The sequence below is a fragment of the Empedobacter sp. UBA6305 genome (genome assembly GCF_002440405.1).
GTDB classification, from domain to species: Bacteria; Bacteroidota; Bacteroidia; order Flavobacteriales; family Weeksellaceae; genus Empedobacter; species Empedobacter falsenii_B.
Genome location: NZ_DJTP01000016.1, coordinates 57,672 through 152,817, shown reverse-complemented (window position 1 = coordinate 152,817; position 95,146 = coordinate 57,672). Strand labels below are relative to the sequence as shown.

The 95,146-nt window shown below is 31.9% G+C and carries 81 protein-coding genes and 5 tRNA genes (1 of these 86 running past the window's edge); 41 read left to right on the top strand and 45 right to left on the bottom strand.

The features are described 5' to 3' along the window. Positions 1 to 583 precede the first annotated feature (583 nt). Positions 584 to 1,513, top strand: coding sequence for a glutaminase (locus B3M86_RS04360; RefSeq protein ID WP_291046393.1), 930 nt, complete (start codon positions 584 to 586; stop codon positions 1,511 to 1,513). On the opposite strand, the gene cmk is transcribed toward B3M86_RS04360, so the two are convergent. Together cmk and porQ are read right to left on the bottom strand one after the other, a co-directional pair. Then, complete coding sequence (cmk, locus tag B3M86_RS04355; protein WP_125350732.1) at positions 1,503 to 2,189, bottom strand: (d)CMP kinase; 687 nt, start codon at positions 2,187 to 2,189, stop codon at positions 1,503 to 1,505. The two genes, B3M86_RS04360 and cmk, sit on opposite strands and share 11 nt — an antisense overlap. Before the next feature lie 51 nt (positions 2,190 to 2,240). Continuing rightward, positions 2,241 to 3,266 (bottom strand): type IX secretion system protein PorQ, encoded by a 1,026-nt coding sequence (gene porQ / locus B3M86_RS04350; protein ID WP_291046386.1) that lies wholly within the window; start codon positions 3,264 to 3,266, stop codon positions 2,241 to 2,243. Between the two features lie 117 nt (positions 3,267 to 3,383). Between porQ and B3M86_RS04345 the strand changes: the two genes are divergently transcribed. Further along, positions 3,384 to 5,654 carry a DUF2339 domain-containing protein gene (locus tag B3M86_RS04345; protein WP_291075431.1) on the top strand — a complete coding sequence of 757 codons (2,271 nt, stop codon included), beginning with the start codon at positions 3,384 to 3,386 and terminating at the stop codon, positions 5,652 to 5,654. A 15-nt stretch (positions 5,655 to 5,669) separates the two neighbouring features. Here the strand turns inward: B3M86_RS04345 and B3M86_RS04340 are convergent, their stop codons facing one another. Next, positions 5,670 to 6,965: a mechanosensitive ion channel family protein gene (locus B3M86_RS04340; RefSeq protein WP_291075433.1), complete on the bottom strand. Its 1,296-nt coding sequence runs from the start codon at positions 6,963 to 6,965 to the stop codon at positions 5,670 to 5,672. A 159-nt stretch (positions 6,966 to 7,124) separates the two neighbouring features. Between B3M86_RS04340 and zupT the strand changes: the two genes are divergently transcribed. Further along, complete coding sequence (zupT, locus tag B3M86_RS04335; RefSeq protein WP_221856744.1) at positions 7,125 to 7,907, top strand: zinc transporter ZupT; 783 nt, start codon at positions 7,125 to 7,127, stop codon at positions 7,905 to 7,907. 55 nt (positions 7,908 to 7,962) lie between these two features. Here zupT and B3M86_RS04330 read toward each other — a convergent pair whose 3' ends face one another. Then, positions 7,963 to 9,441 (bottom strand): glycosyltransferase, encoded by a 1,479-nt coding sequence (locus B3M86_RS04330; RefSeq protein ID WP_286496152.1) that lies wholly within the window; start codon positions 9,439 to 9,441, stop codon positions 7,963 to 7,965. 355 nt (positions 9,442 to 9,796) lie between these two features. Between B3M86_RS04330 and B3M86_RS04325 the strand changes: the two genes are divergently transcribed. The 8 genes from B3M86_RS04325 (at position 9,797) to B3M86_RS04290 (ending at position 22,156) form a co-directional block, all read left to right on the top strand. Next, positions 9,797 to 10,120 (top strand): hypothetical protein, encoded by a 324-nt coding sequence (locus tag B3M86_RS04325; RefSeq protein ID WP_219034235.1) that lies wholly within the window; start codon positions 9,797 to 9,799, stop codon positions 10,118 to 10,120. Between the two features lie 257 nt (positions 10,121 to 10,377). After that, the gene (locus B3M86_RS04320) at positions 10,378 to 11,697 is read left to right on the top strand and encodes a phage integrase SAM-like domain-containing protein (protein WP_291075435.1); all 1,320 of its coding nucleotides are present in this window, start codon (positions 10,378 to 10,380) and stop codon (positions 11,695 to 11,697) included. Between the two features lie 348 nt (positions 11,698 to 12,045). Continuing rightward, positions 12,046 to 12,732 carry a hypothetical protein gene (locus B3M86_RS04315; protein ID WP_291069267.1) on the top strand — a complete coding sequence of 229 codons (687 nt, stop codon included), beginning with the start codon at positions 12,046 to 12,048 and terminating at the stop codon, positions 12,730 to 12,732. Positions 12,733 to 12,974: 242 nt separating this feature from the next. Then, entirely contained in the window at positions 12,975 to 15,788 is a 2,814-nt protein-coding gene (locus B3M86_RS04310; RefSeq protein ID WP_291069269.1) for a type I restriction-modification enzyme R subunit C-terminal domain-containing protein, read from the top strand. Between the two features lie 118 nt (positions 15,789 to 15,906). Next, complete coding sequence (locus B3M86_RS04305) at positions 15,907 to 17,367, top strand: RNA-binding domain-containing protein (protein ID WP_291069271.1); 1,461 nt, start codon at positions 15,907 to 15,909, stop codon at positions 17,365 to 17,367. A gap of 111 nt (positions 17,368 to 17,478) precedes the next feature. Further along, positions 17,479 to 18,969 (top strand): restriction endonuclease subunit S, encoded by a 1,491-nt coding sequence (locus tag B3M86_RS04300; protein WP_291069273.1) that lies wholly within the window; start codon positions 17,479 to 17,481, stop codon positions 18,967 to 18,969. 7 nt (positions 18,970 to 18,976) lie between these two features. Next, positions 18,977 to 20,641 (top strand): DUF262 domain-containing protein, encoded by a 1,665-nt coding sequence (locus B3M86_RS04295; RefSeq protein WP_291069275.1) that lies wholly within the window; start codon positions 18,977 to 18,979, stop codon positions 20,639 to 20,641. A 3-nt stretch (positions 20,642 to 20,644) separates the two neighbouring features. Beyond that, the gene (locus B3M86_RS04290; RefSeq protein ID WP_291069277.1) at positions 20,645 to 22,156 is read left to right on the top strand and encodes an HsdM family class I SAM-dependent methyltransferase; all 1,512 of its coding nucleotides are present in this window, start codon (positions 20,645 to 20,647) and stop codon (positions 22,154 to 22,156) included. A gap of 40 nt (positions 22,157 to 22,196) precedes the next feature. On the opposite strand, the gene B3M86_RS04285 is transcribed toward B3M86_RS04290, so the two are convergent. Next, the gene (locus tag B3M86_RS04285; RefSeq protein WP_291069279.1) at positions 22,197 to 22,613 is read right to left on the bottom strand and encodes a hypothetical protein; all 417 of its coding nucleotides are present in this window, start codon (positions 22,611 to 22,613) and stop codon (positions 22,197 to 22,199) included. Further along, a complete protein-coding gene (locus B3M86_RS04280) occupies positions 22,610 to 23,005 on the bottom strand; it encodes a hypothetical protein (RefSeq protein WP_291069281.1) in 396 nt (131 codons plus the stop codon). Before B3M86_RS04280 ends, B3M86_RS04285 begins: the two co-directional genes overlap by 4 nt. Before the next feature lie 291 nt (positions 23,006 to 23,296). On the opposite strand from B3M86_RS04280, the gene B3M86_RS04275 reads away from it, so the two are divergent. Beyond that, on the top strand, positions 23,297 to 24,643 hold the full coding sequence (locus tag B3M86_RS04275) for an ATP-binding protein (RefSeq protein WP_291069283.1): 1,347 nt from the start codon (positions 23,297 to 23,299) through the stop codon (positions 24,641 to 24,643). A 172-nt stretch (positions 24,644 to 24,815) separates the two neighbouring features. Here B3M86_RS04275 and B3M86_RS04270 read toward each other — a convergent pair whose 3' ends face one another. The 3 genes from B3M86_RS04270 to B3M86_RS04260 all read right to left on the bottom strand — a co-directional run bounded on the left by B3M86_RS04270 (position 24,816) and on the right by B3M86_RS04260 (position 26,205). Next, entirely contained in the window at positions 24,816 to 25,130 is a 315-nt protein-coding gene (locus B3M86_RS04270) for a helix-turn-helix domain-containing protein (RefSeq protein ID WP_284583065.1), read from the bottom strand. Positions 25,131 to 25,281: 151 nt separating this feature from the next. Then, a tRNA-Leu gene (locus B3M86_RS04265) sits at positions 25,282 to 25,362 on the bottom strand. Positions 25,363 to 25,422: 60 nt separating this feature from the next. After that, complete coding sequence (locus tag B3M86_RS04260) at positions 25,423 to 26,205, bottom strand: MBL fold metallo-hydrolase (RefSeq protein ID WP_291046347.1); 783 nt, start codon at positions 26,203 to 26,205, stop codon at positions 25,423 to 25,425. 42 nt (positions 26,206 to 26,247) lie between these two features. On the opposite strand from B3M86_RS04260, the gene B3M86_RS04255 reads away from it, so the two are divergent. Beyond that, positions 26,248 to 27,690, top strand: coding sequence for a TonB-dependent receptor (locus tag B3M86_RS04255; protein WP_291075438.1), 1,443 nt, complete (start codon positions 26,248 to 26,250; stop codon positions 27,688 to 27,690). Positions 27,691 to 27,933: 243 nt separating this feature from the next. On the opposite strand, the gene B3M86_RS04250 is transcribed toward B3M86_RS04255, so the two are convergent. The 3 genes from B3M86_RS04250 to scpA form a co-directional block, all read right to left on the bottom strand. Then, positions 27,934 to 30,672: an outer membrane beta-barrel protein gene (locus B3M86_RS04250; protein ID WP_291075440.1), complete on the bottom strand. Its 2,739-nt coding sequence runs from the start codon at positions 30,670 to 30,672 to the stop codon at positions 27,934 to 27,936. Between the two features lie 59 nt (positions 30,673 to 30,731). Beyond that, complete coding sequence (locus B3M86_RS04245; protein ID WP_038334805.1) at positions 30,732 to 31,241, bottom strand: hypothetical protein; 510 nt, start codon at positions 31,239 to 31,241, stop codon at positions 30,732 to 30,734. A gap of 76 nt (positions 31,242 to 31,317) precedes the next feature. Continuing rightward, positions 31,318 to 33,450: a methylmalonyl-CoA mutase gene (gene scpA, locus B3M86_RS04240; protein ID WP_280051711.1), complete on the bottom strand. Its 2,133-nt coding sequence runs from the start codon at positions 33,448 to 33,450 to the stop codon at positions 31,318 to 31,320. A gap of 173 nt (positions 33,451 to 33,623) precedes the next feature. On the opposite strand from scpA, the gene B3M86_RS04235 reads away from it, so the two are divergent. Beyond that, positions 33,624 to 34,667 carry a hypothetical protein gene (locus tag B3M86_RS04235; RefSeq protein WP_219034248.1) on the top strand — a complete coding sequence of 348 codons (1,044 nt, stop codon included), beginning with the start codon at positions 33,624 to 33,626 and terminating at the stop codon, positions 34,665 to 34,667. A 58-nt stretch (positions 34,668 to 34,725) separates the two neighbouring features. Here B3M86_RS04235 and B3M86_RS04230 read toward each other — a convergent pair whose 3' ends face one another. Next, positions 34,726 to 34,995: a hypothetical protein gene (locus tag B3M86_RS04230; RefSeq protein ID WP_038334819.1), complete on the bottom strand. Its 270-nt coding sequence runs from the start codon at positions 34,993 to 34,995 to the stop codon at positions 34,726 to 34,728. Positions 34,996 to 35,217: 222 nt separating this feature from the next. Here B3M86_RS04230 and era point away from each other — a divergent pair, with 222 nt between their 5' ends. From era to B3M86_RS04215, 3 genes are all read left to right on the top strand, one after another. Then, positions 35,218 to 36,105: a GTPase Era gene (gene era / locus B3M86_RS04225; protein ID WP_038334822.1), complete on the top strand. Its 888-nt coding sequence runs from the start codon at positions 35,218 to 35,220 to the stop codon at positions 36,103 to 36,105. A gap of 108 nt (positions 36,106 to 36,213) precedes the next feature. Then, complete coding sequence (locus B3M86_RS04220) at positions 36,214 to 37,002, top strand: universal stress protein (RefSeq protein ID WP_125350660.1); 789 nt, start codon at positions 36,214 to 36,216, stop codon at positions 37,000 to 37,002. A gap of 83 nt (positions 37,003 to 37,085) precedes the next feature. After that, positions 37,086 to 38,330, top strand: coding sequence for a DUF445 domain-containing protein (locus tag B3M86_RS04215; protein ID WP_286496155.1), 1,245 nt, complete (start codon positions 37,086 to 37,088; stop codon positions 38,328 to 38,330). 52 nt (positions 38,331 to 38,382) lie between these two features. On the opposite strand, the gene B3M86_RS04210 is transcribed toward B3M86_RS04215, so the two are convergent. From B3M86_RS04210 to B3M86_RS04190, 5 genes are all read right to left on the bottom strand, one after another. After that, complete coding sequence (locus B3M86_RS04210) at positions 38,383 to 38,853, bottom strand: ecotin family protein (RefSeq protein WP_280045405.1); 471 nt, start codon at positions 38,851 to 38,853, stop codon at positions 38,383 to 38,385. A gap of 121 nt (positions 38,854 to 38,974) precedes the next feature. After that, positions 38,975 to 39,048 (bottom strand) — tRNA-Asn (locus B3M86_RS04205). A gap of 136 nt (positions 39,049 to 39,184) precedes the next feature. Continuing rightward, on the bottom strand, positions 39,185 to 39,859 hold the full coding sequence (locus B3M86_RS04200) for a TIGR02117 family protein (protein ID WP_286496157.1): 675 nt from the start codon (positions 39,857 to 39,859) through the stop codon (positions 39,185 to 39,187). Between the two features lie 57 nt (positions 39,860 to 39,916). Continuing rightward, positions 39,917 to 41,488 (bottom strand): Rne/Rng family ribonuclease, encoded by a 1,572-nt coding sequence (locus B3M86_RS04195; RefSeq protein ID WP_291075442.1) that lies wholly within the window; start codon positions 41,486 to 41,488, stop codon positions 39,917 to 39,919. A 213-nt stretch (positions 41,489 to 41,701) separates the two neighbouring features. Further along, complete coding sequence (locus B3M86_RS04190) at positions 41,702 to 41,998, bottom strand: HU family DNA-binding protein (RefSeq protein ID WP_019975652.1); 297 nt, start codon at positions 41,996 to 41,998, stop codon at positions 41,702 to 41,704. Between the two features lie 83 nt (positions 41,999 to 42,081). On the opposite strand from B3M86_RS04190, the gene mutY reads away from it, so the two are divergent. From mutY to B3M86_RS04155, 7 genes are all read left to right on the top strand, one after another. Next, positions 42,082 to 43,122 (top strand): A/G-specific adenine glycosylase, encoded by a 1,041-nt coding sequence (mutY, locus tag B3M86_RS04185; protein ID WP_291069289.1) that lies wholly within the window; start codon positions 42,082 to 42,084, stop codon positions 43,120 to 43,122. Between the two features lie 38 nt (positions 43,123 to 43,160). Beyond that, positions 43,161 to 43,613 (top strand): single-stranded DNA-binding protein, encoded by a 453-nt coding sequence (locus tag B3M86_RS04180; RefSeq protein WP_038334855.1) that lies wholly within the window; start codon positions 43,161 to 43,163, stop codon positions 43,611 to 43,613. A 15-nt stretch (positions 43,614 to 43,628) separates the two neighbouring features. Then, positions 43,629 to 44,237, top strand: coding sequence for a gliding motility lipoprotein GldD (locus tag B3M86_RS04175; RefSeq protein ID WP_260391997.1), 609 nt, complete (start codon positions 43,629 to 43,631; stop codon positions 44,235 to 44,237). Between the two features lie 75 nt (positions 44,238 to 44,312). Beyond that, a complete protein-coding gene (rseP, locus tag B3M86_RS04170; RefSeq protein ID WP_221854425.1) occupies positions 44,313 to 45,623 on the top strand; it encodes an RIP metalloprotease RseP in 1,311 nt (436 codons plus the stop codon). Between the two features lie 65 nt (positions 45,624 to 45,688). After that, positions 45,689 to 45,762: transfer RNA gene (locus B3M86_RS04165), tRNA-Asn, on the top strand. 58 nt (positions 45,763 to 45,820) lie between these two features. Further along, positions 45,821 to 45,894, top strand: a tRNA-Asn gene (locus B3M86_RS04160). Positions 45,895 to 46,127: 233 nt separating this feature from the next. Beyond that, positions 46,128 to 46,553, top strand: a complete 426-nt coding sequence (locus B3M86_RS04155) for a lipocalin family protein (protein ID WP_286496160.1) — start codon at positions 46,128 to 46,130, stop codon at positions 46,551 to 46,553. Between the two features lie 56 nt (positions 46,554 to 46,609). On the opposite strand, the gene recA is transcribed toward B3M86_RS04155, so the two are convergent. Together recA and bcp are read right to left on the bottom strand one after the other, a co-directional pair. Next, positions 46,610 to 47,671 carry a recombinase RecA gene (recA, locus tag B3M86_RS04150; RefSeq protein ID WP_038333157.1) on the bottom strand — a complete coding sequence of 354 codons (1,062 nt, stop codon included), beginning with the start codon at positions 47,669 to 47,671 and terminating at the stop codon, positions 46,610 to 46,612. Positions 47,672 to 47,682: 11 nt separating this feature from the next. Further along, positions 47,683 to 48,138, bottom strand: a complete 456-nt coding sequence (bcp, locus tag B3M86_RS04145) for a thioredoxin-dependent thiol peroxidase (RefSeq protein WP_291075487.1) — start codon at positions 48,136 to 48,138, stop codon at positions 47,683 to 47,685. A gap of 221 nt (positions 48,139 to 48,359) precedes the next feature. On the opposite strand from bcp, the gene nth reads away from it, so the two are divergent. Continuing rightward, positions 48,360 to 48,980, top strand: a complete 621-nt coding sequence (gene nth / locus B3M86_RS04140) for an endonuclease III (RefSeq protein WP_038333161.1) — start codon at positions 48,360 to 48,362, stop codon at positions 48,978 to 48,980. Positions 48,981 to 49,015: 35 nt separating this feature from the next. Here nth and B3M86_RS04135 read toward each other — a convergent pair whose 3' ends face one another. Further along, positions 49,016 to 49,468 carry a lipocalin family protein gene (locus B3M86_RS04135; RefSeq protein ID WP_291046313.1) on the bottom strand — a complete coding sequence of 151 codons (453 nt, stop codon included), beginning with the start codon at positions 49,466 to 49,468 and terminating at the stop codon, positions 49,016 to 49,018. 88 nt (positions 49,469 to 49,556) lie between these two features. Beyond that, entirely contained in the window at positions 49,557 to 50,003 is a 447-nt protein-coding gene (locus B3M86_RS04130; RefSeq protein WP_291046310.1) for a lipocalin family protein, read from the bottom strand. 52 nt (positions 50,004 to 50,055) lie between these two features. Between B3M86_RS04130 and B3M86_RS04125 the strand changes: the two genes are divergently transcribed. Beyond that, positions 50,056 to 50,901 carry an alpha/beta fold hydrolase gene (locus B3M86_RS04125; RefSeq protein WP_291046307.1) on the top strand — a complete coding sequence of 282 codons (846 nt, stop codon included), beginning with the start codon at positions 50,056 to 50,058 and terminating at the stop codon, positions 50,899 to 50,901. Positions 50,902 to 50,935: 34 nt separating this feature from the next. Here the strand turns inward: B3M86_RS04125 and B3M86_RS04120 are convergent, their stop codons facing one another. Continuing rightward, positions 50,936 to 53,083, bottom strand: coding sequence for a TonB-dependent receptor (locus tag B3M86_RS04120; RefSeq protein WP_291069291.1), 2,148 nt, complete (start codon positions 53,081 to 53,083; stop codon positions 50,936 to 50,938). Positions 53,084 to 53,291: 208 nt separating this feature from the next. After that, positions 53,292 to 54,233: an endonuclease/exonuclease/phosphatase family protein gene (locus B3M86_RS04115; RefSeq protein ID WP_291046302.1), complete on the bottom strand. Its 942-nt coding sequence runs from the start codon at positions 54,231 to 54,233 to the stop codon at positions 53,292 to 53,294. A gap of 62 nt (positions 54,234 to 54,295) precedes the next feature. On the opposite strand from B3M86_RS04115, the gene B3M86_RS04110 reads away from it, so the two are divergent. Both B3M86_RS04110 and purE read left to right on the top strand, forming a co-directional pair. Next, positions 54,296 to 55,426, top strand: a complete 1,131-nt coding sequence (locus B3M86_RS04110) for a 5-(carboxyamino)imidazole ribonucleotide synthase (RefSeq protein ID WP_291075444.1) — start codon at positions 54,296 to 54,298, stop codon at positions 55,424 to 55,426. Positions 55,427 to 55,431: 5 nt separating this feature from the next. Next, complete coding sequence (purE, locus tag B3M86_RS04105) at positions 55,432 to 55,935, top strand: 5-(carboxyamino)imidazole ribonucleotide mutase (protein ID WP_038333183.1); 504 nt, start codon at positions 55,432 to 55,434, stop codon at positions 55,933 to 55,935. 57 nt (positions 55,936 to 55,992) lie between these two features. Here the strand turns inward: purE and B3M86_RS04100 are convergent, their stop codons facing one another. The 4 genes from B3M86_RS04100 to B3M86_RS04085 all read right to left on the bottom strand — a co-directional run bounded on the left by B3M86_RS04100 (position 55,993) and on the right by B3M86_RS04085 (position 60,887). Then, the gene (locus B3M86_RS04100; protein ID WP_291046296.1) at positions 55,993 to 56,637 is read right to left on the bottom strand and encodes a DUF4145 domain-containing protein; all 645 of its coding nucleotides are present in this window, start codon (positions 56,635 to 56,637) and stop codon (positions 55,993 to 55,995) included. A gap of 90 nt (positions 56,638 to 56,727) precedes the next feature. Next, positions 56,728 to 58,887 carry a SurA N-terminal domain-containing protein gene (locus tag B3M86_RS04095; RefSeq protein ID WP_291075447.1) on the bottom strand — a complete coding sequence of 720 codons (2,160 nt, stop codon included), beginning with the start codon at positions 58,885 to 58,887 and terminating at the stop codon, positions 56,728 to 56,730. Between the two features lie 114 nt (positions 58,888 to 59,001). Then, the gene (lptC, locus tag B3M86_RS04090; protein ID WP_221855718.1) at positions 59,002 to 59,601 is read right to left on the bottom strand and encodes an LPS export ABC transporter periplasmic protein LptC; all 600 of its coding nucleotides are present in this window, start codon (positions 59,599 to 59,601) and stop codon (positions 59,002 to 59,004) included. 2 nt (positions 59,602 to 59,603) lie between these two features. Next, positions 59,604 to 60,887, bottom strand: a complete 1,284-nt coding sequence (locus B3M86_RS04085) for an OmpP1/FadL family transporter (RefSeq protein ID WP_291046288.1) — start codon at positions 60,885 to 60,887, stop codon at positions 59,604 to 59,606. Positions 60,888 to 61,134: 247 nt separating this feature from the next. Here B3M86_RS04085 and B3M86_RS04080 point away from each other — a divergent pair. Continuing rightward, a tRNA-Phe gene (locus B3M86_RS04080) sits at positions 61,135 to 61,207 on the top strand. 143 nt (positions 61,208 to 61,350) lie between these two features. On the opposite strand, the gene B3M86_RS04075 is transcribed toward B3M86_RS04080, so the two are convergent. Next, on the bottom strand, positions 61,351 to 63,615 hold the full coding sequence (locus B3M86_RS04075; RefSeq protein WP_125349916.1) for an aconitate hydratase: 2,265 nt from the start codon (positions 63,613 to 63,615) through the stop codon (positions 61,351 to 61,353). 204 nt (positions 63,616 to 63,819) lie between these two features. After that, a complete protein-coding gene (locus B3M86_RS04070) occupies positions 63,820 to 66,582 on the bottom strand; it encodes a bifunctional aconitate hydratase 2/2-methylisocitrate dehydratase (protein WP_286495447.1) in 2,763 nt (920 codons plus the stop codon). A 718-nt stretch (positions 66,583 to 67,300) separates the two neighbouring features. Between B3M86_RS04070 and argH the strand changes: the two genes are divergently transcribed. Beyond that, complete coding sequence (gene argH / locus B3M86_RS04065) at positions 67,301 to 68,602, top strand: argininosuccinate lyase (RefSeq protein WP_219034266.1); 1,302 nt, start codon at positions 67,301 to 67,303, stop codon at positions 68,600 to 68,602. A 225-nt stretch (positions 68,603 to 68,827) separates the two neighbouring features. Then, complete coding sequence (locus B3M86_RS04060; RefSeq protein WP_219034267.1) at positions 68,828 to 69,046, top strand: hypothetical protein; 219 nt, start codon at positions 68,828 to 68,830, stop codon at positions 69,044 to 69,046. 76 nt (positions 69,047 to 69,122) lie between these two features. On the opposite strand, the gene B3M86_RS04055 is transcribed toward B3M86_RS04060, so the two are convergent. Next, on the bottom strand, positions 69,123 to 70,988 hold the full coding sequence (locus B3M86_RS04055; RefSeq protein ID WP_219034268.1) for a GNAT family N-acyltransferase: 1,866 nt from the start codon (positions 70,986 to 70,988) through the stop codon (positions 69,123 to 69,125). Next, positions 70,989 to 72,230: an aspartate kinase gene (locus B3M86_RS04050; RefSeq protein WP_219034269.1), complete on the bottom strand. Its 1,242-nt coding sequence runs from the start codon at positions 72,228 to 72,230 to the stop codon at positions 70,989 to 70,991. Between the two features lie 193 nt (positions 72,231 to 72,423). On the opposite strand from B3M86_RS04050, the gene fbp reads away from it, so the two are divergent. Further along, positions 72,424 to 73,440 carry a class 1 fructose-bisphosphatase gene (gene fbp / locus B3M86_RS04045; RefSeq protein ID WP_114998305.1) on the top strand — a complete coding sequence of 339 codons (1,017 nt, stop codon included), beginning with the start codon at positions 72,424 to 72,426 and terminating at the stop codon, positions 73,438 to 73,440. Between the two features lie 70 nt (positions 73,441 to 73,510). Here fbp and B3M86_RS04040 read toward each other — a convergent pair whose 3' ends face one another. The 5 genes from B3M86_RS04040 to B3M86_RS04020 form a co-directional block, all read right to left on the bottom strand. Beyond that, a complete protein-coding gene (locus B3M86_RS04040; RefSeq protein WP_286495448.1) occupies positions 73,511 to 75,082 on the bottom strand; it encodes a G-D-S-L family lipolytic protein in 1,572 nt (523 codons plus the stop codon). A gap of 7 nt (positions 75,083 to 75,089) precedes the next feature. Then, positions 75,090 to 76,322: an OmpP1/FadL family transporter gene (locus B3M86_RS04035; RefSeq protein WP_221854422.1), complete on the bottom strand. Its 1,233-nt coding sequence runs from the start codon at positions 76,320 to 76,322 to the stop codon at positions 75,090 to 75,092. 138 nt (positions 76,323 to 76,460) lie between these two features. After that, complete coding sequence (locus B3M86_RS04030) at positions 76,461 to 77,672, bottom strand: NAD(P)/FAD-dependent oxidoreductase (RefSeq protein ID WP_286495449.1); 1,212 nt, start codon at positions 77,670 to 77,672, stop codon at positions 76,461 to 76,463. A 69-nt stretch (positions 77,673 to 77,741) separates the two neighbouring features. Further along, the gene (locus B3M86_RS04025; protein WP_291046264.1) at positions 77,742 to 78,578 is read right to left on the bottom strand and encodes a universal stress protein; all 837 of its coding nucleotides are present in this window, start codon (positions 78,576 to 78,578) and stop codon (positions 77,742 to 77,744) included. Between the two features lie 107 nt (positions 78,579 to 78,685). After that, complete coding sequence (locus B3M86_RS04020; RefSeq protein ID WP_114998314.1) at positions 78,686 to 79,513, bottom strand: universal stress protein; 828 nt, start codon at positions 79,511 to 79,513, stop codon at positions 78,686 to 78,688. Positions 79,514 to 79,678: 165 nt separating this feature from the next. Here B3M86_RS04020 and B3M86_RS04015 point away from each other — a divergent pair, with 165 nt between their 5' ends. From B3M86_RS04015 to B3M86_RS04005, 3 genes are all read left to right on the top strand, one after another. Further along, positions 79,679 to 80,185 carry an acyl-CoA thioesterase gene (locus B3M86_RS04015; RefSeq protein ID WP_114998316.1) on the top strand — a complete coding sequence of 169 codons (507 nt, stop codon included), beginning with the start codon at positions 79,679 to 79,681 and terminating at the stop codon, positions 80,183 to 80,185. A 4-nt stretch (positions 80,186 to 80,189) separates the two neighbouring features. Then, positions 80,190 to 81,245 carry a thiamine-phosphate kinase gene (gene thiL, locus B3M86_RS04010; protein ID WP_125349928.1) on the top strand — a complete coding sequence of 352 codons (1,056 nt, stop codon included), beginning with the start codon at positions 80,190 to 80,192 and terminating at the stop codon, positions 81,243 to 81,245. Positions 81,246 to 81,443: 198 nt separating this feature from the next. Continuing rightward, positions 81,444 to 82,034, top strand: a complete 591-nt coding sequence (locus B3M86_RS04005; RefSeq protein WP_291075449.1) for a hypothetical protein — start codon at positions 81,444 to 81,446, stop codon at positions 82,032 to 82,034. A 73-nt stretch (positions 82,035 to 82,107) separates the two neighbouring features. Here B3M86_RS04005 and rpmA read toward each other — a convergent pair whose 3' ends face one another. Next, positions 82,108 to 82,365 (bottom strand): 50S ribosomal protein L27, encoded by a 258-nt coding sequence (gene rpmA, locus B3M86_RS04000; RefSeq protein ID WP_038334883.1) that lies wholly within the window; start codon positions 82,363 to 82,365, stop codon positions 82,108 to 82,110. A gap of 43 nt (positions 82,366 to 82,408) precedes the next feature. Then, positions 82,409 to 82,714 (bottom strand): 50S ribosomal protein L21, encoded by a 306-nt coding sequence (gene rplU / locus B3M86_RS03995; RefSeq protein ID WP_019975660.1) that lies wholly within the window; start codon positions 82,712 to 82,714, stop codon positions 82,409 to 82,411. Between the two features lie 177 nt (positions 82,715 to 82,891). Here rplU and B3M86_RS03990 point away from each other — a divergent pair, with 177 nt between their 5' ends. The 5 genes from B3M86_RS03990 to meaB all read left to right on the top strand — a co-directional run bounded on the left by B3M86_RS03990 (position 82,892) and on the right by meaB (position 87,295). Continuing rightward, positions 82,892 to 83,131 (top strand): FeoA family protein, encoded by a 240-nt coding sequence (locus B3M86_RS03990; protein WP_114998322.1) that lies wholly within the window; start codon positions 82,892 to 82,894, stop codon positions 83,129 to 83,131. Further along, on the top strand, positions 83,131 to 85,230 hold the full coding sequence (feoB, locus tag B3M86_RS03985; protein ID WP_114998324.1) for a ferrous iron transport protein B: 2,100 nt from the start codon (positions 83,131 to 83,133) through the stop codon (positions 85,228 to 85,230). The genes B3M86_RS03990 and feoB overlap by 1 nt, the downstream gene beginning before the upstream one ends. A 4-nt stretch (positions 85,231 to 85,234) precedes the next feature. Beyond that, positions 85,235 to 85,399, top strand: a complete 165-nt coding sequence (locus B3M86_RS03980) for a FeoB-associated Cys-rich membrane protein (protein WP_114998326.1) — start codon at positions 85,235 to 85,237, stop codon at positions 85,397 to 85,399. 134 nt (positions 85,400 to 85,533) lie between these two features. Continuing rightward, entirely contained in the window at positions 85,534 to 86,148 is a 615-nt protein-coding gene (locus B3M86_RS03975; protein WP_114998328.1) for a helix-turn-helix domain-containing protein, read from the top strand. A 169-nt stretch (positions 86,149 to 86,317) separates the two neighbouring features. Beyond that, positions 86,318 to 87,295 carry a methylmalonyl Co-A mutase-associated GTPase MeaB gene (gene meaB, locus B3M86_RS03970; protein WP_125349934.1) on the top strand — a complete coding sequence of 326 codons (978 nt, stop codon included), beginning with the start codon at positions 86,318 to 86,320 and terminating at the stop codon, positions 87,293 to 87,295. A gap of 59 nt (positions 87,296 to 87,354) precedes the next feature. On the opposite strand, the gene B3M86_RS03965 is transcribed toward meaB, so the two are convergent. Next, on the bottom strand, positions 87,355 to 88,077 hold the full coding sequence (locus tag B3M86_RS03965; protein WP_125349935.1) for a GLPGLI family protein: 723 nt from the start codon (positions 88,075 to 88,077) through the stop codon (positions 87,355 to 87,357). Between the two features lie 84 nt (positions 88,078 to 88,161). After that, positions 88,162 to 89,004 carry a siderophore-interacting protein gene (locus B3M86_RS03960; RefSeq protein ID WP_125349936.1) on the bottom strand — a complete coding sequence of 281 codons (843 nt, stop codon included), beginning with the start codon at positions 89,002 to 89,004 and terminating at the stop codon, positions 88,162 to 88,164. A 176-nt stretch (positions 89,005 to 89,180) separates the two neighbouring features. Between B3M86_RS03960 and B3M86_RS03955 the strand changes: the two genes are divergently transcribed. Continuing rightward, the gene (locus B3M86_RS03955) at positions 89,181 to 89,936 is read left to right on the top strand and encodes a tyrosine-protein phosphatase (RefSeq protein ID WP_280050893.1); all 756 of its coding nucleotides are present in this window, start codon (positions 89,181 to 89,183) and stop codon (positions 89,934 to 89,936) included. A 28-nt stretch (positions 89,937 to 89,964) separates the two neighbouring features. On the opposite strand, the gene B3M86_RS03950 is transcribed toward B3M86_RS03955, so the two are convergent. The 4 genes in view from B3M86_RS03950 to B3M86_RS03935 are tightly spaced (at most 57 nt apart) and all read right to left on the bottom strand, a layout consistent with a single transcriptional unit that may run on beyond the window. Beyond that, complete coding sequence (locus tag B3M86_RS03950) at positions 89,965 to 91,899, bottom strand: heavy metal translocating P-type ATPase (RefSeq protein WP_291051881.1); 1,935 nt, start codon at positions 91,897 to 91,899, stop codon at positions 89,965 to 89,967. Positions 91,900 to 91,956: 57 nt separating this feature from the next. Continuing rightward, positions 91,957 to 92,373 (bottom strand): Fur family transcriptional regulator, encoded by a 417-nt coding sequence (locus B3M86_RS03945; protein WP_291051884.1) that lies wholly within the window; start codon positions 92,371 to 92,373, stop codon positions 91,957 to 91,959. 49 nt (positions 92,374 to 92,422) lie between these two features. Then, a complete protein-coding gene (locus B3M86_RS03940; RefSeq protein ID WP_219034963.1) occupies positions 92,423 to 93,016 on the bottom strand; it encodes a hypothetical protein in 594 nt (197 codons plus the stop codon). Continuing rightward, on the bottom strand, positions 93,016 to 95,146 hold the 3' portion of the coding sequence (locus B3M86_RS03935) for a GH92 family glycosyl hydrolase (protein WP_291075451.1). It continues 602 nt past the right edge of the window; only the last 2,131 of its 2,733 coding nucleotides appear in the window; the start codon falls outside the window, past its right edge — the gene reads right to left on this strand; the stop codon is at positions 93,016 to 93,018. Before B3M86_RS03935 ends, B3M86_RS03940 begins: the two co-directional genes overlap by 1 nt.

Genomic DNA, 95,146 nt, shown 5'->3' with positions numbered 1-95,146 from the left:
AGTCAATTCTTACTTTCACTCTCAAACTCCTTTCGGAATCGGATGGCAAAGGTAATACTTATTTCCAAACTCGCAAATTTATTTTTAAATAAATTTTAGCGATATATAAGTTCCTATGTCAACTACAATACTACTCGTCTTTCGTATTGAGGTTGCAAATATACGTACCCTTTTTCCGCTTTTCCAAACATACTTTACATTTATTTTACATTCTTTCCTTAAGTCACTGGTACAATGGAAAATATTTTTTGAAATGTTTAGATATGAGAACTGAGATATTAGATTTTTGACGAGAAAAGCTCTTTTTATAGCACAAAATTATAACGAGATAGATTTCTCGACAAGCTCGAAAGGACAGGAAAATTAAACTTGTTAATTACTCAAGAATACCTTTTAAACTCATAAAATGATTAGACGTTTTGCTTTTCTTTTGTTCAAGAAAAGCAAAATGGATACTTTTGAAGGAACTATTCGGGAGGAATTGTCTCAAAGCGAAAATGGTTTATTCAAAAAAATAAATAAATTTTTAATTTTGTTTAACATGTAAAATAGATTTACATTCATACTATATATAATATGCGCGATGATTTCGAAAGAAAAAGAATATTTTGAGATAATAAATAACATTTACCTAAAAGTAATTGAAGAAGAGAATTTGGGAGAAACAGCTAACTATATACCTGAATTATCTAAAATAGACGGTGAGAAATTTGGAGTTTCTTTATTGTTTACGGATCAACTTCAGTTTGGATTTGGTGATTGTGAAGAAAAATTCTCGATTCAAAGTATTTCAAAAGTGTTGCTTTTGGCTTTAGTTTATAGAGAAATTGGCGAGAAAATTTGGGAGAGAGTTGATTTAGAACCTTCGGGAACGCCTTTTAATTCATTGTTGCAATTAGAAACTGACAAAGGAATTCCTAGAAATCCATTTATTAATTCGGGCGCTTTAGTGGTTTGCGACATCTTAATTGATATTTGCGATAATCCGAAAGCATATTTTTTAAATTTTATCAAAAAGGTTTCTGGTAATTATTCTATTCAATATTCTGATAAAATTGCAAAAAGTGAGTTTTCTACCGCTTATCGTAATACAGCTTTGACAAATTTTATAAAATCGTTGGGCAACATTCATAATTCTCCAGAAGATGTTCTGGATTTGTATGTTTATATCTGCTCGATTGAAATGTCGTGTATGGAGTTGAGTAAAACTTTTTCTTTTTTGGCTAATAAAGGAAAAAACTTATTTGATGATTATCAAGTTTTAAACATTAGTCAAACAAAACGAATCAACGCTATTATGCAAACTTGCGGTTTCTATGATGAATCTGGTGAATTTGCTTTTCGTGTTGGATTACCTGGAAAAAGTGGTGTTGGCGGAGGAATTGTTGCAATTATGCCCAAATATTACATTGTTTCAGTTTGGAGTCCTAAATTAAACTTAAAAGGAAACTCCTACCGAGGAATGAAATTTCTGGAAGAATTTACAACCGCAACAGAGGATTCTATTTTTTAGAATTGATAATCTCCATCACTTTATTCACCGTTTCTTCTAAATTCATGTTCGAATTATCAACTTCTATTGCATCATCTGCTTTACGAAGTGGTGAATATTCGCGATGAGAATCGATATAATCTCTTTCGTTCACATTTTTTAGAACCTCATCTAATGGAATATTTTTCCCTTGTTGTTGATATTCTAAAAAGCGACGTTGCGCACGAACTTCTGGTGAAGCTGTAACAAAAATTTTGATATCTGCATTTGGAAAAACTGTTGTCCCAATATCGCGACCATCCATCACAATACCTCCTTTTTCTCCCATTTGCTGTTGAAGCGCTACACAATAATCGCGAACAGCAGGAATCTCAGAAATTGGACTAACCATTTTAGAAACTTCCATCGTACGAATATCAGCTTCTACATTTTCACCATTCAAAAAGGTAAGATTCTTTTGAGTTATAAGATCTTGTTTAAATTCTATCTTAATGTCAGATAAATTGATTATTAATGCTTGCTCATCAATTTTATTATCGACAATATACTGATGTTGAAATGCATACAAAGTCACAGCGCGATACATTGCGCCACTGTCAATATGTGTATAACCAAGATTTCTTGCAATAATTTTTGACATCGAACTTTTTCCTGTAGAAGAATATCCGTCGATTGCAATAATTAAATTTTCTTTCATCTATATAGAATTGAAGACAAAGATAAGATTTTATAGTTGTTTGAAAAGTTTTTATAACCAAGGATTACTTCTCCAATAATCTCGACCTTGAATAATTCGGTCTAAATTGAGAATCAAACCAAAGTGATTAGAACCTCCAGATTTGTGGTAATTCGCATGACTAAACTCGAATCGAAAAGCATTTATACGGATTCCAAAACCATACGTTAAACCAGATAAAGAGCGAATTCCTTCGGCTGCTAATTCATTTCCACGTTTGAAATTATAACCTAAACGCATATTAAAATCTGATTCTGGAAATAATTCTGCTCCAACCGAAAGGTGATCAATCATTTTTCTTCCAGCAGAAACTTCTTGTCCGTTTTTATTATAAGGTTGGGAAATATCAAACTTCTGTAAATCGTGCAAAGAAAACGTAAATTCTAACGGAACATGTTCTAATCGATGAGAAATTCCCAAATTAACTTGCGTTGGCATGTCTTCTTTTTTGCCATTATACGTTTGAATTTGTTGACCGATATTGCGCACAACCAACGAAACATTGATATTTTTATCGAAATCGTGGTACGAAAGACCTATATCTCCAGCAATTGCCGAGGATTTATATGATTCTATTGTAGAATTAATGTATTTTAAATTTGCTCCTACTGTCCAATAATCGCCCAAAACACGTGCATAACCAACTGTAATTGCGGCATCATTTGCTTTGAAATTCCCTGTCACATTTCCATTTTCGTCAGTTCCAATTAATTTTCCGTAATCAACATATTGACCATGAACAGAAACAAAATTTTCTTGATCGATTTCATAAACCGTCGAAAATGTTCCGAAATCTACATCCGCAATATAATTGACGTAATTGATTCCAAATTGACCATGCATTTCTCGGTTCATCAAGGCCGGATTCCATAAAGCAGAATTGGGGTCAGCATCCCAAGAAGTTGCTGCATTTCCTCCCAAAGCCGCTTGACGTGGAGAAGTTGTAATGTTCAAAAACTCGTAAACACGCGTTCCATCTTGCGCAAAAATCGAAGTCGATAGCGCGATAAACAATAATGTACTTAGCTTTTTAAACATTTAGCAAAAATAAAGATTTTGTAGAATAACGAAAACAGAATGATTTTGGTATATGCAAAACAAAATTTTAGGCTTTCTGAAAAAAAGCTTAACTTCAATTTACCTAAAAAACACTTTATGGAATTTTTAATTGCCATTATTATATTCGTATTGATTGTTATTTTGTTTAATAAAGTTTCGAAACTAAAAAAACAAATTGATTATCAAGAAACTAAGCTAAAGCATTTGCAAGAGCAATTGGATGCAAAAGAAATTAAAACTGAATCAAAACCAATTATTGAGCAACCTAAAATAGTTGAAGAGAAAAAAATTGAACCTCAACCAGAAGTTGTTTCCTATCATAAAATCGAAACGCCAAAACGTATTTTTGACGAAATTCCACCAAGACAAACAACTGAAAGCAGTTTTGATAAAAATCTCAACAATGCAATTGCATTTATCAAAGACAATTTCTTGACGATTTTCGGAATTGTAACCTTAGTTCTGGGAATTGCTTATTTCGTAAAATATGCAATTGATCAAAATTGGATCAACGAAACTTTCCGAGTAATGATTGGAATTGGAGTTGGTTTAGGAATTATTGGAATTGCTCATTTTATTCGGAAAAATTTTGAAATCTTTTCTTCCATCTTAATCGGTGGCGGATTAACCGTTTTATATTTCACCTTAACCATCGCCTTCCGAGAATATCATTTACTTTCTCAGAATACCACTTTTGGATTATTAACAATTGTAACGATTTTCTCTATCGTGATGGCAATGTTATATAATCGACAAGTTTTAGCCATTTTTTCGATTATTGGTGGTTTTACCGCTCCATTGATGATTAGTACAGGCGAAAGCAATTTTGTATTTATGTTTGGTTATTTAACGATTCTAAACTTGAGTATGCTGTACATGGCTTGGCGAAAAGATTGGCAAGTTATTTCGTTTATCGCATTTGGCTTTACCTTTATATATAGTATCGCTTGGATCGACAATTCTAAAACCTCAACGCAATATCTTTTCTTTGGCTTGCTTTACGTTATTTTCACTATTACAAGTTTAATTAACTACATCAAAAAAGGAGAATTTTCGGTTTGGAATTGCCTTTTACTAATTTTCAATACCATTTTATCAACCATCTTAATTTCTTCGGTTTATTATTTTATTGTTGGAAATAACAATGGTTTAATAGCATTCTTATTTGGATTAGCAAACGCTTTCGGTGCATTTTACATCTACAAAACATCTAAAAATAATTTATTACAAAATACCTTAATCGGTTTGAGCATTACGCTTATCACAACTGCAATTGCATTACAATTTAAAGCAAATGTCGTTTCGATTTGTTTCGCGATTGAATCAACCTTGTTACTGTTTCTTTGGAAAAAAAGTAAAGAAAACATTTTAAAAATCTTTTTCATCGCCATGTTTCCATTTTTATTGATTGCTTTATGCACCAATTGGTTTGATTATATCGATACTGAAAAACATTTAGCCGTAATTTTTAACCATGTTTTCATTACAAGTTTTATTGCATTAATTTGTTCTGTTGTCAATATTTATTTGATGAAAGATTTCGAAACCGAAGAACAATTTTTAGGTTTCAAGCTCAATCATTCCAAATTTATTTTCATCTCAATATCTCTTTTATTGATGTACACAGGAATTTTATTCGAATTAATTTACCAAATCGAACCGTATTTCAACTTTATGATGATTGTAAGTTATGTATTGATATATACATTATTCTTTATTGCTTTTATTTTAACGCTACGCGAAAAACTAAATTTAGGAAATACCTTGCAACTTGTTTTACAAATTTCAGCAACTTTCTGCATTGTATTTTTACCAATGATTGCCGAAATTCCATTATTACTAAACAAAACAAATTATAACATCGGTAGTTATTTTCTTTATTTGAGTTATCTCATTCCGACAGCTTACATTATTTATTTTGTTGTAAAAAGTAGCGATTTCCAAAGCTCCAAAGCAAAACAAATCATCAGTATGCTTGTCTTAGTTTATGTGATTAGTTTCGAGAAATACAATGGTTTTATGTTGATAACACTTGACGAAAACTCTTCTAATTTCTCACATCAAGCCGATATTTTCCGAATGATATTATTACCAATTATTTGGGCAGTTTTAGGATTTGTATTGATTTATTTCGGATTAAGAAAGCAACTGAAAGGTTTTCCTATTGTTGGAATTATATTATTTGGATTGATTATTCTAAAATTATATTTCGTAGATGTTTGGGAAATGAGCAATATTTTCAGAATAATATCTTTTATTGTTTTAGGAATTTTAATCTTATTAACTTCTTTTATGTATCAAAAACTAAAAAATTTGATGGTTAATTTGATGGAAAAACCAAACGAAAACAAAGAAGCTGAACATTAATGTTCAGCTTCTTTGTTAATTATTAGCTTTTATAGCTTCTGCAATAACACGCATATCATCCGAAGAAGGCGACTCGAAAATTTCTAAATGGAAATATGGAACAACCGCAATAATATGATCGAAAATATCAGCCATAATCACTTCATATTCGTTCCAAACCGTTGTATTTGTAAACATAAATAACTCAATTGGCAAACCATGTTCAGTTGGTTGAAGTTGTCGAACCTCGAACATCAAATCTGTTCTGATTTTTGGGCTATTATAGGTATATGTCTTGATATATTGTCGAAAAAGACCAATATTCGTCATTCGTCTTCCGTTCGCTAAAATCGTTGGATCAACTTTATTCGATACATTATATTGATTGATTTCGTTCGTTCTATCCACAATAAAATCGTGTAACATGCGGATTTTTTTCAATTCTTCAATTTCTTCTTCTGTCAAAAATCGAATCGAATTCATTTTAATATTTATCGAACGTTTTATTCGTCGTCCACCTGCATTTTGCATGCCTCGATAATTACGAAACGAATCTGAAACTAAGGCATACGTCGGAATTGTTGTAATTGTTTTATCAAAATTCTGAACTTTTACCGTTCCTAAATTAATTTCAGTAACTGTTCCGTCTGCGCCATATTTCGTCATTTCAATCCAATCACCCACACGCACCATATCATTCATCGAAACCTGAATACTCGCCACAAAACCTAATATTGAATCTTTAAAAACCAACATCAAAACCGCCGAAGCCGCTCCCAAAGAAACCAAAAATGTAATAGGCGATTTTCCTGTCGCAATCGAAAAAATTAGAATTCCGCAAACAAAGAAAACTAAAATATTCATCACTTGCAGATAACTATCAATTGGTTTATCCGAAAAAGATTTATTACCTCGAAGAAAATCCCTGAACGTTTTAAAAATTGCATTAAACAACAATCCAACAGCAATTACCAATGCAATATCTGTAATTTGCATCGCAATTTTGATCCAATTAGGAAATCCTTTGAAGATAAGTGGGATCGCTTCTTTGGCGACAATTACAGGAACAATATGTGTTGCGAATTGTAAAACCCTGTTCTTGATTAATAAATCGTCAATCTTTGTTTTACTTTTTGCAATAAAGTTTGTTAAAACAAGTAATAGCACTTTTCGCAATAAAAAATCGATCGCATACAATATAATAACTAACAAAATTGATAGAACAATTGTTGTCATTATTGTGGTAGAATAACTCGAAAGTCCCAATTTGGCAATCATTTCGAGCATTGAGCGATACACATCGCTTTGAATATTTTCGTCTAAAAGTTCCATCTGAATAAAAACTAATACAACAAAAATAAGTTTATCCTTTTCATAATTTACAACAACTGATAAATTACATTGAAATTTGTTGGTTTCTTAATTTATCTTGGTTCAAAACAATGAAAAGATTATATTTGTTAGATTAATCTAACTTAATTATTAAAATTAATGTTTTCAAATCCGTTAATATTTGCTTTTAGTTTAACCTTTCTTGCCGGAATTAGCACTGGAATAGGAAGTATTTTATGTTTATTATACAAAAAATTCAATCCAAAATTCTTAGGCGTAATGTTGGGAATTTCTGCTGGTGTAATGCTTTATGTCTCTTTTGTAGAAATTTTAACAAAAGCTAAATTATCATTATCAAGTGTTTTTGGAGAAAAATTAGGTTACACTTATACATTATTGGGATTTTTTGCAGGAATTTTAATCATTATTTTAATCGATAAAATATTGCCTCATCATCATTGCGATGAAAATAAAACAGAGACAAACGATCAGAAATTATTGCGTTTGGGTTTGTTTTCTGCTTTAGCTTTATCAATTCATAATTTCCCTGAAGGATTAGCAACTTTTTTGTCAGCATTAGAAAATCCAACTTACGGAATTTCTATAGCTTCAGCTATTGCTATTCATAATATTCCAGAAGGAATCGCCGTTGCTATACCAATCTATTACGCTACAAAGAATAGAAAAAAAGCATTTCTATATTCCTTTTTATCAGGATTAACAGAACCTATTGGCGCATTAATTGGCTATTTTGTATTGTTACAATTTTTTGATGAATCAATTTTCGGAGCAATCTTCGCAAGTGTCGCAGGTATGATGGTTTATATTTCGATTAATGAATTAATTCCGACCGCAAACGAATACGCTGGAAAAAAATTATCAACTTACGGAATTGTAATCGGAATGTTTGTAATGGCTGTTAGTCTTTTACTTTTTATGTAAAAACAAAAAAACTTCCCAATGAGAGAAGTTTTTGTATGAATTAATATTTAAAATTTTAAGTTGCCTGAGGTAATTCTCTCGTTAACCAACCACTTCTTCCTGCTGTTACAATGGCATAAGGCGTAATCCAAAAAAGCGTGAACATATAGAAAATACTGTAAACGTATGCTAATAAAGCTTCTTTAAAATTGTATTTTTTTGCATAAAAAATCATCTGAATACTTGAAAAAACTAAAACGCCAGACAATGTACTTGTGATGAATAAAATTGGATGTGTTGCGACAAAAAAGATTAAAATTAAAAATAATGGAATTGCCATGATTAATTTTATCCATTGCATCATCAGAATTATACGAGTTCCTACTGTAGAACCTTCTCTAAAGTTGGTGAAAGCAAATTTTGTCATCATAATATTCTCACGAACATTACTTCTCTCCCAACGAATAAACATTTTGTATAAATTCTTATAACGCTCTGGAGTATTGGTATAAACCATTGCATTTTTCTGAAAATAGACATGTTTACCTTGTTTCAAAATCATATTTGTCAAAGCTCTATCCTCCCCGATTGTACTTGGTTGCCCTAAAAAAGATTGATTTATCCATTCTTCCAAACAATTATGTACAACATCTTTTCTGTAAGCTGCTAAAGCTCCAGGTGTACAAAACACAGAACCTAACACACTTTGAGCAGATCGCACAAACTCGAAACTAAATGTAAAACTAACACTCAACATTTTTGGAATCAAACCTTTTTCTTTATTCAATACACGAACATTGCCAGCGACAGCACCACAATTTTCATTCACTACAAAAGGGCTTAACAAGTTTCTAAGCGTAGATTCATCTACAATAGAATCACTATCAACCGTCACAAAAACTTCCCCTTTTCCAATTTTGAATCCTTTATATAATGCATGACGTTTTCCCATATTTTTTGGCTGTTGAAAAAGTGTAACGCGATCTCCTAATACTTTCTTCGCTTCAAGAAGCCATTTCCATGTATCATCTTTACTCCCATCGTCAACGGCTAAGATCTGTAATTTTTCGGATGGATAATTACTATCAGCTAAACTTAACAAAGTATCATATACTAATTTTCCTTCATTATACGCCGGAACAATAATGGTACAAGTTGGTAAATCTACATCAGCAACATTTTTGACCGGTTTATATTTTATGAATAAATAGCCTAAATAAAAAAGAAAAGAAGTTTTAAGAATAAGAAGTGCCAATCCAAGGCTATAAATAATAACACCCCACCAGGTAGATAATTTAGTGCTATGCCATTGTAGAAATTCACTTTTATAAATAAACAAAAAAAGAATAGAAGTTAGCATAATCACAAAAGTTGTAGCAATTACTAGATAATCTTTCTTTGTAAGACAGTTTTTAGAAATTCTCTCTATGAATTTATTTCTTAAAGACTTTTTTTCATGTTCATCCGATCGAATAACCTTTAACACTGTTTTAGGCTCCGTGGTGGATAACAAAATCGTGTTTGCCAGATTTTTTTTTGAATCTATATTAGTCATCTGAGTAATTTTAAGTTTTAATTAAAAAGTGAATAAAATGACAACTACTATGCCACCTAACGTTAATATAAAACTCAAGAAGTTAAATCTTTATTAAAAATAAAACACTTATAAACGACTGATTATTAATAAAATTTCAATATGTATTATACTTAAAAATTAGGCGTATAGTACGTTACATTTTAATCTGATTTCTTAATAAAAACAAAAAAACTTCCCGAAAAGAGAAGTAATTTTGAGAAATGATATAAATTAACACATGAGGATTTTGTTACTGCAAATGTATGCAGCAAATTAAATTCAAAGCTTAACAGAATATCAATAGATTGTTAAGCGAAGATTAAATAAAAAGATGATGAAAAATATACTTTTACTTTTTTGCTTTACTATTATTTATAGTTGTTCCTCATCTTCAGATTTTCATAATATAAATGATCACATTGAAGATGGAAAATATTGCGCAAATGTCAAGGTTAAAACGAATAAGTCAACAAAGACATATCGAGTAACTATAACAACGAAAAATAATTATCTGCATAAAATTGATTGGCCAAATGGTGGTTGGCTGGATAATACGCATTACAAACTTCCTGAATTTTATGAAAACGAAGTTACTTTTATAGATGATAGAGCCCGAAAATTTGAAGTAAAAATTATACAAAAAGGAGAATGTAAATAAAAAAAGCTCGAAACTAATGTTTCGAGCTTTTGCTTAGTACTCGGAGTGGGAGCATTTATTAGCTGAAAATATAATTAATATAAAAACATTGCTGCTAATTAAAACCTGACAAAACCCTTTACTACAAAGATATTGTCAACTTGTCACGGAAAAAATATGAAACTTTATGAAAGCTTATGAAATCATAGCCATGGTAATAAATATGGTAATTTTTTTGATTTCTCTCATTCAATGTTTAACACATAATTTTTAAGAAAATGATTGCAATAGGCAAGTTCAAAGTAGAACCAACAAAATCAGGAAAAAAATTAGTTTACCGAATTAGAAACGCTAATTCAGTTGACATTAAAATAACAATAAATCATATTGTACTTGATTTTGATAAATGGGATAATCTTAACCAAAGCTTTAAATATAAAAGGACTGAAAATGATTACAAAAAATCTATAGAATTAAACAACTCATTAATATTATTCTCTCAGTTTATTCACGAGCAAATATATTCTCCAAAAGCCCAAAATCAAAAACTCTCCTCAAAATGGCTGCGCGAAAAATATAACGATTTTTTTGGTTTTGAGAATCCTAAATCGAAACCAGAAGAAATTGATAACGAACCTTACTTTACTAATTATTATTATCATTATATTTCTATCAACAAAAAAATTAAAGGACAAGTAAAGAACGGAAAAAACCTTTTACCCAATACAATTAAAGGATACAAAACTATGATTAAATGTTGGAAACAATTTAACATTTATAATAAAACAGTTGATATAAAACTAAGAGATATAGATCTTAACATTTTTGATAAATTCGTCTATTTTCAGGAATCACAACAAAAGCTTGGTTCTGGTACTATTGACACAAATATCAATAAACTGAAAGCTATTCTCAGATTTGCAATGCAAAAAAAAATAGAAGTCAGTCAAGATTTTATTCACGGAACTTTTACTTACTCACCAGAAGATAGCATTTCGATATACCTTAACGAAAATGATATAGACAAAATTCTTAAGACTAATTTCCCTTGTGGCTCATACATGGATAACGCAAAAGATTGGTTTATTATTCAGTTATTTTCTGCGTTAAGAATTTCAGATCTATTCCAGCTAAACTCTGACCATTTTCAAAAAGAATTTATTGAACTTACAACTGTAAAAACAAAAAAAGAAATCGTTATTCCTATTTTCAACCCTATTCGAAAAATATTAGTTAAAAATAGAGGGAAATTACCGCGAAAGATTTCTGATGTTAAGTATAATGAATACATCAAATTGATATGTAAAGAAGCTGGAATTGATGAAATAGTTAGAGGTTCTAAATCTATTATAATTGGGAAAGGGAAAAATAAGAAGAAACGAAAAATTGTTGATGATTACCCAAAATGGGAACTTGTAACTTCTCATACATGTAGAAGATCATTCTTAACAAATGCTTCACAACATGCTGGGGTAACATTAGTAGATTTACTTGCTATAAGCGGGCATACTAATACTACAATGTTGGAGAGATATATAAAAACTTCTAATCATACCAGAGCAAATAATGTTAAAGAACGTTTAGCTGAAATATATTAACACAGGTAGGGGGTACCTGCGTATCCCCTTAAATATCCCCCCCCTACTTCTGCCGGAAAATTGACTACCGAGTGTATCAATTATTTTTTTATTTTTTTTGTTCTTGAGAAATATTCTTTCAAAATTTCAATTTGAATATCCTTTTATTTTTAATAGGACATAAGAATTACTAGCTCATCATAATATGATTTTAGATAATAATTTTTAAAAAATATTTCATTGAAAATCAATTTATTATGAATTATTTTTCTTTTTATTTTAATCAAAACTTGACTTTTTAGATTTTGCTTGGTACATATTAATAGAGCTTTGGGCGCATTATGCCCGTTTAGCAGAGCTTATTTTAATATGAAACATTATAAAAATATAAAGTATTTAATACAAAATGGATTAATAGATCTAGGTTTAAGACAAGTAAAAAGAAGAGCAAAAGAATTATTTTCCGTTAGTGATCCTTCTGTAAAATTCAATAAAAATTCTAAAAATATAAACGAGTATTTGATAGATTTAAATTTTCTTGAAAAATTTCAAAGGAAAAGAGCTCCGAAAAAAACTGTATCAAAACCTATTTCTGAAAAAAATAATTCCGAAGTAAAAAGAGAAATACAAAATCCCTACAACACTAATATATCAATAAACATCAAATCTGACGACATCGCTAAATTTAGTATTTATGATTACAAATACAATGATTTCATCGCCAGAACAATATTTAATGAACTAAATATGGATCTTTATTTTGTAGTTGAACAAGAAGAAAAATCTGTCAATCATTTTCATTTACATCTTGGTCTTGATCGCGGTAATCTGACAATTAGAGATATTAGAAATAAGATCGAAGATATATTATTTAATAATTTTTATATATCAAATGAAGTTTACACCGATTCATTTGGATGCCAGAAATCAATTATTTACGTCGAGGAAATGATTTCTGATTTCGCTAACCGACAATATATAGGTAAAGGTGTAGATAAATTAGGTGGTGTAGTTCCTAATTTTCTAACTGTAAAAAAAAGCTTAAATGCTACATAAATCAATTCTTTTCCAGATTTATTAATTTTATTAATTTACTTAACATAAATAATTGATAGGTAATTATTTTGAATTCTTAAATATAATTATGAGCTTACTTAAAACACTCTTATTAACTGGGTTTCACTATAGTGTTAAGATCTATATATCACGTATTGAAATTTTTAAGTTGAACACTTTTGCGGTATGGTAATTTCCAAGTACTTAACTTTTTTGGTATATTTACGATAGAATTTAACACAATGACTGAACTTAACCAAAACCCAGAACAGATTGCTCGTGATCATATAGATGAAATGTTACGTCAAGCTGGTTGGGCCGTACAATCTAAAGATAAGATTAATTTTAATGAAGCTACAGGTGTTGCTATAAGAGAATACCAGACATCTGTTGGTCCTGCTGATTATGTTCTTTTTGTTAATCAAAAACCAGTTGGTGTTATTGAAGCTAAGAAAGAAACAGAAGGACATCGACTTACATTACACGAAGAACAATCCAAAGGTTATGCTGATGCTCAATTAAAATATTTTAAAGGTTCTGAAGCTATCCCATTTGTTTATGAAAGCACTGGTGCTATCACAACCTTTACAGATTACCGAGATCCTAAACCTCGTAGTCGAGAAGTGTTTCACTTTCACCAACCAGAAACATTATTAGACTGGATAAATAATGATCAATCGTTACGAGGTCGTTTACAAGCTATTCCAGCGTTGGAGGAAAATGGACTTCGACCAGCCCAGATAGTCGCAATCCGTAATCTGGAAAAATCCTTTAAGCAAAACAAACCTAAGGCCTTGATCCAAATGGCTACAGGCGCTGGAAAAACCTATACTGCGGCTACATTTGTTTATCGATTACTAAAATTTGCAAAAGCGAAAAGAATTTTATTTCTGGTCGACACCAAAAACCTTGGAGAACAAGCTGAACAGGAATTTAGAGCTTTTCAACCGCAGGATGATAATAGAAAGTTTACTGAATTATACAACGTTCATCGTTTATCATCATCCTATATTGCTAACGAAGCACAAGTTTGTATTAGTACAATCCAACGTATGTATTCCATACTTCAAGGGGAAGAATTAAGCGAAAGTGCGGAGAGTGATAACCCGAATGAAACCTCATCTTGGCTACAAAATAAATTAGCTAAGAAGGATGGAATTCCTGTGGAGTACAATGCTAAAGTACCAATTGAACAATTTGATTTTATTATCATCGATGAATGCCACAGATCCATCTACAACCTTTGGAAACAAGTATTGGATTACTTTGATGGATTTTTAATTGGCCTAACTGCAACTCCAGATAAACGTACGTTTGGATTCTTTGATGAGAATGTTGTAAGTGAATATACTTACGAAGCATCAGTTATTGATGGTGTTAACGTTCCGCACGAGATATACACAATAGAAACTGAAATCTCTAAAGAAGGTTCACAGATAAAATCTGGATGGGATGTTACGAAACGTGAGAAATTAACTCGTAAAAAACGTTGGGAACAAATAGATGAAGATATCAATTATAAGAGCAATAATCTTGATCGTGATGTTGTTAATCCATCCCAGATCCGAACAATCATCAAAGAATTTAAAAAAGCCTTAGAAGCCACTATTTATCCAGATCGTTGGAAGGATAGTGAATACGAAGTTCCTAAAACTTTGATCTTTGCTAAGACAGATTCCCACGCAGATGATATCATCAGAACCATTCGTGAAGAGTTTGGTGAAGGAAATGATTTTTGTAAGAAAATAACTTACAAAATTGATGAAGATCCTAAATCAGTCTTAAATCGATTCAGAAATGATTATAACCCTCGTATCGCAGTTACAGTCGATATGATTGCTACTGGAACGGATATCCGTCCATTGGAAGTTTTGTTATTTATGCGAGATGTAAAAAGTACCAATTACTTCGAACAGATGAAAGGACGTGGGACACGTATTATCGATCCAGATAAATTACAATTAGTGAGTAAAAATGCTCGTGCTAAAACTCATTTCGTGATTGTTGATGCAGTTGGTGCAACTAAATCTAAAAAGACAGACAGTAGACCATTAGAGCGTAAACCATCGGTTCCGTTAAAAGATTTATTGGGTGCTGTACAGATAGGAGTTAAGGAAGAAGATACTTATTTATCACTTGCCAATCGTTTGTTACGTTTAGAGAAACAACTAACTCCAGCTGAACAAGTACGATTGACAGAGTTAACCAATGGTAAAGGAATCAAACAAATTGCTGGTGAATTAATCCAAGCTTTTGATGAAGATAAAATTGAGGAGAAAACAAGCCAAATAATGGATGCAATTCCTAAAGCCGAACAAACACCTCAACAATGGACAAACGCTCGTGAAAAAGTGCAACAAGAGCTAACAAAGATTGCTTCTTATACCTTTACTGGAGAAGTAAATGAATACATCGAAAAGATTCGTCAACAACACGATCAAATTATCGATCATATCAATTTAGATACAGTTACAATTTCTGAATGGGACACCACGACAGTTGATAAAGCGAATGATTTAATACAAGATTTTGAAAGCTATTTAAATACCCATAAAGACGAAATAACCGCGTTAAACATCTATTTTAACCAACCCTACCGAAGAAGAGAAATTACCTTTAAAATGCTAAAGGAATTGATGGAGAAAATCCGTTTAGAAAAACCTACTTTTGCACCAGCTTACATTTGGGACGCATACAAAACGATTGGTGCTACAGAAACTAATTCACCACAAGACGAATTAACTTCCTTAGTATCCTTAGTCCGTAAAGTTTGTGGTATTGATGAGGTTTTAAAACCTTATGATAAAACCGTAGACGAAAACTTTAAAAAATGGATCTTTGCACAGAATGCAGGGCAACACAATCGTTTTACAACAGAACAAATGGATTGGTTACGTTTAATAAAGGAACACATTGTTTCTTCTTATCACATTGAAATGGATGATTTGGACTATACACCTTTTGATGCACAAGGTGGACGTGGTAAAATGTACCAACTATTTGGCGACCAAATGCAAGATATTATTAACGAATTAAATGAAGCTTTAGCAGCATAAATTACTTTTAAGCAAGATTTATCAATTCTTAAGCAAGATTAAAAACAACACATAAACCCTTAATATATAGGGTATTTAAAAAAATAAGCAAGATTATAAACTCATTAAGCAAGAAAATATGAGCAATCCTATTTCAGAAGTAAATACAATAATAACTTTATCGTATCTAGAAACCCAAAAAGAAAATCAATATTTTGAAAGAAAGGGATTAGGCGAGAAAGACATAAAACCTACCAAAATAGCAGAAGAACTTATTGGTATGCTTAATGCTGATGGGGGAACACTAGCTTTCGGAGTAACTGATGATGGTGAAATCCAAGACTTAAAAAGTTTAGATGATAAATTAGATGATTATCGAAAATTAATTTTTGACTTTGTACAACCTCCATGTAATATAAAATTAGAAGAAATCGAAATTGATGGGAATTTAATTTTCTTATATCATGTTGAACAAGATTTGGAACGTGTATTTTCTAGAAAAGATAATGATAACGTATTTCTTAGAGTGCATGATTCCAATAGAATTCTAGATAGAGATCATATAAAGAAACTTGAATACGATAAGTCTATTCGTCGCTTCGAAGAAGAGTTGGTTCATGATTTTGACACTAATGATTTTGATCTAGATTTATTAGAGGAATATAAAGCAAAATTAAATTATCAGGGTGAGTTATTTGATCTCTTAGTTAAACGACATCTAGCCATTAAAAAGGATGAATTTTATCACTTTAAAAATGCAGCTATATTACTTTTTGCTCAAGATCCTGAGAAATATATTCCCACAGCATCTGTTCGCTATATTAGGTACGAAGGTACAGAAGCTTTAACAGGCACTAGTCATAATGTTGTAAAAGACGAACGATTTGAGACTAATGTTCCACGATTAATTGATGTTATAAAAAAATTCTTAAACGTATCTTTCAAAGATTATTACTTTTTAGATATAGAAACTGGAAGATTTATCAAAGTTCCAGAATATCCTGAAGATGCATGGCTTGAAGCAATAGTAAATGCTCTATGTCACAGATCATACAATGTACAGGGTAACTCAGTATATATAAAACATTTTGACAACCGTCTAGAAATTAGCAACAGTGGACCTTTGCCTGCTCAAGTTAATATTGATAATATTAAAACTGAACGATTTGCACGTAACCCAAGATTAGCAAGAGTATTGGAGGATATGGGATACGTACGCCAACTTAATGAAGGCGTTGCACGTATCTATGAATCGATGGAAAAATCAATGTTATCCGTACCTGAATATTCAGAAAAAAATGGAAATGTATATTTAGTATTACGCAACAAAGTTAGTTTACATTCTAAAACTATTCAAGATGGTCTAATGGAACATATCGAAAGAGAATGGGCAAACTTTAACGAAACTCAAAGAAAAATACTTTTATATCTGTTTGTAAACAGTAGCTCTACATTAGATGAATTAGTTTCTTATGTACAGATTAATGAGAACACAGTTCGTACTTATCTTAATAAAATGATTGATGATAATATGGTGGAACGTATCAGTACTAAATTGAGAGATAAAAATGCTAAATATCAATTCAAAAAAAATAGTTAAGTAAGATTAATCATAAATTAAGCAAGGTTAATTTAATACATAAAAATCGCTTAAATAAAGGTATCCGTATCATTAAGCAAGAAATAAAAAAAATTAAGCAAGGTTCACATAATGAGAGCAGATTGGGTAGAATGTAAATTGGGGGATTTATTTGAATTTGCTCAAGGAATTCAAGTTCCAAAAGAAGAGCAATATGAAAATAATTTTGATGGTGGAATTAGGTTTCTTAGAATAATTGATTTTACTCAAGAAAATGAACCTCCTAGATATGTTAATTTTATAAATGGTGTACATAATGTGATAGAGGAAGACATATCTATGGTTAGATATGGAACAGTAGGATTTGTATGTACAGGTAAGAGAGGAGCAATAGCAAATAATTTGTTTCGGATTATTCCTTATAGTGGTATATTCAATAAATATGCAATCAACTTTTTTAAATCTGATTTTTTCAGGAAAAATTTGGATTCAAAAGGGGCAACTATGCAAGCTTTGAGCTTTACTAATATAAAACCAATGGATTTCCCACTCCCACCCCTTCCCGAACAACGTGCCATCGTCAAAAAGATAGAAGCCTTGTTTTCGAGTTTGGATTCGGGAATTGCCGACCTTAAAAAAGCACAAGACCAACTCAAAATCTACCGCCAAGCCGTTTTGAAAAAAGCGTTTGAGGGGGAATTGACGAAAGAATGGAGAGAGAAGCAGACAGATTTACCGACTGCTGAGGAGTTGAAAGAGGGATTGAAAACAATTATAGATGAGGCATTAAAAAATAAAAATATTGCAAAAGGAAATTATTTTCCAGATTATGTTAATGGTTCTTCAGGTTTTAATATACCTAATAGATGGAATTTTTTCGCAATAAAAGCCATTGTACAACCAAATAAAACTTCTCTAAAGAGAGGGCCTTTTGGAAGTGCATTGAAGAAAGAATTTTTTATTGAGGAAGGTATTCCTGTATATGAACAAGGACATGCCATTAACGATGAACCTTTTAGACATAGATATTTTATTTCTAATGAAAAATATGAAGAATTAAAAGGATTTACTGCTGGACCAAACGACTTAATAATAAGTTGTTCAGGAGCTACACTAGGAAGGATTTGCCACTTGCCTGAAAATGCAGATTTCGGTGTTATAAATCAGGCATTGCTAAAAATATCATTGAACGAAAAAATTATACTGCATAAGTATTTTATTATTATGTTTCGTAGTGAAATATTTCAAAGATTAATTTTTGAAAAATCATTAGGTACAGCAATGCCAAATATGGTTGGTATGAATGAATTGAAAGAAATAGCAATACCTATCCCAAGTATTCAAGAACAAGTCCAAATCGTTAAAGAAATCGAATCTCGTTTATCGGTTTGTGATGCGGTGGAGCAGCAAATAAAAAAGAGTTTAACACAAGCAGAAGCCTTACGCCAATCTATTTTAAAAAAAGCCTTTGATGGAACTTTACTTACCGAAGAAGAAATTACAGCTTGTAAACAAGAACCTGATTACGAACCAGCATCGGTGTTGTTGGACAAAATAAAAGCAGAGAAAGAAGCAAATAAGCCAGCGAAGATAAAAACTACTAAAAAGAAAACTACTGAATAACTTAAATATGGGAGAAGCAAAAGATATTTTCAAACCAGATAATAAAACAATACAACAAATATTTAGAGATACTGATGCATTCTACAATATGCCAATCTACCAACGTCCGTATTCATGGGATAAGGAGCGTGTAGAACAATTATGGTATGACATTGTTGAAGCATTTCGTAATAATCAAAATGATCCTAACTTAGATTCTAATTACTTTTTAGGCTCTGTCGTGGTGGTTAAAAAGGATAATGAATATGAAGTTGTTGATGGACAGCAAAGATTAACTACTCTAACAATTTTATTCTGTACATTACGAGATCTTGGCTTAGATATCTCTCCAAAATATAAAGCATTAATTAATGCTTGTATCAAAGATGACATCGAAGAAAAAGATCGTTTAATCTTAACAACACATTTAAATAATCAAGCTAATTTTGAAGAATCAGTGATTAACGGAATTAACTTTAGATCCCTAAAAAAAGAGATAGTAAACAACCGTTTTTTACAGAATGCTTATTATTTCAAAGAGCTAATTGAACAATCCCAAAATCCCTCTGATGAGTACCATATTAGTGATTTCAATGCATTTATTGACTATTTCTTTAATAATGTTACTTTGATTCGAATCGTTTGTTTTGACGAAGGTTTTGCGATCAAATTATTCTCTGTTTTAAATGATCGTGGATTAGATTTAACACCAGCAGATATCATAAAAGCTCACTTGTTACAAAACTTAGACGAAACTCGAAGAAATAGTTTTATTGAAGTATGGAAAAGAATTGAAACTACAGCTAAACATTCGGGCGAGACCGTACAAAGTATTTTCAACCTTTATTTATATTATTTGAAGGCTGAAAATCCTCGTAAAGCTCTACAAGATGAGCTGAAAGAACAATTCAAAGGTCAGAGTCCACAGCAAATAATTTTAGATATTGAAAAATATGCGTTGGTGCTTTCAGAAATCAATAATGAAACTAAAGACAAAGACATTTCGTTGCTTAGATACGTTAACCATAGTATTTACTGGAAAACAATTTTAGCAACTGCAATTCATACTAATTACAAACAATATGATGAGCTAAAAACAATTCTTAGAAAATATTATTATCAAAGTTGGATTGCGGGTGGTACATTAAACCGTATCAAGCAAACATCATTCAATATTTTAAAGGCTATCAAGTCTGATAAGGATGTTAGCGAAATTAAATCTATGGTTATCGAGAACCTTAACAAATACGAAAACTTTGAAAAGTTCTTAGATAATGAAAATCTTTATTTTATCAATTGGCATAAAGCTATTTTATTAGCCGTTGAGTATTATGAACAAGATGATCGTGAATACATTCCAATAACAAGAGAATTACATACAGAGCACATACTTCCCCAAGAATGGAATAAAGAAGAATTAAACTGGAAAGATTACTTCGAATCTTCTAAAGCTCAAAAATTATTAAACTCATTAGGTAATCTAACATTACTTTCTGGAACAAAAAACATCAGAGCAAGTAATCGTAATTTCGTTGATAAGCAAGAAATTTACAGCGGTAAAGGTATTGATGGTAAAACATCATTTGAAATAACAAAAGCTGTTTTAGAAAATAATTCTCAATGGGATGAAGATAGTATCAACAAAAGAGCTAAATGGTTAAAAGAAAGAATTAGTACAATCTTTACAATTTAAAAAATGACAGAATCAGCAATTATATCTAAAATATGGAACCTTGCCAACGTTATGCGCGACGATGGTGTTGGTTACGGAGATTACTTAGAACAAATCACTTATCTACTATTCCTTAAGATGGTAGATGAGTTAAATAAGCCACCATACTCAAAGAATATTGAACTACCTCGTATAAAAGATATAGAGGGAAAAGAAATTGATGGTGGTGATATTTGCAACTGGGAAAGTTTAACGAACAAAAATGGTGCAGAATTAGAAGCGTTTTATGTTCAGTTGTTACGTACACTTTCTACAGAGAAAGGTATGTTAGGACAGATTTATGCCAAGAGCCAAAACAAAGTTCAGGATCCAGCAAAATTATTACGAATCATTCATCTAATCGACCAAGAAAATTGGGCGATGATAGGGTCTGATATTAAAGGTAAGATCTATGAAGGATTATTAGAAAAGAATGCTGAAGATACAAAATCTGGTGCGGGACAATACTTCACTCCACGTCCATTAATTAATACAATGGTAAAGTGTGTACAACCTAAACCAATGAAAACAATCATCGATCCCGCTTGTGGTTCTGGTGGTTTTTTCCTTTCAGCTTATGAATATATCACGAAGAATCATTCTTTAGATCGTGACGAGAAAAAATTCCTAAAAGACGAAACTTTTCATGGGAACGAAATCGTGGCAAATACACGACGTATGTGCTTAATGAATCTGTACCTTCATGGTATTGGAGAAATCGATGGAGAACCGCTTATAAAGTCTTCTGATGCCTTAATCGCTACTGACTCTAAGACTTATGATTATGTTTTAGCTAATCCTCCTTTTGGGAAGAAAAGTTCTTATACTGTAACCAATGAAGACGGTGAAGTTGAACGCGACGACATGAACTATAATCGTCAAGATTTCTGGGAAACTACATCCAACAAACAGTTAAACTTCTTACAACATATTAAATCGTTAATGAAGATCAATGGTGAAGCAGCTGTTGTATTACCAGACAACGTTTTGTTTGAAGGTGGTGCAGGTGAAGAAATCCGTAAGCAGTTATTAAAATCAACTGAACTACATACGATTCTTCGTTTACCAACTGGTATCTTTTATGCTAATGGTGTTAAAGCAAATGTTTTGTTCTTTAACAACAAACCTGCATCTAAAGATCCATGGACGAAAGATATTTGGATTTATGATTACCGTACCAATGTTCATCATACATTAAAGAAGAAACCATTAACAGAAAACGATCTAAATGAGTTTGTAAAGCTTTATAATGCATCCAATATCAACAAACGTAAAGAAACATGGTCAGAAGGTAACCCTGATGGTAGATGGCGTAAATACAGCTATGATGAAATTGTCACTCGTGATAAAACATCTTTGGATATTTTCTGGATTAAAGATCAATCCTTAACGGATTTAGATAATTTACCAGATCCAGATATTCTGGCTTTAGAAATTGTAGAAACTATTGAAGCTGCACTAGCTAACTTCAAAGAAATAAATCAAGAGTTAGAATAAATTAAAAACCTCAACATTCATCATGTTGAGGTTTTTTTATTTATTTTTTGTTTTTCTTTTTTTTAATTTCAATTAATTCGTCAAATAACCTTCTTGTTTCATTATCACGGTCATCATCATTAATCTCATCTGAAATATCTTCAATATCATCACTTTCCCAATGATGTGTATACTCTCCATTATATGAATCATCAAGTTTGTGATTTAATTTATCATTACTAGAAAATAACGAGGATCCTATTTTAGATTTCCCTGTTTTTTCACCTTGTTCATCATAATGTTGAGTAAATTCTTCCCCAGTTAACCAATTTTTTTTAGCTTTCGATTTACCATTAACGTTTCCATCATTATCATAATGTTGTATATACTCTTCTCCAGAAAACCATTTTTTTTCTTTCTTGTAAACCCCTACTTTTTCACCATCTTCAAAATGTTGAGTGTATGTCTCACCAGTCAACCAATTTGTTTTTTTTCAGAATGTCTTTTGATTTTTTGACGCTTTTTTTGACGCTGCTGTTCTTTATACTCAGGACTTCTAGTATATGTTTCATGCATTAGAAAAGCCATAGCCGAATCTGACGAATCATTAGTTGAATCATTAATCTTATTTTTTATAGTAATAATTAGAAAAATTAATGAAAATATAATTCCCACAATTAATAAAGGATGAAGGCTAAAATTATACTTACTCAGAAATTCATTTAAAAAGTCTTCAATCATACTATAAGAGTAACTACTAATTTTTACAATTACATTATCTCCAGATAAAAAATCAAAATCATTTTTATACTTTAAACTAAACCAGCCAAATAAAATGAAAGAATAGAATATTATCAAAATTTTTTTCATATTAATGTTTATTTACACAACATTGGTAAAGATAATATTAAAATCAGAAATTTTTAAATAAAAGTCGTTTACTTCTTAATAAATAAGAGATTTATAATTCACAAAAAACTCTTATTTATACAATTTTAACACAAATAAGCATGTTACAGACTGCTTATTTTTACTATTTTTGTACAAATAAGCGGATTTATGAATTTTTTAAGTGTTATTCCTACAGAAAAAATCGTCGAACGATTACATTACGAAAATCCTTGGTGGGTTACAAAAGAGATCCCATCCAACTACAGGCAGATGTCTAAGCGTTTGTATTTCGATTTATTTTACCCTTTCGTTAAAGACACTGATGTTCGCAGAGCTGTCGTATTAATGGGGCCTAGACGTGTTGGTAAAACAGTAATGATGTTCCACACAATTGATGAATTAATCAAGGAAGGAATTGATCCCAAGAAAATATTCTTTATCGGAATAGACAATCCAATTTACATCAACTTAGGACTTGAAGATTTACTCAATCTTTGTAAGGATGCGCTCAAATTAAAAGATCTAAATAATAGTTATGTTTTCTTTGATGAAATACAATATCTAAAAGATTGGGAGCGTCATTTAAAAGTATTGGTTGACAGTTACCCAGATATCAAATTCATTGTATCAGGCTCTGCGGCGGCGGCATTAAGATGGCATAGTTCTGAAAGTGGCGCAGGTCGTTTTACAGACTTTATGTTGCCACCGCTTACATTTCAAGAATATATTCATTTAAAAGGTTTAGACCATCTTATTTATCAAGATTCTATCGTCTACAATGATCGAAGTATTCCCTATTGCTTAACACATGATGTTAAAACTCTTAACGGAGAATTTATCAATTATCTAAATTTTGGTGGATATCCTGAAGTCGTTATGTCTGAAAAAATCCAAAGTGATATGGGACGTTATGTAAAAAATGATATTGTTGATAAGGTTCTATTACGAGATCTTCCAAGTTTGTATGGAATAAAAGATGTTCAAGAGTTAAATCGTTTTTTTACATACGTTGCATACAATACAGGTAACGAGTTTTCATACGAAGCAATGTCTAAAGACAGTGGAATAACCAAAGACACGTTGAAAAAATATTTAGAATACTTAGAAGCAGCTTTCTTAATAAAGGTTTTACATAAAGTTGACATCAATGCAAAGAAGATGAAACGAGTGACAAGCTTCAAAGTTTACCTTACAAATCCATCACTTAGAACAGCATTATTTTCACCGATAACAGAATCTGATTCTGAAATGGGAAATATGGTGGAAACCGCAATTCTATCTCAGTGGATGCACCGTGAAAATCTTGACCTTACTTATGCACGATGGAAAGACCGCAAAGAAGGAGAAGTTGATCTGGTTTTACTTGATGATAAAAAATTCAAACCATTGTGGGGCGTGGAAATTAAATGGAGTAACAGATATTTTGATAAACCACAAGAGTTGGCAAGTCTAATTCAATTTTGTGAAGCGAATCAATTTACAAGCGCGCTGGTAACATCAATCGATCAGAGTGGCGTAAAGGAAATTGGAGATTATAAATTTACATTCCTTCCTTCTTCAATTTACGCTTACAATATTGGTGACAATACGCTTAAGATGAAAAGTACAGTATATTAAAAATAAAAAAAGCAGGTTCAAAAAACCTGCTTAACTTTTTATAAAATATATTAAATGCTGAATTGTTGTTTAGGAAGAAGAATAAAGATATAATTGCTGTAAGTGATTTTACATCGGTAAAACAAATCACTGTCTTGGTTCGTAAAATAAAATTTTAAAAAACCTATATTCATTATTCACAAATTTGATTGAACAATGAATGAACCTCCTCTTTGACAAAGTATAATTCTCCTTTGAATTTACGTTTTTTAAACGTACCATCTTTACACCAATTGTAAATACACCTTACTGTTCTATCAAACAATTTAGCGACCTCCTTAGTAGTATAATGCTTCTCTGGATCAAATACACTTTTATCATCACTAGTAATAACACTTAATTTACCTGTATTATTATTAGCTACCATTAAATTATGAATTGCTTTATCAACAACTCTAAAAATTAATTTTTCGAGAACATCTTTCTCGATAACAACCAACTCTTGCATAAATATAATTTTAAAATTATATCTTTACATTAGTTTCATATTATTTCATGACATATGAAAAACACATGACAATGGTAACAAATATGGTAATTTATTATTTTACCATATAACAAAAAAGGTTGAAAATCAAATAATTAACAACCTTTTATAGTACTCGGAGTGGGAATCGAACCCACACTCCAAAGGAACACGAGTTTGAGTCGTGCGCGTCTACCAATTCCGCCATCCGAGCCTTTATGGACTGCAAATATAATGTTAGTTTATTTATTTTTCCAACTATTTTTTAAACTTTTTACAGAATTATTTCTAACGTATCGTAAGCCAAATGTTTACCTTCTGGTAATTTTTCCTCTACTTCATCATGAAATCCCAAATGATGCGAAATATGTGTAAAATATGTCTGCTTTGCACCTATCAAATCCGAGTATCGTATGGCTTCATCTAATAATATATGCGAAAAATGTTCTTGTTCTACTCGTAGCGCACTAATGATTAAAACTTCTACTCCACGTAATTTCTCAAGCGATTCTGTCGGAATTGTTTTTACATCTGTCAAATAAGCAATTTTATCATCAATCAAATAACCCAAAATAGGCAAAGGTCCATGCAAAACTTTTATTGGTTCAATCGTAAATCCAACAACCAAAAATTTTTCATCTTCCACAACATTCTCTATCACCGTTGGCACTCCAGGATATTTATGTTCAGCAAACATATATGGAAATCGATTATGTAATTCATCCAACACTCGTTTCAAACCATAGACATTCATATCTTCTCCAGATTTGAAAACCAACGGGCGAATATCATCCAATCCTAAAACATGGTCATTATGCTCGTGTGTATACAGGATTCCGTCCAATCTATGCGCATTATAACGTAACATTTGTTGTCTAAAATCTGGTCCACTATCTATCGTAATAATCTTTCCATCCTTTTCTAACAACAAAGAAGAACGCAAACGTTTATCTTTTTGATTTGTTGACAAACATACCGGATGATCGCTACCAATAATCGGAATTCCTTGTGAAGTCCCTGTTCCTAAAAAATGTATTTTTATATTTGATTTAGCCATAATGATTTGGTAAATTTACCACAAACTATTTGAAATTAAAATATGGCATTAGAACAAGTTCTTACTCCTAAACAAAAAGCTTTAGAGATCAATTTGAATCCGAAAATATACGGTTCTTTTGCAGAAATTGGAGCAGGTCAAGAAACCGTTCGTTTTTTTTATCGCGCAGGTGCTGCTTCGGGTACTGTTGCAAAAGCGATGAGTGCTTATGACAAAGAAATGTCCGATTCTATATATGGTGTAGAAGAAAATCGTCGTTATGTGACACAAGCTCGCCTTAAAAAAATGTTGGATCATGAGATGGAATTGATGAAAGAGCGTCTAGTCCACGATCACTACAAAGAAAAAGCATTTTTCACCTACGCAAATACGGTAACAACAATTGATTATTCAAAGAAAAATGAAGGTCAAGGTTGGATTGGTTTACGTTTCAAATTGAATGCAGAAGAAGAAAAAGCAAACGAAATTATTTTTCATGTAAAATTCAAAGAAAATACCGCTCAATTGCAACAAGAAACTTTAGGTGTTTTGGGGGTTAATTTGATTTATGGTGCTTATTATTACTACGATAATCCTCGAAAATTAATCAAATCTTTGTACGATACGTTGGATAAAGATCAGTTAGAAATTGATATGATTAACTTTCGTGGACCACAATTCAAATATGTTGATAATCGTTTAATGTCTCTTCAATTGGTTAAAAATGGAATGACTGATGTTGCGGTTTTCAATCCACAAGGAAAAAATATTTTACCTGCCGATTTATTATACAAGAAAAATATCTTCGCTGTTCGTGGTTCTTTCCGGCCTTTTATGAATGTAAATATGGACATGTTCAAAGGTGGTTTAGAAATTTTCAAACAGGAAGATGATGTTCGAACAGATAATACCGAAATTTTATTCGAGATTACGCTTTCTAACTTGATTGCTTCTGGTTTTGAAGGCGAATTGAATGAACGAGATTTCTTAGATCGGGCTGATATTATTGGTAGTTTAGGTTACAATGTAATCATTTCTAACTTTTCTGAATATTATAAATTGGTTGATTATTTCTCAAAATTCACTCGAAATCAAACCAAAGTTGGTTTAGCAATGGGTGTTAATAATTTAGTCGAAATTTTCAATGAGCAATATTATGCCGATTTACCAGGCGGAATTATGGAAGCTTTCGGAAAATTATTCAAGAAAAATGTAAAAGTTTATCTGTATCCATATTTAGACAAAGAAAAAGATATTTTGTTGACGTCGAAAAATCTACAAGTAAGTGATAGTGTGCACGAATTGTACAAATATTTCTTGTATAACGGAAGAATTCAAGATATTTTGAATTACAATAGAGGTTATTTAGATTCTTATTCGCGCCGAATTTTAGAAAAAATTGCTAACGCTGAACAAGATTGGGAAAATGAATGTCCAGAAGGTGTTGCTGATATTATTAAAGATCGTGGAATGTTTGGCTACAAGTTGAAATATATTTTAGAATAAATTATTCGTATATCAATCTGAATTCGTTTCACATTCTCATCATAAACAATATTCGATTTTGAAATAAATTCAACATGACAAAACAAAACCCACGAAAGGAAAAGTAATTTCGATATCAGAATTTGATAAAGTAGAAGAAGAATATTATCAAAAAATACAAGAAAAAAACAGGAGTTGATAAAGATAATTAACAAAAAAAACGGTTCAAAATTGAGCCGTTTTTTTGTTATTTTACTACTGCATTTACATTCTTCGCATTCCGCCTTCTCTTGGTCGGTCTCCGTCTCCACCTTTTGTAGATTTTCCACCAAACTGATTTAAGTTGAATGTTAACGAGAACATCACAAAACGAGTCAGAATATTATTGCGTTGATCGATTGTTGATTCCGCTGTAATTGTACGCGTATAACTGTTATTTTGATTCAATAAATCGTAAACTTTAACACCAGCCTCCAATTTATCATCGAAGAAACGATACATCAAACTTGTATTCCACAAAAAGAAATCACGCTTGAAACCTGCTGCCATTCTCGAGTTATAATTGTAACTGAAATCATTTGTCCAAGTCAAATTTTTAGGAAAAGTAGAAATAGTTTTAATTCCGAAATTGTGCGTAATATTATTTTGATTATCAATTGAGTAATTGACATATTTAGAATTTGTGAAGTTCAAACGATAAGAAGGTGAAATCGTTAAATAATCACCATAATCCCAGTTTAATCTCAATGTAGGTGATAAAGTTGTATTGTATTGCTCATATTTCACCGCATCTCTAAAACCTTGCGTTAAAGCATAACTCGCCGACATTCCTACATTTACTCTAAATTTATTGATCCCTTTTTGATATTGTTTATTAAAGAAAAAGTTACCATTCAGACGATAATTTCCTTTTACATTTTCATATGTTGTTGTTCGTTTATAAATCGAATAATCCATTTCTGTGTAATTCACAATATTTGATTCGTTGTACGTATAACCTAAGTTAGCATTAAATCCTTGACGAGTTTTACGATCGAAATTGCTAAACATCAAATTGATTCGATGTGCTTTATTGGGATCAAGATCTGGATTACCTTTGAAAACATCTAACGGATCAGTTTCGTCTAAAATTGGTAAAACTTGTGATGTCGAAGCCAAACTTGTCTGATAATTATACATTAAGGAAAGTGAGTTGTTTCCGTTTTGATAACGAATATTTCCCGAAATATCTGGTAAAGTTTTGTTCTGAGTTGAGCTGTAATCATCTGCTTTAAACGTTCCAAAATTTTGTTGATTGTAGATGTTTGCTCCAAAACGAACTGTTGCCGAAATTTTATTTTTGTTCAATAATAATTGAGCATACGGATTAAATTCATTCAATTTGGTTGAATAAAAACGCGTCAAATCATTGTTCAAATTGTCATATTCTCCCGTTACATCATTATAATTCCACGTTCTATTATTGGTTTCAGAATCGGTTAAATTATAAGCAGAACCAACGGCGATTTTCAAAGAATCTGTAATTGGATACGTATATTTTACATCAAAATTGTATTGATTATTTTTCGAAATATTTTTCTCATTGATGTTTCTATAAATATCCGCAATAGTATCATTTGTATATAAAGTTGTCGAATTGATGAACGAATTTCGATCTGTTTTACCAATCGAAATACTTGAATTAAAGTCTAAATAAGATTTATTTTTGAATTTCTGATTAAGTGATAATAATGTATTAAATGTATTCGAGCTTGATTTTCCATTTGAAGTTTGATTCATTTGATTTCTCAAATCACCCAAATCTGAATATGTTTTACTATCCGAAATTGATGAATTTGTAGACGAAGAATTACTAAACGATGGATAAAAATAAATTTTTGTATTGTTTTTCGTCCATTCTAAATTTGTTCCAAAATTATGACCATACGTTTCACTTTTAGTTTTAGAATTCGCATCAGAAGTATAAATATTTTTTGGAGAAAAGTTTTCTACATGTTGATATTGATCGTTTTTCGTAAAGGAATGATTCAAACGATAATCAGCTCCAATTTTCAAATTATCATTTAATTGATCGCTATAATTCAATCCAATCGAAGTATTTGTCGTTACTCCATCAGAACCTCTTCGTCCCATTCCGCCACGACCACGCGAACCTTCACCGCTTGTCATTCCAGAAGCCGCAATATCCGTTGAAGAACCAATTAAATTAATTTTCTTTTTACCTTTAAAATAATTTGCCATCAAATTGCCTTCGTAATGATTATCCGTTCCGTAACCCGCCGTGGCTTTGAGCATATAACCTTTCTTTTTATCTTCTTTCAAGGTAATGTTTAGCGAAGATTTATCCGATTTCGAACGTTCTCCAGAGAATTTTTCGTTCTTTGTTTTATAATCCGAAACCTGAATTTTTTTGATAATATCCGCAGGTAAATTTTCTAACGCAACTTTTCCATCTGTTCCAAAAAATGGTTCACCATCAATCAAAATCTCATTAACATCTTTTCCATTTACCGTAATATTTCCGCTATCATCCATTTCAAAACCTGGTAATTCTCTCAATAAAGCTTCCAAATTTGCATTCGGTTTTACTTTGTAAGAATCAGCATTATATTCGATTGTATCTTGTTTTACAACCATAGGTTCCACATTTGTCACCACAACTTCATCCAAATCATAAATCATCGGATTAATGATAATTGTTCCAAGATCAATATTGTTTTTGATCGATTCGAAACTTTGTTTGAAAACGCCTTCTAAAGGATCATCAATAATTAAATAAACAGGTTTATCTTGTAGATTAATTTCAATTTTGAACGTACCATCATCATTTGTAGATGTAGTAGAAATTTGTGTAGAATCGGCTTTATTGCCTAAAATAACTTCAGAATCAGTTAAAGGAAAATTAAGTACATCCGTTACTTTTCCAGTGACGGTAATCTTTTCTTGTCCAAAAGAAAAAATCGTAATCAAACTAAAAAGAAATGATAGAATATATTTTGTCATGAGATGAATTGGTTACTTCATCTGTTAGACATCAAATTTTGGGCAAAGTTTAATTTTGATTAAAGTTTTTTCCAACTTTTATCCGAAATTTTATTTAGATCAATTTCAGAAGTTGTTATAAAAAGTGGTGTAATCTCTACAATTCGCTTTACTTGAGTTGTTTTTAGGTTAGATTCTGGACAAAATGTTTCGATTAAAACAATTTTTTCTGAATCAGAAGAATTGGATTTATAAAGCGTTTTTTGAATTTTTTTATCAATTTTCCAATTTGTACAACTTCCAATACTATAATATTCGAAGGTTAAAAGTGGAAGAAATCCGAAGATAATTCCAAAGATAAATTTCATCACATTCATAAAACTCCATCCGTCTTTCTTTTTGATCGAAAGTAGAAAAAGCACATAAATACTAACTGCCGCAGCAAAAGTTAAAAGCTTTGGAAATAGTTTTGCAAAGTCATGATTCGCGAATTCTAAACTGATAAAATCTCCAATCAGAAAGTATCCAATAAACCATATAATAAAAATTGTACAGATGATTAAGATAATATTTCGAAGAGTTTTATTCATTTCGCTTTAAGGTTTGTGTGGTATAAATATAAAAATATTCCTGTCAATAGACAGGAATACTCATACTAAAATAGATTTATTTATAAGATTTCAATAAATTCTCTAAAATTTCGCAGGCACATTCAGCTAAGTTTGTACCTGGGCCAAAGATTGCATCTGCACCATTTTGATAAAGATAATCATAATCTTGACGCGGAATAACACCTCCGACTACGATATAAACATCATCTCTACCTAATTCTTTCAATTGCTTTACAACTTCCGGAACCAATGTTTTGTGACCTGCAGCCAAAGAAGAAATTCCTAAAATATGAACATCATTCTCTACAGCTTGCTTTGCAACTTCTGCTGGCGTTTGGAACAATGGGGAAATATCCACATCAAATCCCATATCCGCAAAAGAGGTTGCAACGACTTTTGCACCACGATCGTGACCGTCTTGTCCCATTTTTGCTACCATAATACGAGGGCGACGTCCGTCTTCTTCTGCAAACTCGTCAGCTAAATTACGAGCTTCCTCAAATTTATTCATTTTACCTGCTTCCATAGCATAAACTCCTTGAATTCCTCTTGTAATTGCTTTATGACGTCCAAAAACAGCTTCTAATGCATCAGAAATTTCACCTAACGTAACACGACGACGAGCCGCTTCGATAGATAATTCTAATAAATTTCCTTCGCCTGTTTCAGCAGCTTTTGTTAATTGCGCTAAAATATCTTGAACAGCTTCGCTATTACGCTCGGCCTTAATTTGATTTAATCGATCAATTTGTTTTTGACGAACTGCTGTGTTGTCAACTTCTAAAATTTCGAACTCTTGTTGTTCTAATTTCGAGCGATAAGCATTAACACCAACAATCGCAACTTCACCAGAATCAATTTTGGCTTGTTTTTTTGCAGCAGCTTCTTCAATACGCATTTTTGGAATTCCAGCTTCTATGGCTTGCGTCATTCCACCTAATTCACGAACTTCTTGAATATATTCCCAGGCTTGATTTGCCATTTCATTTGTCAAAGATTCAATCATAAAACTTCCTCCAAAAGGATCAGCTGTTCTACAAATTTGAGTTTCTTCTTGTAAAATGATTTGTGTATTACGTGCAATACGCGCCGAGAAATCTGTTGGTAAAGCAATTGCTTCGTCCAATGCATTGGTATGCAAAGATTGTGTTCCACCTAATGCAGCAGCTAAGGCTTCGATTGCTGTACGACCAATATTGTTATAAGGTTCTTGCTCTGTTAAACTCCAACCAGAAGTCTGACAGTGTGTTCTCAACATTAATGATTTTTTATTTTGAGGCTCAAATTCTTGCATCAATTTTGCCCATAACATACGAGCAGCTCTCATTTTTGCAATTTCTTGAGGAAAATTCATTCCAATCGCCCAGAAAAATGATAAACGAGGAGCGAAGTCATCAACTTTCAATCCTGCTTCCAAACCAGTTTTTACATATTCGTAACCATCTGCAAGCGTATAAGCCATTTCCAAAACAGGTGTAGCTCCAGCTTCTTGCATGTGATAACCCGAAATAGAAATCGAATTGAAACGAGGTATTTTTTGAGAAGTATATTCGAAAATATCTGCAATAATTTTCATCGAAGGAGTTGGCGGATAAATGTATGTATTACGCACCATAAACTCTTTCAAAATATCATTCTGAATGGTCCCAGAAAGTTGATCTTGCGAAACGCCTTGCTCTTCTGCAGCTACAATGTAAAAAGCTAAAATAGGAAGAACAGCTCCGTTCATTGTCATCGAAACCGAAATTTTATCCAATGGAATTTCATTGAACAAAATCTTCATATCTTCTACAGAATCTATCGCAACGCCAGCTTTACCTACATCTCCTACAACACGTTCATGATCTGAGTCGTAACCGCGGTGAGTAGCCAAATCAAAGGCAACAGAAAGCCCTTTCTGACCAGCAGCTAAATTTCTTTTATAAAAAGCATTCGATTCTTCTGCAGTAGAAAAACCTGCATATTGGCGAATTGTCCAAGGTTGACGAACATACATTGTCGTATAAGGACCGCGTAAATATGGGGCAACTCCGGGTAAAAAGTTAATCTGTTTCAGATTTTTTACATCATCGTAATTGTAATCACTTTTGACTTGTAAACTATCTAATTCAAATGACTCTATATGTGATGGATTAGAATTTAGATTTCGTTTAAATCTTAAATTCGAAAAATCTGTTTTGTGATTCATCTTGCTAAGATAAATAATTATCCATTAAATTTTATAAAATTACCAATTTTTGAAACTGCTTTTTTCAACTTTTTGTCAACAAAAGTTGAAAAAACATTTTAATCGAGTTTTTTGGTAAAATTATTGATTTAATTTGATTATCAGTAAATTAAAAACACACAAAAGTAATTATTATGAAGTTAGATTTTAACAATAAAAACATTCCAGAGATTTTAAGTGAATTTCAGGATAAAAATACCTTTCAATGGCAAAATGATATTTTTGATTTGATGAAAAAGATCGATTCAAAAGAAGAAAAAGTTAATTTTCATTATTCGAGAGAAGATAATGTTTATGTATCGAATTTTGATCCTCGATTTGTAAATGAAACGTTTCATTCGTTAAATAATTTTTTAGGATTGAAAAAAGGAGATTCTACACTTTTAAGTTCATCGGTTTTAGAAAATGAAGGAGAAATTTCATTGGTTCAAGCCATAGAAGGAGGTTTTGATTTGTATTGTCATGAAGATTCGGATAAAGTGAAGATTCCATTAACAGACGAAAGTCAAGACGAAATAGGATACGCATTAAATTATGCTTATTTGACAAAGAAACAGATTGAAAATTCTTTTGAAGATTTGGCTAGAATCGAAAAAATTGCAATCGAAAGTGATGATTTGTCAAATGATTTGAAAAGTAAATTGAATGATCAAACGAAAACCAGTTTTTATCAAGTTTTTACCGCGAATGGATTTCCAATTGCAGTAAAAAAAATAGATGAAACAGATTATACAGTTTTAGATAAAATAGAACTTTCGGAAGATGAAAAAGGTAATTTAGTCTTGAATTCGCCTTACGAAAAAGAATCACTAAATTTATATAGACAGGCTGTTGTTTCGGATGATCAGAAAAAGTTTAGATGGATTTCTGGAAATGAATGTAAGTTGAATAGGAAAGATGTGGTGAATTTAGAATTGATTGAAGAAAAATTAAAACCATATATCGATTATAACTTTATTGTGATTGCTTTTCCGAAAAAAGGATCTACAGAAGATGTAATTTCTTTGGTAATAGAAAGTCGATTTGCAGAACATGTTGATATTCCAAAAAGTGAATTAGAACCTTATGAAGTTCCGCAACAAACATTTTTTATCGGAGATTTTCCGAAAAGTAATGATAAAGCTGCTATACGTGCAGAGTTAATTAGATTGCTGAAAGAATCCAATAAAAATAATTAATTAAAAAAGGGATACGACATCGTCGTATCCCTTTTTTAATTTAAGCAATAAACAATTTTTAGTATTGAATATCAATTAAAGATTTTAACGGAATCAAAACTCCATTCTTAATTTGTAGAAATTTATCCGTAACAGACCAAACAGTTGTCTCAATTTTTTTAGGACCTTGATCTGTTTGAAATGTAATATATGCTTTCGATTTGAATTCGTTTCCTAATCTTACTGCGCCATTCAATTTGTTTGCCTCTACCGTTACTTCGTCTTTTGGCGCGTCTAAAAATTTATAGTTTCTTACTTCTTCTTTTTCGATAAGTTCTGCTTTCATCATTTTTTTAAATTTTGGTTAATTTAATCTTCCATAACACATGTATGAAATTAATCATATTTTTCAATAAACCATAACTTTCGTCATATTTTTTTGAACTTAATTAGAATTATTCAAAATACAGACCAAAATCAATTTTATGAAATTAAAATTTCATTAGAATATTAATCTTTTCTTCAACATATTAATCTGAAATAATATTATAAAAATCACTAAATTTGTAGAATGTCAGACGAAAAGAAATTTAAATCCGGTTTTGTAAATATCATAGGAAATCCAAATGTTGGAAAATCTACTTTGATGAATATGTTGATGAAAGAGCGTTTGGTTATCGCAACACACAAAGCGCAAACTACACGTCATCGTATCAAAGGTATTTTAACGGGAGAAGATTATCAGATTGTATTTTCGGATACGCCTGGTGTTTTGGATCCTGCTTATGAACTGCAAACAAAAATGATGGATGCAGTAAATGAATCGTTGGTGGATGCTGATGTGATTCTTTATGTTGTAGAAATTGGAGAAAAACGATTGAAAAATGAACAAGTTTTCGAACGTCTGCAAAAAACATCTACACCAATTATTTTATTATTGAATAAAATTGATACAGCTACGCCAGATCGATTAAATGAAGCAGTAGAATATTGGCACGAATTATTACCAAAAGCAGAGATTTTACCTATTTCGGCAAAAGAAAACGTGAATGTAGATTTGTTGATTAATAAGATCAAAGCAATTATTCCAGAAGGTCCGCAATATTATCCAGAAGATCAATTAACAGACCGTTCGGAGCGTTTTATTGTAAATGAAGTAATTCGCGAAAAGATTTTATTAAACTATCAAAAAGAGATTCCATATTCTGTTGAGGTAGTTACAGAACGTTTCAAAGAAGATTTGAATTTAATTTCTATCGAAGCTGAAATTTTTGTTGAGCGTGACTCTCAGAAAGGAATTATTATTGGACATAAAGGAGAGTCTTTATCGAAAGTAGGAAAAGAAGCAAGAGAAGAGTTAGAGAAATTCTTTGATAAAAAAGTATTCTTGAAACTTTTCGTGAAAGTGCGAAAAGACTGGAGAAGCAAAGAGAATGATTTGCGTCGTTTTGGTTATTAAAAACGGTTAAAAAATAGATAAGTCTTGAGAAATCAAGACTTTTTTTGTGGCTTTACCTAAATTTTAGTTGTAAATTTATAGAACAATCTATTCTAGAATTTAATTATTATGGCTAAAATATTATTTCCAACCGATTTTTCGGAAACAGCGAACAATGCTTTTTTGTATGCGTTAAACCTTGCAAAAGTTCTCAAAACTAATATTAAGTTAGTCTCGGTACAATCAAATCTTAAAAATTATCTTGAAGTTACAGAAGAAAATTTCGAAAATTATATCAATAAACTTAAGAATATTGCAAAAGAAAATAATCTTGAACACGTTAAAATAGAGAGTTCTTTGGTTGTTGGCGATTTGTTGTTGATGATTTTGGATATTATCAACAAAGAAGATATACAATACGTGGTGATGGGAACGAATGGACAAAATAGTTTAGGCAAAAAGTTTTTTGGTTCTAACACGGTAAATGTCATTAACAATTCGCCTGCACCTGTGTTGGTTGTTCCAAATAATGTAAAATTTAAAGAAGAAAGAAATTTTGCTTACGCTACATTGTTCAATCAAAAAGAAGCAAAAGCTTTATCGCAAATGGAAGAAGTGACAAAACGTTACGATAAATTGTTGAACATTGTACATGTTGATGATAAATCGATTACTCCACAAATGTTAAGCGTGAAAAAAGAATGGGAAGAAGAATATCCTGAAGCGATGATTACAATTGAACCGAGTAAAGATGTAGAAGATGGTTTAATCAATTATTGTACAAAAAACAACATCGATGTTTTAGGTGTTGTTCACCGTGAATTATCGTCTTTCGAAAGATTATTTACAATCAATCATAGCCAACGATTATTATCGAGTGCAAATGTTGCATTATTGGTTTTTCAGGAAAGTAAATAAATCAAAAACACAAAAATTTGAGCGGAGAATTCTCCGCTTTTTTGATTGGCTAAATTTTTGCAACAAATTTTCAAAACACTTTTATGACGGAACTTCAGAAAATACAAAACCTCAAAAAACATAAAGCTATTGCGACAGGATTATTCATTTTGATGGCTTTTATTTACTTTTTGATGGTTTATCTAAGTCAACATTCACCTGTGAAATGGATCGGATATGTGGAAGCATTTGCCGAAGCAGCGATGGTTGGTGCGCTTGCCGATTGGTTTGCGGTTACAGCTTTGTTCAAATATCCGCTTGGACTTAAAATTCCGCATACAAATCTGATCGAAAATAGTAAAAATGCAATCGGAGATAATTTAGGACAGTTTGTAACTGAGAATTTTTTGACGCCATCTACAATTCGTCCATATATCGAGAAATTAGAAGTTGTAAAATATGCAGCAGATTGGTTGAATAAACCTGCTAATCAAGAAATGTTGCAAGAAGAGTTGATTAATTTCTCCAAGAAAATTGTCAAAGACTTAGATGATAAAGATGTCGTTGATTTTATAACCTTGAAAGGTGATGAAATTTTAAAACAGTTTGATTTACCTGAATTAGTATCATCAAGTTTAGAGTATATTTTAGAAAAGGAAAAACACAACGAAATTTTAGAAGCAATTATTCCAAAAGCGAAAGAATATATCTTAGAAAGTGATTTGATTATTAAAGATAAATTAAACGAAAAACATCCTGTGATTTCATTTTTTGCTGGTAAAAAAATATCGAAAGGAGTAGTAGAAGGCGTGGTGAGTTTTTTGGATGAGGTTGAAGAAGATAAAGAACATCCAGTTCGTCATAATATCGAACGAATTATCCGAGAAAATATTCAGAATATAAAAGAATCTCCCGATTGGAAATTTAGGTTAGAATCGCTTCGAGATGATTTTATCACAAAAGAACGATTGAATGATTATGCTTTGGATTTGTGGTTGGCGATTAAACAAAATCTGACCGAAAGTTTTGATGATGAAAATTCTGCAATGCAAGTTTACATTAAGAAAAACATTAAAAAGTTAACCGAAAATTTGAACGATAACCAAGAAATGATTGATAAAATTAATGGTTGGGTGCGTCATTTTATTTACCGTATGATTTTACGAAATGTCAAAGAAATGGAAAGCTTGATTAGTAATACGGTTGATAAATGGGAAGGAAAAGAATTGAGCGAAAAGCTAGAATTGGAAGTTGGAAAAGATTTGCAATTTATTCGGATTAACGGGACGCTGGTTGGTGGACTTGTTGGTTTGGTTATTTACACGATTACGCAATTGGTATTTCATTAAAATATAAAAGCTCGAGAATTTCTCGAGCTTTTTCAATTAACAACTATAAATATTACTTAACTATGTTAAGTTTTTCATCTGCTTTCCAAATTCTATATTCTAAAGTATAGCCTTTTGGTACGTAAACTACGATTGGTAATTTGCTATTGTAACGCGTCTGCAAAGATTGAGCATGTACAATTTTTTCGACAGATTTATTGTCAAAACATCCCATTAAAGTTCCTGCTATATTTCCATCAGTTTCGAAATTAAAATAATCATAACCCCAACCATCAACAGTTTTTTGATCAAAATTTCCACTTAAGAAAAATTGATTACAAGAATCAACCTTTGTTTTTTTCCCAGCAAATATTTCAACTAAATAGTTTTCTTCATTGGCTTGTGGTTTTAAAGTGATAATTTTCTGTTCATATCCATCTTTTGCTTTTGGATACATTGAATAATCTATTTTCATATTTTTTTGTGCGAATGTTACCATAACCATTAATAATGCTAAAACGCTAAATACTTTTCTAAATTTCATACTAATCTGATTTTATTTGTTTTTCTATTAGTAAGATGCAAAAGTTAGGTGAATGGTTGTGTGAGGAAATGTTAAATATTTGTGAAATAAAAAAAGACAATCAAATTGATTGTCTTTTTTGCTCCTCCTCTTGGGCTCGAACCAAGGACCCTCTGATTAACAGTCAGATGCTCTAACCAACTGAGCTAAGGAGGAGTATCGTTATCGATATTGTGTTGCAAATATAGAGCAAATTTTATTACTTCCAAATCTTAAAAGTATTTTTTTTCGTTCTACAAGTCGCATTAATAGGCAACTCTTTGAAAATGAATTAGAAATAATTTAAAAAAATTTATTCATAATGACGAAAAATTCCTTGTTGTGTTGCCGTCCACAATGATCCTTCTTTATTTGCTGCTTTTAACGCGCTTGCAGCCCACGTATTACACGTAAAAAATAAGCTATAACTTCTTTTTGCTTCGTAAAACGAATCACTATCTCCATAAACAGCATCTGTTTTTATTAATTCGACTTTGTTATTTTGATCCAAATCAAATGATTGCTTGATGTAAACAATTAATTTTTGATACTCTTCTACACTCAAATCAACTCTTTTACAATCGTCATCTATCGTCATATTATCATAAAAAGTAGTATGCATCGCCGAATCTCCTAACCAAAATGCAGCGTTGAAAGCTGTAGAAAATTTAAGATCTTTCCATTCTGGTGTATCCAAATAAAAGCCTTTATCTCCCCAACCAAAGGCAATATATTTGTATTCTTTTTTCGATTTTGTATGCGAAAAAGGCACAAAAGTAGACCAATCAATCGTTTCAGATTTTACTGGAACCACAATATCCGTATGTACGCCATTTGTCAAAATATACGCTGTGATTTGATCATTAGACTTCTCTTTTTGTTTGTTTACTGGAATTAATGGCAGCAAAACTACTGCAAGTAAATACACCACAATTAGTAAAACTAAAGCTTCTAAAGTTTTGAGAAGAATTCGGAATATTTTTTTCATAGTATTTTGTTGTGTAACGAATATAAAACAAAAAACCTCGCAATTGCGAGGTTTTTCTTAATTTGATTCGTTGTAAAGTGTATTATGATCTTTGTCCAAGAAATTAAATTGTAAGTATTTGTACGCATCTCTTGGTACAATCTTAATCCACTTTTTATGCTTAAAAAACCATTTCATCTGAATGCTTGGCAATCCATGTTGTAAATAAGCAGCTACGAAAGGATGCACGTGCAACGACATTTTTCGTAAATCCTTATCTTTTCTATCAAGGATATTCAAGAGCACTTGTTCAATTTTATCAATTGTAACGATAGGTGCTTCAACTTCATTCGATTCTTGGTTCGGATTTTCTTCAGTTGTTATAAAGTTCACTTCTGGGCGAACACGTTGTCTTGTTATCTGAATCAATCCAAATTTACTTGGTGGCAAAATCTTATGTTTTGCTTTATCTTTCGCCATTTCAGCTCGCAAATGCTCAAACAATTCTTTTTTATGTTCTGCATCTGTCATGTCAATAAAATCGACCACAACAATTCCTCCCATATCACGTAAACGCAACTGACGTGCAATCTCAGAAGCAGCAATTTTGTTAACCGCAAAAGCTGAATCTTCTTGATTTTTAGAATTTCGCGAAATATTCCCCGAATTCACATCAATTACATGTAACGCTTCTGTATGTTCAATCACAAGGTAAGCGCCTTTAGATTGTGGAATAGTTACCGTTTTACCAAAAGCTTGTTTTATTTGTCTTTCGACATTAAACTTTTCAAAAATCGGAACAAATGGATCGTCATATTCTTTTACCAAATTAATTTTATCTGGTGCAATAACTTCCAAATACTCACGCATTTCATCTGCTAATTGGTCATCATCAACAGAGATTTTAACAAAATCATTGTTAAAATTATCTCTCAAAATAGAAGAAGCTCTGTCCATCTCGCTAAGTATTTTAGCTGGGGCTTTCTTTTTCTGAAGATTCTTGAAGATTTGCGTCCATTTATTCAATAAATAAGCTAAATCTGCTTGTAATTCTTCAGCATTTTTGTCTTCTGCTACAGTTCTGATGATTACACCAAAGCCTTCTGGTGTTAATCCATCTAAAATTTTAATTAAACGATCGCGTTCTGGTCTTTGTTTGATTTTTTGAGAAATCGAAACTCGCTCCGAAAACGGAACTAAAACTAAATAACGACCTGCAATTGAAATTTCGGATGTAATTCTTGGTCCTTTCGTATGGATTGGCTCTTTTGTTATCTGAACCAACACAGAATCACCAGGTGCAAAAATATCAGTAATCTGACCATCTTTATCAATTGGTGCTTCCATACGGAAGTTTTTCAATTTTTCGGTTTTGTACGTTCCGTTCGCTACAATTTTATTGTAAGAGTTAGAAGAACGTATTTGTGGACCTAAGTCATGATAATGTAAAAATGCATCTTTCGAATAACCAATGTCAACAAAGGTTGCATTTAAACTAGGAGCTAATTTTTTGATTTTTCCCAAGTAAATATCGCCAACTGCAAACCCATCATTTGCAGTATCTTGATGAAATTCCATCAATCGGCCTTCATCTAAAACTGCGATGCGTACTTGATCAGCTAAGGCTGAAATTACTAATTCTTTACTCATCAAAAAATTATGTTTTTAAAAATGATAAAAGCACTTTCCAAAATTTCCATTGAAAAGTGCTATCTTGTAAAAAGACTAAATTATTAATAGCTTAGCTACTAATTATTTTTTCTTTTTGTGTCTGTTAAGACGACGACGTTTTTTGCGTTTGTGCGTCGCTACCTTATGTCTTTTACGTTTTTTTCCGCTTGGCATGATACAATTATTTTATTGTTATTTGATTACGTTTGCTTCGCTAGTCTTTACATCTTCGATGAAAGTTTTAGCTGGTTTAAATGTAGGAACGTTGTGTGCTGGGATAATGATAGAAGTACCTTTTGTAATGTTTCTACCTGTTTTTTCAGCTCTAGTTTTAATAGTAAAAGAACCAAATCCTCTTAAGTATACATTTTCTCCTTCTACTAATGATTTAATCACCTCCTCCATAAACGATTCTACCACCCTTTGAGTATCGCTCTTTTCAAGTCCTAATTTACCTGAAATGTTATTTACTATTTCTGCCTTTGTCATAATTCCTCTTATTATTCTTAAATTTGAAAGCGGGTGCAAATATAACGATAGTATCCCAACAAAAAAAGATTTTTTCAGTTTTTATGAACTTCAACTATCTGATTTTGTCATATTTTGACAAAAATAAACGAGATTTACCTTGGCGTCATACAAAAGACCCATTTCACATTTGGTTGTCGGAAATTATTCTCCAACAAACAAGGGTTGACCAAGGTATGAAATTTTACAATAATTTCATACAAGAATTTGAGACTATTTTCGATTTGGCAAACGCCGACGAACAAAAAGTCCTAAAACTCTGGCAAGGACTGGGTTATTATTCCCGTGCCAGAAATTTACACTTCACGGCAAAGACGATTGCTGATGAGTTAAATGGACAATTTCCGAATAATTTCAAAGATTTAAAAAAGCTAAAAGGCGTAGGAGATTACACTGCAGCTGCAATTGCATCTATTGTATATAATGAAAATGTACCTGCTGTAGACGGAAATATGTTTCGAGTTTTTGCGCGATATTTTAATATTACAGATGATATAAGTTCGCCAAAAACAAAGAAGATTTTCTGGGATTTGGGTTTAGAAATCATTGATAAAAAACGTCCAGGTGATTTTAATCAGGCGGTAATGGATTTGGGTGCAACAATTTGTACACCAAAACAGCCAAAGTGTGAAATTTGTCCACTTAATGAGTCTTGTGAAGCGCTTCGATTAAATAAAGTCAACGAATTGCCTATAAAATTGAAAAAGACAAAAGTTTCGAATCGTTTTTTACATTTTATTCTCATCGAAAATGAAGATAAAATTGCCTTGTCTAAACGAATTGGAAATGATGTTTGGAAAAATTTATTCACTTTTCCAAAAATAGAAACCGAAACTGACTTGTTGGATAAAGGTTGGATTTTAGATCAAAATCTTGAAAATAATCTAACTTTTATCGAAGAGGAGAAACATATTTTGTCGCATCAAAATTTATTTATAAAATATTGGAAATTAAATGTATCTTTAATAGATATAACAAATTTGAAAGCCGAAAATGATTTTGAAATGATTGCTTTAAATGATCTCGAACATTATCCGCTGCCAAAACCAATAGAAAAATTTATAAATAAACATTATTTGGATTAACTTTGTAAGTAACAAGCCACTAAAAACCTATTACAACTATGAATGGAACAACGAATAAAGTACTTTTGATCGGAAATTTGGGTGATGATGTAAAATTGCATCATTTCGATGAACAAAATTGTATTGGACGATTTCCTATTGCAACGACAGAATCTTACATTTCGAGAACAGGAGAACGAATTACAGAAACAGAATGGCACAATATTGTGACACGCAATAAATTGGCAGAATTATGTGATCGTTATCTGAAAAAAGGAGATAAAGTTTTTGTTGAAGGACGCATCAAAACACGCAAATGGGACGATAACGGACAAACGCGTTATACAACAGAGATCGTAGCAAATTCAATCGAGTTTTTGACACCAAAAATTGACAATGAACAACGTCAAGCCATGCAAAATGATCAGAACAAAGTTCAGCAAAGTCAACAAAACACAACAGTTGTCGAGCCACCTTTTATAGATGAAGGAGAAGACGATTTGCCTTTTTAGAAATTAAAAAATTAAATGAATTTTACAAAATTTAACGTTTTACGTTATACAATGAATTTTAAAACTATAATAGCATTATGTAGTAGTGCTATTTTTTTTGTGTCGTGCAATAAAAGCGAGGAAGTTGCCAAACCTTTAGGACAAGTTCGCCTCGAATATCCGCAACAAACTTATCTGTCTTTCAAAGAAAATGTACCTTATACTTTCCAATATTCAAACTTTGGAAAGGTCGTAGTGGGCAAAAAACCAAACTCTTTCAATATTGTTTATCCACGAATGAAAGCGACAATTTACCTGACATATTTTCCAGTTCAGTCTCCACAAGATTTAATCGTTCAAATAAAAGAAAGTGAGAGTTTTGTGCAAGAACAGACGGTTAAAGCCAGTTTTATCTCGCCACAAGAATTTTCTTTTCCAGAAAAAAAGGTTTTTGGTACTATGTATGAATTAGGAGGAGAATCAGCGATTAATATTCAGTTTCATGCGACGGATAGTGTAAAGAATTTTTTAGCAGGTTCGGTTTATTTCAAAACTCAACCAAAACCCGATTCTTTAGCTCCAGCAGTTGATTACATCAAAAAAGATGTAAAAAAATTGTTAGAAACCTTAGAATGGAAAAAATAAACCGCTTTGATAAATAAATTCGATTAATTTTGTAATCGTTTAATAAAATTAGAACATAAATAAATTTAAAACAATATGTTAATACAGATAGCTACCTTAATGCTTAGTTTGATGCTTTTAGTAATGTTGCACGAACTAGGACATTATGTAACAGCGCGATGGTTTGGCGTTCGTGTTGAACGTTTCTTTTGTTTTTTCGATGTGAAATTTGCCATTTGGAAAAAGAAAATTGGTGATACTGTTTACGGTATCGGTTGGTTGCCTCTTGGAGGATACGTAAAACTTTCGGGAATGATTGACGAAAGCATGGATTTGGAACAAATGAAACAAGAGCCAAAACCGTGGGAATTCCGTGTAAAACCAGCTTGGCAACGATTAATCATCATGTTAGGAGGTATTATTGTAAATATCATTTTAGCGATGATTATTTATACTATTTTATTCATTTCTCAAGGAAAAAGCTTTGTTGATGTAAACAAAATGCAATATGGAATCGAAGCGAATGCAACGCAAACTAAATTCGGCTTGCAAAAAGGTGATATTCCAGTTGGTGTAAATGGTGTTAAATATCAAGCATTAAATGAAATAGGAAAAGAAGCCTTGTTGGGTGGTGAAACTTTAGATGTAAAACGTCAAGGAAAAGAAGTTTCTTTACCAATTACAGAAGATTTCAGAACTGAAATTTTAAACGCTAAAGGCGCTTTCTTTATTCCTCAAATGCCAACCGTTGTGGATTCTGTTGTTGAGAATAGTGCAGCACAAAAAGCAGGTTTATTAAAAGATGATAAAGTAATTGCTATTGATGGTTTCACAACACCTCTATTTTCAGATTTAACAAATAAATTAAAAGAATACAAAGGAAAAACAGTTTCTTTAAGTGTTGAAAGAAAAGGCGAGCCTGTAGAGTTGATGGTAAATGTAGATAAAGATGGAAGCATTGGATTCCTAAGATCAACAGCATATTTAGATTCATTAATTTCTAAGGAAGATTATACAATTGGTGAAGGAATCGCAAAAGGAATTGTAGAGCCATTTGAAGCGATTGCAACGCAAGTTCGTGGAATTGGGACATTGTTCCAAGTAAAAGACGGTCGTAAGCAAGTTGCTGGACCAATTGGAATGGTAAAACAAATGCCAAAAGAATGGAACTGGTTATTTTTCTGGTCATTTACGGCAATGATTTCTGCTTGGTTAGCATTTATTAACTTATTACCAATTCCAGGTTTGGACGGTGGACATGCTGTTTTTGCCATCTATGAAATGATCACAGGTAAAAAACCAAGTGAAAAAGTTTTAGAAAAAGCACAAATGGTTGGCGTTGTAATTATCTTAGGATTAATGGTATTCATCTTCGGAAACGATATTGTGAATATGATTTTTAAATAAAATTTAAAATATTTTTTGTGGGTGTAAAAAATACTTCTATATTTGCACCCACAATTAAGCAACATTCCTCCTTAGCTCAGTTGGTTAGAGCATCTGACTGTTAATCAGAGGGTCCTTGGTTCGAGCCCAAGAGGAGGAGCTTTTTTAGTGAAATGTCAAACAAAGACTTAAAAATAAAATTTTAAAATATCGGATTTTCCTCCTTAGCTCAGTTGGTTAGAGCATCTGACTGTTAATCAGAGGGTCCTTGGTTCGAGCCCAAGAGGAGGAGCAAAAAAGATAATCAATTTGATTGTCTTTTTTTATTATTAAAAGTTTTACTATTTAAATAATAAATATGAATATTCTGAACTCGTTTCAGATTCTCATCATAAACAGTATACAATGTTGAAATAAATTCAACATGACAAACCACTTCTACAGAAGTGTTTTTTTTATTATAAATACTTAAAAACGTTTAATTAATATCATTTTTCATATTATTGCCAATCAAAAAAATAACTTATGAAAAAACTATTATTATTTGCTACACTTTCAGCGACTACATTTTTCGCATCTTGTAATAACGATGATGATTCTAATGTAGAATCGCATGAAGAATTATTAATTGGTAAATGGCAGATTAAAAACTCTGGATATTATTTGAATGGAAAAGAAATAATTGAAGAATACAATGAATGTGATTCTAAAACAAGTATAACTTTTAATAAAAATTTTACTTATTATAATGATTTTTATGAAGGAGGAGGAAATGACCCTTGTTATCATAGCCCGTCTGAAGGAAAATGGAGTTTAAAAAACAAACGAATTACCTTAACAGAAAATAACACTAATGATACTGAAATAGAAAATATCGAAATATTAACAAAAAATAGTTTAAGAATTTCATTTGGAGATGAGGACGCCTTTTTTATTAATTATACAAAATAACAAAAAAACCTCTCAAAATTGAGAGGTTTTTATCATTATATAAAAATTCTTTCGAATTAATCTTCAGCAAATAATTCTGCTTCGTCAGCTGGATTATCAACTGATGGTTTTCCATCTACTGGCTCACCTTTGATTAATGCGACAATTTTAGCTTCAATTTCTTCTGCCAATTCAGGATTATCTTTCAATACTTCTTTTACAGCATCGCGACCTTGTCCTAATTTGCTATCGTTGTATGAATACCAAGAACCAGATTTGTTTACAATTCCTTTCTCAACACCCATATCCAAAATTTCTCCAACTTTAGAAATTCCTTCACCATACATAATATCAAATTCTGCTTGACGGAATGGAGGAGCAACTTTATTTTTAACCACTTTTACTTTCGAGTGATTTCCGATTACCTCATCTCCATTTTTGATTTGAGTAGAACGACGGATATCCAAACGTACAGATGCATAGAATTTTAAGGCGTTACCACCAGTTGTTGTTTCTGGATTTCCGAACATTACCCCAATCTTTTCACGTAATTGATTAATGAAAATCGCTGTACATTTCGTTTTATTAATTGTTCCTGTCAATTTACGTAAAGCTTGAGACATCAAACGCGCTTGTAATCCCATACGAGAATCTCCCATTTCACCTTCAATCTCCGCTTTTGGAGTAAGTGCCGCAACAGAGTCAATTACGATAATATCTATCGCTCCCGAACGAATTAAGTTATCTGCAATTTCTAATGCTTGCTCACCATTATCTGGTTGAGAAATAATTAAGTTTTCTACATCAACACCCAATTTCGCTGCATAATAACGGTCAAATGCATGCTCAGCATCAATAAAAGCAGCGATACCACCAGCTTTTTGAGCTTCAGCAATAGCGTGTAATGTCAATGTTGTTTTACCAGAAGATTCTGGTCCATAGATTTCAATAACACGTCCACGAGGATAACCTCCTACTCCTAACGCTAAATCTAATCCCAAAGATCCAGAAGGAATTACTTCTATTTTATCATCAACAGCCGAATCTCCCATACGCATTACAGTCCCTTTCCCGTAAGCTTTGTCCATCTTATCTAAGATTAGCTGTAACGCTTTCTTTTTATTGTCTAAATCGCTCATTATATTATTTTTTATTTTTCTAAAATTTGTTTTGCGTGTTCTTTTGTTTTCACTTTTTCAATTACATCCGTAATCATTCCTTTTTCATCAATAATGAAAGTTGCACGATGAATTCCATCAAATTCGCGTCCCATAAATTTCTTTGGTCCCCAAACACCGAAAGCATTCAGAATTTCATGATTTTCATCTGCAAGCAAAGGAAAACGTAATTTGTTTTTCTCAGCAAAATTCTTTTGTCTTTTCACAGAATCTGCACTTACTCCAACCAAATGATAACCTTGTGTCTTCAACGCATTTTCGTTATCGCGTAAATCACATACTTCGGCTGTACAACCTGGCGTACTTGCTTTTGGATAAAAGAAAACGACTAATTTTTTTCCTGCAAAATCTTGGTATGAAACTTCGTTTCCATCTTGATCAATTCCTTTAAAATCTGGAACTTTATCTCCTATTTTTAACATCTTGATTTGTCTTTAGAACTTCTCGTAAAAATAATGATTAAATCTTGAATCGTAACTGATTTAACTAATTAATCTTTTATTTATACTACAAATGTAATGTTATATAACGCCAAAATAAGTCGCTAAATATTTACTTTTATTTTTTTGTAAGAACGCTTGTGGCTGATTATTTAAAACATAATTAAAGATGTTTCATTATTTTTACACAAAAAGTTTCAGAACTTATGATGTTAAAGAAAGAGCGTATCCAATTTGTGATTGATGAATTGGAAAAATTATATCCAGTTCCACCAATTCCATTAGACCATCAAGATGCTTTTACATTATTGATCGCCGTTTTATTATCTGCCCAAACAACAGATAAAAAAGTGAATCAAGTAACACCCGAATTATTTGCGAAAGCTGCTAACGCAAAAGCAATGTCGTTATTAGAAGTAGATGAAATAAAATATTATATCCGCGAAATTGGTTTATCAAACACAAAAGCCAAAAATATCAAACGGTTGTCCGAAATTTTAATCGAGAAATACGATGGCGAAGTTCCAGAAGGTTTTGAAGAATTAGAAGAATTACCTGGCGTTGGACACAAAACCGCTTCGGTAGTGATGTCTCAATGGTTTGGTCATCCTGCTTTTCCTGTCGACACACATATTCATCGTTTGATGAAATTATGGAAATTGACAAAAGGTAAAAATGTTGAGGAAACAGAAAAAGATGCGAAGAAAATCTTTCCAAAAGAGTTGTGGAACAAATTACATATTCAAATCATTTATTATGGACGTGAATATTCTCCTGCACGCGCTTGGAGTTTAGACAAAGATTTTATTACACGAAAAATGTTCGAATAAAAAATACCTTCCAAGATGGAAGGTATTTTTCTTTATTATTTTACAATTTCAAAAACTTGCAAACGAAGCTTTATCGTATCTATTTTACTCAACGTATCTTGCAAAATCAAATATTTTGGATCTAACTGCTTCACATAATAATTGTACGTTGTATCTTTTGTTTCCATTGTCAACAAACGTTTTGTTTTAGACGTATTATACACATACGTTCCTATCGTTTGTTCTTGTACACAATTTCCTTTTTCGGTCTTATACATGTTAGAATTATAATTCGTAACATCCGAAAAATCTAATGTAGATTGTCGTTCACAAGCCAACAACTTGTCTGTTTCCGTTATATTCCCTTTCGTTTTTCTAATTTCTTTCAATTGCCATTTTCCAGATCGCAACAATTGATCTTGCGATATTGCCAACGAATCGTCTTCTTTGCACGAAAAAGCTGAAAGCAATAAAATTGATGCTAAAAATAGGCTGAATATATTTTTCATTCGGTTCAATAATTATGTGGTAAAAATAAAGATTTTGAATGACGTAAAGTGAATATAAAAAATAAACCTGAAAACTTATTTTCTTTATTTATTGTTTACGTAAAATATCATAACTGATTGTATTTGCTATTTTCTCGAATTCCTTATCAGAATCTACAATTTTTTTATCAATATATGTTTCAAAAGTTATCGTTTTATCTTGATTAATTTTCACAATTCTATCCTCAAAAATATAATCATCAATGTAAAATTGAATTCTATTATCAACAATTCGCCACAATGTTAATCGAGGCTCACTAGGAAAACAATTGCCATTACTTCCTTCTACATAGTTATAAATAGCATATCCATTATCCCAAATTGTATAATTTCTCATTAACCGACAATCATCAAATTCTTTAGACACTTTTTTGCCATTTTCATAAAAGCCTGATTCTTGTAACTTCCAAAAACCAATCACATTATCAGGTTTTAATTGTTGAGAAAACATTTTTGAAGAGAATAAGATTAATAGAATTAAAATAATTTTTTTCATAAGATTGATTTACCTTGTAAAGGTATATTTTTTACCTTATCAAATAAAAAGAATGAAAAAATTCATACTAGAAACTTCCGACAAATATCCAATTGCCATAACCTCTTTTGGCGAAAACAATGCAACCAAAAAAATCATTGTCATTTCGTCTGCAATTGGTGTTAAACAAACTTTTTATGCCAAATATGCAACGTATTTAGCTAATAAGGGATATTTGGTTTTTACGTATGATTATCGCGGAATCGGCGATTCTAAACCCAAAAAATTAAAAGATTTTAAAGCGCATTTTACAGATTGGGCCGACAAAGATTTTTTAAGTTTAACACAATATATCGAAGAATTTTATCCCAATCACGAAAAATTCTTAATTGGTCATAGTATCGGTGGAATTATGATTGGTTTGACACGCGCTTACAAAGTTTATGATAAAATTGTAACGATTGGTTCTCAATATGGCTATATCAAAAATTTTCATCAAAAAGATAAAACTAAAGTGAATTTCTTTTTTCGCATTGCGATTCCTGTTTTATCTGCTTTTTACGGTTTTTTTCCTTCTCAAAAAGTTGGAATGGGCGAACCAATTCCAATCGGGATCGCAAAAGATTGGCGAAAACTAATTCTGAATGAAACTTCAATTCTAGGTTACGCTGATGAAACGCAAAATTTGTATGATGAAATTACAAAACCTGTTTTAATCATTAGTTTGGATGATGATTTTATGGCAACACCAAAATCTGTAGATTTATTTGGGAAATTAGTTTTGAAAAATGCGAAGAAAAAACGTTTGAATATCGTTCCAAAAGAATATGGGTTGGATGAAATTGGACATTTGGATTTCTTTCGAGAAAAAAATAAAACCGAAATTTGGCATATTCCTCTTGATTATATTGAACAATAAAAAAAGCTCGAGAATTTCTCGAGCTTTTAGCTTTTTATAAACGAATTCCAACTCCACCCAAAACATTAATTCCGGCTTGTGGAAAATAATATCCTCCTCCATAATAATAACCGTTTGATTCGTATTCTACATCAAATAAATTATTAATCAAGAACGAAAATTCAAGGTTTTTAATTCCTTTTACTTTTGGCGAATATCGAATCAAAAGATCCGAAACTAAATAACTATCTAATTTTCCATCTGCTGGTTCTGTATTTGATAAATATTGTTCACCAACATAATTATTCGTCAAATTAATCAATACATTTTTGAAAGGAACAGCTTCAAAACCGAAAGCAGAAATCACATCTGGTGAAAGCGCAATTTTTGTCTTTCCGTATTCTTTTACAGAAGAACTTCCATCAACATCCCAAACTTCCTCTTTGTAATTATTATGTTTGTTTTCGCTAAACGTAATATTTCCAAAAACATTCAAACGATTTGGAATAATCTTATAGTTTGCATCAAATTCGACTCCTCGTCTAAAACTTTTTCCTGAATTAATTCTTTTTCGACTTCCTACATCATTCAATTCTCCAGTTGGCACCAATTGATCACGGTAATCCATATAATACAAATTCGCACTCAAAGCAAGACGACCACTTTTTCTGTAACCCAATTCGTAATCTTGTAAAAATTCGGCTTTTGGTTTTTTATCTTTATCATTCAAACCTGCATAATCAATACGCAAAGGTTCACGTTGAGAAATTCCGTACGAAGCATACAATACATTTGAAGAATTGATTTTAAAATTTATTCCAGCTTTTGGATTCACAAAATTGAATGTATCCGAAAATGGTCTGAAATCTTCCTCATCATTTTTTCCATTTGGTAAATATTTCGCATCATAATCAACATAACGATATTGCAAATCACCAAACAATTCAAATTTATTCAATTGATACAATACTTTCGCATAAGCAGCCAATTGCTTTTTCACAGAACGATTGTTGTAATATTTGAAATCTTTATCCTTAAAACCTGTGCCTTTTACCCATAAGACATTTCCATAATGATCGCCATCATATTCGTTTGCAGATAATCCGAAAAATACTTTAAAATCGTTTAATTTTTGATTTTCAACTTCAAGATTAAAACCATAAAAATCATTATCAAGATATTCACGATTAATTAAATTTCTTTTTTCTGAAGTTAAATAATCCAATTTATAACGTTTCAAACTGCGATTATTTTTATAGCTCTCGTAATAACCTTTACCTTTTGTGTAATGAACTGTTAAATTTGATTTCCAATTATTCCCAAAATCTTGTAACCACGAAAGAAAATAATGATTTTGACGGTAATTATCAGTGTGATTTTTATAAAAACCTTCAACCTTTCCATTTTCGTCTAAAATTTCTCCTTCAAAATTATATGTTCTATCATTTTTTAAAGTTTCAGCATCTACACCACTCCATGCCTGATACGTTTGTTCTTTTCCAAACATATTCTGAAATCTAAACTTTGTTTTTTCATTCAATTCATATAGAGCTGTAAAATCATAAGAGATTAAATCTGACCAAGATCTGTCTACATATCCATCCGAATTTATCTTAGAAAAACGTCCATCAATACTCAATTTATTATTTAGTATTTTTCCCGTACCAGCCTGAACTGTATATTTTTGTGTTTTATAATTTCCGAAAGAAACATTTGCTTCTGCAAAAGGAACGGTAGACGGATTTTGAGATTCGATATTAACACTTGCTCCAAAAGAAGCCATTCCGTTTGATGAAGTTCCAACTCCTCTCTGAATTATCATAGAGCTTGTAGATGAAGCCAAATCTGGCATATTCACCCAAAAAACACCTTGAGATTCAGGATTATTAAGCGGAATTCCATTTAATGTAACGTTGATTGATTGTTCATTAAGTCCACGAATTTTGATAGACGAATAACCAATTCCTGTTCCTGTATCAGAAGTTATAGAAACAGACGTAGCAGAATTTAACAAATTTGGAACATCTTGTCCCAAATTCTTCTTTTGTAACATTTTATCAGTTACCTTTTCAACTGTAATCGGAAGTTTTTCGACAATTGAAACTTCTCCTAATTGAATTTCTTCTTTTTGAATAGAATCTTTTTCTTGTGCATAAAGAATAGATGCACCAAATAATGACAATAAAAAAATCGACCTTTTCATAATTAATTTTAAAAAATATTATGAAAGGAGCCATCTTACACTTTTATAATTTACGCGCGAATGTAATTTGGTGAAGTACCAGTTCCCTTAGCAGCATTACCTGCCCAGGTTCTTTGGGTATAATCTCAGCCTCTTGTAAAGAAGCACCCCTTTCGATTGAACTTCAAAGGTAATCTTTTTTTTGAAATTTAAAAATTAACCCAAATTCTTAATCTATTTTCAGTTCTGCAACAATCGGAAAATGATCTGATTTTATATCATCTCCACGATAAAAATTGGTCACTTTTATTTTTTTCGAAACCCAACATTGGTCGATATTTGTGCGGAAAATTGGAATAAAAGCATTCCAAGAATTATTCAATCCAAAACCAGAACGAGCATCTTTCATTTTATCCGATTGCACCAATTTGAAGTTCGGAGAATAAACTGTTGAATTCAAATCGCCAACTAAAATGATATTTTCATTCGGTAAAGCATCTATTTCCTGCTTCATTAATTCGTATTGTTTATTTCGTCTTTCAAAACGAGCCTGATTTGGTAATGGCGGAACTGGATGTGTCGCTAAAATACTAACAGACTTACCGTCTACAGAAATTTCCGCTAAAATAGAGGGATGCATCTCATCAATGTAATTTTTTGTAGACACTTTTTTAAATGGTATTTTAGAATAAATGGCAATTCCGAAATTGTTACTTCTAACTTCTTCTTTATAATATGGATACTCTTTTCTTATAAATTCTACATTTTTTTGCCAAGATGGAGTTAGTTCTTGCAAAACGATAACATCAGCAGTTTCTGTACCTAAATATTTTTGTAGATGCTGAAATTCATCATTCTGAGAAAAAATATTAATCGAAATAATCTTGAAATTAGATTGCTCACCTCTCGCATTTTCTCCAAAATAGAAATTTCCTAAATTTTTGTACGTAATAATCGGAATAGCAACGAGTGGAATCAACCACAAAATATTTTTCTTTTCTTGTTTACGAATCGAATAATTGTAAATCAAACACAAGAAAAAAGCAATAATTAGTGCATAAACAGAATATTGCACCAACATATCAAATACAAAGTATTGGTAAAAACTTCTACTCGATAAATAAATTCCCAGAAATACTAAAAATAAAATTTTACTCCACTTTGTTAACATCTCGTCAATACTTTTTTTGATCTCGTAAAAATAGAAATTATATTATTCATTAACTTCGCAATATGATAAAAATCGGAATTTTAGGAGGAGGACAATTGGGATATATGTTTTTGCAAAATGCATTACAATACCCTTGCGAGATTAGTATTTTAGATCCGGCTGCTGATGCACCTTGTGCACCACATGCACATCATTTTATACAAGGCGATTTCAAAGATTATGAAACAGTTGTCGCTTTTGGAAAAGATCTAGATGCAATCGGGATTGAAATTGAGCATGTTAATGTTGATGCTTTGCGTTATCTAAAATCTATTGGAAAGCGAGTTGTTCCAGACCCTGAGGCTTTAGCGATTATTCAAGACAAAGGAGTTCAGAAAGAATTTTATGTCAACAACAATATTCCGACTGCGCCTTATTTTAGATTAGATAATTGGGAAGAGTTGAAATCAAAACAAGACATCAATTATCCAATTTTCCAAAAATCAAGAAAAGATGGTTATGATGGAAAAGGTGTACAATTCTTAAAATCTGAAGCTGATTTAGACAAAATGCTTCAAGCACCTTCTATTTTCGAAACACCTGCCGATTTAGATCGCGAAATTGCAGTGGTTACAGTTGCCGATCATTCAGGAAATATCGTGACTTATCCAACCGTAGAATTTGTTATCAACGAAGAATATAATTTATTAGATTATTTATTAATGCCTTCTACACTTCCGAAAGAAATCACTGAACGTGCGGAACAAATTGCTCGCGATGTTGTAAAAGCATTGAAATCTTCAGGAGTTTTCGCAGTAGAAATGTTTGTTAACAAAGACCAATCTATTTGGGTTAACGAAACAGCTTCTCGTGTTCACAATTCGGGACATTCGACAATCGAAGCAACATATTCATCACAATTTGACCAAATGTTAAGAACCTTAATGCAATTACCACTTGGTTCTACAAAATTGTTTACAACTTCTGCTATGGTTAACTTAATTGGTGCTGAAGGAGAAACTGGATCAGCTGAAATAGAAAACATTGAAGAGTTATTAACAATACCAGGAACATTTTTACATTGGTACGCGAAAACAATCACAAAACCAGGTCGAAAAATGGGACACGTTACATTGGTTAACGATGATTTAAAACAATTAAAACAAAACATAAAACAAGTTAACGCAACGGTGAAAGTCGTAGCAAAAAAGTAACAACTATGGTAGGAATTATAATGGGAAGTGATAGCGATTTGCCTATCATGAAACAAGCTGCTGATCTATTAACAGAATTAAATATACCTTTCGAATTAACAATTGTTTCTGCGCATCGTACGCCACAACGTATGTTTGATTATGCAAAAACAGCGCACGAACGTGGAATAAATGTCATTATTGCTGGTGCAGGAGGCGCTGCACATTTGCCAGGAATGGTTGCATCAATTACGCCTCTTCCTGTAGTTGGTGTTCCAATTAAATCGTCTAATTCGATTGATGGTTGGGATTCTATTTTATCTATTTTGCAAATGCCAAATGGTATTCCAGTTGCTACAGTTGCAGTAAATGCAGCGAAGAATGCAGGAATTTTGGCTGCGCGTATTTTAGGAGCTACTAATCCAACTTTGCAAGAAAGGTTAATCCAATATCAAGAAGATTTACAAAAAGCCGTAGAAGCGAAAATAGAGCTTGTAAAAGGCGAATATCCGAATGGGTTTGATAAGTAAGATTTAAGAAATATTCTAATAGAAAAAGCATCAATTAAAAATTGATGCTTTTTTGCTTTATTCACCTATCTTTTTTAAACTTCTCAATTTACCAAGAAGAAATTCATATTGATATACTGCTTTCAAAATTTCTTTAGTAAATTCTATTGATATTTCCACTTCAAATTTACCTACCTCATTAAATGTATTTGATTCAATATGGGCGGCATCATTTCCAAGAAGTCTTAACTCTTGCATACCCTCAATTAATTCTTTTGGAATTAAAATTTTAGTTCCTAAATCTTGTAATTTTAAATATAAATTTTTTCCATCTACTTTTCTATCAAGACAAATCTCTTCTAAAGTTTTTCTAATCATTATAGCAGATGCTACAAAGCAATTATTTGAATGAGAAATAACTGCCTCTTGAAAAGCATTTATTACTTTTTCTGGAATATTTTCTTTATCAAAGGGTATTGTATCTGATGGATAAGTTAATATTATATCATTCATTGAATTATTATATACAAAGAATAAATGCCCTAAACAAGTTCTATTTGGACAACGTCGAAGTCCAAATGTTTTTGGATTTGAAAAAGTATCCTTTACATATACATCGGTACCTATAGACTCAAATGTTCCATTATGACCACAATGTGGGCATCTAATTGAAATTCTTGTTCCTTCCGAATTTTGAATATTTCCTTCTAATTTAAACTTCATTTATTTTAATATTAATAAAGATATCTATAAAACTAAAAACTCCCAAACTTATTAAGCTTGGGAGTTTTTTATTATAAGAAATTTTAAATCTTAACGTAAAGCTCTATCGCGGTTATCTACCACATCAGCAGCTTGAATCAATGATTGTAACAATGTTTGTTGGAAACGTCCTTGTAATTGACGGTTTAAATTATCCAAAATCATTGAACCTTTTTGATTCTTTTGAATTTGTTGATTTGAAGGAATAATGTAGAAAACTCCAGCATTACCTGCAATCGCTTTAGAAGATTGATTTGGTTTTACACCAAACGCAGCTCCTACAACTTTAGGCTCTAAACCAATTCCAGTTAAATTAGAATTAGAGAAGTTAACCGTAGCATTTCCTTTTTTCGCTCCAAATTTAGAAGCAAAAGCATTCAATCCACCATTCGCAACTTGCTCGTCAACCAATTTAGCAACTTTTTCGTGCATCAAAACTGGCTCTACATATTGACGAACAACACTTGGATGCGCCAAACCTTTGTCAAATTTTTCAACTAAATGAACAACGATGTAATCTCCTGTAGAAGATGTAAACAAGTTTGTTGCCCCTTTATCTGTTTTCTTGCCAAAAGCCCATTTTAAGATATCTCCGTCCTGATCGTTTGGAATATCTTGACCAATCGCAGCATAACGCTCAATACCTTCTGTTGTATTATTTAAATAACCACCTTTTTTCGCAGTATTTTTGAAATCATTCAATGATTTTCCTTCAACATTCTGAACATATGTTCTTGCATTTGTAAATGCTTTTTCTGTTGTCGCTTTAGAAGGCTCAATTGTTTTTACAATGTTTGCAACTTGATAAGCTGTTTTGTTTTTCGCATCATCAACTTTGATGATATGGAACCCAAATTGAGATTCTACCAAATCAACTGTTCCAACTGGTTTTGTAAAAATAAATCCATTGTAAGTTTGATCTAATTGATTGTTTTTTCCAACCCAACCAATGCTTCCTTTTTGTACAGCAGATGATTTATCATCAGATTTTGTTGAAGCTACTTCACCAAAAGAAGCTGGATTAGCTTTTACTTCAGCTAAAATTTGCTCAGCTAATTTTTTTGCTTCGTCTTTTGTACGTTTTACTCCGTTTCCAGCAGCACTTCCTGTATAAGAAACTAAGATGTGACTAGATTTTACAGAATCTTTTACTTCTTTCGATTTCGAAAGTTTGTATAATTGGTATGTATTTCCAATTTTGAAAGGTCCACCAATTTGTCCAACCGTAGCAGTTTTCAAGAAGTTTGTAGCTTCTGGTCCTAATTGAGCTTGTTCCAATTCTGCTTTTGTAAAATAATTTGGAATAAATGGTTTCTCAGAATTTTGAGTCACATAAACCGAATCACTTTTTGCAGAACCAAATGCTGCAATTGTATCTGTAACATTGTTTACTTCGTCATGAACAATTTGAGTTGACAGATACTTTTTGATGTTTGCTAAAGCAACAGCGTCATCAGCAGTCGAAGCTCCAGCAGGGAAATAAGTGTAACTTAATTTTACTAAACCTTCTGCTTTGAACAATTTTGGATATTTCGCTTCGTAAGCAGAAATTTCTTCGTCTGTTACTTTTACATTTAATTTTTTAGCCAAAGTTGCATAATCAACAAATGCATACTGAATATTTGCATTCGAAATATTGTATCCTTGTTGAATATCCGCTTCTTTACCTGTAACCGCTGTACCAGCCATTACATAACCAAAATATTTTTGAGATAAAATCTGTAATTTTATTTGTTCAGCAGTTTGCAACCAACCTCTATATTGTTGTTGCGCTTCTGGGCTTGATGCCGCATTCGCTTCTAATTGAGCAATCTGTTGTTGTGCTTCTGCACCAGATGCCATTCCGAAGTTTTGAGCTGTATAGCTCCAAAATTCATCATCAGAAACTTTTAAACCTAATTTTTCAGCATGTTGTTTCAACACTTTCTGACTAACTAAGCTGTTCCAAGTTTGTTGAGCAATTTGATTTGGAGTTGCAGTTTGACCTTGATTTTCGTACATCTTTTGTGTTTGATCGTACGCACTCTGATATTCTGCAATAACAATAGGTTCTCCGTTCACTGTACCAACTACAGACGGATCTCCAGTAAATAATTGTTTTATTTTTGAATTCTCTCCGAATAAATCTCCTGCAACGAAAGCTAACATTGCAACTCCGATTACCACGAAGATCAGCCAAGTTTTTTTACGAATTTCTCCTAAAACTGCCATTGTTTTATTTTAATGTTATTTCTATAATAGGTGGCGAAAATACGACAATACATTGAATAATAAAATAGAAGAAGCGACAAGTATGCGCTTTTTTGTTAATTTTTTTAACGCTCTTTAGAATTTTTGATTATCATCAACATACTTAAATCCTTGATTATTGAATAAAGTATAGGTTTCTAAATCGTCAGTAGCTTGCAAACCGTTTTTCGCTGTTAACGAATCGCCTTCCTTGCTAATTAAGTAAACTTCTTTCGATGTATAAACTGTTTTATTTTTCTTATTCCAAAATAATTGCTCGCTTTTCAACGAATCACCTTTCTCATTTACGATAATTACATTTCCTCTACCTTCGTAGATTCCTGTTACATCACTTAATCTTCCCCAATCTGCCTGAAAATAACCTGGTTTCACACTTCCTTTTTGATAAAAGTCAAGGTTTAAACCTTTTCTAAAAATCGTGTAAGGAGAATCTACGGTTGTATATTCTTCGATTAATGGTGAACGCAAATTACCCGAAATTCTTCCAGAATCTTTGTTGATAATATTTGCATTGATAAGTGTGCGTGTTGGGAATTCTACCTTCTTTTTACTGATAGGAGGAAGTTCTTTTTTACAAGAAAAAAGCAAAACGAAAACGCTAATCAGACCAAATACAATACTCGGTTTAATTAAAACTTTTTCGTTTGCTTTTTTATACAATTTTTGTTTGTCCAAAATTAGTCAATAACTCTTTTTCTAAACCAAATATCGTTAATATCAAATCCAACTTTAACTCCGAAATAATTTTCTTTGATTAAGTTGTTTGTTGTTTTTCCTTTTTGTCCGTACTCTAACGAAATATTCATCATAGAGCCATCATTTTGTTTTCCAATTGGAAATCCAAAACCTAAAGTTGCTCCATAAGCATCAATATCTGTTCCGTGAATAGAATACTGAGCTGATTGATAATACATCCCAGCGCGATACGTTACACGATTAAAATAACTTTTGTAACTGTTATAATCTGGAATCCAATATCCTCCAACTGCCAAACGTACATTGTTTTTGTAATCTACTGCAGAAGACATTGTAGTATTTTGACCTTCTAATGGTTGAGAGAAATCTTTCCAATTATTATATTTCGCTTCTACAGCTAACGACCACGTATTATCTTTAGAATATGATGCTCCTAAAGTAAATTGTTGTGGAATCTTAGTTTTTCCATTATCAATTCTAATAATAGAAATTGTATCTACAGAAGATTGTGTTGTTCCGATATATGTGTAAGAAGTTGTAAGATCTGTCACATCTGTTCTTAACTTAGTTCCTAATGTATAAGTAGCACCAATGTTTAAATTGTTATTTTTTCCAATTTTCTTCGTATACATAGATCCTAACGTAAATTGAGCACCACGATAGTTCGATTTATCGCTATAATCTACAGCTAAACTTGCTCCATCTACAGCTAAAATCTCGTTACGTTGCAACTCTCCGAAAAGATAATTAACACGCAAACCTAAAGAAAATCCTTTTGAAAGATTTCTTGAATAAAAAGCATGAAGACTATTTAACCCTCCATCACCTTTCATCTGTACAGTTTGTTTGATATTATTTTTCTCAGAAGTATTCATAATATCATATCCCAACGCTGTGTAAGGTTGAAAACCAACTCCAAAACTTCCTTTTTCACCAACTGGAAAAGCCAATGAAATATTAGAAACATTGAAACGACCTGCATTTTCTTTATCTGTTCCAGATTTGAAATTATAATTAGTTCCACTTCCACTTGCATTGAAAGTTGTCATACGCAAGTTTTGGTTTGCTGCAGGATTCGAAAAATTCGCACTTTGTCCAAAAGGATTCGTAGGAACCGTTGAGATACCGCCCATACCAGCTTGTTCAGTATTATTATCAAACAATTGCTCCCCTACTCCGTATGCCGAATAAGGTGAAACTGATATTGACTGAGCTTTTATTGTTACCACGCTAAATAGTGATAAACTACAAATAATCCACTTCATTATGAATGTATAATAGAATTCTAAGACGCAAATATGATGATTTGTTGCGAATTGTAAAAATTAGATTGCAAAAATGAGTTGTTAAATCTCTATTAAAATATTAAAACCACTCATTTTTTGCAAAGATAAAAATATTTTAAAATTTATTTCTCGGTAAATGAACAAGATAGCTTTTTCGTCTAAAAAATATTTTAAATAATGTTTGGTAGAACGGATTTTCGCTCTATATTTGCATCACAATTAAGGCGGTGCCTTAGCTCAGTTGGTAGAGCAAAGGACTGAAAATCCTTGTGTCCCTGGTTCGATTCCTGGAGGCACCACTGCTTAAAACCTCAATCAAATGATTGAGGTTTTTTTTGTTTTAGTATTTCAAATGTTAATAATATCTTAAAAAAAATATTTTCAATTAAAAAAAGCCGATGTAGAAATACATCGGCTTTTACTTTTTATGTTGAAATAATTATTACGCTTGTTGCGCTTTAATTAAATTTAATGCTGAACCAGCTTTGAACCATTCAATTTGTTGTGTATTGTATGTATGATTTGCTACAACTAAATCTTTAGATCCATCTGCATGAACAAACTCGATTGTTAAAGGTTTTTCTGGCGCAAATTCCGTTAAATCAATAAAGTTGATTGTATCATCTTCTTGTACTTTATCATAATCTGCTTTGTCAGCAAATGTCAACGCTAACATTCCTTGCTTTTTAAGATTTGTTTCGTGGATACGTGCAAAAGAACGTACTAAAACTGCAACAGCTCCTAAATGACGTGGTTGCATCGCCGCATGCTCACGAGAAGAACCTTCTCCATAGTTTTCGTCACCAACAATTACAGAAGGTACACCTGCCGCTTTATATGCACGTGCAGTATCTGGAACTGGTCCGTATTCTCCTGTTAATTGATTTTTAACTGAATTTGTTTCTTGGTTGAATGCATTTACGGCACCAATCAATGTATTATTCGAAATATTATCTAAGTGTCCACGGAAACGTAACCAAGGTCCAGCCATAGAAATATGGTCAGTTGTACATTTACCAAATGCTTTGATTAATAATTTAGCTCCAGTAATATTTTCACCATTCCAAGGTTTGAAACCTTCTAATAATTGTAAACGCTCAGAATTTGGATTTACGATCACTTCTACACGAGAACCATCTTCTACAGGTGCTTGATATCCATTATCTTCATAAGCATAACCTTTTGTTGGTAATTCCTCTCCTTTTGGAGCATCTAACATTACTTCTTCACCAAATTTATTGATTAATTTATCTGTTAATGGATTAAAATCTAAACGTCCAGAAATTGCAATCGCCGCAACCATTTCAGGCGATGTTACGAAAGCATATGTATTTGGATTTCCGTCCGCACGTTTTTTGAAATTACGGTTGAATGAATGAACGATTGTATTTTTTTCTTCTTTATCCGCACCTTCACGATCCCATTGACCAATACAAGGTCCACAAGCATTTGTAAAGATAACCGCATCTAAATCCTCGAAAGTTTTTAATAAACCATCACGATCCGCAGTATAACGAACTACCTCAGAACCAGGATTAATTCCAAAAGATGATTTCACTTCTAAACCTTTATCTAAAGCTTGTTGCGCAATCGAAGCTGCACGTGTTAAATCTTCGTAAGAAGAGTTTGTACAAGACCCTATTAATCCCCATTCTACATCTAAAGGCCAACCATTAGCTGCAGCAGTTTCTTTCATTTTAGAAACTGGTGTCATTAAATCTGGCGTAAAAGGACCATTCAAACGAGGCTCTAATTCAGATAAGTTAATTTCAATTAATTGATCATAGAAGTTTTCTGGATTTGCATAAACTTCATCATCAGAACGTAAATAAGATTTGTGAGCATTTGCAGCATCAGCAACATCATTACGATCAGTCGCTCTTAAATATCTTTCTGAAGCATCATCATAAGCGAAGATTGAAGTTGTTGCTCCAATTTCTGCACCCATATTACAAATTGTTCCTTTACCTGTTGCAGATAAAGACTCTGCTCCTTCTCCAAAATACTCTACAATTGCTCCTGTTCCACCTTTTACAGTTAAACGTCCAGCAACTTCTAAAATAACGTCTTTTGGAGCAGCCCAACCAGATAATTTACCCGTTAATTTAACTCCGATTAATTTTGGCATTTTTAATTCCCAAGCCATTCCAGACATTACATCAACAGCATCAGCACCACCAACACCAATTGCTACCATTCCTAATCCACCTGCATTTGGCGTGTGAGAATCGGTACCAATCATCATTCCTCCTGGAAATGCATAGTTTTCTAAAACTACTTGGTGAATAATTCCTGCTCCTGGTTTCCAGAATCCAATTCCATATTTATTAGAAACTGATTCTAAGAAATTAAATACTTCTGAAGATTTATTGATTGCCTCTTGTAGATCGGTTTTTGCACCAACTTTAGCTTGAATCAAGTGATCACAGTGAACCGTAGAAGGAACAGCCGTTTTGGTTTTTCCAGCTTGCATAAATTGCAACAAAGCCATTTGAGCAGTTGCATCTTGCATTGCTACACGATCTGGCGCAAAATCTACATAAGATTCTCCTCTTGTATACGCTTGTGTAGGTTTTCCGTCAAACAAGTGAGCATATAAAATTTTCTCTGAATAAGTCAAAGGGCGACCTACGATGGCTTTCGCAGCATCTACACGTTCTTGCATTTTTGCATAAACGCCTTTAATCATATTTATATCAAATGCCATAATAATTGATTTATTTAATTGGTTTTAATTTATCAAAAAACATACCCCAATATACTGAATTATTTGTAAACTACTAACTCTTTACCGTGCTAATAATCTTATTTAAAACAATTCTAACTTATTTATTTGCAATATTATATATTTATCACAAAAAAAGGCTAACACCGAAATGTTAGCCTTTATTATATCATTTTCTACAAACAATTAGTTCATTGAAATTGGTTTAAACTTTGTTAAGTTAATACCTTCAACTGCAGTTTTGTACTCTTCGATAGAAGGAATACGTCCTAAAATCGCTGATAAAACAACTACTGGAGTTGATGCTAATAAAGATTCTCCTTTTTTACCATCACGGTCCTCAACCACACGACCTTGGAATAAACGTGTAGATGTAGCCATTACTGTATCTCCTTTTTCTGCTTTTTCTTGGTTCCCCATACAAAGGTTACAACCAGGACGCTCTAAGTACATAATGTTTTCGTATTCTGTACGTGCAGTAGATTTTGGCAATAAGTCGCTAAACTCAAATCCTGAGTATTTTTGTAACATTTCCCAATCACCTTCTGCTTTTAATTCGTCGATGATGTTGTAAGTAGGTGCCGCAACAACTAAAGGAGCTTTAAACTCAACTTTACCATTTGCTTTTTCTACATTACGTAACATTTGAGAAACGATTTTTAAATCGTCTTTGTGTACCATACAAGACCCTACGAAACCTAAATCTACGTGTTTATCACCACCATAGTAAGTTAAATCGCGGATTGTATCGTGTGTATAACGTTTAGAAACATCAGCATTATTCACGTCTGGATCGGCAATCATTGGCTCTTCGATAATATCTAAGTCAATTACTACTTCAGCGTAATATTTAGCGTTAGCATCTGGTTGTAAAGCTGGTTTTTCACAAGATTTAATTTCCTCGATACGTTTGTTTGCTTTGTTGATTAAACCTTGTAAAACTGCATTTTTGTTATCCATACCTTTATCAATCATGATTTGGATACGAGATTTAGCAATTTCTAAAGATTCAATTAAGGTATCATCTTGAGAAATACAGATAGAAGCTTTCGCTTTCATTTCTGCAGTCCAGTCAGTAAATGTGAAGGCTTGGTCAGCTAATAAAGTTCCGATATGAACCTCGATTACACGTCCTTGGAATACGTTTTCACCGTCAAATTGTTTTAACATTTGAGCTTGAGTAGCGTGAACCACATCACGGAAATCCATAAATGGTTTCATTTCACCTTTGAATGTTACTTTAACAGATTCTGGAATTGGCATAGACGCTTCACCAGTTGCTAAAGCTAAAGCTACCGTACCTGAATCGGCACCGAAAGCAACACCTTTTGACATACGTGTGTGTGAGTCACCACCAATAATGATAGCCCATTCGTCAATCGTGATATCATTTAAAACTTTGTGAATAACGTCAGTCATTGCATGATATTCACCTTTAGGGTCACGTGCTGTGATTACCCCAAATTCGTTCATGAATTTCATTAATTTAGGGATGTTAGCTTGCGCTTTTTTATCCCATACAGAAGCAGTATGACAACCAGATTGGTAAGCACCATCAAGAATTGGAGAAATAACTGTAGCAGCCATAGACTCTAATTCTTGCACAGTCATTAAACCAGTTGTATCTTGAGAACCAACGATATTAACTTCAACACGAACGTCTGAACCTGCGTGTAATACTTTTCCATCTGCAACACCAACTGCATTTTTGTTGAAGATTTTTTCAACAGCAGTTAATCCTTGTCCTTCGATAGAAACTTCTTTTGAAGGAGCGAAAACTACAGGAGCTTCAATTCCTAAAGTTTTAGCTGCGAAAGTTTGGATTTTTTTACCAAATACGATAGCGTAAGAACCACCAGCCTTGATAAATTCCATTTTTTGTGGAGTTAAAGCTTTAGAGATATCAATTAATTCTTGATCTCCGTTGTATAACTTTTTCTCTCTTGTATTGATAGTTAATACAGTACCTGTTGCTACTGAATAAACTTCTTCTAAAATTGGGTCACCGTTTTCGTTACGAACAACTTCTCCGTTAGCGTCAACTTTTTTAGTCCAGTTTTTTAAATCGATACCGATACCACCAGTTACATCAACAGTAGTTAAGAAGATAGGAGAAATACCATTTGTACCCGCTACAATTGGAGCAATATTTACGAATGGAATATATGGAGATGCTTGTTTACCTGTCCATAAAGCCACGTTATTTACACCCGACATACGAGAAGACCCAACTCCCATTGTACCTTTTTCAGCGATTAACATTACTGAAGCGTCTGGATGTTTCGCTTGTAAAGCTTTAATTTCAGCTTGAGCTTCAGGAGTAATCATACATTTCCCGTGTAATTCTCTATCAGAACGAGAGTGTGCTTGGTTACCTGGAGATAATAAATCTGTAGAAATATCACCCTCAGCAGCAATGTAAGTCACAACTTTTATTTCTTCAGCAACAGCTGGCAATTCTGTAAAGAACTCTGCTTTTGCATAACTTTCTAAAATATCTTTTGCAATTGCATTTCCTGCTTTGTAAGCATCAGCTAAACGAGCTGTATCTGCATCGTATAAGAAAACTTGTGTTTTTAAAACTTCAGCAGCTTGTTTTGCAATTGCTTCATCATTTCCTAAAGCTAAGTCTAAAAGAACCTCAATAGATGGTCCTCCTTTCATGTGAGATAACAATTCGAATGCAAATGTTGGTGTAATTTCAGCAACTGTTGCTTCTCCTAAAATAATCTCTTTTAAAAATTTTGCTTTTACACCTGCAGCAGAAGTTGTTCCTGGCAACGTGTTATAGATAAAGAATTTAACAGAATCCTCGCGGTATTCGTTGTTAACATCTTTAATTTGATTAATGATTTCACTTAGTAATTCTGCACCATCAATTGGTTTTGGATGTAAACCTTGACCTTTTCTTTCTTCAATCTCGTTAAGATACTCTTGGTAAAGACTCATAATTATCTATCTTTTCTTTTTAATATTAAAGATTGTTTAAAACCAAGCTACTTACACCTGATTTCATCCAATCAAAATGAATTATATAATAACACTTCGCTGTATCGTCACATCTTATGCAAAAATTATTTTCAACAAAAATCATTTTTGGCATAGGTAACCACTGTTATCAGAATACAAACTAAGTATGTAATTTTTTCGAAGGGTAATTTTTAATAATTTAACTCACACAAACTCAACACTCATAAGCATTTGAGTCAGAGTTTTATTCTAAAACTTACATTAACAATCATCTAAACAAATACGCGTTTAGCTATAAATTGGTACACAAAATTACGTTTATAGTAAAGATTTTTCATCAAAGAATGATATATTTTAGTTATATTTCAATAATTTAGAATTATTATAAAAAAGGTCTAAATTTCACTTTAACAATGTTTTAAACGTAAATAAATAGAAGTTAAAAATTAAAAGGTTCTTAAAATATCAACTCCATAATTTTTGGGTCATTTTTTTACGAAATTGAATTATTTCGAAATATTAATAAACATTCAATAATCAATCTTTCAAAATGCTATCAATCGTCTAAACATTCTCAAAAAACAATCAAAAATATTCAATATGAATAAATATTTATGATTATTAATAATTATACAAGTTTAATGAGATATTATGCAACTTTTTACTAACTTTGCGCCCTTAATTCATTATTATAGATATGAAACTTTGGGATAAAGGTTTTACCATTAATGATAAAATCGAAAAATTTACTGTTGGAAAAGACAGAGAATTAGATGCTCATCTTGCGAAATACGATGCATTAGCGTCGAAAGCGCAGGCAAATATGCTGGCAAAAACAGGTTTGATTACCAATGAAGAAAATGATGCGTTGCAAATTGCTTTGGATGAAGTTTTGGTTCTGATTGCGGAAAATAATTTCGAAGTCGACGAAAATTTCGAAGATATACATTCAAAAATTGAAGCTTATTTAATTGAAAAAACTGGCGATGCTGGAAAAAAAATTCACGTTGCACGTTCTCGAAATGATCAAGTTTTGGTTGCAATTCAACTTTTTAAGAAAGAGTATTTAAAACATACAACTGAAAAAATTGTCAATTTAATTGAGATTTTCTTACAAAAAGCAGACGAATTCAAGAATCATCAATTACCAGGATACACACATTTTCAGGCGGCAATGCCAAGTAGTTTTGGAATGTGGTTTTCGGCATATGCAGAAAGTTTGTTGACGGATTTATACTTTTTTGAGGCTGCATATAAAATTTCTGATCAAAATCCTTTGGGTTCTGGTGCAGGTTTCGGAACAAGTTTCCCAATTGATCGTTTGCAAACAACACAAGAATTAGGTTTTTCAGAAATCTTAGTTTCTTCTGTTGGTGCACAAATGCTTCGTGGAAAAACAGAAAAATCTGTCGCAACAGCTTTGGCAATGATTTGTGGAACGTTGTCTAAAATGTCGTACGATTTGGTTTTATACAATTCACAAGATTTAGCTTTTGTGAAGTTGCCAAACGAAATGACAACAGGTTCATCGATTATGCCGCACAAGAAAAACCCAGATGTGTTTGAGTTAACTCGTGCGCATTGCAATAGAATTCAGGCGTTGCCGAATGATATTATGATGACGATCAATAATCTTCCAAGTGGATATCACCGTGATTATCAAATATTGAAAGAAATATTATTCGAACCAATGATGCAATTTGATAATATTATTGACATCTTAACATTTGCGATTCCTCAACTTCAGATTAAAGATAACTATATGAATCAGGATAAATATGATCCGATTTATACCGTTGAAAATATTAATGAAGCGATTAAGAATGGAACACCTTTCCGTGATGCTTACAAAGAAGTTGGTTTATCTGTAGAAAATGGAACATATATACCACACAAAGAATTTCAGACTTCGCATATCGGAAGTATTCATAATTTGAGATTGGATTTAATTTCAAATAAAATCGAAAAATTCAAATTAGAAGCACAAGTTTTAAAATAAACACTTGTAATAAGTCAAAAATCATCCTCAAAATTATAGAATTTGAGGATTTTTTTGTCTTATAAATTTTATAATTTCGGAAAATATAAACGTTTAAATAATTGTAATTCTATATTTTGTAAAATAAAAAATGTTTTACAAAATAATTACAATCATTTTTTATTATATCAGGTCAAAATCATTCTAACTTTGACATATCAAATTAATCGATTAAAATTTAAAAAGATGAAAAAATTTTTCGCAGTAGTTGCAGTAGCAGCTTTATCATTAGGAGCAGTATCTTGTGGAGAGAAAACTGAAGAAGCACCAGTAGAAGAAGCACCAGCAGTTGATTCTTTAGCTACAGCAGCTAACGATTCTACAGCAGTTGATTCTACAGCAGTTGCTCCAACTGATTCTACAGCAGTTGCTCCAGTAGCTGATTCTACAGCAGTTGCTAAATAATTTATAGCGAAGCTAAAATATAAATGCGCTCAACTAGGTTGAGCGCATTTTTTATGTTATAAATTCATCATGAATCTTAAAGTAGATTTCCGTCAAATTTTCCTGATTGTATTTTTTTATCAAGTTCTGCTTGAATATCCTCTAAAACAGGGCGAACAGTAGATTCTGGAATATCAGAAACTCTAATATACATTAAGCCATCAATTGCATCATTAAATTTTGGATCAACATTGAAAGCAATCACTTTTGCGTTTTGTTTGATGTATTTCTTAATCAAAACAGGTAATCTCAACATATTTGGCTCAAGCTCATCAATTAACTTATCAAATTTATTCAAATCAGCTTCAGATTCATCGAAAATAAATTCTTTATCTTCCTCTTTCAGCTTAACCTTAAACTCATTTTTTGCTCTCACATACTGCGCTACAGTAGAATCGTAATAATGAGATTTCATAAATTCGATCATCAAAGATTTTGAGAAATCAGAAAACTGATTACTAATACTCACTCCTCCAATAATAAATTTCTGATTTGGATTTCTCAACGTTACATGCACAATTCCTCTCCATAATAAGAACAATGGCATCGGCTTTTGTTGATATTCAGCTGAAACGAAAGCACGTCCCATTTCGATACATTTCTTGAAAAATGGATGAATTTCTGGATCAAAATTGAATAATTCATGAACATAAAATCCATTAATTCCATATTTTTCATACACTTCCGAACCAATCGCCATACGATATGCTCCAACAATTTTATTCGTATCCTTATCCCACAAAAATAAATGGTGATAATGATTATCAAATCGATCAAGGTCAATTTCATCATTTGTACCTTCACCTATCGCACGGAATGTTATCTCGCGTAAACGACCAATTTCCCTTAATATATTTGGAATTTGTTGAGCTGTAGAAAAGAAACATTCGTAATTATTATTTGTAAACAATAATGCTTGTTCATCTTTTCGTAAAGTTTCAATATCTTGAATTAATAAGTCTAAAGCTGTTTCCGAAATAATCGGCTTAACCTTTTTACTAGAAGAAGATAAGCTTGGTAAATTCGGCATTTTCAACTCAATATTCGAAGGGTTTTTCAATACTTGAGTTAAACTTCTTTTTTGTTTGTAATAAGACGAAAGCATGTATGTTTTCTTTCTCAAAAACTCAGAATAATCTTCTATAGACACATGCTCGTCTTGTTGTTTTTGTAAAATTGGTTTTCCAATACGAATCTGAATTGGTCGTGTTCTTTTCTTCATCATTTCAGCTGGCAACATTGCCGTTTGAAAATCTGGATGAATCTTCGCTACACGGTAAAAAATATTACTATTTCGCGCTCTAAAAAACATTGGAACAACAGGAACTTTCGCTTTTTTGATCAACTTCATCGCTGATTCTTGCCATTCTCTGTCAATAATTCTACTTTCGTCATCTCGATAAGAAACTTCTCCCGCAGGAAAAATCCCTAAACAACCTCCAGCTCTTAACAATTTTAATGCATCGCGCATTCCTGAAAGGCTACTGTATGCATCTTTACGTGTTTCGAAAGGATTAACTGGAATAATCATAGGTTCTAATGGTTTAATTTTTTGCAATAAAAAATTACCCATTACCTTGAAATCAGGACGAATTTTTGACATAAAATGCATCAAAATAATTCCATCCAACGCTCCAAGCGGATGATTAGAAATAATAATAAAAGGTCCTTCTTTTGGAATACGTTTTAAATCTTCTTCATGGATTTCGTAATCCATTCCCAAATCATCAATCAAATAATCCAAAAAAGGTTCGCATTGCAAATGCTTTCCACGATTGTACAAATCGTTTAACTGATCTATACTGAAAATTTTTTTCAATGCCCAAGCCACAGGTTTTCCTAAAACACCAATTTTAGAAAGACCCGAAGCTGAATAGATATCTTGTGTCGTGATTAAACTCATTTAAGCTTTAACAACTATTTGTAATGTTTCGCGCACTGTTTGTCGCAATAATTCTTTTTCTTTTGAAACAACTTTGTCAGAATCTGCATCGAAATGGCGAATTGTGTACAATAAAACATTGTTTTCTTCCTGCACTTTATACTCTTCGTTCATATCTGCAACAAACTTTTCTAAGTTGTCATATTTATCCTCCAAACATAAAGATAATGAAATTGCTGAATTTTGCATCAAATTTACTTTGATTTGATAATCATATAGTTTATTGAAAATTCCGCTCAATTTATCTTCTGTAATAAAAGAGAAATCTTTACTTGATAAACGAATCAAATGTTGCTCTCTTTTTAGGATAAAACAAGGTACTTTTGGATCTAATGGTTGACCTTTCGCTACCTCTGTTCCTGCTTCTGTAGGATTAATAAATGATTTTACGAAGAAAGGAATTTCTTTTTGTTGAAGCGGCTGTAACGTTTTCGGGTGAATAACAGATGCACCATAATACGCCAACTCTATTGCTTCTTCATATGAAATATGATTTAACAGCTCAGCATTATCAAAATAACGTGGATCAGCATTCAAAACTCCAGGAACATCTTTCCAAATCGTCATGTTATCCGCATTTAAACAATAAGCAAAAATCGCCGCAGAATAATCTGAACCTTCACGCCCTAAAGTTGTTGTGAAAAAGTTAGGATCAGAACCTAAGAAACCTTGGGTAATAAACAAACCTGTGTTTGGTAAACGTTTAATACTTTCTTCTGTTAATGCCCAATTTACTTTTCCTTCACGATATGTATTATCTGTTTTGATATAATCGCGAACATCTAACCATTCGTTATTAATTTGTATCGAATTAAGATACATACTGATGATTTTTGTCGAAATTAATTCTCCACAACAAACCACTTGATCATACACATAGCTATAATTTGGTGATTTGTTACGTCTTAAAAACGAAACAATATCATCAAAAAATTGCGAAATTTCGTTAGAAACCTCAGCTGGATTATCAAATAATTCTGTCGCTAAAGCAATGTGCTGTTCTTTTACTTCGTTAATTGTTTTTTCGAAATCTTGTTTTTCAAAATAGCGTTTGACTACCTCTTCCAATGCATTTGTTGTCTTGCCCATAGCAGAAACAATGATACATGTATTTTCGTAACCAACAGATTGCAATAAACTCGCAACATTTCTAACGCCGGCTGCATCTTTCACCGAAGCACCACCGAATTTGAAAACTTTCATTTCTATAAAAACTTTTTTTTGTAAATATTTAACTTGCAAATATAACCAAACTACACTTTATATGTTGACCGATTTTAATTAAAATAAAAAATAAATTTGAATGATGATTTTCACGTATTTAGATTAATTTCAAACGTTTGAAATGATATAAAATTGAGTTATTATTCCGATATTTGACCAGCAAAACATAATTATGAATACTAATTCTCATCAAACTCTTGGAGAGTTTATCATAGAAAATCAAGCAGATTTTATTTACTCATCCGGAGAATTATCTAGATTACTGAGTTCTATTAAATTAGCTACAAAAGTTGTTAATTATAAAGTAAACAAAGCAGGACTTGTAAATATCTTAGGCGAATTCGGAAATGAAAATGTCCAAGGAGAAAAACAACAAAAATTAGATGTTTTCGCAAACGATACGTTTATCGAAACGTTGTCGCAACGCGAAGTTGTTTGTGGTATTGCTTCGGAAGAAAACGAAGATTTTATCGCGATTCAACCTTCAAAAAATTCAAAAAACAGTAAATATGTTGTGTTGATTGATCCACTTGATGGCTCATCAAACATCGACGTAAATGTTTCTGTTGGAACAATTTTCTCAATCTACCACCGTGTTTCTGAACCTGGAACACCTGTTACAAAAGCAGATTTCTTACAACCAGGAAATAAGCAAGTTGCTGCGGGATATGTAATTTATGGAACATCGACAATGTTAGTTTATACAACAGGAAATGGTGTAAATGGATTTACATTGAACCCAGGAATCGGAACGTTCTATTTATCTCATCCAAATATGTGTATTCCAGAAGATGGACACATTTATTCAGTTAACGAAGGTAATTATGTAAAATTCCCTCAAGGGGTTAAAAATTACATCAAATACTGTCAGGCAGATGAGGAAGATCGTCCGTACACTTCTCGTTACATTGGTTCTTTATGCTCAGATTTTCACCGAAACATGCTGAAAGGAGGAATTTATATTTATCCTTCTGGAACAAATAATCCGAACGGAAAATTACGTTTATTGTACGAATGCAACCCGATGGCTTTTATCGCGGAACAAGCAGGAGGAAAAGCTTCTGACGGTTTCCAACGCATTATGGATATTGAACCTACAGAATTACACCAACGTATTCCTTTCTTTTGCGGATCGAAAAATATGGTCGAAAAAGCAGAAGAATTTATGCGAAATGAAGAATTGAAATAATCATTTCAAAAAACATAAATAATAAAAAATCCGCTCGATGAGCGGATTTTTTTGTTATCTAAACATTCAATTAAGGAATTGCAATACCTGGATAATTTCCTGGGTAAACGTGTCTTAAAGTTGAATGATATTTTTGGTTGATTGCATCAGCAAACATATTTGCGACAATTGCATATCCAGTTCCAGTTAAGTGAACTCCATCTAATGAGAACGCTCCACCAGAAACGAAAGTTGTTGTATATGTTTGTCCGTAATATTTAATCCCTGATTGAGAACTTAATTTTTTCATTTCAGAATATGCATCAACTAAAGCTAAATTATAAGCAGTTGCTAACTCCGCAATTGCTGCATTGTATTTAACTACAGCTGCTTCTGCTTTCGCAGTTTCTTTTGCTGTTAATACATAATTATCTGTCATTGGATAACTAACACCTACTACTGATAATTTACCAGCTTTCTCTTGAGTTAACCCTAACTTCATTAATTCTGCAACTCTATTTGTGTCAACTTTTCCAATTACAGATGAAGAAGTCAAAACCAATAAATCTTTTGCTGTTGCTTGACGAGCTTGTCCATAAGTAATTCCAAACAAAGTTGCAGTACCAGTATCATATCCTGCTTTAATTAATGCAGCAGTAATCGTTGTTGATAAATCCGCTAAATCTTTATCTTTAATTACTACAGCACTTGCAGCAGTCTTAGAAAAAGAAATTTTTCTTTCTGAAGCACCAACTGCATCAAATACTTGATTTAATCCTGCATAAGTTGCATTCAATTCATCAATCATTGGTGCAAAACTTGGATTTGCTGGTGATAAAGGTGCGTATGGAACCGTTGTAAAATATGGAATAGATGTTACAGAAGGAATATTTGCAATAACTCCTTTTGCTCCTACCGATGTTAATGCTTTTAATCCATCATTAATTGTAGATTTTACCACATTTACATTAGAAATATCATTACTTCCATAAGTTCTTGGATCAACATTATTTGTTTCATTATGATCTACTCCAACTCCTCCAGATGTTGCATAACCTAATACATCATTGTTCCCAATCCAATAAGAGAAAAATGTTGGCTTTTGAGCAACTGCATCTGCAACTACAGAAGTTGTCGCACCACTTGCAAAACGTACAAAATAAGGATTCGCTGTTGCTGGATCAGTTTTTAAGCCTGCTGGATTTCCATAACCTGGCGCAACTAAATGATAAGACTTAGCACCTGGAACTCCCATATTTTGAAACTTTCCTTTATCTGCTAAGATATCTAAAGCTCCACCCGCAGCACTTGGAACTGGTGTTAAAGCTCCATTTACAATTTGTAAATTCAATTTACCTGGAAAACCTGGTAAATCAGTAAATCCACCTGTATCATTTGACATATATGGAATTTTAAATTCTCCTCCTCCTGCAGCTTTCATCAATCCAGCTAACATGTTTGGGTAAGAATTTTCTTGTCCAGATTTGTACAATGCATTATCTCTATAACCAGAAGTTAACGAGTTTCCTAATGCGATATATGTAGAAAAGTTTGCTTCACCAGCAGAAACTTGAATATCTTCAATTGGATGTTCGAAATCTTCGCTACAGTTAAACATCGTAGCAGCTAATGCAACTAATACTATTTTATTTAAGTGTTTCATTTTTGTCTTATTTTAAGTTGTACGATACGCCTAAACCAAAGTTTATAGCACGCATTTTAACATCTCCAGAGAAGTTTTGTTGAATATTATCAATATGTCTTTCGTCTCCTTTTACATATGATCCAAATAAATCAACATTAAATCCTGACTCGAATCTAAATCCTAATCCAGCTGAAACTGAATTTAAGTTAGAACTTGGTGTTTCTGATGACCAATAAGCTGATGGCACTGGTGATTTATCGTGATAATAACCAACACGTCCAACAATCATCTCGCTGAAAGTATACTCAGCTCCAAAACGGAATAATGTATTGTCTTTCCAGTTTTTCGTAGAAGATGATGTGTAGAAAGTATTAGAAGCATCATTATATAAATTGATATCTAAACTTTTGTAACGTGTCCAGTTTTGCCAAACTACATCTCCAAAAAGTTCTAATTGTGGTAAAACTTTGTATGACATCCCAAATGTAAACTCTGATGGTAATGGTAAAGTTGTATTCCATTTATCTGTATTAAAAGGTACATTAGATGCAATTCCAGAAGGAACATTCGACCATGTAACATCACCTTTGTTTGCAGAAACATCTACATTAGAACGGTACGCAATTCCAACTCCAAATTTATCTGTTGGCTTGAACATTGCTCCAACATTAAATCCTAAACCATGGGCATCTTTATCCTCTAATTTAAGTTTAATATCATTTCCAGCAACTGTTTGTACTTTCTCTAATTTAGCTGTTCCGTGTGTATAAATGAAACCTACACCCAAACTAAACCAGTCAGAAAAACGATATGCAACCGTTGGCTGAATATTGAATGCTTTCAAGTCAATATGTGTAATATTTGCTTTGTTTTGCCAATCTTCTGGCCACGTAACCGAACTACCAAAAGGCGTCGTAACACTCAATCCAATTGCTAAATCATCTACAGGCTTGTAACTAACTGCCAAATACATTGGTGTTCCTAATTTACTATCTGTTTCTGCTTTTTGTAACGTCATTGGATCTTGCCATTTTACGTCAGTTTTTACACCAAAACCTCCGACAGCAATACTCAATTTACTATCAACAAAAGCTAAACCTGCAGGATTATAAAACGCAACACTCGCATCGTGAGTTTGTGTTGCGGAAGTTCCCCCCAATGCTGCTTGGCGAACTCCTTGTAAAGCAACTCGGTATCCACCTGCAAATGCAGAAGAAGATAAGCCGATTAATGCTAAGGTTAAGAAAATTTTCTTCATATTTTTTGTTCGTTTTTAATAATTCCTTTAAACAAAAATAACATAATTTTATAATAACGTTATGTTAACATAATAAATTTTGAAAAAATCTTTACTATTAAGGCTTTCAGCCAGAATAACATTCGTGTAAAATATACACTATTGATAAATTTCTTTGATTTTTTCAGATATAATATAACCTTCAGACCAACATGCCTGAAAATTGAATCCACCTGTTATAGCATCAATATTTAAAACCTCTCCAGCCATAAACAATTGTGGGATTTTTTTTGCTTGCATCGAATGAAAATCAATTTCTTTCAAATCGACACCGCCTGCCGTTACAAACTCATCTTTGAACGTACTTTTTCCATTAATTTGGTATTTTCCTTGCGTCAATTCTATTGCAATTGCTTCGATGTGTTTTTTCGATAAATCTGCATAAACCTTGTTTTCATCTATATTACAATAGCTCAGAATACTAAACCAAAAACGCTTCGGAAAATCGAATGGATTATTTTTATGCACATTTTTCTTAGCATCAACTTGTTTTTTATCATTCAAAAATGAAATGATTTCGTCTTTAGATTGATTTACAAAATTGATTTCAGTTTCGAATTTATAATTGCTTTCATTCAATTTTAAAGCACCCCAAGCCGATAATCTCAAAATCGCTGGTCCACTAAATCCCCAATGCGTAATTAGTAACGGACCTTCTTCTTCTAATTTTTGTTGATTGATTTTGACTTCAGCATTATCGAAAGAAATTCCCATCAATCCTTCAATTCGAGGATCTTTGCAATTAAACGTGAATAAAGAAGGAACTGGTTGAACGATTTTCAAACCTATATTTTTCAAACTTTTCCAAAATTTAGGCGTACTTCCTGTTGTCACAATCACCGTTTCGAAAAAATGTTTTCCTGATTTTGTTATCAATTCATAACCACCATCAACTTTATTAATTTCTTGCACACCGTCTGAGAAATTAAGCTGAACTTTATTTTTATCAACCGCTTTTGTCAAAGCCTCTATAATCGAAAGTGAAGAATCGCTAACTGGAAAAATACGGTTATCGTCTTCTATTTTCAATTCTACTCCGCGCTCATCAAACCAAGCCATTGTATCACCCGGTTGAAACGTGTAAAAAACACTTAATAATTCCTTTCTTCCACGCGGATAAAACTCGACCAAATCAAGCGGATCAAAACATGCATGCGTAACATTACATCTTCCTCCGCCCGAAATGCGTACTTTTTGAAGCGGTAAATTTGCTTGTTCAAACAATATAGTTTGTTGTCCTACAGTTTTTCCAAGGTTTGCAGCAACAAAATATCCTGCGGCACCACCTCCTACTATGGCTATTCTTTTCACGAGACAAAGGTAAAGTTTTATTTTTAACAGAATTTTTGATAAAAAAAGGAAATGTTTTCACATCTCCTTCTAAACTTTTTGTTCATGAAAAACGAACAAAGGTGTAATATTTTTATTTGCAATTTTCTTTGTAAATCCTGGTGAAAAAATCTTATCAAAAAACCCTTTATTGCGGCTTACAACCGTCAACAAATCTATTTGTTTTTCCTTGATAAAATCCAACACCGCATTTACAGGATCTGCATCATGATAAACTTCAAATACAATTGGATCTCCAGCAAACTGATCTTGCCAATCTTTCATCGCTTGTTGATTAAATTTTCCGTCTTTCGAAACGTGCATGCAATGAATTTTTGCATGATGACGATTTGCAATTTCGATCAAATACTTCAATGCATCTTTATCTTTTTGATCAAAAACAGTAGTAAAACCAATATTCTTAAATCCTTTGAAAGACATTCCATGCGGAATACTAAGAATTGGAACTTTCATCGACGTAATCGCATTTATCGTATTCGAACCGAAAAGCATTTTTTCTATTCCTGAATTTCCGTCTGTTCCCATCACTACAAAATCAACGCTTTCTTCTCCAATAATTTCACGTAAAATATATAAGAAATTTCCTTCTTCTAAGATAAATTTGATTGGAATTTCATTCAAATCATTTTCAACAGCTATTTGTCTTAATTGCGGAATATTATCTTTGAAGTTGTCAAAACTTCCTAATTCTACCGTTTCATATACATTCTGAATCAATCCAGCACTCAAACTTCCTGTAATCATTGGCAATTCGTAAACATGCAACACATAAACTTGTGCATCGATACTTTTTGCAAGATTTAGTGCATATAAAAAGGCGTTATTAGCTGTTTCTGAGAAATCTGTCGGGAACAATATTTTTTTCATCTTTTCGTGTTTTGTACTCAAAAGTTACGAATAATTTTATTTCAACACGAAAAAAGCTCAATCTATTTCTACAGATTAAGCTTTTTGTATATTCAGTATAAATTATCTTATTCGTGGAAAACAAACAAAGGCACGTTGTGTTGTGTCAAAATTTTCTTTGTAAAACTTGGTGAAAATAATTTCTCGAAGAAGCCTTTGTTACGGCTAACTACTGTCAACAAATCAATTTTTTCTTCTTTAATAAATTCCAAAACTGCATCTACAGATTCATCCGCAGTATAAATAAAAAAATCTACAGGTTCATCTTTATAATATTCTTTCCAATGATTAAGCGTCGGAATATCGTAATTTCCATCTTTCGAAACGTGTAAGCAATGCACTTTTGCTTTATAGCGATAAGCAATTTCGGTTAAATAATCTAAGGCTTTGCGGTCTTTATCTTGGAAAATTGTCGTAAATCCAATATTATTTATTCCTTTGAATTCGTAACCATTTGGCACGCTCAATACCGGAATTTTAAGATGTTTTATTGCATTCATCGTATTCGAACCAAAAAGGACTTTATCAAATCCTGTATTTCCAGTCGTTCCCATTACTACAAAATCCACTTTTTCATCTTCGATAAATGTTGGCAATACAAACGAAAGCATTCCTTCTTTTACGAAAAATTTCAAATCAACATTTGCAAAACCATTATCCTCAGCCATTTTTCTCAAGAACGGAATATGATCTTTTAAATTCTCGAAATTATTTAATTCAATTGTATTATAAACATCTTGCAAAATACCAGCATCGATTCCTCCACTTACCATTGGATACTGAAAAGCATGCAAAACATATAATTCTGCATTTTGATTTTCGGCTAAATTTAACGCATACAAAAACGCATTATTTGCTGTTTCTGAAAAATCTGTTGGAAATAATATTTTTTTCATAATCTGTCTGTTTAATAGCTTTTTAAAGATACAAATTATTAAATATCTATATTTTAATTTGATGTTAAATCTTATTGTTTTTTATTATTTACGATGATTAAAAATATTATCATTTTCGTATAAATAGTAATCCGTAACTTTGTACCTTAAATAATTTTTCAATTCATGAATAATAAATATTTTCAAAAAACCATTATTCGATGGTCAGATTTGGATGCTAATCGCCATTTAGCGAACGCTTCGTATATGAATTTTACAAGTTTTGCACGTATTGCTTTTTTGAGAGATTATGGCATTTCGATGAAAAATTTGGAGGAATATGGAATTGGACCAGCTATTTTGCACGAACAATTTTCTTTTTTTAAGGAAGCTATGGAAGGTGAAGAAATTTATATTTCGGTAGAAATTGGTGGAATGTCGGAAGATGGAATGATTTATCAATTTATTCATAATTTATATAACCAAGATGGTGTACATCTTTGCCATTCTGAATTGACAGGTGTTTGGTTTTCGATGTCGAAAAGAAAAATGCAAGCACCACCAACAGAAATGTTAGAAAATATTAAAAAATCATTTGAAGGACAAACCGTCAAAACAATGTCGAAACAGGACATTATCAATTTACCTTTTCGTTCAGAAAATATAGATCCTTCAATCTTTACTCAAAAATAAAATCATGTTAGAAGATAAAAACGTTTCAAAAACAAGTTTAGCCGAAATTGGAGAATTTGGTTTAATTAACCAAATCAAAGAAGGTTTTCCAATCAAATTAGAAAGTTCTATCAAAGGAATTGGTGACGATGCGGCTGTTCTTGATTATAAAAAAGAGAAAATTGTGGTTTCTACTGATATGTTAGTAGAAGGCGTAAATTTTAGCTGGTCGTATATGCCTTTACGTCACTTGGGGTACAAAGCGGTTGTGACGGCAATTAGTGATATTTTGGCGATGAATGCTATTCCAAAACAATTGTTGATTTCGATGGCAATTTCGAATCGTTTTACGATAGAAGCTGTGGACGAAATTTACAACGGAATGAAATACGCTTGCGATAAATACAATATCGATATTGTGGGAGGCGATACAACTTCTTCTGTTAGCGGACTTGTTTTGAGTATGACTGCAATTGGCTCGGCTCCAGAAAAAGATTTGACTTATAGAAATGGTGCGAAGGAAAATGATTTGGTTGTTCTTTCTGGAGATTTAGGTGCTTCTTTTCTTGGTTTGCAAGTTTTGGAACGCGAAGCGCAAGTTTCAAAAGTGAATCCTAATAATCAACCAGATTTCGAAAATTATTCATATTTAATTGAACGTCAATTAAAACCTGAAGCGCGTTTGGATATTATCAATCTTTTGAAAGAGTTGAAAGTTAAACCAACTTCTATGATTGATATTTCGGACGGATTATCTTCTGAAATTATTCATATCTCAAAAGAAAGTGGTGTTGGAATTAATATATACGAAGAAAAAATCCCGTTAGATTCTGTTGTTATTCGCACAGCCGAAGAATTCAAAATCAATCCAATCACATGTGCTTTAAGCGGTGGAGAAGATTACGAATTATTGTTTACAATTGATCAAAAAGATTTTGAAAAAATCAAAGGAAATCCACATTTAACGGTAATTGGTCATGTAACTGGTAAAAACGAAGAAAACTATTTGATTACTCGTGGAAGTGAGCAAATGGTTCCATTAACTGCACAAGGTTGGGGAGTTGAAACGGAAGAAGAATAGGTTAATGAGATAATTCGCTAATTAAAAAATGTGATCCTTAAACGAGTTCAGATGACTTAACGAATTATCAAAACAAAACGTGTCAAGCTGATTTCATTTCAGCTTCTCTTCAAAATAATAAAATCAAAAAGCATTCAAGAAATTGGATGCTTTTTTAGTTGAAATAAGTTGTAATTTAGTTCTATTAATTAACCACTTATGAAATACTTTTTACTTTCATTTATTCTATTTTTTTGTTCATGTTCATCAACATTCAATTCTACTTATAAGAGCAAACAACTAAAAAAAACAGTTGATACTTTTATTGAATTAGGAGAAAAACATAATGAACGTATTAATCCTAATAATTCTTATTTAATTCTAGGTTTTGATAAATTAAAAAGTCCTGATAGAAAAGTTTTTTTTAATAATGCTGAATTTGGAGTTGGAATTACTTTTATGGCATACTTAGGATCTTGTAACACAAATGAGAAAACTCAACAATATGAGTATAAAAACTATACAATTGCTATTATAGATTCTGCTGACATTAATTTTAAAAGGTATAAATTTTTAAAACCAATAAATTCTAAGAAATTAAATTTAAACGAAAATACCTTCCAATGTAAACATGGTACGAGTAATCCATTGTATTATTCATTTTATTTTGATAAAAAAAGAATTATCCAATCTATTGATCCTTGGGGAAAAAGGAAATTAATTCGAGATAAGTTAATTGAAAAAGGATTCAACATAAACTTAAATTCTGATGAAGTATACTCTAAAGGAGCTGTAGACTTAGAAGAATAAAAATCATAAAAAAAGCTCGAAGTAATAAGTTCGAGCTTTTATATTGTTAGCATTTTCGCTGTCGAATTATCAATTAAGATAATGGTTCAACTGAAACGTAAGATCTATCGTTACGTTTTTTAGTGAAAACTACTTTTCCGTCAATTAAAGCGAATAATGTGTGATCTTTACCGATTCCTACATTATCACCAGGATGATGTTGAGTACCTCTTTGACGAACAATAATGTTACCAGCGATTGCTGCTTGTCCACCAAAAATTTTAACACCTAAACGTTTCGAATGTGATTCACGACCATTTTTCGAACTTCCGACCCCTTTCTTATGTGCCATTTCGTTTTGTTTTTAAGAGTTAATAATTAATCTCAGCTCAATCTTAACCGATTGAAGCTACTTCAATTTTAGTGAATTGTTGACGATGACCGTTAGACTTTTGGTAACCTTTTCTTCTTTTCTTTTTGAAAACGATTACTTTGTCTCCTTTCACGTGTTCAACGATTTTAGCTACTACGGTAACTCCGTCTATAACTGGGGCGCCGACAGTGATTGCTCCGTTATCTGTTAATAAAACACGGTCGAATTTTACTTCGTCACCTGCTTCACCAGCTAAACGGTTTACAAACAATTGTTGGTCTTTTTCAACTTTGTATTGAAGCCCTGCTATCTCTACAATTGCGTACATAAATTAATGTTTATAAATGAAAATTGAGTGCAAAGATAATCAAAATTTTGAATTTAGATACTTGAATTCATTGAAATTTAATTAGAAAGATAAAAAAACTATGACATATCTTCTATTTGGATTAATTAAAAATAAGTATCTTTGCCTTTGAGATAATTCATAGATAGATTGGTAGAAATGATTGAAAATTATTCTTTAAAAGATTTAAAAATTGGCGAACAAGCAGTTGTAACAGGGTTTAGTACCGAAGATATTCCTGCAAAGTTTTATGAAATGGGCTTTATTCCTGGAACAAGTTTATTGGTAAAAAATAAGGCTCCATTTGGTGGTCCTATTTGCATCAGTATCATCTCTAATAAGTCTGTTTTAGCTTTAAGAAGAAACGAAGCCGATAAAATTTTGATAACAAAAAAATAATGAATCATTATAAAATTGCCTTAATTGGTAACCCAAATGTTGGTAAAACTTCGTTATTTAATAAATTAACAAATCTTCGTCAAAAAGTTGGGAATTATCCTGGTGTGACGGTAGAAAAGCGCGAAGGTAAAATAGAACGAAATGGAAATAAATTCCAAATTACAGATTTTCCCGGAACGTATACAATTTATCCAAGTTCTTTGGATGAAGAAATTGTATTCAAAACTTTAGGAGACAAAACCAATAGTCATTACCCAAATTTAGCAGTTGTTATTGGTGAGCCATCTAATCTAAAACGATCGATTTTGTTGTATCAACAAGTTCGAGATTTAGACGTTCCTGCAATTTTTGTCATCAATATGAAAGATGAAATCAAAAGCAAGGGACTTAATATTGATTTGAAAAAGTTAGAAGATTTTCTTCAAACAAAAATATACTTAACAAACGCGCGTACAAGCGAAGGAATTGATGAATTAGTAGAAGCTTTTACAAAAGACGCAACTCCATATAATCGTCATTACGAAATTCCGAAAGAGTATCTTTCTATTGTAGAAAAAATCAAGAATGAATTTAATCTTAAATCTGATTATTTAGCTTGGCAATATCTTTCACAGAAAGAAGTTCCGTTCGAATCGAAAGAAAATCTAAGTAAATTAGATACAATTAAAAAAGAAAATTCTATTGTTTCGAAACGATTACAAGTCAAAGAAGCCTTAGATCGAAATAAAATTTTAGAGGAAAAATTAAACGATATTATTTCATATAATTTTGACGGAAATGAAACCTTAACCGATAAAATTGATAAAACATTGATTCATCCAGTTTTTGGATACATCATCTTTTTAGGAATTTTATTATTAATCTTTCAAGCTGTTTATGCGTGGTCTGCACCATTAATGACAATGGTCGAAGATTTATTTGGTTGGATCGACGAAAAAGCAATTAGTTTAATACCTGAAGGACCTATCAACGAAATCATTGGAGGTGCAATAATCCCAGGTATAGAAGGGATTGCCGTTTTCGTTCCGCAAATTGCCATTTTGTTTATATTCATTTCAATAATGGAAGAAACGGGCTACATGAGCCGCGTGGTTTATTTAATGGACAGATGGTTAAAACCATTTGGATTAAGCGGAAAAAGTGTTGTTCCGTTAATTTCTGGAGTTGCCTGTGCCGTTCCTGCAATCATGTCTGCACGTAATATCGAAAATGACAAAGAGCGTCTATTAACGATACTTGTAACGCCTTTTATGACGTGTTCGGCTCGTTTACCAATTTACATCGTTTTAATTGCTTTAGTAATTCCCGACGAACATATTTTTGGATTAAGTTACCAAGCTTTGGCGTTATTTGTGATGTACATTTTAGGTGTTTTAGGCGCATTAGGAAGTGCTATTTTATTGAATTTAATCATTAAAGCAAAACATAAAAGTTACCTAATTTTAGAAATGCCAACGTACAAACTTCCTGATTGGAAAAATGTTGGAATTAATGTTTGGGAAAAAACGTTAGGATTTTTAGTTGATGCGGGTAAAATCATATTTGCAATTTCGATTATTCTTTGGGTTTTAGGAACTTTCGGACCTGGAGAACAATTCAGAAATGCAGAAGAAATTGTAACTGCTCATCATCCAAAAATGAATGAAGAAGATTTAGCAAATGAAATTGCTTCTTATAAATTAGAACATTCTTATTTGGGTAGATTAGGTTCAGTTATAGAGCCAGTTGTAGAGCCATTAGGATACGATTGGAAGATGGGAATTGGTTTGATTTCGTCATTCGCTGCGCGTGAAGTTTTTGTCGGAACAATGTCAACGGTTTACAGTTTAGGAGAAGTTGATGTAGAGGACAATGGTCAAAAAGATCGTTTACTTCATCGTATGAAAAATGAGATCAACCAAAACACAGGAGAACCAGCATATAACCTCGCTACAGGAGTTTCATTGTTGTTATTTTATGCATTCGCAATGCAATGTATGAGTACAATTGCGATCGTAAAACGCGAAACAAATTCTTGGAAATGGACATTGATTCAGACAGGGTTTATGACAGGTTTGGCATATGTAGTTGCATTTATTGCATATCATTTTTTAAAATAATAGTATGGACAATATTTGGATACAATATATTTTTATCGCTTTCCTTTTCGGATTTGCAGTTTGGTATGTTGTAAAATTAATTAGAAACTCATTTAGTTCAAAAGGAGGCGGATGCTCAAAAGGCTGTGGTTGTTCTCCAAGCAAAGATGAATTTCAAAAAAAAGGCTAACTCTTAAAAGTTAGCCTTTTTTATTTCAAAATTTCGGAGTATTTTTACAAATAGTATAATCATTGAAAATCAATTATTTTAATGATTATCAATTGGTTTTATTTTATTAATTCGGAATATAAATTTTACAAAAAATGGAAACTTGGTTAATCATTTTATTATTAATTTCAGCGATAATTATCTTAGGATTAATTATTTACTTTGTTTCCAAAAAAACTAAACAATCAACTGAGATTTCTGTCGAAGAAATAAGTTCTGTAAAAGAGATTAAAGAAATTCCTTCTGAACCAATCAAAGAAGAGGTTACAAATAAAATCATTTCTCCAACTCCACCAACAGAGGTTATGATTGAAGAAAAACCAACGAATAACCTTAGCATTTCATCTAAAACCGAGAATGACTTACTTCGAAAATTAGAGTTATTTGAGAAGAATAAAGGCTTTACTAAGAAAGATATTAACCTTGCTTCATTATCAAAACAATTTGAAACGAATACAAAATATCTTTCTGAAATCATTAAAACTCATCGTCAAAAGCAATTTAATTCTTATTTGAATGAATTGAGAGTAAATTATATCGTCAATCGACTTCAAAATGAGCCGAAATACATTAACACGAAAGTAAGCTATTTAGCAAGTGATTGCGGATTTGCTTCTCATAGTACTTTTACAACAACTTTTACTCAAATCATGAATGAATCTCCTTCTGCTTTTATAAAAAGAATTAAAGAGGAACAAAAAAATTCATAATTACGAATTAATGAAGTTTATATAATTGAATTTAAAATATATAAACAATTATATTTGTTTTATTTTTTATACCAATCAATGCAAGAGCTATATAAAATACATTCACAAATTTCGATTGTATTTTTTTATTCTTAATTAAGACTTTATCTTTAATCTAAGATTGTGTCTTATGCGAAAAATTGACCCCGAAATACTTGCTCAAAAAATAAAAGAAGGCGATCGTTTTGCCTTATCAAGAGCTATTACACTAGCCGAAAGCAATCGTTTAGACGATTTGAAATTAGCGCAACATATCATTAGTTTATTACCTGTTTCCAAAACTTCAAAAAGAATTGCCATTACAGGAATTCCCGGTGTTGGTAAAAGTACTTTTATCGAATCTTTGGGGAAATATATTCTAAGTAAAGGTGAAAAAGTAGCGATTTTAGCAATTGATCCAAGTAGTTCCCTTTCAAAAGGAAGTATTTTAGGCGACAAAACACGCATGGAGGACTTATCGCGAGAAGAGAATGCTTATATACGTCCAAGCGCTTCTAACGGTTCTTTAGGTGGTGTTACCTCACGTACATATGAAGCAATTTTATTATGCGAAGCAGCAGGGTTTGAAAATATTTTGATTGAAACTGTCGGTGTTGGACAATCTGAAACCTTAGTAAATGAAATTTCAGATCTCTTCTTATTTCTTCAACTTCCGGGTTCTGGAGATGATTTACAAGGAATAAAACGAGGAATTATGGAAATGGCTGATTTAATTTTTGTCAATAAATCAGATTCGTTTCAAGAAAAATTAGTGAAAGATGCAAAATTGGATATTGTTCGTTCATTGCAATTTTTACCAACCAAATCTTCTCAATGGAAAAGAAAATCAATTATCGGTTCTGGATTAATCGGAAAAGGAATTCCTGAACTTTGGGAATTGGTCAATGATTATTTCAATTTTATTAATGAAAATAATTATTACGCATCAAACCGAGAAAAACAACAGCTTAATCAAGCGGAACGCTACACAATTGATTTGATTAATCAACAATTTTTAAAATTACTTAAGGAACACCCACTAGAATTAAGCAAAAATTTATCTGCATTCGAAATGGCAAAAGATTGGTTGAATAACCACACTGAAATTGATGAATTTCTTAATAAGTAAGTTTACGATTATTGAATCAAAATAACAAAAAAACGGCTCAAAATTGAGCCGTTTTTTTGTTAATCATCTTTATCAACTCCTGTTTTTTTGTTGATATTTTCTTGTATTTTTTGATAATATTCTTTCTCAATTTTATCAAATTCTGGTGTCGAAATTACTTTTCCTTTCGTTGGTTTTTGTAGTTTCAGCTTATCGTCAATCGAAATTGATTCTAACTTATAAGTTGTATACTGATTTTCATCTTTCAAAGAAGTTTTCTTCAGTTCTAATAATAATCCTGGCAAACCATTGTATTCATCTGGTCCACATTTTGATTTTATCGAAGGAACATACCACGCTTCTATGTTGAAATTAGCGTCAACAGCTACTGCTTTTCGTACATCATAACCTTTTATTTTTTTGGATTCTCGCGTAATACTCCATTTATAAGTTGCAATGGAATCAGAGATATTATACAATTTGGAATCCATTTCTCTCATGATTATTTTTGAATTCGTATCGAAATCATAAAAGCTTTCCAAATCTTTAAAACCACCTAAAACTTTCATCGAATATTTTGGTCCTTGCGAATTATCAATTCGTTCTATTTCTTGTGAAAGACATTGATTTGCATCGACAGAAAGAGCAATATATTTTGGTTTCGAAAACATTTCCTCTCTTAATCTTTTCGATTCTGGATTCGGATCATTCAAATTAATAAAATTCCGTCTTTCATATTCTACTTTAAATTTTTCTTGACCAAAAACTGAAACTGAAAACAACAACAATAAGATATACTTCATTTTAATGCAATTAGAAATTTAAAGATAACAAAAAAAGCTTCACCATTTCTGATAAAGCTTTTTGATTAAATATCCCTCTTGTTTTTAGAAAACTCTTACCAACAATTCTTGTTCTATTTTATCGTGACAATTTTCTAATGCATTTTTCTCTGCTTTTCCTGCTTTCCAATGCGATGTACAATAAAATTCGTCTTTTTTCCATTCTAAATCATCTTTAAAAAATGATTTTATTTCCTTTACAGATTTAGATTCCCCCGCAACATAAGCAAATCGTTTTCCGTCTTTGCGTTTCGGAAATTTCTGATTTTTTGTCAAACTATATAAAGCTATTCCGCTTCCTACATTTTGATTCACAATCCATTTAAATTCTAAATTTGCTTTCGTTTCAATTTGGTGAATATCATCTTCTGTTGGGACTTCCACACAAACAATTCCGTTTGTTTTAGCAGGAAGCGACTCTATAATTGCTGAAATTACAGGCAAGCCTGTTAAATCTGCAGCCAAGAAAATGAAATCTGTTTTTGGAGCCAAATCTTTTTTTTTCGACTTCATCGAAACTCCAATCATATCTCCAACTTTCGCCTCATTTGCCCAACGCGATCCTGGACCATTCAATCCATGATTTGCAATATCAATCACAATCACATTGTTTTTTGCATCAATATCGCGCAACGTATAGGTACGAGAAACTGGTTTAAATTTTTCTGATGGCGAAATCCATTTTTGATTCTCTTCATCATACTCAGCATAGTGAATATCACGGATCCCAAGCGGTGGAAAAAGTAATTTACATGTTCCGCCCAACGTTGTATCCTTAAAAAAAGATACATCATCATTTTCCAAATGAACGCGAATAAGATGTGGTGTCACAAATTCTTTCTTTTTTAAGATGAACTTCTCCTTCGCAATTTTCACTTTATCTCCCATCAGATTATTTAGATTTATTCTAATTCTATACGAATATAAAGTAAATTTAGATTGAATAAGAATAATAAAATGTTAAAGTAAAAAGTTATACTTTTTTTAATACGATTTTAATATGATAACTAAATAATTAACCTTAACTTTTACATATTAAAAATAACCTAAAAAACGAACAGAAAATGGAAAATACTTTATGCGAAATCTCGCTCGGACAAAGAACTCTTCCACTTGAAGGCGGATTTAATTGCAGAGATTTAGGTGGAATAATTAACACAAAAAATGAAGTCATTAGAAAAGGATTGTTAATTCGATCTGATGATTTAGCAAATTTGACAGATGATGATTTGGAGATTTTAAACGATTTTCCAATTCGAACAATTATTGATTTACGCACGACTTACGAACGTTTAAAAAATCAAGATCGCATTCCAAATAGTTGTAATCACGAAGTTCATTTGGATATTTCTTCTGGACATTTCGAAAATTTAGTGAAACAATTCAAAGCTGGAATTTCAAATCCGAAAGAATTTATGTGTAAAATCTACGAGGATTTTGTTTTAGATAAAACATGTCAAACGCAATACAAAAGCTTTTTTGATATTATTCAACATAAAAATAGAACGCCAATTTTATTTCATTGTACTGCAGGAAAAGATCGAACTGGATTTGCAACAGCAATGATTTTATCTGCTTTGAAAGTCGATTTAGATACAATTATGGATGATTACTTGGCTTCTAATATCTTTTTGGAACAAAAATATGCACACATCTTAAAGATCGATCCGAATTATAAATATCTAATTGATGTTTTACCTGAATATTTGGAAAGCTCTTATGAAGCGATTAATAAGAATTTTGGTTCAGTCGAAAATTATTTAACTGATATTTTAAAGGTTGATTTAGATTTGATGAAAGATTTATACATAAAAAAATAAGCGATCAATTGATCGCTTTATTTTTTATCTAAAATTTCATTCGTTGAATTCGAACAGCATTCAAAATTGCTAATAAAGCAACACCTACATCTGCAAAAACAGCTTCCCACATATTGGCAATTCCTTCTGCTCCAAGGAAAAGCACGATAATTTTAACGCCCATTGCTAAAATGATATTCTGAATCACAATCTTTTTTGTTTCACGACCAATTTTTATCGCCGTTGCAATTTTAGAAGGTTGATCGGTTTGGATTACAACATCTGCAGTTTCTATCGCAGCATCGCTTCCAAGTCCACCCATCGCAATTCCGACATCAGAAAGCGCTAGAACAGGCGCATCATTGATTCCATCACCTACGAAAGCCACCACTTGATTTTGATCTTTTTTCAATGCTTCAACTTTCTCTACTTTTCCTTCTGGTAACAATCCACCAAAAGCTTCATCAACACCAACTTCTTTTGCAACTTTTTGCGTAATGGTATTTTTATCTCCACTCAACATAATCGTTTTCGAAACACCTAAAGCTTTCATTTTCTGAATTGCTTGTTGCGCATCTTCCTTGATTTTATCAGCAATTGTAATATATCCTGCATATTTTTCATCAACTGCAACCACCACAATACTTTCTACAATATCATGAATTTCTTGTGGATATTGAATCGAGAAATGATCTAATAATTTAGTATTTCCAGCTAAAACTATTTTTCCATCAACTTTTCCTTTCAAACCTTTTCCAGAAATTTCTTCCACTTCTATCGCTTTCAATTCTGAAGGATGACTTGCCACAATCGCTTTCGCAATTGGATGCGTAGATTGCTTTTCTAAAGCCGAAACAAGATTTAAAAAATCGTTTTCAGGAAGATTAGTTTCAATTTTTTGAACTTCGAAAACGCCTTCCGTCATTGTTCCTGTTTTATCCATCACAACTGTGTTTACTTTCGCCATTAAATCTAAAAAGTTAGAACCTTTTACTAAAATTCCGTTGCGTGAAGCTGCTCCAATTCCACCAAAATAACCCAATGGAACCGAAATAACTAATGCACAAGGACAAGAAACAACCAAGAAAACTAAACCTCTGTATAACCAATCATTAAAATCGTAATTATCAACAAAGAAATAAGGAGTAATCACCAAAGCAGCCGCTAAAAAGAAAACAATTGGCGTATATATTTTTGCAAATTTTCGGATAAATAATTCAGTTGGAGCTTTGCGAGAAGCTGCATCTTGAACCATTTGTAAAATTTTTGCAATCGAACTATCTTCAAATTTTTTCGTCGTTTGAATTTCAATTACATTTTCAAGATTTAACATTCCTGCCAAAACAGTTTCTCCTATTTTATACGTTGAAGGTTTACTTTCTCCCGTCAAAGCCGCAGTATTAAAACTTCCTTTATCTGAAATCATAATTCCATCTAACGGAACTTTTTCCCCAACTTTTACCTGAATTGTTTCTCCAATTACCACATCTTGTGGTTTTATTGTTTCGAAATTACCATTTCGTAAAACATGCGCTGTGTCTGGACGAACATCTAATAAGGCTTTAATATTTCCTTTTGCCTTATTAACCGCCGCTTCTTGGAACATTTCGCCAATTGTATAAAACAACATTACCGCTACACCTTCTGGATATTCGCCAATAATGAAAGCACCTAAAGTCGCAATTCCCATCAACGAAAATTCATTGAAGAAATCTAGCTTTTTAGCTAATTTAAAGGCTTCTCCCCAAACAGGAAATGCTACTATAATATAAGAAATGCCAAACCATATCAAACGAATAATTTGATTATCAACAAACCAAGTTGGTTTTAAAACATATTGAACAAAAATTCCGGCAAAGAAAATAGCTAAACTGGCACCTAATAAAATTTTACTATTATTGTGTTCGTGGTCATGACCTTCGTGATTGTGATTATGAGTATCTTTATGTTCGTCATTTGACGTACTACAACAAGCTTTAGACATAATTAAAAATTTATATTTCAAAATTATAAAGTTGTTGCTGCAATCTGGTTGCAAAGTTTAGGATTTACATTGATCGCATATTCCTTTTAAGATAAAAGAAGATTGTTCGACTTCGAAATTTTTGGGTAGATTGATTTCTGGCAAATGAATATTTCTCAAACAAAACGTCTGATTACAATTGTTACAATGAAAATGAGCATGCGTAAACTCAGGCGTACATTTGCAACTCGACTCACAAAGCGCATATTTTTTAGAACCCGTTCCGTCCTCTATGGAATGAATTAATTTATTTTCTTCAAACGTTTTTAATGTTCTATAAATCGTAACGCGATCTGCTTGATCCATCTCAATTTCTAAATCAGCTAAACTTAATGCAACGTCAGTTTTCATCAATTTATCTAAAACCAACAAACGCATCGCTGTTGGATTGATAGAACGATTCTGTAATGCTTTGTTTAAAATTTCTGTTTGCATTTTCTTCGATTTCGAATATAAAGTTACGAAAAAGTTAACTAAAGTTTAGTTAATAAAGTTTTTCCTTTTTTATTGCATCTAATTCTTTTTGCATTCGTTTCTTCCAATCTTTACCATTACGTTTTTCAAGATAAGGCTTTACAGTTTCTTCATATTTTAGTTCTAATTTATCATGTTTAAAATCTAAAACTCCAATATTTATATAATCTACTCCATATTTATTGTGAATACTGTCAATTTTAGCATAGGTTTCAGAACTAAATTCTGGTAAAGGAAATCCTCCTGAATGAAGAAAAATAATTTTATCATTTTTAATATCTTCTTTTGCTCTTTCTATGTATTCTTTTTCTTCCTTTTTTAATTTAATTATGTCATTTATAAATACTCCAATTATAATCATAAAAAAAACTGAAGTTAAAACTAAATTAACATTAATCAACTTACTGTATTTAAACAAACTAATTAAACTTGAGAAAATAATTATTCCAATAAGAATGTAAATAATTTCATGATATTCGGTTTGATAATAAATATCCCAAAAAGTATAATTTGAAGAACTATGTATCCAACAAAAATTTATTATTGGAAATAAAAGTATTAATCCAATAACGATTAAATTAAAAACAATTAACTTTTTATTCACTATTTCACTGTTATTTCATCTACAAAAATATACGACTTTCCTTGAAAAGGTTCTGCTAAATGACCTTTTGGGAAAGCACCATAATTTGTTGCTTTTACTTTGATGTAACGTGCTTTTTCTTCTTTAAACTGAATTTTCCATGAATCAGAAAACACGTTATTATCAAATGCATCAACTTGTTTTTCTAACATTCCAACCAATTTAAAATTCTGATTATCTTTCGATGTATAGACTTCTAATTTTGTAGGTAAGACAATCCAAGAACGAGAATCTTGCAAGAAATTCATGACAACCGAAGAAACGGATTTCGTTTTTTTCATGTCAACAATTGCATCAAAATTTTGATCATATCCACCTGCATGATATTGCGGTGTGTAGGTAGAATTCAACTGAATTGTATAATCATTTGGTTTCTTAGTAAATGTTCCAGAAATTGTTTTACTTTTCTTTCCATTCACTTCCACAAAAGAAGAAATTGTAGTTGTTTCTTTGATTGAAATTGGTTTTTTATAGATTTCTGCTTTTTTACCATTCACAGAAACATAGATTTTCGCATTTGGTTCAGAAGATTTTACTTCAACATTCATTTTATTTTGAAATGATCTGTCTTCAGCAATCAAAACTGGAACCGTTACAATTTTTTCACTTTCAGAAATAGGTTTAATCTCTCTATCTTTCAAGAATTCAAATCCTAAAAATTGATTTTCCTTGTAATTATTTTTCGTGATTATACGCTTCGTTCCATCTTCTAGATTAATCGTGATTTCATCAAAATACGGCTCAACAGTCGTCCACATTCCCGAACCTGGCGTAACGCTATAAATTCCCATCGAAGCCAAAACGTACCACGCGCTCATCTGCCCACAATCTTCATTTCCAATCAATCCATCTGGCGAGTTTTTGTAATGTTCATTCAAAATTTTATGAACCAATTCTTTTGTTTTTTTTGGCTTATCAATGTAATTGTACAAAAAAGCCACGTGATGACTCGGCTCATTTCCTTGCGCATATTGCCCAATAAGTCCAGTAACATCCACTTGCTCTCGACCTGTTGTTTCTGATGGTGCATTAAATAATTCATCTAATTTTGCATCAAAACCATCTTTTCCACCATAAAAATCAATCATTCCATTAATATCTTGCGGTGCAAAAAACGTGTATTGCCAACCATTCGCCTCTGTGTAATTATTGTTTACTTCACGCGGATCAAAAGGTTTTAGCCAACCTCCATTTTTCTTTGGCTGAATAAATTTTGTCTCATGATTGAATAAATTTTTCCAATATTGAGAACGTTCGATAAAGTAATTATAATCGTCGTGTTTATTTAAAATCAATGCCATTTGCGCAATACACCAATCATCGTACGCATATTCTAATGTTTTAGAAACTGATTCGTGTTCATCGTCAATCGAAATAAATCCGTTTTGTTTGTAAGCTTTCAATCCCAAATGATCTAACATTGCCGAATGTTTTGCTGCTTCATAAGCTTTCTCATAATCAAAGCCTTTGAAACCTTTTACCATTGCATCAGCAATCACAGAAACCGAGTGATAACCAATCATACAATCGGTTTCGTTACTCGCTAATTCCCAAACAGGTAAACGTCCACCTTGTTCGTAATGCTTGATAAATGTGTTAATAAAATCAATCGTTCTTCTCTTCTCAATCAAGGTATACAAAGGATGCGCAGCACGAAAAGTATCCCAAAGTGAAAAAACCGAATAATAATCGAAATTATTTGCCAAATGAATTTGATCGTCCATTCCACGATAATTTCCATTCAAATCTTGCGAAATATTTGGTTGCATCATCGTGTGATACATCGCTGTATAAAAAATAGTTAGTTTATTCTTATCTGAAGATTTCACTTCAATCTTCGATAATTCTTTGTCCCAAGCCTTTTCAGCAGCGGCTTTCGTTTTAGAAAAATCAAAAGTTGTTAATTCTTTGCTATTAACATCCGTTCCATTATATCCAGTTGTAGATAAGGTCACTTTTACCATAATCTTCTCACCTTTCTTTACTTTTTTACCAAAAGCCAAGGCAATTTCATTTCCTTTAAATGTTTTAGATATTATATTTCCGTCTTTTGAAGCAGTTAATTTCAATGGAACATTAAATTCTATCTTG

Coding starts and splice junctions, on each gene's coding strand:
- B3M86_RS03965 (WP_125349935.1), bottom strand. CDS start 88,077: ATGAAGTATATCTTATTGTTGTTGTTTTCAGTTTCAGTTTTTGGTCAA.
- B3M86_RS04115 (WP_291046302.1), bottom strand. CDS start 54,233: ATGTTAACAAAGTGGAGTAAAATTTTATTTTTAGTATTTCTGGGAATT.
- scpA (WP_280051711.1), bottom strand. CDS start 33,450: ATGAATCACAAAACAGATTTTTCGAATTTAAGATTTAAACGAAATCTA.
- B3M86_RS04015 (WP_114998316.1), top strand. CDS start 79,679: ATGAATAATAAATATTTTCAAAAAACCATTATTCGATGGTCAGATTTG.
- B3M86_RS04085 (WP_291046288.1), bottom strand. CDS start 60,887: ATGAAGTGGATTATTTGTAGTTTATCACTATTTAGCGTGGTAACAATA.
- B3M86_RS04005 (WP_291075449.1), top strand. CDS start 81,444: ATGAAATACTTTTTACTTTCATTTATTCTATTTTTTTGTTCATGTTCA.
- zupT (WP_221856744.1), top strand. CDS start 7,125: ATGTTTTCAAATCCGTTAATATTTGCTTTTAGTTTAACCTTTCTTGCC.
- B3M86_RS04130 (WP_291046310.1), bottom strand. CDS start 50,003: ATGAAAAAAATTATTTTAATTCTATTAATCTTATTCTCTTCAAAAATG.
- cmk (WP_125350732.1), bottom strand. CDS start 2,189: ATGAAAGAAAATTTAATTATTGCAATCGACGGATATTCTTCTACAGGA.
- B3M86_RS04050 (WP_219034269.1), bottom strand. CDS start 72,230: ATGAAAGTTTTCAAATTCGGTGGTGCTTCGGTGAAAGATGCAGCCGGC.
- rpmA (WP_038334883.1), bottom strand. CDS start 82,365: ATGGCACATAAGAAAGGGGTCGGAAGTTCGAAAAATGGTCGTGAATCA.
- B3M86_RS03980 (WP_114998326.1), top strand. CDS start 85,235: ATGGACAATATTTGGATACAATATATTTTTATCGCTTTCCTTTTCGGA.
- B3M86_RS03960 (WP_125349936.1), bottom strand. CDS start 89,004: ATGGGAGATAAAGTGAAAATTGCGAAGGAGAAGTTCATCTTAAAAAAG.
- B3M86_RS04040 (WP_286495448.1), bottom strand. CDS start 75,082: ATGAAACACTTAAATAAAATAGTATTAGTTGCATTAGCTGCTACGATG.
- B3M86_RS04340 (WP_291075433.1), bottom strand. CDS start 6,965: ATGGAACTTTTAGACGAAAATATTCAAAGCGATGTGTATCGCTCAATG.
- B3M86_RS04260 (WP_291046347.1), bottom strand. CDS start 26,205: ATGGCTAAATCAAATATAAAAATACATTTTTTAGGAACAGGGACTTCA.
- B3M86_RS04310 (WP_291069269.1), top strand. CDS start 12,975: ATGACTGAACTTAACCAAAACCCAGAACAGATTGCTCGTGATCATATA.
- B3M86_RS04075 (WP_125349916.1), bottom strand. CDS start 63,615: ATGGCATTTGATATAAATATGATTAAAGGCGTTTATGCAAAAATGCAA.
- B3M86_RS04305 (WP_291069271.1), top strand. CDS start 15,907: ATGAGCAATCCTATTTCAGAAGTAAATACAATAATAACTTTATCGTAT.
- B3M86_RS04060 (WP_219034267.1), top strand. CDS start 68,828: ATGAAAAAATTTTTCGCAGTAGTTGCAGTAGCAGCTTTATCATTAGGA.
- B3M86_RS04020 (WP_114998314.1), bottom strand. CDS start 79,513: ATGAAAAAAATATTATTTCCAACAGATTTTTCAGAAACAGCAAATAAT.
- era (WP_038334822.1), top strand. CDS start 35,218: ATGTCAGACGAAAAGAAATTTAAATCCGGTTTTGTAAATATCATAGGA.
- mutY (WP_291069289.1), top strand. CDS start 42,082: ATGAACTTCAACTATCTGATTTTGTCATATTTTGACAAAAATAAACGA.
- B3M86_RS04230 (WP_038334819.1), bottom strand. CDS start 34,995: ATGATGAAAGCAGAACTTATCGAAAAAGAAGAAGTAAGAAACTATAAA.
- rseP (WP_221854425.1), top strand. CDS start 44,313: ATGTTAATACAGATAGCTACCTTAATGCTTAGTTTGATGCTTTTAGTA.
- B3M86_RS04200 (WP_286496157.1), bottom strand. CDS start 39,859: ATGAAAAAAATATTCCGAATTCTTCTCAAAACTTTAGAAGCTTTAGTT.
- argH (WP_219034266.1), top strand. CDS start 67,301: ATGAAACTTTGGGATAAAGGTTTTACCATTAATGATAAAATCGAAAAA.
- B3M86_RS04025 (WP_291046264.1), bottom strand. CDS start 78,578: ATGAAAAAAATATTGTTCCCGACAGATTTCTCAGAAACAGCTAATAAC.
- B3M86_RS04035 (WP_221854422.1), bottom strand. CDS start 76,322: ATGAAGAAAATTTTCTTAACCTTAGCATTAATCGGCTTATCTTCTTCT.
- B3M86_RS04280 (WP_291069281.1), bottom strand. CDS start 23,005: ATGAAAAAAATTTTGATAATATTCTATTCTTTCATTTTATTTGGCTGG.
- rplU (WP_019975660.1), bottom strand. CDS start 82,714: ATGTACGCAATTGTAGAGATAGCAGGGCTTCAATACAAAGTTGAAAAA.
- B3M86_RS03950 (WP_291051881.1), bottom strand. CDS start 91,899: ATGTCTAAAGCTTGTTGTAGTACGTCAAATGACGAACATAAAGATACT.
- B3M86_RS04345 (WP_291075431.1), top strand. CDS start 3,384: ATGGAATTTTTAATTGCCATTATTATATTCGTATTGATTGTTATTTTG.
- B3M86_RS04235 (WP_219034248.1), top strand. CDS start 33,624: ATGAAGTTAGATTTTAACAATAAAAACATTCCAGAGATTTTAAGTGAA.
- B3M86_RS04190 (WP_019975652.1), bottom strand. CDS start 41,998: ATGACAAAGGCAGAAATAGTAAATAACATTTCAGGTAAATTAGGACTT.
- B3M86_RS04120 (WP_291069291.1), bottom strand. CDS start 53,083: ATGAAAAGGTCGATTTTTTTATTGTCATTATTTGGTGCATCTATTCTT.
- B3M86_RS04360 (WP_291046393.1), top strand. CDS start 584: ATGATTTCGAAAGAAAAAGAATATTTTGAGATAATAAATAACATTTAC.
- B3M86_RS04320 (WP_291075435.1), top strand. CDS start 10,378: ATGATTGCAATAGGCAAGTTCAAAGTAGAACCAACAAAATCAGGAAAA.
- B3M86_RS04315 (WP_291069267.1), top strand. CDS start 12,046: ATGAAACATTATAAAAATATAAAGTATTTAATACAAAATGGATTAATA.
- B3M86_RS03990 (WP_114998322.1), top strand. CDS start 82,892: ATGATTGAAAATTATTCTTTAAAAGATTTAAAAATTGGCGAACAAGCA.
- fbp (WP_114998305.1), top strand. CDS start 72,424: ATGAATACTAATTCTCATCAAACTCTTGGAGAGTTTATCATAGAAAAT.
- feoB (WP_114998324.1), top strand. CDS start 83,131: ATGAATCATTATAAAATTGCCTTAATTGGTAACCCAAATGTTGGTAAA.
- B3M86_RS04125 (WP_291046307.1), top strand. CDS start 50,056: ATGAAAAAATTCATACTAGAAACTTCCGACAAATATCCAATTGCCATA.
- B3M86_RS04300 (WP_291069273.1), top strand. CDS start 17,479: ATGAGAGCAGATTGGGTAGAATGTAAATTGGGGGATTTATTTGAATTT.
- B3M86_RS04330 (WP_286496152.1), bottom strand. CDS start 9,441: ATGACTAATATAGATTCAAAAAAAAATCTGGCAAACACGATTTTGTTA.
- B3M86_RS04155 (WP_286496160.1), top strand. CDS start 46,128: ATGAAAAAACTATTATTATTTGCTACACTTTCAGCGACTACATTTTTC.
- thiL (WP_125349928.1), top strand. CDS start 80,190: ATGTTAGAAGATAAAAACGTTTCAAAAACAAGTTTAGCCGAAATTGGA.
- B3M86_RS04295 (WP_291069275.1), top strand. CDS start 18,977: ATGGGAGAAGCAAAAGATATTTTCAAACCAGATAATAAAACAATACAA.
- B3M86_RS04100 (WP_291046296.1), bottom strand. CDS start 56,637: ATGAAGTTTAAATTAGAAGGAAATATTCAAAATTCGGAAGGAACAAGA.
- B3M86_RS04195 (WP_291075442.1), bottom strand. CDS start 41,488: ATGAGTAAAGAATTAGTAATTTCAGCCTTAGCTGATCAAGTACGCATC.
- B3M86_RS04055 (WP_219034268.1), bottom strand. CDS start 70,988: ATGAGTTTAATCACGACACAAGATATCTATTCAGCTTCGGGTCTTTCT.
- B3M86_RS04135 (WP_291046313.1), bottom strand. CDS start 49,468: ATGAAAAATATATTCAGCCTATTTTTAGCATCAATTTTATTGCTTTCA.
- B3M86_RS03945 (WP_291051884.1), bottom strand. CDS start 92,373: ATGCAAACAGAAATTTTAAACAAAGCATTACAGAATCGTTCTATCAAT.
- B3M86_RS03955 (WP_280050893.1), top strand. CDS start 89,181: ATGGAAAATACTTTATGCGAAATCTCGCTCGGACAAAGAACTCTTCCA.
- B3M86_RS04255 (WP_291075438.1), top strand. CDS start 26,248: ATGGCATTAGAACAAGTTCTTACTCCTAAACAAAAAGCTTTAGAGATC.
- B3M86_RS04215 (WP_286496155.1), top strand. CDS start 37,086: ATGACGGAACTTCAGAAAATACAAAACCTCAAAAAACATAAAGCTATT.
- B3M86_RS04070 (WP_286495447.1), bottom strand. CDS start 66,582: ATGAGTCTTTACCAAGAGTATCTTAACGAGATTGAAGAAAGAAAAGGT.
- B3M86_RS03975 (WP_114998328.1), top strand. CDS start 85,534: ATGGAAACTTGGTTAATCATTTTATTATTAATTTCAGCGATAATTATC.
- meaB (WP_125349934.1), top strand. CDS start 86,318: ATGCGAAAAATTGACCCCGAAATACTTGCTCAAAAAATAAAAGAAGGC.
- B3M86_RS04210 (WP_280045405.1), bottom strand. CDS start 38,853: ATGAAATTTAGAAAAGTATTTAGCGTTTTAGCATTATTAATGGTTATG.
- purE (WP_038333183.1), top strand. CDS start 55,432: ATGGTAGGAATTATAATGGGAAGTGATAGCGATTTGCCTATCATGAAA.
- B3M86_RS04095 (WP_291075447.1), bottom strand. CDS start 58,887: ATGGCAGTTTTAGGAGAAATTCGTAAAAAAACTTGGCTGATCTTCGTG.
- B3M86_RS04290 (WP_291069277.1), top strand. CDS start 20,645: ATGACAGAATCAGCAATTATATCTAAAATATGGAACCTTGCCAACGTT.
- porQ (WP_291046386.1), bottom strand. CDS start 3,266: ATGTTTAAAAAGCTAAGTACATTATTGTTTATCGCGCTATCGACTTCG.
- B3M86_RS04175 (WP_260391997.1), top strand. CDS start 43,629: ATGAATTTTACAAAATTTAACGTTTTACGTTATACAATGAATTTTAAA.
- B3M86_RS04245 (WP_038334805.1), bottom strand. CDS start 31,241: ATGAATAAAACTCTTCGAAATATTATCTTAATCATCTGTACAATTTTT.
- B3M86_RS04275 (WP_291069283.1), top strand. CDS start 23,297: ATGTCTAAGCGTTTGTATTTCGATTTATTTTACCCTTTCGTTAAAGAC.
- B3M86_RS04250 (WP_291075440.1), bottom strand. CDS start 30,672: ATGACAAAATATATTCTATCATTTCTTTTTAGTTTGATTACGATTTTT.
- B3M86_RS04180 (WP_038334855.1), top strand. CDS start 43,161: ATGAATGGAACAACGAATAAAGTACTTTTGATCGGAAATTTGGGTGAT.
- B3M86_RS04220 (WP_125350660.1), top strand. CDS start 36,214: ATGGCTAAAATATTATTTCCAACCGATTTTTCGGAAACAGCGAACAAT.
- B3M86_RS04325 (WP_219034235.1), top strand. CDS start 9,797: ATGAAAAATATACTTTTACTTTTTTGCTTTACTATTATTTATAGTTGT.
- recA (WP_038333157.1), bottom strand. CDS start 47,671: ATGAGCGATTTAGACAATAAAAAGAAAGCGTTACAGCTAATCTTAGAT.
- nth (WP_038333161.1), top strand. CDS start 48,360: ATGTTAAAGAAAGAGCGTATCCAATTTGTGATTGATGAATTGGAAAAA.
- B3M86_RS04110 (WP_291075444.1), top strand. CDS start 54,296: ATGATAAAAATCGGAATTTTAGGAGGAGGACAATTGGGATATATGTTT.
- B3M86_RS04270 (WP_284583065.1), bottom strand. CDS start 25,130: ATGCAAGAGTTGGTTGTTATCGAGAAAGATGTTCTCGAAAAATTAATT.